Origin of the sequence: Kiloniella laminariae DSM 19542, assembly GCF_000374005.1 — a bacterium.
GTDB lineage: Bacteria > Pseudomonadota > Alphaproteobacteria > Kiloniellales > Kiloniellaceae > Kiloniella > Kiloniella laminariae.
On record NZ_KB893157.1, the window covers coordinates 229252 to 344594 of the forward strand.

Here is a 115343-nt window from a genome sequence, read left to right on the forward strand (position 1 = left end):
ACCGACGAAAGCTTTGATAGCATCCCGCGCTGATGTGCAGGGTTTTTATGGAAAGTATCGATGTTGGTGCCGATAAGCTTATTCGTATCCAGATTTGGCAGGTCTCTTTTGATGTCAGATTCGGCATTTTTCATCATCGCAACCATCGTTTCGTTCATGTAGATGATGTTCAAGTCGACATCGGCGACCATGACGTTGGCCTGGCAACTATCTAGCGCTGATTTGATACGGATATTATCAACGGCCTCGTTTCTGAAGGTGAAGACCGAATTACTGAGGACGCCGATTTCATCGCGTCGTTCCGTGTCAATATTTACCTGGGCGTCTCTGTCTGTGACCAAGGTCACGAGCTGGGCAACAGAGCGACTGATCCCGAGTGTTACAAAGACACCAAGCAGGATAGAGGCAACGATGAGAAGGATCGTTGCGACCAGAAAGATGGTTCTGGTATTGGCGGCAGCATTCTCTTGCTGGGTAACGTTTTCTGATAGCGTGGAGATTGCTGTCAAGCCGAGTTCATGTAGCAGCTCAATCCGCTCGGAGGCTACGTTGAAAAAATCGATACCGCTGATACCTTTTAAGTCAAATGTCTTAGGGTAGGCGGTCGCAACCGTTCGCATTTCCTGAATTCTGGTGACCGTAGACGAATTATTCAGGTTGCTGTAAGCATCTTTCAGGGGCTGGGTTGCGAAATTCAGAAAGACCCAGGTATAGGCTTCCTGCTCGCGGATGACGCTGGTGAAATTCCGGTAAGTATCAGTATCGAAAGATCCGGAAGTGAAGCCTTTGCTGCCCAGGTTACGTTCCTGTCCAGATTTTTCCTTGAGTTGAAGCAGGGCAATATAGGCTGTGATTTCGGCTGTAACACTTCCGCTTTTACTCAGGAGGGGCATTTCTGAGGTGACATTAATAAGATTTGCTATGAGATCGCTGTAATAGGCAGTTGATTCTTCAATAGTCATTTGCTGGCTGGATATGGCCGAGCGTTTGTTGTTCAGGTCTTGCAGCTGTGCCCGAACATTGTTCAGGGTTTGTGTCAGATTAACGCTATAATCTTTGGAGAGCAGGTTTGTAAGAGCCTGGTCCAGTTCAGGCTGGACCGTGTTGGTCAAGCGGCGTCTTTCATCCAGCCGTGCCATGAAATCTGCCGAGCCCTTGGAGTTTAGGTAACTTGCTGATGTCCCCCGTTCTGCTTGCAGATCGTGAATATAGGTACCGATTGTAGGCGCAGCGTCAACAATCCCGCGAAGCTCTGCCATGGCATTTGCGGTGTCATTTTTCTCCATGACCGTAAAGCCGGAATAGAACAGGAGACCGGCTATGGGGATCATAAGTGCTATGCCGAATTTAATTTTCATGGATAGATTGTTAAAAAAGCGACGCATTTTTCTCTCCGTTCTGCATCTCTGCATTCGTAACTTCTGGCCTGTCAGGCTTCTAGGGCACGTCCGGCTGTAACGCCGTCCTCAATGAGTTGTGTGTCGAAGAGGCGTTCTTCATTCAGCAGGGCAACCATGCGTTCATTGATGGTTACCAGGCCCGAGAGGTACTCTTCATCGATAAGGCGTTCCATTCGGGGTACCGCACGGATGTCGTTGAGGGGCACGGTCAAAATATCCGAGACAGTATCGACGAGGATGCCGACCATACGACTTTTGACGGCGATGATGACGATGACATGCATCTTGGTGGCGTCAGTTTGTCCCTGGCCAAAGCGGCATCGTAAATCAAATATCGGTACAATGACTCCGCGTAAGTTCAAGACACCCCGCATGTATTCCGGTGTGTTTGGCAAGAGTGTGGTTTCCACCCAGCCTTTGATTTCCCGAACGGACATAATATCCACGCCGTATTCTTGCTTGCCAATGGTGAAGGTGATGAACTGGATTTGTTCCTGAGCGGTAGCCGAACCCGAATAAACTTCAGGTATCCCCTCTGATGAAAGGGCGACGGGCATTTTTTCCTGAACCATGGGGCTGTTGCTTTCCATTAATTACACTCCGCTATTTCTGCTTCTCTTTGTTCTTCGATGGAATGAGTGCCAATGAGCGGAGGAGGCAGGGCTTCAGAAATGGGATGATAATCGTTCTGTTTTTCCTGGATGAGTTCGTTGATCTCTGCTTTTGCCATTGTATTCAGCCCATCAACATCGAGAATGAGGGCAACCTTGCCATTCCCAAGAATGGTCGCGGCTGAGATGCCCTCTACTGGGTCATAGTTTTCTTCGAGACTTTTGATAACGACTTGTTGCTGGCCGAGAAGTTCGTCGACCAGAATGCCAACCCGTCTGCCACCCTCAATTTCCGCAATGACGACCAGAGCTTTACTGGGGTCTTTTTCCGCGTCAGTAATCTTGAACAATTTATGTAGTTTGACCAGGCGTACGTATTCCCCTCGGATGGCTACGACGGTTGCGCCGTTGGAGAGGTGATGCAGGTCTTTGATGGCTGGACGCAGGCTTTCAATAATTGAGGTGAGGGAGATAACAAATTTCTCTCGACCAACAGAAACAATCATACCATCAAGGACAGCGAGAGTAAGAGGCAGGGACATGACAAATTTTGTGCCTTGTCCGGGGATGGACTGGACCGCAATCCTGCCTCCCAGGTTTGTGATGTTTCGGCGAACGACATCCATCCCGACCCCGCGGCCAGAAACATCGGTTACCTCATCAGCTGTCGAAAAACCGGGACTGAAAATCAGATCATCGATTTCTTCATCGCTTAAGGCCGAATCCGGGCTGATAACCCCTTTTTCGATGGCCTTGCTTCGTACTCTTTCCCGATTAATTCCCCGTCCGTCGTCAGTTACAATAATATGGATACGCCCGCTTCTGTGTTCTGCTGAAAGTGTCACTGTTGCTTTAGAGGGCTTGCCGACAGCCACACGAGCTTCTGCATTTTCCTCGATACCATGATCCAGTGAATTCCGGATCATGTGGATCAGTGGATCTGCGAGCTGTTCAATGACCGTTTTGTCGACTTCGGTATGTTCACCCAGGGTTACGAGTTCTACCTGCTTGTTCAGCTTGGTGGCCAATTCCCGGACCAGCCTTGGAATCCGGGAAAAAACTGATTTGACGGGCTGCATGCGAACGGCCATGACAGATTCCTGTATTTCACGGGTGTGCATGCCCAGGTCCTCAAAGCCTTTCGACATGTACTGAGCGAATTCAGGTGGCAGATTGTCGACCTGTTGCTTGAGCATGGCCTGGGTGATGACCAGTTCGCCAACCATGTTCACCAGACGATCAACCCGGTCCAGATCGACGCGGATTGAAGAAACCTTCGCTGCTGTGGGAGGAGCACCTGCAGGCTGCAATGGCCCAGGAATATTCTCCGGGGGCGGCGAAAGAGGAGCCGCTTTGCCTTCGGGAACTGGTGAGGTGGCGGGGACTTCAGGAGCGTCTGTGCTGCCTTGTGTGTGGGGGGGCTCATCAGAAGATGCTAAACCAGCGCTTGCTGGCTCAGGAGTAGCAACGGTGATTTCGAGTTCACAGTCATCCGTGACAAACTCGAAGACTTCCTCGACATCTGCGAGGGAGCGGTCTGTGACAAGCTCAAAAATCCATGAGAAGTACGCGATATCAGGCTCTATTTTCCTGATGTTGGGAAGATTTTCTGTGTTTACCGTTGTGCTCAGTTCTCCCAGTTGTTTCATTTCCCGGACCAGCAGGAGCGGTTCATTGGCATGCTGAAACAGCTGCGGCTTCGGTGAAAAGCGGATTGTATAGTGCGATTTGCGCGCGGGTGCAGGTTGCTCTTCTTGTTGGGGGGGCTCTTGGGACGAGGGGGGAGCCGGTTTTTCCTGTTGCTTGTGACTGCCGTCTTCGGCGAAGGATTTCAATTGATTGGTTATATCCAGAAGGTTTGAATCCGTAAGGGTTACACCATCCTGTGCCGCCTGAATGAGCCGGGTTAGAATGTCATTTGCAGCCAGTAACAGGGTTATAAGATCTTCGGTGATGGCTATTGTGCCCTGGCGCATTTTGTCCAGCAGGGTTTCATATATGTGGGCAAAACCGACCAGTTGATCAAAGCTGAAGGCGCCAGCGCCACCTTTAACAGAGTGAACGACACGAAAAATTGCATGAAGGTCCTCAACGTCAACGGCGTCGGGATGTTGCTGGAGGAGAGCCAGTCTGGTTTCTGCATCTATGAGCAGTTCTGCACATTCTTCAAAATAAGTGGCTTTAAACTGATCAAGATTGAATTCGTTGTTACTCACAACTCCCCCTTCACAAGTCTGTGCTAGCTGGTTACTCACCTGGCAGGTGTTATCGGGAAACTCCTTTGAACAAACTCACAAACTCATTGTATTAATTGGCCGCAAATGTTGATCCGAAGCTTGAGGTTATGGGCAAACTTTCTGGACTACCTGTAGTAATTTTTCCGGATTGAAGGGCTTCACAATCCAGCCTGTCGCGCCGACGGCCCGACCTTCTTCCTTCTTGGCACCGTCCGCTTCCGTCGTCAGCACCAGGATCGGGGTCAGGCGGTGGGTTGGGTTCGCCCTGATTTCTTTCACCAGCGCCAAGCCATCCATGTTTGGCATGTTTACGTCTGTGATAACCAGATCGACTCTGCCGCTACCCATGAGTTTGCTTAAGGCATCTCGCCCGTCTGAGGCCTCGATAACATCGTGTCCGGCACTCCGGAGTGTAAAGGAAACCATGTCGCGCATGGTTTTTGAATCATCTACAGCAAGAACTTTTAGAGCCATTATTTCTCGTCCGTCATACTGATGTTTGCGTAGAGCCCCAGATCTTTAAAAGCAGTGACAAGGGCGTCTGATGCATCACTGATCTGAAAAGATCTTCCTGCCTCTATACAGCTTATAGCTGCGGAATGCATGATCTGAATACAGGCTGTGGAGACCTTTTCAACGGCACTGGCATCTATCTTTAGATTCAGTGACTTATTATCGGAATCAACAAAAAGTTCAAGCAGATGTTCCGCTGAAGCCATGTCCAGTGAAGGCGTGAGGCTGATGAGGGCTGTTTGATCTGATACTTCGACTTTCATTGTCTCGAATCACTTCCCTATCGTCTATGTGAAGATTCAATACACACGATGTAAGGAATTCTGTTTATTCGTCGTATGCAGCCTATGAGTGTATGTTGGAGTCGTTAAGAAGAGATTAAGCGTGAATGTCTGAAAAGTTTCATTAGAATTTTATTTTCAGCTGAAGATTGCCATTTTCTAGTCGTGTTTCTGTTTGATTTGGTCAAGAGGCTGCTTGAGCAGGGAGCGGAATTTTATTTCATATGAAGCTTACTTGTGTTTCAATTGAAGCTAATAATGATAACAACAAGCAAGAAAACACTGTTGGGGCTGGGGTTTATCGAAGTCTGTGCCTCTGCAGATATGGTAACGATCAAAAACAAATAATCAGATTTCATACTGGTTTGATACTCTGGTTGATACTGGGAGGTATTCATGAAGCTTCGGGACGTTCTGTTGGGCTGTGCAAGTGTGCTGGCCTGTTTTTCTCTTAATCTGTCAACCGCTTCGGCGCAGGATTGCCCCCGGGGGGATCTTGATACCCGCTTTTGTGATGTGGACGGTGATCTAATTGCGGACACACCAACGGATGCGTCGCAATGGCTAGACCCGGAAACACTTATTTTTGCCTATACTCCCGTTGAAGATCCGGCGGTCTATAAGGAAGCCTGGTCTGATTTTATCGAATATCTTGAAGAAAAGACCGGCAAGGAAGTCATTTTCTTCCCGGTTCAGTCCAACGCGGCAGAGATCGAAGCCATGCGTTCCGGTCGTCTGCATATTGCAGGCTTTAACACGGGGTCAAATCCGCTTGCTGTAAATTGTGCCGGGTTTAATCCTTTCACCATTATGGCCAGTGCCGATGGCAGCTACGGCTATGAAATGGAGATCATTACTTACCCTGGAAGCGGGGTGGAAAAGGTCGAAGATCTGCGGGGCAAAAGCCTGGCTTTTACATCGCCAACTTCCAATTCCGGCTTTAAAGCGCCTTCGGCCATTCTCAAGGCTGATTTCGACATGATTCCAGAACGGGATTTTGAGCCGACTTTCTCAGGGAAACATGACAACTCTATTCTTGGGGTTGCCAACAAGGATTACGTGGCGGCATCCATTGCAAACTCGGTCAAATTCCGGATGATTTCCCGCGATGTCATCAAGGAGGATCAGGTCGTTACAATCTACAAATCCCAGACATTCCCAACCACGGGATTTGGCGTGGCCTATAATCTGAAGCCTGAACTCCAGGCGCAGATCAAAGATGCCTTCTTCAGCTTTGAATGGGCCGGGACATCTCTGGAAACTGAATTCTCCAAGTCCAATGAAGGTCAGTTTCTGCCTATGAATTACAAAGAATTCTGGGACGTGATCCGTAAAATAGATGCGGCGAATGATGTGTCCTATTCCTGCCAGTAACGAGGCAGTTATCAGACCTTTTTCCAGTTAACTCCTGATTGTTCCCTGGTGCCCCATGGCACCGGGGTTTTCAGGTATAGGCATTTTAGCCACAGATACAGGTAGAGTAGATGTTACACCTGAATAAACTGACCAAACAGTACGCCACGGGTGATAAAGCGCTGACAGATGTGGAGCTGCAAATTCCCAAGGGGCAGGTTGTTGCCCTGATCGGCCCCTCCGGTGCGGGCAAGAGCACCCTGATCCGCTGTATTAACCGTCTGGTAGAGCCGACTTCGGGTAAGGTTGTGCTGAACGGAACAGAATTGACCCGGCTGGGGGCTGGTGCCCTGCGCAAGGCACGTCGCCGGATGGGGATGATCTTTCAGGAGTACGCTCTGGTCGAGCGCCTGACAGTGATGGAAAATGTTCTGTCGGGGCGTTTGGGGTACGTTGGGTTCTGGCGGTCTTTTTTCCGCTGGTATCCGCAGAGTGATGTGGATGAGGCCTTTCGCCTGCTGGAACGTGTCGGGCTGGATCATATGGCGGACAAACGCGCAGATGAACTGTCGGGCGGTCAGCGTCAGCGTGTTGGTATTGCCCGCGCGCTTATCCAGAACCCGGAACTGCTTCTGGTTGATGAACCGACAGCATCGCTTGATCCCAAAACATCAAGGCAGATCATGCGTCTGATTTGTGAGCTTTGTTCCGAACGGGGACTGGCGGCGATCATCAACATTCACGATGTGGCTCTGGCCCAGATGTTTGTCCAGCGGGTGATTGGCCTGCAGTTGGGCAAGGTTGTTTATGACGGACCGCCTGATGGCCTGTCGCCTAATATCCTGACCCAGATTTATGGCGAGGAAGACTGGGAAGCAACCATTGCCAGGGTTGAGGACGAGGATGAGAATGATCTGGCAGAGGGGGCCGTTGCATGAGCGCAGTTCTTGCCTCAGAGCGGAGGAAGTGGCGGAAGCCGCCCTTTATTCGAAATCCCCTAGCCCGCTGGGGCCTGATTGTTTTTGCCCTGGCTTATCTGGTTCTGGCTATCGGGTCGATGGAGGTGAACTGGCAACGGGTCTATGAAGGGCTGGAACGGGGGAAACAGTTTATTCTCGCCTTTTCTCACCCTGATTTCACCAGCCGCTGGTCTGATATCTCTGCGGGGATGATTGAATCAGTCATCATGACCATTACCTCGACGGCGGCTGGGATCATTATATCGATCCCGATCGGACTTGGTGCGGCGCGCAATATTGCGCCTCTGCCTGTGTACTATCTTTGTCGGGGAATCATTGCCGTTTCCCGAGCCCTGCATGAAATTATTGTTGCGATCCTGCTGGTGGCGATTTTCGGTTTTGGCCCCCTGGCGGGATTCCTGACCCTTTCCTTTGCAACAATCGGTTTTCTGGCAAAGCTGCTGGCTGAAGACATCGAGTCAACTGATCGTTCGCAATCAGAGGCGGTCAAGGCGACAGGGGCTTCGTGGTTGCAGTGGATCAATTATGGAATCCAGCCCCAGGTCATGCCGCGCCTGATCGGCCTTTCCATGTATCGTCTGGATATCAACTTTCGCGAGTCTGCAATTCTGGGGCTTGTCGGCGCCGGGGGCATCGGGGCTACTCTTAATACCGCCTTTGATCGTTATGAGTTCGACACTGCCGCAGCAATTATCGTGATCATTATTGTGGTTGTGATGGTGCTTGAATATCTGTCCGGCATGATTAGAGCGAGGTTGCAGTAATGGCGGTTTCAATCAAAAACAAGGGCCAGAAGGTTTGGCAGCTCCGAGACAGAAACAGCCAGATCCTACGCTGGTTTTTCCTCTTTATTGCTGTCTCGATCATTATGTATTGCTGGCAAAAAATCTCGAGCCAGACCGAGTGGTTTTTTGTCTGGGATGCGCCACGGATCGCCGGAGATATCGGCTCCCGCGCGCTGCCGCCCCGCTGGTCCTATATCGACCAACTCTGGGAGCCGCTGTGGGACACGATCAATATCGCAACACTGGGAACACTGTTATCGCTGTTTTTTGCGGTGCCGATCGCTTTTCTGGCGGCCCGGAACACGACGCCGCACCCGATTTTCTGTCGCTGGCCAGCTCTGCTGATTATCGTTTCCTCCCGTTCGATCAACTCCCTGATCTGGGCTCTGTTGCTGGTGGCAATTATCGGCCCGGGAATCTTTGCCGGGACCATTGCCATTGCCCTGCGATCCATTGGTTTTTGTGCAAAGCTTCTTTATGAAGCGATTGAGGAAATTGACGAGAAACAGGTAGAGGCAATAACGGCGACCGGAGCCAGCCGCTGGCAAGTAATGGCCTATGCCATTGTGCCTCAGATCATGCCATCCTTTGCCGGGATTACAGTGTTCCGTTGGGACATCAACATCCGGGAGTCAACGGTGTTGGGGCTGGTCGGTGCTGGCGGGATTGGGTTGCAGATGCAGTCCTCGCTGAATGTACTGGCCTGGCCCCAAGTTACCTTGATTCTGCTGATCGTCTTTATTGCGGTGATTATCAGCGAGATGGTTTCTGCCAAGGTCCGCGCTGCGATTATCTGATTTATTGCAGGGATGCCTCAACACAAAAGCGCCCGGAAACCAATCCGGGGGCTTTTGTGTTCTGAGCTGGTAGTGAGCATTACTGGTAATCGTTACTGGTAATCGTTCAGGCTTCTGCCGGATACATGGCCCCAGAGCATCTTCTCATCACTCAGCATATGTTCGATCATGCCCGCGGCATCAGCCGGGCGCATGGCGACATTGAGATCGCGGTCAATTCCGGCAGTGGCATACATCTGGCTGTCAACCTTGCCCGGATAAAAGCCCATGACCCGTACACCTTTCGGGGCACATTCAACCTCGAGACAGCCGGTGAAACCACGGATCGCCCACTTGCTGCCGCTGTAAACCGCGATGGATTTCCGGCTATAGAGTGCAGCAGTCGAGACCACATTGATAACGGCACCACTTTTGCGTTCGAGCATGCCGGGCAGGACGGCATGGGTCATAAACATGGTGCCCAGTGTATTGGTTTCCATAACGCTGCGGATATCTGCGGGTGTGTGGCTTTCAAAGTCTCCCTCAAGCCAAATCCCGGCATTGTTGACCAACCCCCAAAGAGGTCCGACTTCCCGTTCAACCCGGGCAACAACGTCACTGCAGCTGGCTTCCGAAGCAACGTCGAGAACATATCCTGAAGTCCCGGTCTGTTCTGCATACCCGGCGACCTTGTCGGGGTTTCGGCCAGTGAGAACGACGTTGTAGCCGGAGGATTTCAAGGCTTCAACCGTTGCCAGTCCGACACCACTGGTCGCACCAGTCACCAGTACAATACGATTTTTGTTTCCCATAACCCTCTGCTTTCGAATAGACTCTTGTCACAAAATAGCGGGATCATCCTAGTCAGTTGAAAGTGGTAAGGGTAGAATTTTGTTAATATTTTTATCTCTCGTCCTGAAGAGGTCATGAGCAGCTATGGCGAATAAAAATCTCCTGATTGTCGCCCATGTGCCTTCGCCCAACACACAGCAACTTTGTGATGCCGTGGTTCGAGGGGCTGGGCATGAAGATATTGCGGGAATTGATCTTGTGGTCCGGACGCCTTTTGAGGCGGGGCCGGGGGATGTGCTTGCCGCCGATGCCATCATTCTGGGAACAACAGAAAACCTGGGCTATATGAGTGGGGCCCTGAAGGATTTCTTCGACCGGATCTATTACCCTTGTCTTGAGAAAAAACAGGGTCTGCCTTATGGGCTTTATATTCGTGCGGGGCATGACGGCACTGGTACCCGGCGGGCAGTCGAGACAATTATCACCGGGCTGCGCTGGAAGGCTGTGCAGGAAGAGCCACTGATCTGTCGAGGCGCTTATGACCAGGCGTTCCTCAGTCCGTGCGAGGAGCTGGGGTTGCTGATGGCTGCGGGGCTTGAAGCGGGAATTTTTTGAGGGGCGCTTTATTGTCCCCTCACTCTGTGCAGTTCGACTTTATTCCAGACTGAACCAGGCAGATTTACTCTGGGTGTAGCTTAGCAGGCTGGCAAAACACTTGTCCCGGGCGTTGCCGGACTGTTTGTAGCCGCCGAAAGGTTGGGTCATGTCCCCATCGCCAAAACAGTTGACCCAGACAACACCCGCCTCGATTGCCTTGACCATGCGATGTGCCGTCGTGACATCCCGGGTCCAGACACTGGCTGCGAGGCCGTAGATGCTGTCATTGGCAATCTGCAGGGCTTCTTCTTCGGTTTCGAAGGTAATGAGGGATGCAACTGGACCAAAGATTTCTTCCCGGGCCGGGCTCATGCCGCGGGTGACGCCGTTGAGCAGTGTCGGGGCAACATAAGCCCCGGTTTCAAATCCTGCAGGTATCGCACCGCCAAAGGATAGTCTGGCTCCCTCAGTAACCCCGCGGGTGATTTTTTCCAGTACCCCCTGTTGCTGTGAACGACTGACCATTGGTCCCATGGTGGTCGCGGGATCAAGAGGATCACCGGGTTGATAGGCTGCCAGCGCGCGCTGTTCAAAGCGGGCAGAAAATTCTTCCTGCAAGGATCGATGGACCAGCAGACGGGAACCTGCATTACAGACCTGTCCTGCGTTGTCATAGATCCCGGCGAAAGCGTAGTCCACTGCGCGATCCAGATCTTTCAGGTCGGGCATAAAGATCTGGGGGCTTTTCCCGCCGCATTCCAGCGATACCCGTTTCAGATTGGATTGCCCGGAATAGATCTGCATCAGTTTGCCGACAGCGGTAGAGCCGGTGAAGGTAATCTTGGCGACATCGTTGTGCAGGGCCAGGGCCTTTCCTGCTTCAGGACCCAAACCATTGACCACGTTAAAGACCCCTGTCGAGCCGCCCGCCTCGATAAAGAGTTCGGCCAGACGCAGGCAGCTCATCGGGGCCTGTTCGGCAGGTTTGAGGACCACACAGTTTCCAGCGGCGAGGGCGGGGGCAAACTTCCATGTCGCCATCAACATTGGGTAGTTCCAGGGAGAGATGGCCCCGACCACGCCGAGGGGTTCCTGCAGAACAAAGTGCAGCGCATCCTTCACCGTGTTGGTGACCGTTCCTTCGATCTTGTCGATGCATTCGGCAAAATAGCGCAGGGTGACAATAACCTCTGGCAGATCGATGTTCAGAACATCGCTGATGGGCTTTCCCATATCCAGCGTTTCAAGCAAAGCCAGTTCAGCCGCATTGGCCTCGACCAGATCAGCCATGCGCGAGAGAACCGCCATCCGTTCCCGCGGCGGCATATGCCTCCAGCGACCATCCCGCCAGGCGGTCTGGGCTGAGGCAACGGCCAGATCAATGTCCGCTGCACTGCCCTTTGACATTTCAGCCACAACTTCGCCGTTGGCCGGGCTGATGGTCGGAAAGCTGTGGCCGTCCTGGGAAGAGACAAAGCGTCCCTCAATGAACAAGCCTGTTTTGATCTTCAGAGACTGTGCTTTTGCTTGCCAGTCTGCCTTTGAGAAGGAGGATAATGCATCAAATGCCATTTCAGTGCCTTTTTGAAATCCATTCATCTTGTTCGTTAGGGGGTGTTTGCCAGAAGGAGGGGTGTCAGCTATCCGACATTCTCTTCGGTCAGCTCTGCGGGATAGCCTTCTGCTCTGAGGTCAATGCCACAGGCCTGTTCGATCATTCTGGCAACTTCCGGGGATTGGGCCTGTCCACCAAACAGACCTTTGGCGCGACGATAAATCTGCTGGGTGGCGCTGCCCAGTTCCAGGGGCACCCCGGTTTTTTCTGCAATGCCCTGGGCGAGGCCAAGATCCTTGAGCACAAGATCTATCGGAAAATTGACATTATAGCTGCCGCTGAGGATCAGTTTTGATTCCGTTTCATGAACAAAGCTGTTGCCCGAGCTGTGGCGAATGGCTTTCCAGATTGCATCCATATCGACACCAAATTTTCGGGCCAGCATCATGCCTTCGCTGGCGGCGACGAGGTGGATAAAGGCCAGCATATTGGTAACGACCTTGACCACTGTCGCATGACCAATCGGTCCCATATAGATGATTTCGCCGCCGACTGTCTGCAATACCGGCTTGACCCTGTCGAACACGGTTTCTTCGCCACCAACGAGGATGGTGATCTGGCCGGAATGAGCGCGGTGAACGCCCCCGGTAACCGGACATTCCAGCACGTCGATGCCTTTGGCTTTGGCTTTTTCGCTGAGGCGCTTCAGATCTTCGAAATCGGTGGTGCTCATCTCGATCCAGGTGCTGCCTGCAGCAAGATTGTCAAACAGTCCCCCTTCTCCTTCGGCAACTTTGCGGGATGCTTCAGGGGAAGGCAGAACGGTAATGACGGTTTCAGCGGAACGACAAATGCCCGCGATATCGTCAGACCAGATCGCTCCCGCAGCGAGAAGGCGTTCGGCATTTTTACGGTTAAGGTCTGTAACCGTTACTTCGTGTCCGGCCTGAACCAGATTCATTGCCAGAGGTTCGCCCAGACTGCCAAGGCCGACAAAACCGATTTTCATTTTTTTTCTCCTGAAGGTACCTGAGGGAGGTGCAATTTGATGTTGTGTAAAAGATGAGAGGGTGTCGTTGTCCGCTCACACCGGATGCTGCTGCATTTCCAGATGCAGCATGTCACCAGTGTAGGGATGAGCTTCGGCAACAGCTTCGTTCAGCTCGACCCCAAGTCCGGGTTCATCGGATGGAATGATATAGCCGTTTTCCCAGCGGATTGGCTTTTTAAGGATCTCGGTATGGAAACCCTGCCATTGCTGGATGCTTTCCTGAATTAGAAAGTTCGGACTGCAGGCACCTATCTGGATATTTGCAGCCCCTTCAATTGGCCCGCAATAAAGATGCGGGGCGATCTGGGCATAGCTGGCCTCGGCCATGGCAGCGATCTTCTTGGCTTCAAGAATGCCGCCAACCCGTCCCAGGGCAAACTGCAAAATAGAAGCGGCCCCGCTTTGCAGGACACGCTGGAATTCATATTTGGTTGCCAGACGTTCGCCGGTTGCAATCGGGATCGAGGTGCCGCGGGCTACTTTGGCCATCTCTTCCTGATTGTCAGGGGGGGTGGGCTCTTCAAACCAGAGCGGGTCATAGGGCTCGAGGCGTTTTGCCAGACGGATTGCCCCGGCCGCAGTCATCTGTCCATGAGTGCCAAAGAGCAGATCGCAACGGCTGCCGACTGCTTCACGAATTTTCCGGGCGAAGGCTTCCGAGCGGTCCAGTTCCTCAAGCGACAGCTGACGCGGATCAAAGGCTGTGTAGGGCCCTGCCGGGTCGAATTTTACGGCGGTGAAGCCCTGTGCTGCATAGTCAGCGGCACGTTCCGCGGCAAGATCCGGGTCCAGGTAGACATCGGTTTTGTCACCTTCCTGTGGGTAAAGGTAGGTATAGGAGCGGAGTTTCTCATGTACCTTTCCCCCAAGAAGTTCATAGACGGGTTTGTCGAGAGATTTGCCGACAATATCCCAAAGCGCCATTTCAATCCCGCTTAAGACTCCCATGATTGAGATATCGGTGCGCTGGGTGAAGCCGCTGGAATAGACCCGCCGCCAGAGGGTTTCGATCCGGAAAGGGTTCATGCCTTCGACATAGCGTTCAAAAACATCGCGGATCATGCTTTCAACCACATGCGGATGAAAAGGAACTGAATAGACTTCGCCGATGCCTTCAATGCCGTTGTCTGTGGTCAGCTTGGTGAAGATCCAGTAGCGCCCGCCAAAATGGGGTGGAGGATTGCCAACGACGAAGGTTTTGAGCTCGGTAATCTTCATTCTGTCCTCGTGATCATGCTGCAGGGGATCTGCATTCTAGCAGATGTGTTGCTGGACATGGTTTGGGTTAAGCCGTTTCCTGGGAAATAACTCTGCGCCTGATCACGACTTCCGACAAATGATGTTTTTTTGTCAATTGGTATAAAAAATATTCCAATTGGCTTTGGTTGATGCCAAGAATGCCAAGGGTATTACACAGGGAGCCTGAAGAATATGGCCGGACGACTGGATGCCACAAAGCTTCCACCGCTGAAAGCGCTCAAGGGTTTCGAGGCTGCGGCCAGACTTGAGAGTTTCCGGGGAGCTGCGGAGGAGCTGAACCTCACCCATACTGCAATCAGCCATCAGGTGCGTTTGCTGGAAGAAAGTCTGGCGGTTGCCCTGTTCGTTCGCGAGGGGCGCGCGGTCAAACTGACACGGGAGGGTGAAATTTTTTATCCGGTTGTCCGTGAGGCGCTGGGGCAGTTATTGAGCTGTGCCGAGATCCTGCGGCGCTCCGGTCAATCCCGCAGCTTGAGAGTGCAGGCCTATGTGACGCTGTCCATTCGGTGGCTGGCCCGGCGGCTACATCGTTTTCGCGCATTGGAGGCCGGGTTTGATCTTCATATTATCTCGAGTATTCTTGACGGATCTTTTGATGAATCCCTGGCGGATATCGGGATGATCTATACGGCAAAACCTTTGGCGACACACCTGCATTGGATTCCGCTTTTTGAAGCGCGGCTGACAACTGTGTGTAGTCCCGGTTTCCTCGCGGCGCAGGGAGGGGAAATGGTTGCTGCTGACTTGCTGCGTGTACCGTTGCTCAAGGTCTATACGGCAGATGATCACTGGAATGAGTGGTTCCAATCCGCTGGGGTTGTTGCTCCCTCTACGCGCTCATCCATCGGGGTCGATACCGTCGCGATTGCTCTGGAAATGGCGATGGATGGGGAAGGCGTCGCCATGGTCAATGGTCCCTTTGCCGAAGGCGATATCAAGGCCGGACGTCTAGTACAGCCTGTTGATCATGTGGCCCAAGCGCCGGGAGGCTGGGGGTTGGCCTGTCGAAATGATCTCAAGGATGATCCCCGGATACAGGTTTTCATTAATTGGATGAAGGACGAAGTGGCCCGCTATTCAAACAATTGAATGGTTCACAGCAGGCCTTTCTGTTGCTGATCCAGAACCGTACTAGATCCTTGCCGTTACTGCCTTGACCCGACAGTAACTCCGCAGGGCTTCCAGCCCTTTCTCCCGTCCGAAACCTGAAAGTTTGTTGCCACCGAAGGGGACCTCTACCCCGCCTGCAAAGTATTCGTTGACGTAGAGCTGTCCTGCATCAATGTCCCGGGCGAGGCGCAGAGCTTTGCTGATGTCGCGGGTGTAGATACCTGCGGCAAGACCAAAGTTGGTGCCGTTGGCCAGCTCCAGCGCTTCGTCTGCTGAATCTACCACCTGTACCGAGAGCACGGGCCCGAAAATCTCCTGTTGAATTAGCCTATCATCCGGAGTGAGCTGATCTAGAATGGTTGGTTCAAAGAACCAGCCTTTGCCTGTTTCTGGGTCATGAGTTTTGTTGCCGCCATGGGCAACCGTGATGCCGCGTTTTTTGGCATCGATAAGGAAGTCATCAACTTTTTTAAGATGCATTTCTGAGTTGATGGCCCCGATAGAAGGGTTGCGCAGGCCGTGTCCGAGAGTGAGATTTTTTGTTTTCTCTACAAGCTTTTCCAGAAGTTTTGTGTGAATAGTACGTTCGACAATCAGGCGGGAACCTGCAGAACAGATTTGTCCGGCATTGGAAAATATCGCCCAAAGCGTTCCTTCTGCGGCGGCGTCGATGTCGCAGTCTGAAAGAGCAATAACTGGTGATTTTCCGCCAAGTTCAAGAGTTACACTGGCAACATTGTTGGCCGCCGCTTTCATGACATTGATCCCGGTATCAACCGAGCCAGTAAAGGTAACATGACGAACTTTTGGGTGCGAGACCAGTGGTGCCCCTGCGTTGGCGCCGGTGCCGTTGATGATGTTGAGAACACCGTCAGGAAAACCAGCCTGCTTGAAAATTCCGGCAATCAACAGTGCGGTAAAAGGTGTGGTTTCAGCTGGTTTGACGACGGCGGTACAGCCGGCGGCAAGGGCAGGAGCTATTCCGCGGATCATGGTAGAGGTCGGATAGTTCCAGGGAATGATATGGGCCGTTACTCCGACAGGTTCGTGGAGAGAGAAAGAAAGATAATCTGGACCGAGGGGGAAGGTTTCACCCTCGAGTTTATCAGCGGCACCTGCGTAGTATTCAAGCAGACGTGCCGAGCTGTTGATATCTCCCTGGGCTTCAGCCAGGGTTTTTCCGGAATCGATTGTTTCTGTAACGGAAAGCAGATCGCTGTTTTGACGCAGAAGAGCCGCGGCCCGGTTCAGGAGACGGCTCCGTTCTGCGGGCAGGGTTTTTCGCCAGACTGTCCGATAGGCTTTTTCAGAACTTTCGACCGCCCGGTTGACGTCTTCTTCTGTGGCACAGGAAAAACTGGCAAACGCCTGCGCAAGGCCGGGGTCGAAGGATTCCATCTGTTCAGCTGTGCTGCCCGCACAGAATTTCCCGTCAATGAACAGACCTGTTGGCAGGTCAGAGAGACTGCCGAGCTTGAAATAATTCTGGATGAGTTGCTGCAGGTTGTCGGTCATGACGCAGATTCCTTGTCGCCCTATGTTGGCGTTAATATGTTTGTCGTCTGAAGGGTTTGTTGAATCTTGATTTAGCTTAAAGGCCCGCACGCAGTTTCAGATCCGGGAAATCCTGTCCGACCCGGCTGATCTGATACTGCTGTCGTGCCAGCCAGTCAGGATTGAGTTCGATCCCCCAGCCGGGTGTGTCGGGGATCGCTAAATTGCCGTCTGTGATCTGGAAGCCGGGTGTGAAAATATCATTCTGCCAGGGATAGTAATCGAGTCCCTCAATCGAGAACTCGAGATATTTTCCCGGGTTCGATATTCCTCCCATCATGTGCAGGGAGAAGAGAGTCACAAGAGACAGGTTGGCGGCGTGCAGGGTAATGGGCATTCCAGCCTGTTTTGCCAGCTCGACAACCCGGAGCGTACGGGTGATGCCGCCCATATAACAGATGTCAGGCTGGGCGATGTCGACAATTTTTCCCCGGGTGATCTTCTGCCAGATCGGCAGATAGTTGTCCTGTTCGCCACCGCTGACATCGATATCCAGACTGTCGGTAACCTGCTTGGTCCATTCCAGTTCCCAATAGGGGCAGGGCTCTTCGAAATGGTTGATGCCATGTTCCTGGAGCAGTTTGCCAACCTCAATGGCGCGGGGAGGACTGTAGCTGCTGTTGGCATCAACCAGCAGTGTAACGTCATCTCCGAGGCCTTTGCGGATGGTTGGGATGATGGCTTCTGTTCTGCCCGGCCATTGATCCTGATCGTGGCCGCATTCCTTGCCGATACGGAACTTAAAGGAGCTATAGCCGTGCAGGTCTTTCAGTTTCTGGAACCGGGCAAGTTCCTGTTCTGGGGTGATGTTGCGCTGCATGCTTGAGGCATAGGCGGGAAATGAAGCTGTTGTCCCTCCTAGCAGCTTGCAAACACTTTTGTTTTCGATCTTTCCCCGGATATCCCAAAGGGCAGTATCAACCCCGCAAAGCGCGCGGTAGAGATAAGAGCAGGGGAATTTGTGTTCGCGTTCCAGAACTTCGTCCGTTGCGGCATCAAGGTCAGCAAGCGATAATGTTCCGAGATCCCGACCAAGCAACCAGGGCGCGACCTGTCGATGGACAACCTGTGCGGTGATGTCAGCGAGATAGGGCGCAACCTGACCCCAGCCTTCATGACCTTCGTCGGTTCTGACGCGAACGATGGAGACAAATTCATTGGTGAAAGTTTCGATACTTTCAATTTTCATCTTCTATCTGCCTTCGCCTGCAACGGGATGAGCTGGCCACCGGAATGCGGGGGAGCTTCAGTTTAAATCCCTGAATCACACTGTTCAATCAGGCCATAATTTATCAACCTTGACCAAAAAACAAACGAAGTATTATTCTAGTAAGGCCTAAATTAATTTTTGGATCTAATGATGTCTTACCAACTGCCTCCTCTGATCTGGCTTCGGGCTTTTGAAGCTGCGGCCCGTCGTACCAGTTTTACGGCTGCGGCAGAGGAGCTGCAATTAACCCAGGCGGCAATCAGTTATCAGGTGCGGTCCCTGGAAAAACACCTTGGTTTTCCCCTGTTCGAACGCTTGCCGCGCAGTTTGCGCCTGACGGATATGGGCAAGGCCTATCTCCCCGCTGTGCGCAAGGCATTTGACGAGTTATCGGCAACAACCGTGGGTCTGTTCGGCCCCAAGCGCGACAAATCAGTAACAATTCGGGCAACCATATCTTTTGCGGTGTTGTGGTTGGGGCCTCGGTTGAAAAATTTTCGCCAAAAATACCCCGAGGTAAACATCCGGCTTTGCACCTCGATCTGGGCTGAAGGATCAAGTGAAGACGAAATGGATCTGGAGGTGCGGTTTGGAGACGGGCACTGGAATGATTTCAATGTGGAATTACTCTGTCATGACAAGATAATCCCGGTCTGTTCGCCTCTGTTTGAGGAGAAACTGGAGCCACAGTCAGAAAACCTTCTGCACATTATGGGAAGCGAAGATGTCTGGAAACGCTGGTTTGAATCTCATGGTCCGGGAGAGTATGACACCGTGAAAGGCGTTCGGGTTGATAACTCTCTGACCGCCCTGGAAATGGCGGCTACCGGATCTGGTTTTACGGCTGTTCAAAAATGTTTTGCCGAGCCCTACCTTGAAAACGGGCGTTTGATCCGTCCAAGCAAACATGAGCTGCCCGCTTTACAGTCCCACTATCTGCTGATGCCGGAGAGCCAGTCTCGCCCCAAACCGGAAGTTATCTGGTTTCGTGACTGGCTCTGGGCTGAAGCCAAGGCGTACTTTAGATAAGATAAAACGCGACAGCTTTACAGGCGTTGCTCAGTGGGTTCCGGGCTTGAGGAGTTTCTCAATAGCCTGGATAACTTTTGGGGCGTTTGGAGCGGTGACGGTGCTGAACCAGTCAACCAGTTTGCCATCCGGCCCGATAAGATATTTGTGGAAGTTCCATTTGGGGGCCGCAACCATACCCAGTTCCTGTCGAGCCCACTTGTAGAAGGGGTGCGCATCAGCACCTTTGACATGCTCTTTTTCGGTGATGGGGAAATCAATGCCGTACTGCATCTGGCAGAACTGTTTTATATCGTCCTTGCTGCCGGGTTCCTGCGCGCCAAAATCGTTGGAAGGGACGGCAAGGACAACCAGTCCTTTTTCGCCGTAACTGTCCCAAATCTTCTGCAGATCGGCGTATTGTTTGGTAAAGCCGCAAAAAGAGGCCGTGTTGACCAGCAAGATTGCTTTGCCCTTGTAATCAGCAAGATTGATGCTGCCGCCCTCAATCGATGCAAAAGAGAAATCGTGCGCTGATGAAAGCTGGGATGCTGCAGCACCAGTTGCAAATAACCCCATGACCAAATTTATCACAATAATCAAATTCCTGAACATCGGGGTCTCGTTTCTGCTCTTGATGCTTTCTTCAGCTTTTACGCCAGAAAGACTATAGCGGATCACTATACCCTATTTATAAGCCTTCGAGACGGTAATCAGCCCCATGCCTGCCAAGACAATCAGTCCTGCAAAAGCCATATGCAGGGTGAAGGGTTCATCAAATACCATAACGGTGGCGAATACGGCAATAACCGGCACACTCAATGTCAGGGGGGCAAGGAAAGAAATCGGATGCCGACGCAGCATCCACGCCCAGGAGCCATGACCGATGATGCTGGAGGCAATTGCGGCATAGGTAACCCCAAGCCAACCGTTGAGACTGGCGGCTTCCATCGAGACCATGATGTTGGGTTCAAGCAGAAAGGCGAGGGCCAGAGAGAAGGGAATTCCCAGAGCAGAACTCCAGCAGATGATTGCAAGGGGGGAAATCAGGGTCTTGCCCCTGATCAGAATGGTATAGAAGCCCATGCAGAAGGCAGAGGCCAAGCCAGCAAGCAAGGCGTCCATACTGTCAAAAAAAGTTGGCTCATAAAAGAGTATAACCACACCGATAAAACCGAGGGTCAGGCCGGAAATTCTTTTGATACCGGGGATGTCCCTGAAAAATATCCAGGCAAGCAGCACCGAGAAAGCAGGGCCAAGTTGTATGATCACCGAGATCGCGCCAACACTGGCCGTATGCTGGATCGACCAGAAGAGCAAACCAAAATGGCCAGGAATAAGCACCAGGCTTATGGTCAACAGCGAGCGGAATTGCCCTTTGGGATATCTCACAAAAGGGGCAAGCAGAAGAAAGATAATTGAAAAGCGAATCGCAAGTGCTGTCCAGACCGGGAATTCACTGACCCCTACCTTGATGGCGATATAGTTCAGGCCCCAGAGCAGGAATACGATTCCGAGGATGCTGTAATCCCGGAGGCTTACCGGGTGGTCCTGATTTTGAGTCATTGAATTTTCTATGTAATGGGAGGATGCCACGCTCTACTGGCTTGCCTGAGGGGGCTATACGACAGGTTTTTTATGCGACTTACCAGCCTGTTTTGTATTCTCTGGGTATTTTTCTGAAGAGGAGGAGGTTAATCCGGCCTTTTTTCCCTTTTGTAAAGTTGCTGGAGCGGAAGCCGGGTTGTGTCGACAAAACGGGTCAGGGCTGTGGAAGAACTGATCTCTTGTACGCCTTCGATCTGGGAAAGCTCCTGCCAGAAAAAACGTTCGTATTCTTCTATATTGCCAACCACAATTTTGAGCAGGAAATCGACACTGCCCATGAGGGTGTGACACTCGATCACCTGGGGGCATTTTCGAACGGCCTCGACAAAGTCGGGCAAGGCGCCTTTGACGTGGTGGTGCATCTTCACCTGAGCGAAAACCGTAACACCCAGACCGATTTTTTTCTGGTCAAGAATGGCGACGCGTTCCTTGATCACGCCATTATCGAGCAGGCGCTGGATGCGCCGCCAGCAAACCGATTTCGAGGAGCCCAGCTGTTCAGCAAGTTCTGTCACCGGGATTGTAACATCCTTTTGTAGGGCTTCGAGGATACGTATGTCGAGATCATCAAGAATATCGGTCATATTTCCCGTATTTTATGTTTCATTCGGAATTTTGATCCTCTTTGTATCATCTTTTTCTGGACTTAGGGAAGATTTACCGTCTGCGATAGGGGATACTGTCTATCAGGGGGAGGCGCCCTTGCTGTGTTTTTGAACAGCTGTGTATTGAATGCCTTTGTGGAGAATGGCTGTGAGAAATAATCCGGTTGCGACCTATCAGATCCTTGCCGAGAGCGAGCCGGGAACCTTGCCTCGTATTCTTGAATTTTTTGCCTTGAACAGCTCTGTGCCGTTTTCTGTGTCAGCTGTACGTGCCGGAGAAGAGGTCCAGAAAATTGTTATCGAAACGGATGATCTGACAGAACAGCGTGCCCGGATCATTGAAGCAAAACTGGCGGCTGTCTTTACGGTACATACAGCCAGCTGCAGCTTTGATGAGCAGAAGGATACGCATTTTGTTGAAGTCCTCCATGATATCAAAGCCGCAGCAAGCCAGAATAGTGTAGCTCTTTTCGGATGATCGCTAACTTATAAGCCCGGGCCGCTCTCCTTCGAACAGGGCAGCATCCCAGCTTTCTCCTTCAAAACAACGGGCGGCCAGATGACCGTAATAAACGGCCGAGGCGAGGGAGCCCGGTGCATAGGCATCGCCGATGACTTCCAGTGTTTTGATCCCTGCCGCAGCAAGTGCGGCGGGTTTGTTTTTCAGGCTGTGATACAAGGCATCATTGGCATCGCGGGCGGTGACCAACAGCAAAGCATCAGCAGAAATAGTGCGTGTCTGACCCGTGTAACCACAGGCCAGCTCGACAGACCCTGCCGTTACCGTTTCGACGCTATGGCTGGTGATGATTTGTACGCCTAGGTTCATCAGGCGTGACTGGATTTTTTCCTGTTCCAGCGTAAATTCGGTCCAGGCAGAAACCTTTACATCCGGTGTAACCAAGGTCACCTGCTGGCCTTCTGTGACCAGTTTTTCAGCAAGAACCCCGCCCATATAGTAATGGTCATCATCAAAGATCACGACCTTTCCTGCGGGGCTATTCCCGTCAAGCAGATCATCCGGTGTGAAGACAGGAAGTAGATCCAGGCCGGACAAGGGTTTGTGGTGGTGTCGTCCTGTGCCATCTCTACGCCAACGAGAGCCGGTGGCGAGCAGGATATGTTTAAAGCCAAACTCGAGCAGGGCTGCTTCATCCAGTTCGCTGTCGAGATAAATCTCCACGTTGCTCTTTTGCTGCAGCAGGTTGCTGCGGTAATCCCTGACACGGGCATAGCTGGAAAGACCAGGCAGTCTGCTTTCTCTGGTCGAGCGCCCGCCCAGTTCTGTTCCGGCTTCGGCAAGGGTAACCTGATATCCCCGATTTGCCAGTTGCAGGGCACACTCAAGACCTGAGGGGCCGCTGCCGACCACAAGGACAGCGTCGTCAGACTGTTTCGGGGCGATTTTTTCCGGGTGCCACTTGCGCCGCCATTCTTCGCCCATGGTTGGGTTCTGGGTACAGCGGATCGGAACACAGAGATTATCGCCGGTCACACAGATGTTGCAGCCGATACATTCGCGGATTTCATCAACACGGCCCTCGGCGATCTTGTTGGGCAGGAAGGGATCGGCAATGGAGGGCCGGGCGGCACCGATCAGATCGAGAACACCTCGTTTGATTTGGGAAACCATTGCATCGGGCGAGGTAAAGCGCCCGACACCGACCACGGGTTTACTGGTCAGGGACTTCACAAAAGCCGTATATTTTTCCTGATAGCCTTCGATGGGTTCAAAACGCGCAGTCGAGGAATCGTTGGTCCAGCCGCTGATGTTGACATCCCAGAGGTCGGGGTGCTCTGCCAGCATACCTACAACGTCCCTTGCTTCACCTTCTGAAGTCATACCATCTTTGCCCAGCAATTCATCCACAGCAAAGCGGAAGGCGATGGCGCAACGATCACCTACGGCTTCTTTTGTTTCTTCAAGAATCTCCCGTGTCAGACGAACCCGGTTTTCCAGAGATCCGCCATAGGTATCACTGCGCTGATTGTATCGGGGCAACATGAAGTGCATCAGCGTGGTCATACAGTGCCCGGCATAGACGTAGACGATGTCGTAACCAGCTTCGCGGGCATTAAGGGCAGCCTGACGGTACCATTTGCGCAGATTCTTGATGTCGGTTAGATCCATGGCCCGGGCGTGCACAGGATCATAGGCACTTACCGGCATGGCCGAGGGAGCCATCGGCGGAAGGCGAGATGTGCGGTTGGGTGCGTGAAAGCCATTGTGAACAAGCTCAACCCCGGCAAGGGAGCCGTGCTGGTGTACAGCTTCGGTCATAAGGCGATGGGCAGGGATATCGCGTTGATCCCACAGGCGGCCTTCAATATAGGGAGAAATTTCCGATGAGGGATGAATTTCTACTTCTTCGGTACAGACAGCACCCCACCCGCCTTCCGCTTTCATGCCGCGCATGGCGGCGAGGCTCTTGGGGCGGGCGTAGCCCAGGCCATTGCAGTGCGGCACCTGATAGAAGCGATTTTTTATAGTAACAGGGCCGATTTGCAGCGGTTCAAAAAGAATATCGTATCTGGGATCGCGGGGCATTTTGTACTTTCTTAAGTCTCAGGCTGACAGTTCGTTCCCGGGTTTTTTTACGGATTTCCTGGGAATTTTTATGAATGATGTCAGATCCTGACCCGGGCAACCAACCAGAATTTCTTATCAGCCTTTTGTTGTGCTTATGGCATCGTGTAAAAAATATCACTTGGGATAAGGGCGCTGGAAAAAAGCTGAAGATATCGAGGAATATTTAGATTACGTCATAAAAAATTCACACATAATCTTTATATTTCCGGAATTATGGAATTATAAGCAAGGCATTTAGGAGATGAAGCCAGTGACTCTACGTGTTGGTATTAACGGCTTTGGCCGGATGGGGCGTTTGGTGTTCAGGGCAGGTTGGGACGTCCCGGGAATTGATTTCGTTCATGTGAACGAGATCCAGGGCGGGGTTGACTGCGCAGCACATCTGCTGGAATTCGATACTGTCCATGGTCGGTGGCATAACGAAGTGATTGCTTCTGAGGGAGGCATAACGGTCGGAGAACAGAAAATCTCTTTTTCTGAAGAGAAGGACCCGGTGAAGGTTGACTGGAAAGCCCGGGGTGTGGATGTGGTTCTCGAGTGTTCGGGCAAGTTCAAGACACAAGAGGTTTTGGCTCCTCTTCTTGAAGCTGGCGTGAAGAAGATCGTGGTCGCGGCGCCGGTGAAATCGGAAGGGGTGCTGAATCTTGTTTATGGTGTGAACCACGAACTCTACAAACCAGATCAGCACCACATTATTACCGCGGCCTCCTGCACAACCAACTGTCTGGCCCCGGTGGTCAAGGTAATTCATGAAGCGATTGGTATCGAACGGGGATCAATCACCACGATCCACGACGTGACCAATACCCAGGTCATGGTCGATTCTCCGCACAAGGATCTGCGGCGTGCCCGTTCGGCCCTGAACTCTTTGATCCCGACGACCACGGGGTCGGCAACGGCGATTACGATGATCTATCCAGAGCTGAAGGGAAAATTTAACGGTCATGCGGTTCGCGTTCCGTTGCTCAATGCATCGCTGACCGACTGTGTATTTGAACTTGCGCGTTCGACGACTGCTGAAGAAGTCAATCAGCTGTTCAAAACAGCGGCAAGTGGCTCCTTGAAAGGGGTGCTCGGTTTCGAGGAACGACCGCTGGTCTCGGCAGATTTTGTCAATGATCCCCGCTCTTCGATCATCGATGGTCCCAGTACCATGGTGGTCGATGGACAGCATCTCAAAGTTTATGCCTGGTATGATAATGAGTGGGGCTATGTGAACCGGATGGTCGATCTGCTTCGCCTGATCGGGCAGGATCTCTAAATGGCTGATCTGCGGGGTTATGCGGTTGTAACGGCTGCCTACTGGGGCTTTACCCTGACCGACGGGGCTTTGCGCATGCTGGTCCTGCTGCACTTTCATCAGCTCGGGTTTTCGCCTCTGGATCTGGCCAGCCTGTTTCTGCTGTATGAGGCCATGGGGATTGTCACCAACCTTGCCGGGGGCTGGATCGCAGCACGCTTTGGCCTGCGGCTGACCTTGCTGGTGGGGCTGGCAATACAAGTTTTTGCCCTGCTGCTGCTTTCCGCACTGGATACAACCTGGTCCATCGGTTTTTCGGTTTTTTATGTCATGGTGGCACAGGCTCTGTCTGGCGTTGCCAAGGACTTGACCAAGATGAGTTCAAAATCTGCTGTCAAACTGGTGGTAAAAGAAGACAGTGGAGAAGCATCGAATAACAGGCCAGGTCTGCTCTTTCGTTGGGTTGCCTTGTTAACCGGATCCAAGAATGCCTTAAAGGGGCTGGGTTTCCTGCTTGGAGGACTGTTGCTGGAAGGACTGGGCTTCCAGCTTTCGCTCTGGGTGATGGCCTTTGGTCTGGCGCTGGTTTTGCTCGGGAGTTTTCTCCTGGCCGAACGCGCGTTGGGGCGGGTGAAAAGCCCAGTCGGGACTCGGGAGCTTTTCTCAAAAACCAGGCAGATCAATCTATTGTCTTTCTCCAGAGTTTTCCTCTTTGCAGCCAGAGATGTCTGGTTCGTGGTCGCTCTTCCGGTTTTTCTCTATTCATCTCTGGGGTGGAGTTTTGAAGAAGTAGGGGCCTTTATGGCTGTCTGGGTTATTGGCTATGGTCTGGTTCAGGCTGTGGTGCCGAAATTTACCCGCGGGGTTGTGACGCCACAGCAAGGAGTTAAGGCAGCAGAATTTTGGGGAGGAATACTGATGGTTGTTCCCCTGTGCATTGCAGGTGGAATCTGGATGGATACAGCAGCCGGACCCTATATTCTGATCATCGGATTACTGGTTTTCGGTTTTGTCTTTGCCGTGAATTCCTCCTTACATTCCTATCTTATTGTCGGTTTTTCGGATGCGGACAAGGTGGCGCTGAATGTCGGGTTCTACTATATGGCCAATGCGGTCGGACGGCTGGGGGGAACTCTTTTGTCTGGTATTGTCTTTCAGTTCGCCGGACTGACGGCCTGCCTTGTTGTTTCAGCGGCTATGATTCTGATTGCTACTTTCCCGCTGTTACTTCTCTCACGGCAGAGAGAATAATTTTTCCCGGGCGTGCAGGAGATATTGCGTCTTATGCGTGAAGAGCTAAAGTGGATTAAAACATCCATGGGGGCTGACATGACTGATCCACGCAAAAACTCAAGCGCAGCAGGAGAACAGGACACACCAAAGACAAAAGGGATGAACCGGCGGGAGTTGCTGGGGGCCTTTGCAGTTGGTGGGGCTGCCAGTCTTGCGGCCCCTGCTGTTGTGCGAGCGGATGAAAAAATCGTCTGGAAAATGGCCATGAGCTGGCCGCGTAATGTGCCTGGCGTCGGAGTGAATGCGCAGCGACTGGCCGAGATGATTACAGCAATGTCCGGAGGACGTCTGACGATTGAACTCTTCGCCGCCGGGGAGCTGGTGCCGCCCTTTGAAGTCTTTGATGCGGTTTCGAACAATGTTGCCCAGATGGGGCATGCGACGCCCTATTACTGGCAGGGCAAGGATCAGGCTTTTCACTTTTTTACCGGTGTTCCTTTCGGGCTGACAGCTGCAGAACATAGTGGATGGCTCTACTTTGGCGGTGGTCAGGAGCTCTGGCAACGGGCTTATGAGCCCTTTGGTGTGCTTCCATTCTATGCGGGGTCCTCGGGACCGCAGGCTGGCGGCTGGTTCCGCAAGGAAATCAACAGTCTTGCTGACCTGCAGGGGATCAAGATGCGCATTGCCGGACTGGGTGGCGAGGCCATGCGCAGGGTTGGTGTGAATGTGGTGCTGTTGCCACCGGGCGAGATCTTTCCGGCGATGCAGGCTGGAACGGTGGATGCTGCGGAGTGGGTTGGCCCCTGGAATGACCTGGCTTTTGGTCTCTACAAGGTTGCCAAATATTATTACATGCCTGCTTTCCACGAGATTGGTCCGGCGCTGGAGGCTATTGTCAACAAAGAGGCCTATGCGGCCTTGCCGGAGGATTTACAGGAGCTGGTGAAACGGGCCGTGATGGCTTCAGCGACGGAGAGTTACGCAGATTTCACCTATGGAAATGTGAAGTCCTTTGCCCCGCTTTTGGAGAAAGAAGGGGTTGAACTCCGGACCTTCCCCGATGAGGTGATGCGCGAGCTTTACAAGGCTTCTGAAGATACCTTACTTGAGATCAGTCAGGGCAGTTCGCTGGCCGGAGAGATTTATCAGAGCTTTATGTCTTATCGCAAGGAAGCTGACAGTTACGCGCGTGAGGCTGATCTTGCAGCGTTGAAAATGCGGGCAATGGTCATGGGGGAGGTATAGTCGCTCCGATTATATTATAGAGCCGGGATTGAATTATTATAATGTTATACTATAACTATTGATCCTGGCGCTCGACTTTTCCGATCGGGCGATTATGACGAGGCATGTTCCGTTGTTCTGGTAACCGTCTTGTCTTTTTATGTGAGTTGCTCGCTGTGGTTCTGTTTTCTCTTTTTCATATGAAGGCCTGTTTCAGAGGGGTCCTTCTGGGACTGGCTGTTGTGATTCTTTGCGGTACGACAGCCCAGGCTCATCCGCATGTCTGGGTCGATGCGGCTGTGATTGTTCACCTGAATGATGATGGTCGAATTGTTGCGCTTGAGCCCGTCTGGATATTTGATGATCTTTATACCGAAACGCTATTGCAGGATCTGGATCAGGATCTCAGCGGGCAGGTGGAAAAGGCCGAACTGAACAACTTTGCCGGGGATGCCGTACGCAATCTTCATGAATGGGACTATTTTCTCTCTGCGCGGAAAGCCGGGGCTGAAAAACTTGTTTTCACAAAAGAAGTCACCGCGGATGGGGATCTGTTGAATAACCGTCTGGTGCTGCGCTTCAAGCTGACTCTGGATCAACCGATTGTGCTTTCTCAGGCCATAGAGCTGAAGATGTACGATCCTTCCTATTTTATCTCGATTGAGTTGGTACCGGAAAATACGGTGAGTTTTGTTGCCGGAGAGGCAAAAGGCTGCGGGTACAAAACTATAGAACCTGATGATGCTGTCGGTACTGAGCAACCCCTTTCAGATCTCTTTTTCAGTGATGAAGAAGTTGCAGCCAACCCGGAGCTGGGATCTATTTTTGCTGCGACTCTCCGGGTGACTTGCTCATGACCAAGGTTTCATTCAGTCGGGGCGGGGCAAGGTTATTACTTCTTGTCGTTCTGTTGGTCGGGCTGGGTCTTCTGGTGGATGCCTTGTTTGATGTTGTCGGGCTCTTTCCTTCTGCAGAGGCAGGTATCTGGAGCAGCTTTCTTGAAATCTTACGCAATCAGCAACGTGCCTTTTCCTCTCTTTTAGGTGACGGAGTCCGGGCCCTGGGGGATGGTCTCGGATTTGACTCCCTGGTCTATCTTGTCTGGATCTGTTTTCTCTATGGTGTTTTCCACGCTCTGGGGCCCGGGCATGGCAAGGCAGTGATCGCTACCTATACCCTGAGCACGGATACAAAAATAAGGTCTGTGGTCGGGCTGTCCATGGCTGCATCATTTATGCAGGGGCTGACAGCGATTGTGATCGTCGGGGTCTGTTATCTGCTGATTGAAAGTGGCGTACGTGGCGCTTCCTTAGCTGTCGAATCAGTGATGGAACCTCTCAGCTATGGTGCTGTCGTGGTGGTTGGGGGTGTCTTGCTGTGGCGCGGGCTGCGTCTTCGGGCATCACAATGCTGCGATCATGATCATGGTGGCCAACAGAACCATGTATCTATTGCTCCAGATCAGAATTCAAAAAGTACCTGTGGACATTCCCATGATGCCCATCCTCACAAATCAACCATGCCAGAGAATACAGAACAGCATAGCTGCTGTACCCCTCCTATGCCACAGCGCCGCTTCGCCGGATTAAAGCAGTACCGGGATATTTTTGCGATTGTTCTGGCGATCGGTATTCGCCCCTGTACCGGGGCGCTGCTGGTTTTGATTCTGGCTTTTGTGCTTGGGCACTGGGCAGGGGGACTGGCAGCTGTTTTGGCGATGTCTCTCGGGACAGGGATTACGGTGTCCTTGCTGGCACTGGCTGCCAAGGGGATCCGCTTTCCGCTGCTTAAAATTCTGGATGAACTGGGTGTGCAAACCGCAGTTGTCGGGCGGGTGGTCTCCATCGGAGGAGGCTTGTTGATTATCTTTATTGGCGGGACACTGCTGCTTGAGGTTCTTATGACCCCGGATCATCCCTTTATGTGAGGCAGACAGGGGCTTTATAATAGAGGTCTTATGATTGTGGTGTTTGGTTCCGCGCGCGCTTTCCTGTAGGCTGTTAAAAACAGCGCGAAGGTCCTTGATGTCAGACCTGTTCAAACAATCCCTTACAATCGCGGCCCTAATGGGGCTTGTTGTCTTGGTTTACCTTGGATTTTTGGTGATAACTGGTCAATTTAACCAGGTTTTACTTAAGCATGAAAAATTCTGGGGTGGGGTCTGTCGTGATGAAAAACAGGGGCCTCCGGCCGTGCTGGCTGTCGTTGCCGGTGTTTTGCTTCTCACTGGTTTAGTACGCGAAAATCCCTGGTTGCTGGGGAGTGGTTTTGCCACAGTCGTCTGGTGTTATGTCAAGCACAGGCAATCTCTGGTCGAAGACCCTTTTGACCAGAATGAACCCTAACCAGCACAAACCTTAACCAAAATAAATTCTGATCAGGATCAGGCCTCTGTTGCTTATCTTCCTTTGTGACGTAAGCTGCTGCTTTGGCAAGCAATCCAGATTGGGGGCACTTATGTTTGATGCGATTGAAAAGAATGACCTTGTCTTGCTGGGCGTTCCCCTCGACCACAATGGCTCCTACATGACCGGACCTGCCCTAGCCCCGCAGCGTATCAGGGAAGCCCTGCATTGCGGCTCGGCCAATATGACCAGTGAAGCCGGGCATGATCTCGGTTCTGATTCCCGCTTTAAAGATTGTGGCGATTTGCAGTTTTCCAGCAGGGAAACCGCACTGTCAGAAATCTCGGCCCGAGCTGCAGCGATAGTCTCTCTGGGGGCAAAGCTTCTCAGTCTTGGAGGCGATCACTCCGTATCTGCACCCTTGATTACAGCGCATGCCAAAGCTTATCCGGGGCTTAATATTCTTCATTTTGATGCCCATTCCGATCTTTATGACGAGTTGGATGGCAATCGGGACAGTCACGCCTGCCCCTTTGCCCGGATTATGGAAACCGGGTTGGTGAAACGGCTGGTTCAGGTGGGCATCCGGACATTGAATCAGCATCAAAAAGAGCAGGCCGAGCGTTTTGGAGTGGAAATAATCCAGATGAAAGACTGGAATGGTGATCTGAAGCTGGATTTTGACGGGCCACTTTATCTTTCGATTGATCTGGATGTTCTCGATCCTGCCTTTGCCCCGGGGGTATCCCACCATGAGCCCGGCGGGATGTCAGTCCGGGATCTGATCAATAGCCTGCACAAGCTGAATGCAGATCTTGTCGGGGCGGATATTGTCGAACTGAACCCGCATCGGGATCTGGTGGGAATGACCGCGATGGTCGGGGCCAAGCTGGTGAAGGAAGTTGGTTCCAAGCTCCTGAAATGAGAAAAACAGCTTGTGAAAAAGCCCTGTGCCGAATGACACAGGGCTTTTTTGTTCGTGAGGCAGATACTCAGGCGCTGCGAACTTCGGCGACCAGACGATTTGCTTCTTCGTTCAGGGCCCGGACCTTCTGGTCCAGATTGGCAATGGTATCGACAACGGAACGGGCTGCAGAGTCCGTCTGTTCAGAGACCTGATCAACCCCGGCAATACTTTCGCGAATGGAGCTGACACCTGTTGCGACCATCTGGATTTTTTCAGAAATATCCTGGGTGGCTGCCCCCTGTTCTTCAACAGCTCCGGCAATGACTGTACTGATTTCGTCGATCTGACCAATTACGCGGCTGATTTCCCCGATAGATTCCACAGCATTGTTGGTTTGGGTCTGGATGGCAAAAACCTGCTGCTCGATCTCGCCTGTGGCATTGGATGTTTGTGTGGCAAGCGACTTGACTTCGGAGGCCACAACAGCAAAACCTTTCCCCGCTTCACCGGCGCGTGCCGCCTCGATAGTTGCATTGAGGGCCAGAAGGTTGGTTTGTTCGGCAATGTCCGAGATCAACTTCACCACTTCGCCAATACGCTGGGCAGCCTGCGCCAGTGACTGGACGTTTTCGTTGGATCGACCCGCTTCGCCAACAGCTTTGTTGGTGATAGTGGTTGCCTGTCCGACCTGTTGGCCGATTTCCCCGACGGAAGCGGCCAGCTGTTCAGAAGCGCTGGCAACAGCCTGGGCGTTGTCATTGGCATTTTCGGAAGACTGGGAGGCTTCAGAAGCTCTCGAGCGGGTTTCCTGTGCCATACCTGTCATGGTATCGGCAAAAGTCTTCATGTCCCTTACAGAGCCTTCGATGTCCTGGATCAGACCACTGACTCCTTCATGAAAGCGGGTGGCGATCTTGTCGAGGGTTGATTTGCGCTCAATGACGGCAGTTTCCTGCTGATGCTTCTGTTCTGCCTCAAGTTTTTGTTTCTCAAGGGCATTTTCACGGAAAACCGCAACAGTTTGTGCCATGGCACCAATTTCATCCCGGCGGTTCCGACCTGGAATTTCAAGGTCGGTTTGCCCGTCTGCGAGGTTGCGCATGGTATTCGTGACTTTGCCAAGCATAGCCATGGCCTGGGTTCCGATCAGGGCATTAATGGCAATCACCGCGACGACAACAAGCAGGGAGATAATAATCATCAGGTTTCGTGCCTGATTGGCCTGGGCCATGATTTCGCTTTCCGGAACGGATACGACGATCCCCCAGACAGTTTCTGCCTTGCCAAATGTCATTGGCTGGACCGATACAAAGCGTTCGCCACCGACTGCGGCATCATCCACCGTGCCAAAGAAGTTTTTTCCTGCCTTCAGGGCTGCCAAAACCGGTGTAAGTGCTGGACTGTTTTCCAGCTGTGCCAGTTTAGTATCATCAGGATGGGATACCCACATCCCTTCGGCAGTGATCAGGGAAACTGTTCCTGTATCAAAAAGTTTCAGTTCAGAAAGGCGGATCTGGATATCCTTGAGGGCCATATCTGTTGTGGCGACACCAACGGCCCGATCCTGAGCGTCAAAAATAGGTACCGTTGCGGTGGTCATAACCACGTCTTCTCCGTTTACCGGATAGACATAAGGTTCGGTGACAACTTCCTGTTTGGTGGTTTTTGGCAGGTCGTACCAGAGCTCGGATCCGCTGTCTCCGCCGAGAGCAAGAGGTTCCCAGGCGACACCACCTTTTCCATCCTGATAAAAATAAGGAAGCAGGCGGCCTGCTGCATCGTTGTAACCCTGACCGGAAACGTCGCTGTCCTGTCCGGCAATATTTGAATCCAGCCCGACAGCACCGCCGACAAAATTGGGGTATCGGCGAATGGTGTTTTCGACAGTCTGGGCAAAAGCAGAGCGATCGGTGGAGCCGTTTCTTAAAGGCCCTTCTATAGAATGCGCCATGCCCCGGGCGGCAACCAGAGCTTCCTCGATATCAATACGGACATCCAGTGCGTACTGTTCTGCCAGGCTGGAAAGATACCGCTGGGCATCTTCCTGCGAGTTTTTAACCTGACTGTAGGTTGAATAGGAGACCAGTACGGCAAAGCCGAGGATAACCATGATGGCCGTGAGGCCAACAAGCCTGAAGCTCAGACTGTGGAAGGCAAGACGCATTTTCTTTTCCCGATGTTGCGATGAACGAAGACAAGCTTTTGATTTCAGGTGTTTTTATTCTTGTCCTGTTGGAGGATTAATTTAGGTCGCATCAGTGTCGGTTATAAAAGCTAACAAAGCCTTTAGTTCAATGGAGAGTTGTACGAATTACCCGATTGATAGAGCAGTTAAACCGGGGAGGTGCTGAAGCGGGGTCACTGTGCCACTGCAGGAAGCGGGACAGCCTTCCTGAGCGATTCCCGCAAGGAGATATAAATCCCGCTGGCCATAATGATGGTCATACCAATCCAGGTCCAGAAATCGGGGAAGTCATCAAAAAATACATATCCGATCAGGGTTGCCGAAATAATTTCGATATACCCAAGGGGAGCAATGACCGAGGCGGGGGCATAGTCACAGGATTTGATAATGAGAAAGTGACCGGAGGCAGCGAGAAGGCCGATCATACACATCCAAAACAGGGCACTCGTGTCGGGTGCTGTCCAGGCCAAAGGAACAGCTAAAGTAAGGAGGATGCTACCGATAACGCCGGTAAAAAAGAGAGTGTGCAAAGCAGTTGAGTGTCCTGAAAGGTGCCGGGTCGTAATAATGTAGGAGCCATGGCAAACTCCTGAGGCCAGGGCATAAAAAGCCCCGGGGCCGATGGTGTCAAAACCGGGTCTCAGAACAACAAGAATACCAAAAAATCCCGCGATTACGGCAAGCCATCGCCTGATACCAATGATTTCTTTCAGAAAGATGGCGGAAAAAAGCGTGACGATAAGGGGATAGATAAATACCAGTGCCAGACCATCGGTGATCGGGATCAGGGCAATAGCAGAAAAAAACAGATAGGTTGAGCCGAGCAGAAACAGGGATCGCAGAATTTGCCACCGGATCTGGCCGGGAAAAAATGCCCCGGATCTGAATTTCCACAAGGCAAAGGGAAGCAGGAAGAGAGTCATGGAAGCATAACGGGCCCAGGAAATCTGCAAGACGCTGAAGTTCGCACTGAGGTATTTTGCGATTCCATCCATGCCGGGAACGAGTACCATAGCCAGAACCATGAGAATGATTCCCCGCATCGCTCTTGCTTCTGTGGTTGGTGCGGTGTTTCCAGCCATAATTTGTCCCGTAACGTTTATCTCGGGAATAGATTTTCCCTCCCACCTCGACGCTAGGGGATAATTCTGATCTGTTCAATCTAAACTGGAGAGACGCCATTACAGTAAAGGCGGTATCAGGGCTATTCTGAAAGAACGAGATCCTCGCGCATATCGCGGTCAAATAGCTGGCCCTGTTTTTTCTGGGCGAGCAGTTTGCGGGCCTTGTCATAGAGCGGATCGTGCCAGAAAATCATGCAGCCATTGCAGCCTCGGCCACAACAGCCACTTGTTCCGATCCGGGGTGTTTTGGCAATCCGCTCCCCGTTCTCAACCAGAAGGCTATTCTGTAAGCGATCTCTTTGTCTCTCGTAAAATGCTTCACTGCCCTGCCCAAGTTCAATCTTCCGGGCCGTCTGGTCCAGCTTGAGCCGGTCCCATTCTGCCTGTGAAAGGGATTTTTCTTTTCTGATCACAGTTAACGGACAGAGGACTTGTTTCAATCGCTCAATATTTTCCTGATCAAACAGGGACCAGCGGAGGAGGATTACCGGTTTCTGTCCGGCATTGATGACGTCATCTATGTGACCCGTTCGCGCATCTTCGAAGCTGTAAAGCCGGATGAGAACAACCTGCAGTCCACCAGGAGGAAGAAGTTCAAGAACATCCCCGGCTTCAAGGCGGTTTTTGACTGTGACGTGGATGCCGATTTGATCCAGATCTGTGACTAGGCCGGCAAATTCATAGTCGGCAAAGGTTTTGGTGTGATCGTAATTGTGTGCATGGTTGCGCAGGCGTCCCTCGTGGAAAGCCAGGGTATATCCCCGGCTGGGGACAGTGGAGAGTTCTTCCATATAGGGATCGGGGGACCAGTCTTCGGGGGACTGATACCAGTCGTCGATTGCCTGGCGATAGGCCCGCGCGGTTACCGCCGCGTAATAGGCACTCTTGTTTCTGCCTTCGATTTTGAGGGAATCAACACCAATTTTCAGATAGTCATCAAGCCGGGGCATGAGACAAAGGTCCTTGGAGTTGAGGATATAGGCGCCACGTTCGTCCTCTTCTATGGGCATCAGCTCTCCCTGACGGCATTCTTCTTCGAGCAGGAATTCAAAAAGCTGGAGATTTTCCTCGGTAAGTTCAAGTTCTTTGATCGTGCCATCCTTGAGTTTCATATGCACCTTGTAATGCCAGCGACAGGAGTTGGCGCAGCTGCCCTGGTTCGCGCCGCGTTCAGCCATGAAGTTGGACAGGAGGCAGCGACCGGAATAGGTCATGCACATGGCACCGTGCACAAAGGCTTCAAGCTTTATGTCCGGGCATTTCTTTCTGATTTCACAAAGCTCGTCGTAGGTTACTTCGCGGGCAAGAACACAGAGGCTGGCGCCCTGTTTTTGCCAGAAATCAACCGATAACCAGGAGCAGACATTGGCCTGGGTTGAAATGTGGAGCTCCAGTTCCGGCGCCTCTTCGCGGACGTAATTGAAAATACCCGGGTCGGCAATAATTACGCCGTCAGGTTCAACTGCCCGGATGGTTTCGATAAACAGGGGGAGTTTGGCAATGTCCTTGTTATGAGAGAAAAGATTGAGAGTGAGATAAGCCCGCTTGCCGTGATTATGGGCAAAGCGAACACCCTCGATGACTTCTTCCAGGCTGAAATCCGATTTGGTGCGTAAAGACATATCCGGTGTGCCGAGATATACGGCATCAGCGCCATAAAGTATGGCGATCTTCAGTTTCTCTAGAGAACCGGCAGGCATAAGAAGTTCTGCGCGGTGAGGGCGGGGCACGATCTTGATCATATTTTGAACCAGCCTTAACAGGAATATTCCGCTGTTATGCTGTATCCAAAGACGCAGGCAATTGATCTAGGACAAAGGAGGTATCGTTGGGGGCAAGATACCGGGAAATATCAGAGAAAAGATATGCCTGTTCTATGCGGGATACGGTCTTTGTCGGCAGTCCGGCCTTCTACAAGTCAGGCAACCATGCTGGTTCGGCGCTGTTCGATTATATTCAGCAGGGATTTTTTTTCTTCGCCAGTCATGATGACCCAGTCGCGAATCTCATCGATGTTGCGCTGACACCCGATACAGAGCTGGGTCAGGTCATCCATTTGGCAGACAGAAGTACAGGGAGATGGAATTGTTGAATCCAACTCCTGGAGCAACTTCTCTTTCCGCTGCTGCCTTCTGGCGGAACGTTCTTCTCTGGAAAGTCCTGATACCAAATTCGTGTTTCCTAACGCTGGCTATCCTCGCTAATCCCAACTATCCTACTCATCTATTTGTTAATCACTCGTCTATTTCGCGACCCTTAGTCTGCGTCGAAGCGACAAAAACAAGCAGTTGATAGAATTTTTTACTGAAAAATAGCGTTACACAATCCGGTTTTCTTTAGCAGATCAAAAAGCAGGTGTCATCAGGATGGTCAGAAAGATCCGGTTATACGGCGGGCTTGTACTATTTTTCTATCTCTTTACTCATCTTCTCAATCATGCCCTGGGGTTACATTCCATTGCCCTGATGGACGAAGGACGAAAGGCTTTTCTGGCGCTATGGCGCAATCCCCTTGGCACGTTGTTGCTCTATGGTGCGCTGGTCTCACATATGTCTCTGTCCCTGTGGGGGATATATCGCCGTCAGCATCTGCATATGCGGTTCTGGGAAATAGCACAGCTGTTGTCGGGGGCTATAATTCCTCTCCTGCTGGTTCTGCATGTGTTGGGAACCCGTTTTGCTCATGAGATTTATGGACTTGAAGATAACTATTATTACGAACTCTATGCGCTGGTGGTTTGGCGGCCGGATGCCGGGGTCCGGCAGGTAATCCTGTTTTTCCTTGCCTGGGGGCATGGCTGTGTCGGTTTGCATTACTGGCTGAGATACCGCCCAGGCTATCAGGCATTCAAGCCTTATGCCTTGTCATTGGTGGTGATACTCCCTGTGGTTTCCCTGGCTGGGTTCTATGTATCCAGCCTGAAAATAACGGCGTTGGCCGCCAATCCCCTCTGGATGGAAAATTTCCTGGCTTCGGCACGCTTGCCTTCTGCGGAAGAGGTCGCGGATATCTACAGGTTTGAGACCTTGCTGCAGGTTGTTTTTATTGCTTTGTTACTTCTTACATTCTCTGCACGCTGGCTGCGCTACGCCTACCAACGGTGGCAGGGAACCTTTAAGGTAAGTTATCCGGATGGACGGGCTCTAAGGGCGATAAAGGGCACAAGTTTGCTGGATGTTAGTCTGATGAACGGTGTGCCTCATGCATCGGTTTGCGGCGGTCGTGGGCGCTGTTCAACCTGCCGTGTCAGGGTCGGGCGCGGTCTGGACCATCTGCCAGGCATCGAACAGGATGAACAGAGAGTCCTGCAGAGGATCGGTGCTGCAGAAAACATGCGCCTCGCCTGCCAGACCTATCCGATATCAGATCTGGAGATTACGCCGCTTCTGCCTGCTGAAAGCGGGATGAACTCGGCCCGGCGTCAGATCAGTTCTATCGCGCAGGGGCAGGAGCGGGAAATTGCAATTCTCTTTGCCGATATCAGGGGCTTTACCAGTCTTTCTGAAAAGAAATTGCCCTATGATGTGGTCTTTATCCTCAACCGGTATTTTGAAGCGATGGGTACGGCGGTCGAAGAATCTGGTGGACGGCTGGACAAGTTTATCGGTGACGGTGTGATGGCACTTTTCGGGATTGACCGTGGTGTGGAAATCGGCTGCCGCAATGCCTTGAAGGCAGCCAGACGGATGGCTGAAAAACTGGACGAGCTCAATGCCCATCTGGCCCATGAATTGCCGCAACCTCTGCGGATCGGGATCGGGATACATACCGGCCCGGTAATCGTTGGTGAACTGGGATGGGGGCAAGCAACCTCGATTACAGCCATCGGTGATGCTGTAAATACAGCCAGTCGACTGGAGAGCATGAGCAAGGAGCTGGGGGCTCAGCTGGTGATTTCACAGCCTGTTGCCGAAATAGCGGGTGGGGATTTCAGTGCTTTTCCCAAACAGCACATTCAAGTTCGCGGCAGAACTGGGGGCATGGATGTCTGGTCCCTGACCAGTGCCAAAGATCTCCCGCATTGATCCATCCAGTAAAGTTAAAGGAGGATCAGTGCGGGGCGGTCAGTTACTGATTGCTTTTATATTTTTCGATGGCGCTTTTCAGCTCTGAATATTCATCACAGCCAAAAAAACAGCTTTCATCCAGAATTTCCAAACGCTCCTGCGCTTTGTTTGGCTGATTCATTTCCAGATAAAGTTCACCGAGATAGGCGTTGGCCCCGCGATGACGCGGGTTGATTTCCAGGGCCCTGGTGTAGTTACTCAGAGCGTCATCCTTGTTCCCCAGCTTGCGGAGGCTGTAGCCGAGCATGTTGAAGGCATCAGCATTTTTCGGGTCTTCCGCGGTAACTTTTGTCAGCAAGGGGAGGGCTTCGGTATATTTCTCGTCTTTGATAAGATTGACGGCTTCCTTGAGCTCGGGAGAGCTCTGACTATCCCAACCGCTCCCGGCTGCGGAGGCGGGAATACTGTATGCGGAGAGGCTTGCTGCAAAAAGCAGACCTAGGGCAGCGTGACGAAATTGCATTATTCTGTGTCCCTGTTGTCAAGACAGATGATCATACGTCCTTTTATAAGGATTGGGTGTCTGATCTTTGAATTCAATGTTTCTTTGCGGCAAATAAGTGAAATCGGATTCACTGATGCAGAATTTTAAAAAAGTCCGGCTTCTTCCTCAAGCAGCTCAAGATCTTCAGCCTGAATGACCTTTTCGGCGATTGCATAGGAAAAACCTTTCCTGCCGAGGGCAGCCATATCGCGTTCCCGCCGTTCTTCGCGCTCTTCGTCCGGGCGATAAGGTCCCATTCGACGGCGGCGGGCGTAGGACACCGCGGCTTCAAGATCGGGATTGATACTTTCCTCCTCAATAATGTTTATGGCCTTGTTGATCTCTTCTTCCGGCACGCCTTTGAGGGAAAGATCCTGGCGGATTGCGCGCAAGGATGTGCCCCGGCGATGAAGACTGCCACTGCGTCCTTCGGCATAGCGTTCGTCGTTGAGGAAATTGAGATCGCGAAACTTTGTGATCAAGGCTTCTATCGCCTCAATCCCTTCCTGAGGGTCGGTATCATGCTCCTTGGCCGAGAGGGTGACTTTACGCATCAGGTAACGTCTCAAGCCGGTTTCTGTGGTGGCATAGCGCTCAAGATAAAAACGGGCTACGTTGCCAAGATACTTGGGTGTCGCTTTGCGGGGCACTTTCCGTTTCGGAGGGCCGTCTTCCGGTTGTCGGGTGAACTTTTTCATGTACTAAAAATGCCATGTCCCAGAGCGTGAACCAATTTTTTTCTGCAACAGGTTTATAAATTTTTCCCTTCAGCAGTATTGTCTGATGAGATCAGGTTATACTTTCAGAATAGTCAGCAAAAACAGAAATAGGATGAGTTAGGTATGTCTGCAAAAATCCAGGGGATGCAGGCACTGTTGGCAATGCGCAACATTGGTCCCAAGTCTGTACCCCAGCTGTTGGAAGTCGGGATAACCAGCCCGGATGACCTGCGAAATTATGGTACTGAAGAAACCTTTCGCCGCCTTTATTTTCGCTTTTGTGACGAGCATAAATTCTCGCTGAATTATCTCTATGCGCTTGAAGGAGCAATTCTTGATTGTGACTGGCGTCAGGTGCCTGATGAGCGCAAAAAGTACTTAAAGCTTGTTTTGAAAGCCTCCAGAGAGAAGCGAGATAACGGGGCGGAGCCTGCAGTGTAAAGAGTGACAGATAAAAGTAAAATTCTATGATTGTGTGTTGATCGCACTCGGCGCGTTTTGATTGATTTTTGCCTAAATTTGATATCGTATAGGTATTGGTTTCATTCTGAATTATTAAAAATCAGATGAAGTTTGAAGGATTTCAGAATTGCAAGATAAGCGTTTCCAAGTCTTTATCAGCTCAACATATGAAGATCTTAAAGCGGAGCGGCGGGCTGTAGAGGATGTCATTATTAGTACTGGGGATTTTCCTGTTCAGATGGAGGGTTTTCCTGCTGCAGATGAAGACCAGTTTGAGTTTATCAAATCACTAATAGACCAATGTGATTACTATGTCCTTATTCTTGCTGGGCGTTATGGAACCGTTGCGGAGAATGGTCTTAGCTATACAGAGAAAGAGTATCGTTATGCTGTATCAAGGGGAGTTCCTGTTTTAGTAATGCTTCATGCTGAGCGAGGACGTATCCCTGCCGATAAAACAGAACAAACCGAAGTCGGGAAGCAACAGTTAGACAAATTTATTGCAGAGGCATCACAAGGGCGGATACGAAAAGATTGGAGCACAGTTGATGGCCTGAAATTAGCTGTCCGTGAAGCTTTAGATCATGCAAAAAGAACAAAACCCCGCATTGGCTGGGTGCGCGGGGATTCTGTTGCAAGTCTCGAAGTGTTGAACGAGCTTAATAAGTTAAGAAAAGAAAACGAAAATTTAAAAAACAACATTGGAAAATTAAAGATAAATATTCCAGATCTTGAGATTCCAAATTGCAATGATGAAATTACTATTGATATTAATTTAAATAATATTTCAAAAAAGGGATATTATCGTGTTTCCGGGTGTGGGGCTAAAATAAAATGTTCTTGGATTGGTTGTTTTTTTGTTTTCTATCGAAATTTTATTTGGCACATAGATGATCATCATAGTGGATATCGGTTAGATGAAGCTAAAAGTTGTATTCATATCGGCTCAGGGTTGGCTTCTGAAGTTTCTGGGGTAGATACAGGGGATTTTTTCAAAATTAGTAAGCTAACTTTTGGAATTCTCTTCAACTACTATATTGAAGCGGGACTTATGAGAGCGGAGGGTTCTTCGGAGCCTTTCACAGAGTCTGCTAAACGGTTTGCACGGCGCCAAAGTGTTCAAAGCATAAAGTCCTCAGAAATTTTTTTAATTGAGGGTGGGGTAGAAATTAAAGAAGATGATGAAATTCCGTTCTGAGAAATAGAATCAGAAGCTGAGTTCATGCCTGAGTAGTGATCGAATGGGTGGTTTCTGAATGTTTCTGGTTTATTCACTATTCCATCCCTTGAAGATTTCCCCAAGGTTGCGTAAATGTGCAACATGACTTTGATCGACCCACCCTTAAGCAAGATTGCTCCCCGTCAGATTGGTGCCATGAATTTTCTGGGCCTCTGGACGCTTTATAGTCGTGAAGTGAAGCGTTTTCTAAACGTCTTCACTCAGACCCTGATGGCACCGGTGATTACCACCCTGCTGTTTTTGGCCGTCTTTGCACTGGCACTGGGGGGGCTGGGGCGTACGGTTGGAGGCGTTGACTATATTACCTTCCTCGCGCCTGGTCTGATGATGATGACCATGACGCAGAATTCTTTTGCCAATACCTCGTCTTCGATCCTGATCGCCAAGGTTCAGGGAAACATTGTTGATATTCTCATGCCACCTCTGGCCCCCTGGGAAATGACCCTCGCCATCGCGGCGGGTGGTGTTACCCGCGGGCTTCTTGTCGGTCTGACAGTTTTTGTTGCGATGTTGTTTTTTGTACCCAGTGGTGTTGCTCATCCTTTGTCCGCGCTATGGTTTGCCGTAAATGCTTGCCTGATGCTCTCGCTTTTGGGGATGCTTGGCGGGATCTGGGCCCAGAAATACGATCATATCGCGGCAGTCACCAATTTTGTGATCACACCCTTGTCCTTTCTTTCAGGAACGTTCTATTCCATAGATCGCCTGCCTGAAGCCTGGGTGGCTGTGGCGCACTTTAATCCCTTCTTCTATATGATTGATGGTTTTCGCTACGGCTTTATCGGTCATGCTGACGGGAATGTGATTATCGGATACCTGCTGCTGCCTTGTGTAAATCTGCTGCTCTGGCTTTTGACACACCGTCTGATTTCCATCGGTTACAGGCTGAAGGCCTGATCTGATGACAGGCGCAGGTCCAGAAATTCCAACTGTATCAGGGATTGACCAGCCCATAAGGGTGGTTGCTCTTCTGCGGGTCTGGACCCTGTTTTATCGGCGCGGTGTGGTGCGCTTCATGCGTTTCTGGACCGAAAGCCTGTTGGGGCCGATGATTTCAACGATGCTGTTCATGACGGTCTTTACCCTGGCGCTTGATAGCGGCCAGCAGATCGCACCGGGGCTTACGGCATTACAGTTTGTCGCGCCGGGCTTGGCCGCTTTTGTTCTGGTACAGATTTCTTTCCAGAATGTCTGCTTTATGCTGATCATCGACAAACAGGAAGGTGTTATTGCCGATGTGCTTATGGCACCTTTAACGCCGCTTGAGCTTTTGCTGGGCTATGGACTGGCTGCTGTTATGAATGGCTTGGTCGTTTCGGTATTGATCATGCTGGCGATGACCGTTTTTACCGGTCCGATGCTTTATGCTGCGGGCTACACTCTCTTTTTTGGAATAGTGGCGGCTTTCCTTTTTGCCATGATCGGCGTTCTGGTGGGGCTTTGGTCTGAAAAGTGGGATCAGTTCTCCATGATTGATAACTTTCTGGTCTTACCTTTGGGGTTGTTGTCAGGCACCTTTTTTACACTTGATCGTATTCCCGTGAACCTGCAGTGGCTGTTTGAAGCAAATCCCATGTTCTGGATCATCAATGGCTTTCGCTATGGTGTCACGGGGTATGGCGATCCTTCTATGGTTCTCTGGCAGGGGATTGCATTGCTTATTGCTGCTCTGGTCGCTTTTCTTGCTGGCTGGACATTGATGGCACGGGGTTACAAGATAAAAGCCTGATCCTTCAAATATTCAATCCCGTGATCTGTACAGGACGAGAGTGGATGAAAATCTTTGGTTTTGCGATCCCGAGCACTGTCTCCCGTGTATCACAGGCTGTTCTGGACACAGCCCTTCACTGTATCCGCTTCGGGACTGTTCTGCGCTTCTCCCTGATGCTCTTTATGGGGTTTGGGGCTTCGCTCCCTTTGTCAGTCCAGGCAAAAGGTGGCGAGACAGAAGAAGTTCTCTATGGACAGGGACTGTTCTGGAAGATTGAGCGCGAAGGGCGTGCCCCGAGTTATCTGCTCGGCACCATGCATGTTTCCGACCCCCGGGTGCTGAAGCAGAAAGATCGGGTGAAACCCTATCTGAGCAAGGCCGAGGTGCTCTATCTCGAAATAGATCCGACCTTTCGGGAGGTCCGGGAAGCTTACAATGTAAGAATCCGTGATGATGGAAAAACCCTGGATGAAGTTCTGCCGAAAGAGATTTATGGCAAGATCCGCGATATCGCCCTCAAACAGGACATTCCGGAAGAAGATCTCAAGCAGCTGGAACTCTGGGCTGCCTATTCGATGATCCAGTCTCTGCTGGGTGAAGAGAGCCAGAAACTGGAAGAGGAAGGGGTTGCTCTCGACTTCCAGCTGGGACAAATGGCCGAGGAGCACAACGTTCCGGTTAAATCCCTCGAAACAGCAAGAGAACAGCTGGGTGTTTTTCATGAACGCGATGACAAGATTTTCTATGATGCTATCGTCCGGGCACTTGAAAGCCCTCTTGCGGTTCAAAATACTCTGGAACTGATGGAGCAATACAAGGAATGGTATCTGGCGGAAAACACCGCTGCATTTTACCACTCCATGCTGGAAGAGCTTAAACAGGAGCCGCCAGAGATTTATGATATCATGAAGACCAGACTGATTGATAAACGTAACCTGACCATGGCAAACCGGATGGCGCGAGGACTGGTGCGGGGAAATTCTTTTACCGCTGTCGGCGCCCTGCATCTGCCGGGGGAAAAGGGTATCCTGAATATTCTGGTGGAACGGGGATATCAGGTCAGCCCCATGAAGTGAGGGGAATAGGTCGCTCATTTCTCAAGGCCGGGCCAGAAAAATCAAAAAACCGGATCTTTGAGATAATAGCCTGTAAATGCTGCACAGATTTGCTACCTTCACAGGCCTGTCGCCTTTGCATCAGGGATGCTCCATGTTGAAAAACTGTTCTCTTATTCATTCCGTTTCTGTGCATCTTGCTCTGAGGCCGTTGGGGCATGTCCGGGATCGGATTGTACTCATCTGTCTGTTCCCGGCTTTGCTGGCCCTTACACAGCTGGCCCAGGCGCAGGAGATGCCGTTCGGGCAGGGTGTGATGTGGCAGGTGAGCAAGGAAGGCGTTGAACCAAGTATAATCTACGGAACCTTGCACAGCAGCGAGCGTCGCGTCGTTGATTCCAGTGCTTTGGCCCATCGAAAGCTTTTGACTGCGAAAAGCCTGGTCATTGAAGTCGAAGATGATGACGCCATTCAGCAACGCCTGTTTGAAACCATGATTTATGATGACGGGCGGCGGCTGGATCAGCTTGTCTCTCCGGAGACTTTTGAGAAGATCAAGGTTCTGGGGTATGAATACGGTTTTCTGGCACGTCAGATGAACGTCCTTCGTCCCTGGGCTGCTGGCGTTATGTTTTCCTTCCCTCCTTCAGAAGCATCCAGGATCTCGCTGGGGATCAGGACGCTTGATCAATCACTTCAGGATCTGGCGAGAAAACAGGAAATAGAGATTATTGCCCTGGAAACGATTCAGGAACAGCTTCTGGCTTTACAGGGTGAAGGAGAGCAGGAACAGATCCTGCTGCTGACAAGTCTGCCCGAGACGATACAGGAAGTTGAAAACAATTTTGAAAGCCTGGTCGGTGAATACCTGTCGCAAAATGTTGCGGGCCTTTATGCGCGCAAGCGACAGAGCCTGGCGGTTCTACCGCCCGAACAGGCTGATGCCTATATCCATCGCCTTATAACATCGCGGAATTACAGCATGGTGGAACGGATGCGGGGCCTGTTGAACAAGGGAAATGCTTTTGTGGCTGTGGATGCGCTGCACCTGCCGGGGAATGAAGGACTTCTCAGCCTTTTGCAGGCACAGGGATACAGGATTGCGCCTGTTAAGTGAATTTTCCTGCTGAAAAGGCAGAAAATCAGCTTTCTCCTTATTGACAGGTCCAGACGATCTTGGGTTAATACCTTGCTCCGGGGTGGCAGAATTGTCGCCCCGGGTTTTGTTTTTCAGCAGATATCAAGAGAGATCCCAATGAGTGACGCAGTAATGCCGACCTATGCACGTATCGACCTCGCCTTCGAGCGGGGAGAAGGACCTTATCTCTATACTGCTGAGAACCGACGATATCTCGATTTTGCAGGTGGTATTGCCGTCAACTCTCTGGGGCACAGTCATCCCCGGCTGGTGGCCGCGTTGGAAGAGCAAGGGCGCAAGCTCTGGCATACCTCGAACCTCTACCGGATTTCCGGGGGGGAGAAACTTGCAGAGCGACTTGTAGAGCATAGCTTTGCGGACAAGGTTTTCTTTACCAACTCCGGGACCGAAGCGCTTGAAGGCGCGATCAAGCTGGCAAGAAAATATCATAGCCATCATGGACAGCCGCAAAAATACCGGATTATTACCTGTGACAGTGCTTTTCATGGCCGGACCATGACGGCCCTGTCTGCAGCTGGTAACGCAAAACATCTGGAGGGATTTGGTCCACAGACACCCGGATTTGACCATGTGGCTTTCGGAAACCTGAACGAACTTAGGGCCGCCATCACGGAAGAAACCGCCGCGATACTGGTAGAACCTATTCAGGGGGAAGGCGGTATTCGTGCCGCTTCAATGGATTTCCTCAAAGGCCTTCGGACGGTTTGTGATGAATTTGGTCTGCTGCTGATTCTTGACGAAGTGCAGTGTGGTAATGGCCGTACCGGCAAATTTTTTGCCCATGAATGGGCTGGTATAACACCTGATGTTCTGGCGACGGCCAAGGGTATTGGCGGGGGCTTTCCTCTCGGGGCGTTCATGGCGACTGACAAGGCGGCGGCCGGGATGAAGCCGGGAACACATGGCAGTACCTATGGCGGTAATCCTCTGGCGATGGCTATTGGCAACGCGGTGCTTGATGTTTTGCTTGAGGAAGGATTTCTGGATGGCGTTCTGGAAATTTCGGACTATGCCCGCGAACAGTTTGATGGGCTTGTTGCCCGCTATCCTGATATTTTTGAGGAAGTACGTGGCTCCGGACTGATGCTTGGCCTGAAGTGCAAGGTCCTCAACTCTGATGTGATTGCGGCAATGCGCGCCGGAGGCCTGCTTTCTGTCGGTGCCGCAGACAACGTTATCCGTCTGTTGCCGCCACTGACCATAGAGCGGGCGCATGTTGACGAGGCAATCGCCATTCTTGAAGATGTGAGCCAGAAACTGGCGCAGGCAGCCTGAAGGTCGCCGGATACCCCGAGGTAAATAAAATGACTGATGTAAAACACTTTCTTGATCTGAACCGGTTTGATACCCGGCAGCTGCGCGAGATTCTTGATTATGGAACAAAGCTGAAATCAGGAGAAATTCCAGGTCGGCCACTGGAAGGCAAGTCCCTGGCAATGATTTTCGAGAAACCTTCGACACGGACAAGGGTGTCATTCGAGGTTGGTATTTCTCAACTGGGCGGCGATGCGGTATTGCTTGATTCCAGCAGCACCCAGATGGAACAGGGGGAAAGTATCGCAGATACAGCTCGGGTCCTTTCCCGTTTTGTCGATGCAATCATGATTCGGACCTCTTCTGAAAGTATCCTGCATGAACTGGCTGAATATGCCAGCGTTCCGGTGATCAATGGCCTTACGGATGAGTCGCATCCCTGTCAGCTGATGGCGGATATCATGACCTATGAAGAGCACCGCGGGTCTATTGCCGGGAAGACGGTGACCTGGTGCGGCGATGGCAACAATGTTGGCACCTCCTGGATCCATGCGGCAGTGCGTTTTGGTTTTCACCTGAAGCTGGCGACCCCGGCCGAGCTGCCCCCAAACCAGGCTGTGCTTGACTGGGCCAAAGCAGAAGGTGGCAAAATTACCGTTACCCGGTCGGTTGAAGAAGCGGCGGCAGATAGCGACTGCATCGTAACAGATACCTGGGTCTCTATGGGGGACACCGATGCTGCCAATCGCCACAATCTTCTGAAGCCTTATCAGGTGGATCAGCGCGTGATGGGACTGGCCAAGCCGGATGCTCTCTTTATGCACTGCCTGCCTGCCCACCGTGGCGAAGAGGTGACTGAAGAGGTCATTGATGGCCCCCAGTCGGTTGTTTTTGATGAAGCCGGTAACAGACTGCATGCCCAAAAGGGCATTATGTACTGGTGTATGAGCAAGTAAAAAGCTGGAGTAATGTTGTATGAGTAACACTGTCGGGACCAGCATGAGAGATGATCTGATCCAGCCATTTTTGTTAGAGGCAACCGGCATTCGAGGTCGCCTGGTTCGGACCGGGCCAGCAATCAGCACGATTCTGGCGCGTCATGACTATCCGCCGGTGGTTAACGAACTGCTGGCTGAAGTGCTGACCCTGACAGCGGTGCTTTCTTCGCTGATGAAATTTGACGGATGCTTTACCCTTCAAAGCAAAAGTGACGGCCCAGTGAAAATGCTGGTCAGCGACATGACTTCGGAAGGTGTGCTGCGTGGCTATGCCGGGATCAACGAGGAAACGCTTGCACAGTTGCTTGAACGGACAGAGGACCCAGCCACCCTGACCCTCAAAGATCTGACCGGAAAGGGGTATCTGGCCTTCACCGTTGATCAGGGAGAACACATGGAACGCTATCAGGGCATTGTCGAGCTCGAAGGAGCTACTCTGTCCGAATGTATCCAGGGCTATTTCAAACAGTCTGATCAAATCAAAACAGGCGTACTGGTCAAAACAGAAAATAAGGAGGGGATCTGGCGTAGTGGCGGCATGATCCTCCAGTACATGCCCGGAGAGGGGGGCGTGCAGGGGAAAAAAGACCAGGACGAGGAGACTTTGAGGGAAGACTGGCAGCGTTCCATGGTTCTGATGGCCAGCTGTACTGCAGGCGAACTCCTCGACCTTGATCTGCCCGTGACAGATCTGCTTTATCGATTGTTTCACGAGGAAGAGGTCAGGGTTTTTGATCAGAAAGCCATCCTGGAAGGGTGCCGCTGTTCCCGGGAAAAGCTGGAAACAGTCATCAAGACCATTCCTCTGGAAGAGATCGAAACCTACAAGGTTGAGGGCAAGATTGTTGCCTCCTGCGAATTCTGCAGCCGCAGTTATGATTTCGATGATGCGGATCTTGCCCGACTTAATTCTGGAGCAGAGACGGAGACCTGAGAGGTCTTCTTTGTGCCATAATTTCTGGGTATTCCCCTAGTCGTCATTAGACCCGGTCCCTGCTTGTATCTTCTTTGATTGGTTAGGAAGACAACCCGGAGAGGGCGCTCATAGAAGAGGTAGATCAGATCATGGAACTTAGCAGAAGAAATTTTGTGCTCGGGGGCGTTTCCCTTTCAGGTGCTTTATTGGCAGGGTGTCAAACGGCACCTTCTTCAGGCAAACAAGCGGAACTAACCTATTCGCATCTTCCTTCCTATCAGTTGTTGGTCAGCGAGATTGTGATCGAGCAGGCTTACGTCAGCCCTGGACAAAGCCCGAATGTTGAACATCTCTTTAACAAGACTCCTGCTGAGGTTGCCGAGCGCTGGGCCCAGGATCGGCTGCAGGCAATGGGCAATGACGGGGTGCTGAACTTTATCATCAAGAACGCTTCCGTCACGGAAACCAAGCTGGAGCGTCAGACCGGGATCACGGGTCTGGTTACCTATGATCAGTCCGAACGCTATGACGGTGTGATCGAGATTGAAATGCAGGTGCGCGATGGCCGGGGATATAAAGATGCCCAGGTGTTTGCCCGCGCTGAGCGGAGCAAAACCGTGCCTGAAAATCTTACGTTACGCGAGCGTGAAAAAGTCTGGTTCAAGATTACAGAGGATCTGATGATTGAAATCGACCGTCAGCTTCAACAGGGAATTGCCAAACATCTGAGCAGTTTTGTGATGTAGCCCGGAGATATTTTCGTGCAATGAGCTCTTCGCGATAAGCCAACAAAAAAGCAGGTCTTGAAACGGACCTGCTTTTTTGTTGCGATAAATCAGCCGCGCCAGAAGCGGGGCAGGACCATGACAAGAATGGTGAAGAGTTCCAGGCGCCCGAGCAGCATCCCGGCAGCCATGAGCCACTTTGCGCCATCGGGCAGGGTCTTGAAGTTGCCAACGGGGCCGATGACATCCCCTAACCCGGGGCCAACGTTGGCGATAGCGGTGGCCGCGCCGGAAACCGCGGTAATAAAATCAAGCCCGAAAGCGCCCAACCCTACGGCAAGAAATACAAAACTGACGGCAAAAAGGAAAAAGAAGCTCATCACAGAGTTGGAAACACTCTCTGGAATGGGGTTGTTGTTGTAGTTGGGAAAGAAAATCCCGTTCGGTTGAATAAGACGGTTAAGCTGTGCCTGGGTTGTGGCGTAGAGCACCTGGAGACGGAATATTTTGATGCCGCATGTGGTCGATCCAGCACAACCGCCGACAAACATCAAAATGAACATCAAGGCGAGGGCAAAACCACCCCATTGGCCATAATCAGCCGAGCTGTAGCCTGTCCCTGTCATAACAGAAATCACATTGAATGCTGACAGACGCAGGGATGTCCCCAGGCTCATCTCGTCGATGTACCAAAGCCAGAGAGCGACCGTCAGGATCGAGACAGCGAGAATAATGAGAAAGGTTTTGACCTGGCTATCCTGAAGCAGGCTGGTCAGGTCGCCCCGGATGACCCGGAGATAGAGGATAAAGGGAATGCTGCCAAGAACCATGAAAAGACAAATGGCCCAGTGGATCATCGGATTTTTGAAGTGGGCAATTGAAGAATCGTAATTGGAGAAACCACCTGTCGCTATTGAGGTCATTGCATGCACAACGGCATCAAATCCGGACATTCCGAGCAGGGAGAGGATAACCGCAGCGGCGATGGTGATGAAGACATAGAAAATAGAAATGGCAGCAGCAATCTGGGCGGCCTTGGGCAAAACCTTGTCGGCTTCAAAGGCTTCAACCCGGAACATCTGCATGCCCCCGACCTGCAGCATGGGAAGGATGGCAACGGCCATGACGATAATGCCGATACCGCCCAGCCACTGCAGGATGCCGCGCCAGAGAAGAATGCCCGGTGGGGAGCTGTCCAACCCGACGATAATGGTTGAGCCAGTTGTGGTGATGCCGGACATGGATTCAAAAAATGCATCAGTGATACTGAGTTCCAGCTCTGAAAAAGCGAGAGGAATGGCCCCGGCAACGGCAATGGTCAGCCAGGCAACATTGGTGATGACAAAAGCTTCCCGCAACGAAAAACGATGCCAGGAGGCATTGGTTGCGAGAACCATGGCAATGCCGATAGAGAGGCTCAGGGCGGAAGATGTTGCAAATACGCGCCAGTCCGGGTGACCGGCAGCGGCATCAACCACGGCCGGAATAATCATGGCAATGGCCATGATCGAGAGCAGAATTCCGGTTACGAAGACGACGGGACGAAACTGGATCATCCACAGGGCCTTTTCATTAATAGGACTGAGTGCACCAAACAATGGAACGGTGATGCGTCGGGGACAATAAAGGGTGACATGCCAAAGTCCAGTTCTGGCCGGAGCAACTGATCTGTCTCTTTACAGCAGCAGAGGTTAGCAGAAAAAAAACAAGTTTGGTATGCAAAAGCCCCCGGTCCCGAATGCAGGGAACGGGGGCCTTGAAAAGTGCTGTACTCAGGAGGCCGAGGAGGAAGGATTTCCGATCAGGGAAAGGAACTCTCGCCTGGTTGAAGGGTTGGTCCTGAACAAGCCGAGCATCCGGCTGGTTACCATTGTCACGCCAGATTTGTGGACCCCGCGAGTGGTCATGCACTGGTGTGCGGCCTCAATCACGACAGCAACTCCTTTGGGCTGCAGGACGTCATTGATGGCGTTGGCGATCTGGGCGGTCATCTTTTCCTGAATCTGCAAACGTTTGGCATAGGCCTCGACAACTCTTGCGAGTTTGCTGATGCCAACCACGCGGTTGTTGGGCAGATAGGCGACATGGGCCTTGCCGATAATCGGCGCCATGTGGTGCTCGCAATGGGATTCAAAGCGGATATCGCGCAGGAGCACGATCTCGTCGTAGCCTTCAACTTCTTCGAAGGTTCTTTCAAGAAGTTCGTTGGGGTCAACATCGTAACCGGCGAAAAATTCCTGATAACTGCGGACAACACGGTCAGGCGTGCCCAGGAGACCTTCGCGGCTGGGATTATCTCCCGCCCAGCGAAGCAAGGTTTCCACGGCCGACAGCGCTTCTTCTCGTGTCGGACGGATGACTGTGTTTTCGGTGTTGCTCACGGGCTCTTTCCTTTTATCTTCCTGCTGGAAGTGTTGTGCTAGTTCGGGCGCGCCACTTCGTGTGGACTGTCCAGTGAAAAGGCCGGGACGATGACGTCGAAAAGTTCACCATTCGGGCCTTCCATCTCGTAACTGCCTGACATGATACCTGAAGGCGTCGGTAAAGGGGTGCCACTGGTATACTCAAAACTTTCGCCGGGTTTGAGGCAAGGTTGTTCACCAACAACACCTGCGCCGCGGACTTCCTGTACCCTGCCCATGGAGTCTGTAATACACCAGTAACGGTTTCTCAGTGTGACGGCGTCATCACCCTTGTTTTCTATCTGGACCTGATAGGCCCATACATAATGGTCGTCAGCGGGAGACGACTGATCCTCGAGAAAAGTCGGTTTTACTGTCACCGTTATAGACCTGGTGGTCTGGCTATACATGGGCACTGGCTCCGGGGCTGTCATAAATCGTGACAGCTTTTATCCTGAATTTGCCGTTGGGGCAAAATCAAGATGGCATACTGCAGTAAAAAAAACTGCGGTTTTCACTCTAACACGACGATATTTATTGAAAATTCCCCGATCCGGGCATTTTCTTGAAATTATTTCTCATCTGAAAACACTGAGTACAAAACAATTTGGATACTGACCAGAACAAAGATCTGTGCCTGGGGGGCATATGCTGGTGATCATTTAAATGGCATATTCAGGATGAGGCCTTCGGCAGAACGCGCATCTTCAGGATCATGTGTGACCAGCAGGGTTGGGAGGTTATGAGCCCGGGCGTGTTCAAATATGAATGTTCGGAAACGTTCACGCAAGGCGCTGTCGAGTTTGGAGAAGGGTTCGTCAAGCAACAAGGCAGAAGGTCGAGATAGCAGGGTTCGCATCACGGCAACCCTCGCCCGCTGTCCACCAGACAAAGTGGCGGGGTCCTGATCCGCATAGCCGGATAATCCGGCTTCTTCCAGGGCTTCTTCTATCAACATTTTCCGCTGGTTTTTCTGGCGTACAGCGGCTGGAATACCAAAGCCGAGGTTTTCCCCCACCGAGAGATGCGGGAAGAGCAGGTCTTCCTGGAATAACATGCCGATGTGTCGCTGTTCTGGCGGGGAGCTGGTAATATCGCGTTGTCCAAGACAAACTCGTCCGACCGCGTTGAAATCTTTTGCAAGCGTCCCGCTGATGAAGGAGAGAAGGCTGGATTTCCCACAGCCACTGGGGCCCATGATCGTCGTGATTTCACCCGGCTGTATTTCGAGATCAAACTTTTTAAAAAGGGTTTTGGTGATCCCGGAACTGCAGAGGGAAAGCGTGAGATCTTGGAGTATGAGAGGCTCGGGTATCTGAACTGCACCGGGGCGCTGGTTTGTCGTCATGGTTGGGACAAAGCCCTTCTGTGGCGGAAGATAAAGTTCGAAAATCCTATGGCTGCACTGAAGACCAGGAGCGGGAACAGGCCTTGTAACAATGCATAAACCGAAATGATCCGGCGGTTACCGCTGGCTGACAGGTTCACGGCCTCTGTGGTTAAGGTCATAAAGCGCCCGCCACCTGCAAAGAGCGTCGGGAGATACTGTGCGACCGAGACGGCAAAGCCAATAGCCAGAGCAAAAAGCAAGGGGCGTAAAAGCAGGGGCAGTCGTATCTTCCAGAAAGCGCGCCAAGGGCTGGCACCAAGGCAGTGGGCAATATTGACAAAACGTTCATCCTGATAGCGATAGGGATCAGCCAGCGAAAGAAACACGTAGGGCAGTACAAAGAGCAGATGGCTCCAGATCAGGGCCAGCCAACTTCCATCTATACCAAGTTTTATGGCAATCACTTGGGTGCCGAAAAGAAAGGAAACCTGTGGAACCATCAGAGGAAGATACAACAGCCAGAGGGCACCTGATCCAGCTGTTTTGCCCCGCCGTTTTTCATTCTCGAGACAGGCAACGCTCAGAGTGATGGCAATCAGGGCACTGATAATCCCGGTGATCAATGTTGTGCAGCCGCTCAACAAGAGCGTGTCGAGATTGCTGTGCCAGCTCTGGATGCTCCATTCGGAAGGCAAGGCATCGGGATAGCGCCATCTTCGGGTAAAGGACCAGAGGACGATGACCAGCAGAGAACCGCAAAAAATACTGCCGAGAAGCTGGAAAAATGAGCGGGAGAAAAAACGGATGGTTTGCTCGGCAAATGATCTCTGCCCATTACTGAGCCAGCCACAAAGGATTTGCGCCACCAACTGTTCAAGAAGATACCAGGCAAGTATTGACAGAATGACAATGACAAGTTGAAAGGCCGCCGCGGTTGAGGCGAGTGCGCGGTAACTCAGATCAGGGTCATTGAACCATCGCAGGATAAGGACCGGCAGGGTTGGTGGTGTTGTCGGGCCGAGAATAAGCGCGACGTCGACAACAGAGAGGGAGAAGGCGAGAACGGCATAAATCGGCAGACGGATCTGACGGTAGATCAGGGGGAGAACAGCCTTGATCCATGCTGCAACAGGGCTGTACCCCAGAGTCTGTGCCAGAACAAGTCGTTGTCTTGCCTGTCCCTGATCAGACGCCGCGATAATCATCAGAAGCAGATAGGGGGTTTCCTTGATCACAAGCCCGAGGATCAGGGAGACAGCAAAAGGGTCATGAATGATGGCGATATCTGGCGGGGTATCCCATCCCGTCAACCCGGGAGAGAAAAGACGCGCGAGCCACCCGCTGGGAGCAAGAAGAAAGGCAAAACCGATGGCCAAGGCGGAGTGGGGGATTGCCAGAATGGGTGCCAGCAGTTTTCGAACCCGGTTAAAGCTGGGGCTGCCTTGCCAGGCGGCAGTAAAGGCAATGGCGAGACCGAGGGAGAGAGCCGTCGCGATAAAACCGCTCAGGAGTGTAAGGTACAGGGCTTCGGGCAAGGCCGGATGCTCTATCAGGTGTTCCCAGCTCAGGAGAGAAAAATCTTTTGAGCCCAAGGCTGGAAAGTACCCGAAGGCAGGCAGAATTGTGCCGATTAATCCTGCAGCCAGCGGGCCAAGGAAAACCAGAAGGGTGAATGCCGGGACGTATTTCAGGCTTAGGCAGTCAGTGATGATAGAGAGTCTGGCCATGTTTTGTCTTGAGGATAGCAAAAAAACTACTGGCCGTAGCGCTTCAGCCATTCCCGCTCAATTTTCTCCATCCAGGTCGGATGAGGCTCAAGCAGGGTTGGTCCGAGGTCCTGTGGAGCGAGAGTTGCGATGCCCAGTTCTATTGCTTCAAATATGCTGCGGTCCTCTGCGGAGAGTTTATCTATTGCCAGAACGGTATCGTCCCCCCAGTAGCGAGGATCCTGTTTTCGGGCCTGGGCTTCAGGGCTCATCAGAAAGTTTGCGGCAACCATGGCAGCTTCCCTGTGGGACGAGTTATAGGGGATTGCGACAAAATGAGTGTTGCCAATGGTCCCGTCCTTGAAGGTAAAGGTGCGGACAGTCGCTGGGAGCTCACCACTTTCGATCAGAGCTGATGCCGCACCCGGGTTGAAAGAGAGGTGAATATCGACCTCGCCGTCATCCAGAAGCTGCTGTTGGGCAGAGCTGCTGACCGGGAACTGTTTGCCGCTGCGCCAGAGTGTGGGATGAAGCTGATCAAGAAATTGCCAGAGAGGTTTTGTTGTCTCGTCAAACTGAGTCTGGCTGGCCAGAGGAGAGCGCAAGGCATTATTTTCGCTGGTAATATCAATCAGGGCCTGCTTCAGGAAAGTAGAGCCAAGGTAGTCCGGGGGGGCGGGATAGGTAAAACGTCCGGGGTGGTTTTCGCTCCATTCAGATAATTCCTGTAAAGAACTGGGAGCTTGGCTGATGCGGGCAGAATCGTAGATAAAATTGAATTTTGCCATACCCCAGGGGGCCTCGAACCCTTCAACTGGAATGGTGAAGTCAACGGTCGTGGTCGCTTTGCCTTCAGTATCAACATAGCGGTAGTTGGGCAGGCTTGTGGTGAAAGGACCAAAGAGTAAATGGTGTTGTTTCATCGAAGCAAAATTTTCACCATTGATCCAGACCAAATCAACACTGCCATTCTGGTCTTTCCCGGCAGTTTTTTCGGCAAGGACACGGCTGACAACATCGGCCGTATCTGTGACCTTGACGTGCGTCAAACGAATGGAATATTGCTGATCCAGCTGCTGTCCTACCCAGGCTATATAGTCATTGATCTTTTCACTTCCGCCCCAGGCATTCCAGTAGAGGGTTTGGCCTTCGGCCTTTGCCGTAATCTCTTGCCAGTCCGGTTCTTCAGCCAGGGAAATCGATATTGCTCCACCCCAGAACAAGCCTGCTGCCAGCGCGATAAAACCCAGTTTTCTTCTGATCACGTTCATTCCTCTTTTAAACCTGCTGCTGCATGGGAACAACAATCCTGCTTCTCCCGGGACTATCTGATAGTCTCAATGGAGACAGCCTACAGGGTGACCTGAGAGCTGTCAGCCTTAAGCCTCTATCATCACGAGGGTTTTACCGAAATTGTCTGTTTTTGTGAGGTCGGCAGAGAGGAATTAAAAGAAGGCTTGCGCAGTTTTGTTCCGGGAGCTAGAAGAATCAAAGGCGATTCATCATCGCGCTGCGGCGATCGCGGGTGTAGTTCAATGGTAGAACATTAGCTTCCCAAGCTAAATACGGGAGTTCGATTCTCCTCACCCGCTCCAAAGCTAAGCAGCTGATTTATTACGCTTAGATTTCTTGCGTAGAAGAAAATTTCATTTTTAAGTTAGACACTTGTTATCGCCAGCCGCTGTCTCAGTGATTTTCGATCTCTTTCCTTTTAACTTGCTCCCTTCTTCAGACGAATCTACAAAAATGTAATCTCGTCTCATCACAAAGGGGCCGCATCTATTGCGGGCATTCAAAGATAATGGTTGGTCGTATCGTTCAGGTTATTCTTCTTTGTTTTGTCGTTGGCGTGATTTTAGCCGCTTTCAATACCGATGCGCTGGGCCTGGTGAAATGGGTTACCGGTAATTTCAAGGAAGTGGTCGATTATATCATTGAGTTTCTGGATTGGGGCGGGCGCTATATTCTGCTGGGGGCAGGGGTGGTTCTGCCGATTGTCGCAATTAATATTTTGCTTCATTTTCTCAAAAAGCGCCGTTCGAGCGAAGAATAGCAATAAATATAAAATTGTTTCGATAAAAGAGATGAATCCAGCCAGGTGTTTACACTCCAGTAACCGTCATTTTGTTAGGTTAGGAGAAGGCGTGCAAGAAAACCCGCTCAAAGAATAGTGCTGCAGAACTTTAGGATTTGAAATGAGTCGACCTTATGGATGGCTATCCCCAGGATTTGCCCTAGATCTGGTCTCGGGGATAAATTGAACACGAACATACGACATATACTGGATACTCTCCCTGATTTTGCGATGCTTGTCCGGGAGGGGAACATCACCTTTTGCAATAAAGCGGGTCTTGTCTTGCTTAAGGCGGAGGCTGATTCCGAGATTGTTAACGGCCCTCTGGTTGAGCTGGTTCACGAGCAGTATCGCGATGTTTTTGCCGAAATATGGCAAGAGCTCCTGAAAAAAGGGACAACGCGATTTCCCTTAAAAATCAAAAGCAACGATGGCATGTTTCATGAAATTATGTTCCATGCCGACTGTTCGCTGGAAGTTGGCAAGGATGTGGTTATCCTTTATGGCAAGGATTTCTCATCGATAGAGCTGGACGCGACAGTTCAGATGGGAAATGCCCTTTCCCGGCGGGTACTTAATGACGTTTCCCTTTCCCTACTGTGTATTTGTGATCCGGAAGGGATCAGCTATATCAACCCGACGGGCTTGAAACTGCTTGAAGCAGAACAAGAAGATGAAATCTTGGGATTGAGGTTCGCCCAGCTTGTCCATCCTGATTATAAATCAATCTTTAAAAACGAGCTGGATGTTCTTGCTGAAGAAGTTGAGCCACTTCCTCTGAAACTCATAGGTTTGCACGGAACTGAACTGCGCGTGGAGATGAAGGTCTCACGGTTTCGCCACGGCTGTCGGGATGGTTTCCTTCTGGAAGCCCGGGACATCACCGAGCTGTTGTTACGGCAGGAAGAACTGTTGCGCATTCAGGGGGTCCTCAAACGAAAAGTCGAGGAACAGACCCAGGAGCTTAGTCAGGAAATTCATGCACGGATCAAAGCCGAGGAAACTGTTGAGCATATGATTTTGCACGACGGATTGACCGGGCTTGGAAACCGTACACAGTTCGTACGGCATATGGATGCGGAAACTAAGCGCTGCGGGGAAGAGGATAAATGGGCTGTCTTTGTTCTCGACCTGGACCACTTCAAGGATTTGAATGATATTTTCGGGCACGAAACCGGTGACCAGCTTTTGCGGAATGTAGCCAGAATCCTTAGTAAGAGAATAACCGGTGATGGTTATATGGCCCGGTTGGGCGGCGATGAATTTGCCCTGATGATCCCTTATGACGATGATCAGGAGCCTGAACTGTTCGCCCAGAAAATCCTTCGTAAAATGAGCAGGGCATTCGTTTTGAATGATCAGGAAGTCTATTCCGGCTGCAGTATCGGTATTTCACTCTTTCCGGTACACGGGGACAAGGCTGCTTCTTTACTTGGTTGTGCCGAGATGGCGCTTTATCACGCCAAAAACAAGGGTCGGGCAACCTATTCGTTTTTCAATAACTCGCTCAAGCAGAATGCAGAGGAAAGCAGCAGGATCGAACATCTGTTGCGCGCAGCATTGGTCCGGAATGAGTTTGAGCTGTATTATCAGCCACAGATTGACTTGAAGACTGGAAATCTGGTTGGAGCCGAAGCGTTGATCCGCTGGCACAGCAGCGAAGGAATGGTCAGCCCTGATCGTTTTATTCCCATTGCCGAGAAGACGGGTTTAATTGACCCTATCACGGACTGGGTGATGACGACGGCCTGTACACAGGCGAAGGAGTGGCAAAGTATCATTCCAGGAATAAGAGTTGCAGTGAATCTGTCTGCTGTTTCTTTCCGTCAGGCAGATTTTGTCAACAAGGTCAGTGAAGTTCTTGAGTTTACCCAGGTGCGCCCGGAATGTCTTGAGCTGGAAATTACCGAAACTGCCATTATGGCGGACTTTAAGGAAGCTGATCGTATCCTTAACCGTCTGGATGATCTGGGAGTGAACCTGGCGATTGACGATTTTGGCATGGGCTATTCCTCGCTGTCCTATCTTAAGCGGTTTCCGGTAGATAAGCTGAAAATTGACAAGTCTTTTGTCATGAAGCTGGATCAGAACCCGGATGATGCCGCGATTACCGCTGCGATTATATCCATGGCTCATGCGATGGGAACGCGGGTTCTTGCCGAGGGGGTCGAGGAAAAAGCTCATATGCTGTTCCTGAAAGAACGGGGCTGTGAAGAAGCTCAGGGTTTTTACTTCGCCCGTCCCATGCCAGCCGAGGAGTTTGTTAAATGGTGCTCACAGGGCGGCACTGGAAATGCTCCGCCAGTTCCGGGTCTGGGGAGTTCGAATTAACACGAACATCCCCAGGGCAAAGTAGCAGATCTCTGGCTGAAATTTCTTTGCTATAATTCTCAGTGTAAATCTGTGCTTTCTTCGATAAAAGCGCGGAAGGTCTCGTCAAACATGTCCCGTTTCAGATCGCGGACAATGAAGACCAGTTTGGAGCGACGGTCTTCATCCGGCCAGCTTTCGAGCATGACAGGGGGATGAAAGACATGCTGGACTCCGTGAATGACGATGGGGTTCTTATCGCCTTCAACGTTCAAAATTCCCTTTATTCGCAGAATATTATTGCCATAGAGCGTAATCAGCATATCAATCCAGGAATTCATCTGATCCCAGTCAATTGGCTTGTCGTGGGTCAGGCAGAAGGCATGGACCTTGTCGTCATGACGGTTAACATCGTGATGATGAGCGTGTCCATGACCGTGGTGATCATCGTCATGATCATGATGATGCCCGTGAGACGTTTCTTCGAAGGCTTCGGCTTTTAACCATTTCTGCACATCAAGAGATTTGGTTTCAGGATTATATAGTCCGGCATTAAACAGGTCGGCTGGGTTAATCTTGCCAAAGCTGACCTGCTGAATTGCTGCGGTCGGGTTCAGCGCTTTGATCCGCTGGAGCAAGTCGCTATCTTTTCTCTCTGCAGCCATATCGGTTTTGGTCACGAGAAGGCGATCTGCAACGGCAACCTGCTTTACGGATTCCGGATGATTGTCCAGTGTGCTGTTGCCATTGAGGGCATCAACCGTGGTGATAACACCATCCAGCCGGAAACGTTCACTCAGAAAAGGATCCGTCATCAATGTCTGAAGGATTGGTGCTGGATCTGCCAGACCTGTTGTTTCAATGACAAGCCGCTTGAAAGCAGGAACTTCCTTCATAAGGCGCTTTTTATAGAGCTTGCGGATGGTTTCAACCAGATCCCCACGCACAGTACAACAGAGGCAGCCACTGTTCATCAGCACGATGTCTTCCTGCGAGCTTTCGACCAGCAGATGATCCAGACCAATTTCGCCAAACTCGTTTACAATAACAGCTGTCTCATCCATCGCCGGATGCTGCAGAAGCTGTTTGAGCAGGGTGGTTTTGCCACTGCCGAGAAAGCCAGTCAGGACAGACAGGGCGAGGGGCTCTTCGGGGATGTCCATATCGTGGACCTGAAACTTAATATCGGACATGATCAGATCTTTCAGATGAGCGAGGGATTTTTGTCCCGGCGAACCAGAAACAGACTATAAAGACTGGCGGTGAGGAAAAGAAGCCCCCCGGCCTGGTGCAGGGCAGCCAGAGTGATGGGGACAACCAGAAGCAGGGTCGAGATACCAAGAGACACCTGGATTATAGCCGCGAGCAACAGAAGGTTGAGGGCTCTGTTCAGGGTGGTTGAGCGCGGCAGACGCAAGGCAGAGAGCCAAATGCCAAGCGTCACGATAAAAGTGGTCACAGCCAGCAGGCGATGATTGAACTGAACGGCAGCCACGTTCTCGAAGATATTGACGTACCAAGGAGTGATGTCGTGATAGGCGGGCGGAATAATCTGGCCTTCCATCAGAGGAAAGCTGTTGTAGATCATACCGGCATTAAGACCGGCGACCAGTCCGCCCGAAGCAATCGTTGTCACAATAAGCCAGGGAAGAAACGCGAGAGGGCGGTAAAGACGGGTGCTGGCTTCTGCGGACTTGTGACCGGGTTGGGGAAAGAGCAGGCCCAGGGCAACCCAGAAAAGATAGGCATAAATGGCAAAAGCCGCGAGCAAGTGCGCGGTGAGGCGATATTGGCTGACATCTGTTCTGTCGGCGAAACCACTTGCAACCATGTACCAGCCAAGACCGCCCTGCAGGCCACCAAGCAAGAACATAAAGACCAGATGTGGTGCAAGCGGTTTCCTGATCTGTCCACGGAACCAGAACCAGAGGAAAGGAACAAGAAACACAACACCGATGGCCCGACCCCAGAGACGATGGATGAACTCCCACCAGAAAATCCCTTTGAACTCTTCCAGACTCATTCCCGCATTTTCCTGCTGATATTCGGGAATCTGTTGATAGATGGCAAAAATCCTTTGCCATTCGTTTTCGGACAGGGGAGGAAGCGCGCCACCTACGGGGTTCCACTCCATAATCGACAGGCCGGATTCAGTCAGGCGGGTAATCGCCCCGATGACGGCCATAATCAGAACCATCGCACAGCAAACCAGAAGCCAGATCGCAATGGGGCGGTCCTGTTGGCGGGTGTCTTTAGTCATTCTCAGTCCAATTGACGAATAGAGTTACACTTGGGTTTTATAGAGAGAATCCGGGGGGGTTCAAGACAGGATAACGTTCACCCCAACAGGACGATGCAAGAGGTGGGAACTTAACGGCCTGATGCCGGGGTGATCCTGCAGGAGGGTAGCTGAAGATGATGCGTGATCTTGCCAGCCTGATCTTTGAGAGACAGCCGTATTCCCGGGGTGTCGGCTCTGTAAGTTATCACTGGTATCAAAGACAGTTGTTGCAGCTTTATCAGGTCATCAGAAAAGCCTTCATTCTGTGGCAGCTGTAGTTCTATCAGGTCAAGGTCGCTAAAATTCTGCCGCTTGGTAGTCTCCCATTGGTCCGGCCGTTTTGTACCGGGAGACTGGAAAACCATCGGATGCCTGGGGTCCTGACTTGAGAGGCTGACGGGAATTGCCATGCCGGGAGGCAGGTAGGGCGGGCAGTAATCCCACGTTGCCAGAGGAAAGAGGGAATGGGCAGTCCGTCGCAACGCCAGCCCAAAGGGAGAAGCCCCATTTGTTTTCCAGTGAGCACGTTCGGCCAGAGCTGTCCTGGCGATCAAGGGGCTGCGGGCCTCTTGCTCGTCTGTGAGCCACAGGAGTTCGAGATAACAGTTATCAAAACAATAACAGATGTTGGCTGTTCCCTGCCCGGGATGCTCCCGTTGGTAACTTTCCTGCACACCTGCCTGTTCCAGCAGGCTTGCCTCAAGCGGTTTCGTTTCTCCGTCCTCAAGTGTGACAAAAACAAAGACATGGTCAAGTTCTGGCATTGCAGGTACGGGAGGTTGGTCCGGAAGGTCAGGCATAGGGGAGGCAATCTTGGCATGAATATAAAAAATAAGAGGAAAGTGCTGTAAACTTTCCTCTTATTCGGGCTTGAATTCGAAGGTCAGACTGAAGTGTAGCGAGCCCGGGTGCCGCGCTCGATCGCGGCAGCAACAAGACGCTCAACATTCAGCGTATGACGGAGAATTTCCAGCAGCCGGAGTTCTTCCTGGCTGGCAAAGCCGTCGGCAGCGACGACTTCCAGAGCAAGAGCGTAGGCGGTTTCATGAAGTTTTTCCGGCAGGGCTTTGGCAGCCTGCGCGATAACTTCCTCAAAGCCGTCTTCTCCACCCAGAAGTTCGGCGCAGGCATTGGCGTCCTTGGGCAGGTCATCCGGATTATAGCCTTTGAAAACCGGAAGAAATTTCACGATTTCGCCAATGGTCTGCAATTCGGAATCCGTCATGTCGCTATCAGCAGCTGATGCGAGAACCATAATGTAGACAAGTGCGGTTCTATAATCGGTCATTAAGGAACGTCCTTTTACCTTTTTGTGTTTATGTACTGACTGGCCTGGAAATCCAAACTCCACATGGTGAAGCGAGCCCAAAAGCAATCCCCTTGGTGATACTATACCAGCCCCTTGTCGGAAAGGCCTAGAGAAGTCTTTGTCGAATGTGGACGCTGGTGTTGATCAGAGCTGTTGATAGACAAAATCGGCAAGCTGGGAGAGTTCCTGGCGATTCAACTCGCCAACCAGGGCATATCCCAAGGGGCCATCATACCAGTAGAAGGCTCTGGTGGTGCCCGCTTCGTGATAGCGGAAGGCTGTTTCTTTACTGTCTGATTGTCTGGACAGATACAGCGTAATCCGGTTTTTATCCGCGTTTTGATACATAAACTGTGCTGCAGGCCCGTTGCTGGAAGGCAGCAGGCGCCCGCCGACGAGTTGGAATCCTGCTGTGGACAGATCCGGAATGGAGAGGGGCACTTCCATACGATTGGAGAGCCATTTGGCAAGATGGCTTTCCTCATTAGCCAGGACCTCGACCGGGTGCCTTGCTTCGGGAGTGTAGACCCAGTGTGCTTCCAGTGCAGGTTGGGTGAAATCGTCATTCTGGGTGGTTTGAATGCCTGATGTCAGAAAAGGAACGGAATTGTACGAAAGGTATTCATGACCAAGCCATCCTCCGCTGCCTCCGATGGCAAGCCATAGAACAGCAGCGGCAATCCGGGACCCGATGCGTGAGGTTTTCCTTGTGGCGAGGGAAGGGGGGGGGATGTTTACTGCCAAAGGTTCGCCGGGAAACAGCTGTGGCGGGATCACTTCTTCCGTTTTGTGGTCAAACAGGGCCCGGAGCCCGAGAGTCTGTTTTTGCCAGGAAGCGACCCGCTCAGCATCTTCGGGGTGTGTGGATAACCAGAGCTCTACGCGTTTTTTCTCCGCTGTAGTTAGCTCGCCGTCTACATAAGCATGGAGAAGGTCGGAGCCTTCGAATTTATGTTTGTTCATTTGACCCGCCTTATGTTTGTGCTTGTTTCAGCGGTTCCTGAAGTTTTATGGCGGAGCGTTTCCCGGGCGCGGGAAAGGCGTGACATAACCGTGCCGAGGGGGAGTTCAAGTGTCGTTGCTGCCTCTTGATAGGAAAAGCCTTCGAGGCAGACTAACAACAGGATCTGTTTTTGTTCCTCTGGCAGCTGGGCGATGGCAGCTTCGAGATCCTGTAAATAAAGATGATCGATCTGGTTGGCAGGGCTTTGTGCCGCTGCAGCAGTGATATCAGCTTCGCTTGTGGTGTCTGAGGTTTTCAAAAAATCTCTCTTGTCTGCCCGTACTTGATTAAGATGGATATTGCTCAGGATTCTGTACAGCCAGGTTTTCAGATTTCCCTCTCCCCGCCATTGGGCGCGATGCGCCAATCCTTTTTCGAGGCAGTCCTGAACGAGGTCATCGGCCAGAGACGAGTCCCTGACCAGTGCAAAAGCATAGCGCCGCAATGTCGGAATTGCTTTGGTCAGCTGTTCTAGAAACTCGTCCATATCTGTCCCTGATCCGGTGCCAATCGGCAAGCGGGTTTGCCAGCCTCTGCTGTTTCCAGTCTCTGTTATTCCTGGAGCAGAGAGGCAATACCTGTATTTGCGCTATATCCGGCAGGAATCAGGGTTTTGCAACGTGCCAGACATCTTTGAAGTTGTCGCCAGTCACATCACCGGGCTTTTTATCCTGTACCCAGCCGTAAAGTGCTTTGCCTTTATATGCCCACTGTTGCGCGCCATCATCCCGTGTAATTTTTGTGAAATCGTTCGTTTCTGCTGTTTCACCTGCTGCGAGAAGGGGCGGCCATGCTTGGGCACAACCACCGTTGCAGGCAGACTTTCCATCAGAATCATTGGCAAAAGTATATAGGGTCATACCTTTGTTGTCCGTCAGGACAGGACCAAGTGATGTTTCGCCTGTGCTAACGACGCCGCTTAGTTCCTGAGCATAGACCGCACCAAAGAAACTGGTACTGGCAAACAGTAATGAAGCTGATAGGGCAAGGATGTTAAGTGTCGGTTTCATGAGAATAGTATCCTTCTGGTAGTGCCCCCAATCGGGGGCAGGTAAAGGTTAGACACCTCAGAAGCAGATTTATTCCAGCAATGTTGAAATATTTATTTGGATATCGCCAAAAGTCCACCTGCCCCGATAAGCAGGCTGCCACTGGTCCGGTTCATAATTTTCTGCCCCCGGACTGTCCGGGTGAGAAACGCCAGCTGTCTTCCCGAAACCGCATAAAGGATCAGGGCAATGATTTCGAGCACAGTGAAAGTTATGCCCATGATGCCGAACTGGGGAAGCATGGGGGTGTCCGCGACCAGAAACTGAGGGAAAAAGGCGGTGAAAATCAGGATTGCCTTCGGGTTTGTGATGGCAACAAAGAACTCCTGACGAATGATGTTTCGGGTCGAAACTTTCTGTTCTTTTGTAAACGCGCTGTCACTTATTGCCTCGGGCTGGCTACGCCAGAGACGATATCCGAGATAAACCAGATAGAGAGCTCCGGCAATTTTGAGAAGATAAAAGGCTGTTACAGATGTGGAGAGAATTGCGCCGAGGCCCGTTGCGGTCAAAAATATCAGAATACTGAATGCCAGAAGCCGTCCCACACCGCCCTTCAGGGCGTAGAGAAGGCCATATCGCAGGCCATTGGTCATGGCGAGCATGTTGTTGGGGCCTGGCAGTACATTCAGGGCAAAGGCGGCTGGGACAAAAAGTAACCAGAGTTCGAGAGACATTTTCGGGATCCTGGAGATGGTTCAGGAAATGAGCCTATCGCCAAAAACCGTGCTTGTATAGATTGCTTGCGAGCTTCCGGAATTGTCAGGAGACACGGTCTGTAGAGGGGCTGGTGGGCTCGGCCATAAATGACAAAAGGTCGCCCTGGGCGACCTTTGAATGTCAATCTTCTAGCGAAGATTGGTCGGGGAGAGAGGATTCGAACCTCCGACCCTCTGGTCCCAAACCAGATGCGCTACCAGGCTGCGCTACTCCCCGATCCGGAGTGAGGTTTATGCTTCCTCTTTTCCTTTTGCAAGAAAAAAATAAAGGAAAATTTTCTTGAGGATAATAATGCAGCCAGGACAGGCATTTTATGTCCAGGAAAGAAGCTGTGTGTCGGGTCGCGGGGGTGAGGGTATCCGGTATGGATCTGTTATTTGACAGCAGGTGGGGCAAAGAAACTCCTGATCTGTTGCACCGTTTCCGCCAGCCCGATTTTCTGGATAGAGACTCCTTCGGGAAAGGCGTTCTGGAGTCTGCTGGGCATCATCGGATCAAGCAGAACAAAGACACCCCGGTCATTGGCTCGGCGGACAAGACGACCGTAAGCCTGCTTCAGTTTGAGACGTGTCTGGCTGTCATTGTACCTGTTGCCGCCAAAATGTTCTTTGCGGGCTCGGTGCTGGATGGTTGGTCGTGGCCAGGGAACCCGGTCAAAAACGATCAGACGCAGGGAATCGCCAGGAACATCAACACCGTCGCGAACGGCATCGGTTCCAAGCAGGGAGGAATTTCTTTCGGCCCGGAAAATATCAATCAGGGTGGAGGTGTCGAGATTATCCATATGCTGGCTGTAAAGTGTCAATCCGGCCCGATCAAGTTCGGGTCCGATTTTCTGGTGCACATTACGGAGTCTGGAAATCGCGGTGAACAGGCCGAGTGCGCCTCCTTGTGAGGCCAGGAACAGCTCGCGATAGGCGGCCGCGACCTGTTCCATATCATCCTTGCGCACATCGTTGATGATGAAGACGCGGGTTTGATCCACGTAATCATAGGGTGATTTGAACTTCACCCGGATCGGATTGCCGGGCACAAAAGAAGCTCCGGTACGGCGCTCAGCCCCGATCCAGTCACCTTCTTCGCTGCCGCTGCCTTCTGTCAGGGTTGCCGAGGTGATAACCGTGCCGTGTGCTTGCGCCAACAGTGTATTTGCCAGGGGTTTGGTGGGGTCAATCCAGTGACGGTGCAAGCCAACGTCTAAATCTTTTCCGCCAGCTCTTTCAACCGAGAACCAGTCGGTGAACTCTTCAGGGGTTTCGTCTTCAAGGGCATCAAGCATGGAAACCCAGGCCTGGACCTGATTACTGCCGCGTTGTTCCAGGCTTTTACAGGCTGCTTCTATTCTGCGCCGGGTATCGCTATCGAGCTCATCGGCTTCGGTATCCAGGCGCTGTTCCAGCCTGCGGCGCAGGTTTTTGATTGGTTCAAGCAGCTCTTTCAAGGCGGTTTTCAGCTCAAGGGCGGTCTCAAGCAAACCCGGAACAGAAGGTTTTGTCTCGGTCTCCAGGCTGTAGGGGGAATTTTCTGGATCAGTCCGAGCGTAAACCTGGGTACGAACATGCGCCAGAAAGCTTTCCATAGGACCAACGGGGAGATTATCTTCCAGCCGATTAACCCAGCCATCTCCAGTAAGGTGACGTGCTGCGTGAATGGTTTCTGTAACAAGCTCTCCTGTGCGCGGATCTGTTGCAATCAGGTCCTCGAGACGTTTTTTCAGGCCACGGGCTCGGCTGGCAGAGCGGGTTGTGCTGCTTTCGACGCCAGTAAGCCAGCGGCGCAGCTCCTGGCTTTCCTGAGCTGTGAGGTGGGCAGAAAAAGCGGCATCCGCGGCATCAAACAGATGATGCCCCTCGTCAAAAACATAGTGGCTGGGCAGATTGCCTTCATCCCGTCCACCGCCCATGGCGGCCTGAACCATGACGAGGGCATGGTTGGCGACAACAATATTGGCCCGCTTGGCTTTACGGATGTTTCGTTCGATGTAACAGCGGCTGTAGTGAGGGCAGGCTGAATAGATACATTCGCCCCGGCGGTCGGTTAAGCCCGTGGTCCTGCTTCGGCCGACGAGGTCGGACAGCCAGCCGGGGAAGTCTCCGCCGACCATGTCGCCATTGCGGGACCGACCGGCCCAGCGTGCCATTAACCCGATGGCAATGGCGTCATTGGGGCGAGCTGGCAAGGCCTGGGTTGCCTCGGCAAGATTGAGCAAACAGAGATAATTTTCCCGCCCCTTGCGGATGACGACCCGTTTTGCCTTGTCGTAACGTTCGGGAAAAAGACGGTCCAGTTCACTGTCGATCTGGGTTTGCAAGTTTCTGGTATAGGTCGAGATCCAGACCGGGGCGCCGTTTTTTTCTGCCCAGATGCTGGCGGGGGCAATATAGCCGAGGGTTTTTCCGACACCTGTACCAGCCTCGGCGAGCAAAATATTGGGCTCTCCAGCAATATTTCTGGGCGCGAAGGCACTGGCAACTGCAGAAGCATAATCAGCCTGTTGTGGCCGTGATTCTGCTTCTTCCCCGAGGAGCTCTGCCAAGCGATTACGGGATTCTTCTGGGCTGACCGACAGTTGGCGCGGGGGATCTTCCGGCGCATGATCACTCCATTCCTCGAGACGTTCCCATACATTGAGCCCTCTTCCCGGTCGGGAGGCCGGGGTGTGGAGATCCTCTTCCCCCATAGCCGCGAGAACAGCCGGACCCCAGAGCCAGCCACCCATCATCATGGTACGGGCTACATCAGCGGCATAGGGATCAAAGCTCCTGCCGCGCGAAGCCAGCTCACGCAACAGCAGCTCAGCTGTTTGATAAAGGAGGAGTGTGGCCGCTTCAATGGATGTTGGCTCCGGGGCGCCGATAAAGGTGGCAAGCCCCCGGGGGGTCGGGGTACAGGCGGCTGTCGGTCGGACAAAAGCTATCAGTTCAAGAACATCATAGGCGAGGAAAGGCTCTACTCCCAGACGCTGTGCTGTAGCTCTGGCGTGGCAGACAAAAGGAGGCTCGAGCGTGATCCGGGTAGCGATGTCGCTGTTGGCCAGGCGTTCGATCTCGCCATCCGGGCTGATCCAGACCGAAAAGCGCATACCCGAAAGCAGCAGCGGTGCTTTGGGCATCATCAGGCTGGTTGTTGTGCCTGCTGCCTGTGGTGCTGGATTGTCGTGGTCTGCAGTCATTCTTGCCAGGTCAGGTTTTTAGGCCGGGTTTTTTCTTGCAGGTTTCTATATCAGGGCGGGACTGGCCTGGACAGCTATAAAAACCTGAAGATTAAACGCCATTTCATTTCTTATAGAACGGGGAGAGGATGATTGGCTACAGAAAAGAACAATTAGCGAACATGAGGTCTTTGCAGCCATTACTTTAATTGCCTATCGCGTGATTGTTGACGTGAGGGCCGTCTCAGCCTAATTTCCCGGGTCTGGACAGGTGTGCAGGGCACGCCAGCCGATTTCATTAGAACACCAGCCCTTGAGGGATTTTTTAAGATGTCTAACCACCAGGAACTTGCCATGCAGGCGAAAGCATGGCCGTTTGAAGAAGCGCGAAGAGTATTGGCTCGTGTCGGTGGAAAGACGCCGAAGAAGGGCTATGTTCTGTTTCAGACTGGTTATGGGCCTTCTGGCCTGCCTCATATCGGGACATTTGGTGAAGTTGCCCGCACAACGATGGTGCGCAAGGCCTTTGAGCAGATCAGCGATATTCCGACCAGACTGTTCTGTTTTTCTGACGATCTGGATGGTTTTCGCAAGGTTCCGGATAACCTGCCGCAAAAGGAAATGCTGGCGCAGAACCTTGGCCTGCCGCTGACAGCTGTCCCCGATCCTTTTGGCGAGTATGATAGTTTGGGGCACCATAATAACGCCCGCCTCCGCCAGTTTCTTGACAATTTCGGTTTTGAATATGAGTTCAAATCGGCCACAGAAGTGTATCGGTCGGGACAGCTGGATGAGGCTCTGCTAAAGGTTCTTTCCTGTTATGACGGCATCATGGATGTGATGTTGCCGACCCTAGGTCAGGAACGTCGCGCGACCTATAGTCCCTTTATGCCGATTTGCCCAAAAACCGGCAAAGTGTTGCAGGTTGCTATTGAAGAAGTTCGTCAGGACAGCGGGACGGTTGTTTACCGCGATGACGCTGGTGACCTGGTCGAAGTGCCTGTGACGGGGGGGCATTGCAAGCTTCAGTGGAAGCCAGACTGGGCCATGCGTCAGTATGCGCTGGATGTTGATTATGAAATGTCCGGGAAAGATTTGATCGATTCAGTGGCGTTGGGTAAAAAAATCCACCGTGTTCTTGGAATTAAGGGTCCGGAAACCTTCACTTACGAACTTTTCCTGGATGAAAAAGGTCAGAAAATCTCCAAGTCGAAAGGCAATGGCCTGTCGATGGAGGAGTGGCTGACCTATGCGCCACCGGAAAGTCTGGCGCTTTTCATGTACAATAAGCCCAAAACGGCGAAAAAGCTCTACTTTGATGTCATTCCACGTATGGTCGATGACTATGTGACTTTCCGGGATAATGCTGGTGCTCAGGAGCAGGACAAGCTGTTTGAAAACCCTGCCTGGCATATTCATTCCGGTAATATCCCTTCCGAACCCGCTTCTCTCTCCTTTGGCATTTTGCTGAACTTGGCGAGTGTTTGTAATGCAAGTGAAAGTGACCGTCTCTGGGCATTTATCAAACGTTATGCCCCTGATGCCTCACCGGAATCAACGCCGTTTCTTGATCAACTGGTTGGTTTTGCCGTTCGCTATTATCAGGATTTTGTCAAACCGACTCTCGAGTATCGTACCGCTGACGACAAGGAACGGGCTGCACTGGAGGAACTTCTCGTTGTTCTGAGAAAGCTTCCTGCTGATACATCGGCGGAAGATATTCAGACAGAAGTCTATACAGTTGGTAAAAATCACGGGTTCGAAAATCTGCGTGACTGGTTCAGGTGCCTCTATGAAGTCCTGCTTGGACAATCCCAGGGGCCAAGAATGGGCACATTCTTTGCGCTTTATGGTATGGGCGAAAGTATTTCATTGATTGAACGGGCGCTGGCTGGCGAAGATCTTTCTGCCTAACCCTGAATGTACTGTCATTTTGACATGAAAAAACCCGGGTATCCGGGTTTTTTCATGTCGGCAGATTGTGATTGATCCGGATTACCCGGTTTTGATTTTAAAGTTTGCGCTCAGTTCCGCTGTACAGCGATCACAGGCCCAGTCTTTGCCCCTTGGCGGGCGGGGATGCTCTTTGTTGTTGAGCTTTTTGGTGCCGCCAAACTCATGGAAATTTTTGCATGATTTCTGGTAACTGGCCTCTACAGACATGGCATAGCTGAACTTGAAGGCATTGATCGGGTTTTTGCCCTTCAGTTTGTCAAACAGTCCGCCTTTGCCGATGCCTTTCTTCAGGCATTTCAAAAGAGCTTCTTGAACTGTTGTGTCGGCAAAGTCGACGTAGAGAACCTCGAAGCTGCGGTTGGCCGCAAGATAGCCAAGTGCGATGCTGCCTGGCATCGGCTGGCCAGTTTCTCTCAGGATTGCCTCCTCTTCCAGCGGGAAGGGGCCATCCATATCCAGTTTGGCCATTTGATTCTGCCTTTCAAACACTGGTCGTCAATGAGAGACGACTAATTGCGATATTTCTATGTTACAGTTTGACTTATAAAGGCTTTAAGAAAGGTAAAAATGCTTAATTTGCAATCTATTGTCGTTTTTATTGCCTTAAGTTCGCACCTAAGATTGCGGGTAATTTACTGACTGACCCAGAGAATGCGGGCGATCCATACGATGTCCTGAGCAAGATAAGATTTATCTTCCTGTGATCCCAGCCCCTTCAGTTCAACCTTTAAGGGGCTGTTTCGTATGAGTTCTTTGATCAGAATTTGAAAATTTTTGGTCATGACGGCCACTCTGTCACCCCGTCTGAGATCTGCAGCCGGAGAGACGATCAGGACATTGCCATCATTATAAATCGGAGCGTAGAGGCTTCCAATAATTTCCAATCCATAAGCTGCAGGATCGTCGACGTGGGCAAAGAGTGTTTCATCCCAGCTGTTACCAGTGGGCCTTCCTTGTGGATCGAAGTTTTTACCTGAGGCGGCGTGGGTGAGGTCCAGTACAGGGATGCGTTGGGCAAGCAAGCCGCCACTCTCCCCGCCAACGAGTTCGACGAACTCTGCCAGAGTGGAGTTTGTCGCTGCGAGAATTTTGGCTATGGATTCCGTGCTGGGCCAGCGCTGTTTGTTTTGTGGGGTGATCCGCTTGCTTTTATTAAAGGTGGTCGGATCAAGCCCAGCCTTGCGGGCGAGGCCAGAAGGAGAAAGAGAGTTTCGGATGGCGAGACTGTCTACGGCTCGCCAGATGTCTGCGTGCTTCAGCATTTTACAGTCACCACAGATTGGGGAAACGAAATGTGATCCGCGTTATGTACAGTCGATTGTACCGCATTTTGAATAATAATAGGACCAAAAACTTAGTAACATTTCTTTCGCCCTCCAGATGACACATAAAGTGGTGCCAGGTTGGCGGCTTTATGCGTGGACCGTAATAAAGCTCTAGGGTAATAAGGTGGAATGAAAAGCGGGAAAACAAAACAAGTGCATAAAAAAGATAACCGTCCTGGCAGGAGCGCGGCTGGCAGGTCAAGACCCCTGGTCCGAAAGCTTGTTTCGCCGGTTCGAACACCGCCTGAGCAGAAAAATCCACTCTATATTGCCCTTTTTAAGCCTTATGGCATGTTGAGCCAGTATACCGGGGAGGGAAATCAGCGCACCTTGCGTGAGCTTGATTTGCCGGCAGGTGTCTATGCTGCGGGCCGGCTTGATCAGGATAGTGAGGGGCTGTTGCTTCTGAGTAATGACGGGCCTTTCATTGATCGTTTGATCCATCCAAGAAACGGTCATAGCCGAAGTTATCTTGTCCAGGTCGAAAAGGTGCCTGATGCTGCCGCTTTGCGGAAATTGCGCGAGGGCATCCTGATCAAGGGATATCAGACCCGGCCATGCAAAGTCGAACTGTTGCAGGATGAACCCTGTCTTCCCTTGCGGGACCCGCCGATCCGCGAGAGAAAACATATCCCGACGGCTTGGCTTAGAATGACCCTGACCGAGGGGAAAAATCGCCAAGTCAGACGCATGACAGCTGCAGCAGGTTATCCAACGCTCCGTCTGGTGCGTGAATCAATCGGCAAGCTGGAACTCGGCGATCTGTTGCCAGGGCAGTGGAAGGCTGTCGTTCCCGAGGATATTATATAGAGGCAGGCTTACTGCCAATATGATCAAGCCTGATCTTGTTAATCCGGTCTTGTTAGTCAGGGAAGGATTGAGGATAAAAAAAAGCGGGAAGCAAGCTTCCCGCTTTGGTAGACCGCCTTTCACAGGCTAAAGACAGTCTTTGGTGACACTCATGATTGATACAGTGAGGGGGTTATTGTTCTGCCTCAACCATGGAAACGAAGATTTTTCTTACTGTCTCTTCGCTTAAGCCACCGATTAGCGATCCTGCTTTGAGCATCGCCAGGGTTGGAGTTTCCGGTATTATAAGATGACCGGTTTGTCCCATGGCGGAAACGGCGTCTAGGGCAGTTGCCAATGCCCTGCTGCCGATGGTGCTCGCTGTCATGTTTTGATGTGCCATGGGTTTCTCCTTTCGTGATGGAAGTCTAGCTCGCAATAGACTTCCTGAAAGTAGTAATTGCAGGGACTGTGCCAGTTTGGGGAGAGTGATTGGTGGTTTTAAATTTATTTCTCTAATCATTTGTATTTAAAGGAAAAAATATGACGGAAAATTTTCCCCGAGTATTTCCGTCAAGTTGTATCGGGAGAAAAGATAAGGGTTTCTGCGATATTTTGGATTGTACAGTAGTGTTTCTTGTGCCGGACACCCTTTTTTAGTGTTGAAAATACCGGATTTCTGCGGGATTTTAGAGAAATACCACGATGAATATCAAATCTGGGGTGTTGAGAGTTATTGCATATTGCAAAAATAAATCTGTATTATTTGCAATATGCAATGCATTTTACTAAATAATACAAGGTGTATCTAATGAATGAGCAGTGGATTTACCACGTTTGTAAAGCAACCGAGTGGCAAGAGGTCATTGATGCAGGTGTTTATTCTGGGTCATCTCAGGATCGTGCCGACGGGTTTATTCATTTCTCGTCAGGACGGCAATTACGGCTCTCTGTTGCGAAGCATCGCGCCGGGCAGGACAATCTTGTTCTTCTTGAGGTTGATAGTGCTTTATTGGGAGAAAAGCTGGTTTGGGAAGAATCACGAGGCGGCCAGCTGTTCCCGCATCTCTATGGGGCGCTGCCGCTTTCTGCGGTTCACCGGAACGGGCCGGTCCGTCTGGGGCCCGACGGCAAGCACCTTTTACCCGACTGGTTTGATCAGCCCTGAAGGCGGTACGGTCTGGTTCGATCTGGTCATTGACGAAGAGCGGCTGTGATACTGGTTCTTGTGGTCGTGCTGTGCTACTTCCGAAGAACAGTTCTTTCTATTTAAGCCTTGGAGCCCTTTGTGAATACTTTTCGTTTTGCTGGTCCCCTGATCCGGTTGCTGGAGCCTGAAAAAGCTCACAACCTTACACTCTGGTGTTTGAAGAGGGGGCTGGTTCCGGCACAACAACCTGTAATGTCACCTCTTCTGAAAACAAACCTCTGGGGGCGGGAGTTTAGTAATCCGCTTGGACTGGCTGCAGGATTTGACAAGAATGCTGAAGTTGTCCGGCCCATGCTGGCCCAGGGCTTCGGCTTTGTTGAAGTCGGCTCGATTACACCGCGTGCCCAGCCGGGCAACCCGCGACCCCGGATTTTTCGTCTGACGGAAGATCAGGCTGTGATCAACCGTATGGGGTTTAACAACGGCGGAGCAGAAGCTGCCTGTGAAAGATTACAGAAGCTCAAGTCGAAAGGGTATGAAGGCCTGCTTGGTGTCAATCTGGGCAAGAACAAGGACACTGCAGTAGCCCTTGATGATTATAAAAAAGGGGCAGAGCTGCTTGCCCCTTATGCCGATTATATGGTGATTAATGTTTCATCCCCGAATACACCGGGCCTTCGTGCTTTACAGGGGCGGGCGGAACTACAGGCGCTGATTGCCGGAGTCCAGGAAACTCTCACACAACAATTGGGTGACAAGGCTCCTCCGCTGGTTCTGAAGATTGCACCTGATCTGACCGAGGCAGACAAGCAAGATATCGCAGCAGTGGCGCTGGAGCTCAAACTGGATGGCTTGACCGTGACCAATACGACGATCGAGCGGCCTCAGAGTCTGAAAAGTGTGTATCGTAGCGAGGCAGGTGGACTCAGTGGTGCGCCTTTGTTTGAAGCCTCGACAAAGGTTCTTGGTGACATCTACCGCCTCACCGAAGGAAAAATTCCACTGATCGGGGTGGGGGGGATCTCCTCCGGGGCGCAGGCCTATACAAAAATCCGGGCGGGGGCTTCCTTGATACAGCTTTATTCCGCACTGGTTTACGGCGGTCCTGCCCTGATACCCCTTATTCTGAGCGAACTGGTTCAGCTTTTGACGCGGGATGGTTTTGCATCGGTGGCTGAAGCTGTCGGTGCCGATCACCGCTGAGGCACTGCGGATGGGGCGGCTGTTTTTTCTGCTTTTCTTGAGACTGCTCAGAGGATCTCGAGCACCGATTCTGGGGGGCGTCCGATTCTGGCTGCTGTTTCGGTTATCACAATCGGCCGTTCAATCAGGATCGGATTTTCCAGAATGGCAGCAATCAGGACCTCGTCCGACAGATCAGGGTTGGCGAGCCCGAGTTCCTGATAGATCTTCTCTCCCTTGCGCAGAATGTTGCGCGGGGACAGATCTAGTTTGGCAAGGATGGTTTCCAGCTCTGCCCGGCCCAGTGTGTTTTTGAGATAGTCCACCACTTCCGGGGTAAAGCCTTTCTCGATAAGAAGCTGAAGTGTCTGGCGGGATTTGCTGCAACGCGGGTTGTGGAGTATTTTTACGCTCATGGGATCCGGCATTCTGTGGTAAGGAATTAAAGCTCAGTGTGTGACAGATTTTATAGATTTTGTTAAGGGTCTCTCAAGGCCGTTCTGACAAGGTTGGTTTCCGGACGTGTCGCCATCTCAATTCACTGGATGAAAATTAACTCAATATTATGCCTCTGCTTCAGCATCTTTTTTTTATAACTCTATACTGCGGGCTTGCTCTTCTTGCAGTGTTGTTTGGCCCAACCTACATTCCCGAGTTGCAAACAGGCGGCGCCATGTTGCTTGGCCTCTGGGTCTTTTTGGCCGGGGTGGTTCTGCACGAGATCATGACACGCCGATCCCGGGAAGAGGAAACGACAAGCACTCTGGAGACGCTGCATCACAATCAGGCTGTCCTCAGAGACAGGATTTCCTGGACGCGGCGTGAAATGCTCGGAATGGCCGAAGCGCTGGAAGGTGCCGCGAAGTCGAGTAAACTCAGTGCAGAACAAAGCATTATCAATGATGCCCTTTCAGAAGTTAATCTTCTCAAGACCCTGATGCCCCGTCTGACAGATCCTTTCCTCGGATTGTTTGATGACGAAACCAATGTAATCAAAAAGGATAAGAGAGTCCGGGAGGAAAGTGAGGTTCGCCGGGCGAAGCACCCGGATTTTCTGGATGATTTCCGACCGGAGAATTATGTCGAAAAAACGGTCAGGGAGCCATCCGAACCAGAAGCTGTTTCGGTTCTGACAGGTCTTGGTGAAACTGAAGTACTGTCCATTGTGAGGCAGTCCCTCCGTGACGACCGGATCGAGATGTTTCTGCAGCCCGTTGTTACTCTGCCGCAACGCAAACGCAAATTTTATGAGTGTCTGTCGAGACTGAGGACGTCTAAGGGCCAGGTTATTGAGCCGGGGCAATATGTGGCGATCGCCACCCGCGCAGGCCTGATTACAGCGATTGATAATATGTTGCTGTTCCGCTGTGTGCAGATCATCCGGAAGATCTTGCGTTCCGGAGATGACATTGCCTTTTTTGTCAATCTGTCATCCCACACACTGAAAGATCATGATTTTTTTGATGACTTCGTCGAATTTGTCCGGGGCAATGTAGAACTGGCACCACATTTGATTATCGAGGTCGCCCAGAAAGAATTTCTTGAGCTGAAAGCCAGTGAATTGCTCAGCCTTGAACGGCTGATGGGCTTGGGCTGTCGCCTGTCACTGGATCAGGTTCAGAGTCTGGACATGGATCTTGAGGCCCTGGCAAATGGTCGGGTCCGGTTCCTCAAGCTGGAGGGCTGGCTTTTTGCCAAGAGCCAGATTGAAACCAAGCGTTTTCTGGAACAGCTGCGAGGCTTGCCTATCGAACTGGTCATCGAGAAGGTGGAAAGCGAGGACGCGCTGGTACAGGTTCTTGGACAGGATGTTTCATATGGTCAGGGCTATCTTTTTGGCGAGCCCCGCCCGGCCCGGCCCTGATCCAGCTTTCCTGGTTTTATCTGGCGCGACTTTACCCGACAGGATTACAGGCGCAGCTGTCAGACAACTTCTCTTATCCAGAGGTTTGCAAGTTGGTCAGGCTATGGCACAAAGGCTGCCTGTTTTCTTAATGCCATGACCGAATGTTTCGGCTGTTGGTTTATTCGCTTTATCTGGTGTTTTTTCTGGAGCCCTTTATGTCTGTGACCACGCCCCGAACGATTCCTCTCCTGTCTGGTGTCTCCGAGATCCTTGATGATTACGACGGGTTTGTCATCGATCTCTGGGGGGTGATGCATGATGGTGAAGAGGCTTTTCCCGACGCGGTCAATGCGTTGCAAAAACTCCGCTCTGCGGGCAAGCGGATCGTCATCCTCTCGAATGCGCCCCGTCGCTCGGATTCTGTCGCTGAACGCAACGAGGAACTGGGCATCGCCCGGGATCTGGCCGATGCGGTCCTTTCTTCTGGTGAGGTAACCTGGCGCAACCTGAAAGAACGTACTCTGCCTTTTTATCAGAAGCTTGGGGAGAAGACTTTCCTGATCGGGCCTGCCCGGGATTTGGGAATGAAAGAGGGTTTGCCTTATGAGTTTGTTGAGGAGATCGGGGAAGCACACTTTATTCTTCTGACGGGGATCTGGGATCCGGCTGATACTGTCGAACGGTATGACTTTTTGCTGAAGCCTGCCCTGGCCAAAGGACTGCCAATGGTTTGTGCCAATCCTGATCTCGAGGTTATTCGGGGCGGGAACAGAGAGCTTTGTGCGGGGGCCGTTGCACAACATTATGAAAAGATGGGCGGGGAGGTCCAGTACCACGGCAAGCCCCACCAGGACATTTACCGGGAGTGTATGGCGCTGCTTGGTGTGAGTGATCCTTCCCGTGTTCTGGCTGTTGGTGATTCCCTGCGCACAGATATTGCCGGGGCCAATGCAGCGGGAATCCACGGACTCTTTATCGCCGGAGGCATCCATTGCGAGGACCTTCACGGGCTGAGATCGCTCGGTGACATGATGCGGCTGGTTACTCTGTGTGATAAATATAAAGAGTACCCTGTTGCCGCCATGCCGGTTTTTCGCTGGTAGTTTTCGTGAAGGCTGTTTTCGTTTAAGGACGGTTCTTTTTTTTGGGTGGTCTTGTGTCGGGTGGGGGAGGCTTTCCCTGCGGGCTGCTCCCGTGCCGTTTATGGAAAGAAGGATCGGGAGTTCCCCGGAGCAGACGGGGAATGAATGGATAATCTGCAGTTAGAAAATAGGCATAGGTACCCTGCGGGTAGTCAGGGGTGATGCACAAGCCGGCCATTGCACTCATCAAGATCACCTGCCTGGGGCAGATAATGATAATCCTGAACAAAAGTCCCGTCATGTCGACCTCCGGGACCACCGTTTCTTGTTCCGGGTCTCAGCTGATAACTTGAAGTCAGTGACCTGATTGTGCTTCCCGGATCTTCTGGTTTGTCCAGTCCATAGAGCACATAAATCGGAAAGCCATCTGCGGCATAACCAATGAGAGGGGAGTGCTGACGATCAGACCAGCTCCTGATCAACCCGGTGGGCAGGCCATGGTAATGGTAAGCGCCATTGGGCTGGACATGGGCGTTGTTTTGATCAAGCCCGAGATTGATTTTTCCTGAGAGAGCTTCATAACGCCAACCCGAGTTTCGATCTTTTTTCCAGAACTCGTTAGCTGCAGGATCAAAGGGGATGCCGTTCAAGGCGATGCCTATTGTCATGAGGCCAGCGTCTCGTGCTGTAGGGTTGATTTCAGGAATGAGGGGGACCCGGAAGTGGTGATTCTGGGTTTCGATCCGGTTGGGGTTATTCCGGTTTGGAAAACTGCCCGTCGTATGATCTGGGATGCCGTTGGCGCGAATATAACGATACCTGCTGTCTTCGGTAACCTCGACTTTACTTTCCAGAGCCCAGGCATTCCGATTTGCCATGGCAACAAAACCTGCGGCAGGCAGAACCCCCATCAAAATCATGAATTGTCGGCGTTGCATTGACGTCTTGTCGTTCATGGTCAATTTGCTTCTCCTTCTTTTTCTGACTTCGATTTTAACGCAAGAGATGCAACATTCTGTCGAAAAAAAATACGGCCAGGTCTGTTCTGCAAGAATGTGAGGGTGGGTCTGCCAATATCCCTTCCCTGCGGAGCATGGACTTGACCGGAAAACTGTTTAATATTGCACTGCAATAAAAAGCCAAGCAGGATAGCCTGTTTTAAAAATGAACAAATGCGACAAAGCCAGAGTAGTACTCTGAAGGCGGGAGAGGCAAAGATGTCCGATTTTCCTAAGAAAACGACCAGTGACTGGCAAAACCTTGTTGAGAAAGAACTTAAGGGAAAGCCAAGTGAAAGTCTGAACTGGGAAACGCCAGAAGGGATTGTGGTCAAACCACTTTATACTGCAGAAGATCTTGAGGGCCTGGACACTCTTGATAGTCTTCCCGGCTTTGCGCCTTTCCTGCGGGGACCCCGCGGCAGTATGTATGCGGCGCATCCCTGGACCATCCGTCAATACGCCGGTTTCTCGACTGCTGAGGAGTCCAACGCCTTTTACCGTCGCAATCTGGCTGCGGGACAAAAAGGTCTGTCCGTTGCCTTTGATCTGGCCACGCACAGAGGTTATGACTCGGACCATCCGCGTGTTGTCGGAGATGTTGGAAAAGCAGGGGTCGCCATTGATTCTGTTGAGGATATGAAAATCCTGTTTGATGGTATTCCTCTGGATCAGATGTCGGTATCCATGACCATGAACGGGGCGGTTCTGCCGGTTCTGGCCGGATATATCGTTGCGGCAGAAGAACAGGGCGTCAGCGCAGATAAACTTTCCGGAACAATCCAGAACGATATCCTCAAAGAATTCATGGTGCGAAACACCTATATCTTCCCGCCGGCACCCTCGATGCGGATTGTCTCTGACATTATCGCCTATACCGCGGAAAACATGCCGCGCTTCAATTCGATCTCGATTTCCGGCTACCACATGCAAGAAGCGGGTTCGACCCTGGTTCAGGAACTTGCCTTTACCATCGCGGATGGTATCGAGTATGTGCGCACTGCCATTGCCAGAGGCCTTGATGTTGATGCCTTTGCACCACGACTGAGCTTTTTCTTTGCTATCGGGATGAACTTTTTCATGGAGGCATCCAAGCTGCGAGCGGCGCGATTCCTCTGGGCCCACTATATGAAAGAGCTGTTTGATCCCAAAGATACCAAATCCCTGATGCTGCGCACCCACTGCCAGACCTCGGGTGTCTCCTTGACGGAACAGGATCCCTACAACAACGTAATCAGGACCACTGTTGAAGCCATGGCAGCTATTCTCGGGGGCACACAGTCCCTGCATACCAATGCTCTGGATGAAGCGGTTGCCTTGCCAACGGATTTCTCGGCAAGGATTGCCCGGAATACCCAGCTGGTTTTGCAGGAAGAAACCGGTATCACAAAGGTCGTCGATCCCTTGGCCGGAAGCTATTATGTTGAAAGCCTGACGGCGAGCATGATTGAAGAAGCGCGCAAGTTGATTGACGAGGTCGAGGCCATGGGCGGCATGACCAAGGCGGTTGAAACCGGTATGCCCAAGCTTCGGATCGAAGAAGCTGCAGCGCGAAAACAGGCGCGGGTGGATCGCGGACAAGAAACTGTTGTTGGTGTTAACAAGTATCGTCTGGCCAAGGAAGACGATATGGATATTCTGAACATCGACAATACGGTGGTCCGGGAGAAGCAGCTGGAGCGTCTGGCTTCGATCAAAGCCAAGCGGGATGACAAGGCTTGTCAGGCTGCTCTGACAGAGCTGACTGCAGCAGCAGAAGCCGGAACGGGCAACCTGCTGGATCTGGCCGTCAAGGCGACCCGTCAGCGGGCGACGGTAGGAGAGATTTCCGATGCTCTTGAAAAGGTTTTTGGGCGACATCGTGCAGTGAACAGGAGTATTTCAGGCGTGTATGGTTCAGCCTACGAAGGGGATGAAACCTTCGCCCAGATACAGAAAGAAATTGAGGACTTTGCCACAGAAGAAGGGCGTCGTCCGCGTATGCTGGTTGTAAAGCTGGGGCAGGACGGTCATGACCGCGGCGCCAAGGTCATTGCAACAGCCTTTGCCGATATTGGTTTTGATGTTGATGTCGGGCCGTTGTTCCAGACGCCGGAAGAGGCGGCGATGCAGGCAATTGAGAATGATGCCCATGTGGTTGGTGTCTCAACTCAGGCGGCAGGTCACAAGACACTTGTCCCGCAACTGATTGCCGAGCTTCGCAAGCAGGGAGCCGATGACATTGTTGTTGTCTGTGGCGGTGTTATCCCGGCACAGGATTACCCTGCGTTGAAAGACGCCGGGGTTTCAGCCGTGTATGGCCCCGGGAGCAATATTCCTCTGGCTGCACGGGAAATCATCTCCATCTTGAAATCTTCTTCCTGAAGTCCGACGCAGTAATTTTTTAAAAAGTTGCTGATCTTGCTGGTCTTTCTTGGACTGTGAGGGCCTCGTAGCCTATCATCGGTTCAAGACGATAAAAGATCGTGAGCGAAATCAGGGAGTGAGGGATGTCAGGTCATACCTGGATCACCAGAGTTTTAACGCTGGTGGGGCTGGCTGCAACAGGCGGGTGGTTATGGCTTTGCTATGACTATATCACCAGGTTGGTCGGGTGGAATGTGGTGACAACCATGTTGCCCCAAGAACAGGGACAGATACTGGCTGGAATTACGCTGCCGCTGTTCCTGCTGTGGGTGGTCCTGCTTTTTGTGGTGCGGGGCGCCGCAATGTCTGTGTCATCGCAACGTCTGTTGCAACAGATGGAGCGCCTGACCTATCCTGATGATGAAGAGCAGACCCGGGTCAAGGATATAACACGTCAGCTTCTCGAACAGACTGAAAGCCTCAACAGCGCTTCCAGTGATGTCGAACATCGGTTGAATGGTTTGATTGCTGCCTTTAAAGAGCAGACAAAGCACCTCACCGGTGCTGCGATCAGGGCTTCTTCCCAGACAGAGCAGATCCAGGAAACTCTCGGAACCCAGCAGACGTCGCTTGATGAAATTCACCGTTCGATCCACAGCAGTCTTGAAGCAGCGCGGGAGGCTGTGAAAGAGCAGGTTTCTTCACTGGAAAGCGCGGGTGTTCGCAGCGAAGTGATGGCTGAGACAATCGGGAAAACTCTGGGGGCCGCAGTTGATGTGCTTGATGAAGCTGTCGAGCGGGCAATCAACCGGACGGAAGATGCTGGCGAGATGTTGCGTCAGCAGGCAGAAGATATGGCAGCTGCAGGGACAACCGCCGAAGTCAGTAGCGAAACCATGCGCGAGAGTTTGAAGCAGGATCTTGAAACGCTGAGGTTGGTCCAGGATACAATTGAAGCCGAGGGCGATCGTTTCAAGGGGCTTATCAAAGACCGGATCGGAGATGTGGAAGATCTGTTGTCAGGAGCAGGCGACAAGGTCGCCGAACTTCGAGAGCAACTTTCCGGCGAAAATCAGGCAATGGAACAGCTGGTTGCCGAGATCGGCTATAAAGCGGTCTCGCTTTCGGATGCCATGCGCAAGGACGCCGAAGAAGTGCGTGAACTCTTTGCCGATGTTTCTCTCAAGGCGGGGGAAATGACGGATCGTTTCCGAATTCAGGCAAAAGAGCTTGGTAAAAGCGGGGAAGAGGTTGCCGGAAACCTTGTTCAGGTTACACGAGATCTTAGCGAAGCGGTTGCCGTTGCAGGACGGCAGGAGGCATCGCGTCTGACCGAAGCAACCGGGCAGGCACAGGATATGCTGGTATCTGCAGCGGAAAAAATACGCCCCGGGATTGAGAGCCTTCATGAATCTTCTGAAAAACTCAGCGATCTTGCTGATGTTGTGATGGGCGGCTTAAGTGAACACACCCGCGAGATCGGGCAGGTTAGCCAGGCAGCCCATGATAATGTAGAGAAAGCTTCAAAGTCCCTGAAAGACCAGTCCCGCTTGATGGAACTGGCGGCTGACAAGGCTGTGCGCCATACGACCGAAGTCGCCAAGGTCTTCAAGTTGCAGACTTCGGCACTGTCCGAGGGAGCCAGCGCAGCAAACCAGGCAGTTCAGGATCTGCGTCAGGGGGTCCATGAAGAACTTGATGCTTTCAGAGAGCTTTCGGCAGATTTTGAAAAGCTGCTGGAAGAAGTCCGTACCTCCCTTGATGGCAGGACAATGGCCCTGACCGAAGCGTCTGAGGAATCCCGTCTGACAGCACAATCGCTGCAGCAGGAAACTGAAAACCAGAAGGAAAAACTTGCAAAACTGGCAGAGGAAGCCCGGGTGAGGGTTGAGGAAATCAGTCAGCGAACAGAGGCAACCACCAACGGGCTGGACAAGGTTGTCAAAGCTGCTCTGGAAAAAGCCGAGAGCCTTAACAAAAGCCTGCATAAAAACAGCACGGATGTTTCCGATATTCACAGCAAGGTATCAAAACTTGCGGAGACCTTTGGCCAGCAGACCCGGGATTTGACCCATGCCTCGGAAGAAGCAACCCGTCAGGCGCTGAAGCTGCGCGAAGATCGATCTGTGAACAAGCGAGAGGCTTTCCTGCGGGGGGCGACGTTACTTATTGATGATTTGAACTCTACCGCTATCGACCTGAACAAGATCCTCGACGAAGATCTGCCGGAAGAATACTGGAGGCGATATCACAAGGGGGACCGCTCGATCTTTGCGCGGCATATCCTGAAGAAAAAGGACATCTATGGCGCGCGCGAAGTGAAACGTTACTTTGAAACCAATCAGGCCTTTCGCAATCAGGTAAACCGTTACATGGACCAGTTTGATAATCTTATGGCCCAGGCACGAGAGTGTGATAGCGAAGATATCCTGGCCGCGACCTTTATGACAGCAGACGTCGGCAAGCTTTATGTGCTTTTGGCACGGTCGCTTGGCCGGATGGAGTAACACGAGATGCGGCGGATGCGTGAGAACAGCCCGGAAGTAACGGGCGAGACCAGTCAACTGGATACTCTGAAAACCCTGCTGCCCTATTTCTGGCCTGCGGATCGGTTTGACCTGAAAGTCCGAATCATTATCTGTTTCGGTCTGCTGATCCTGGCCAAACTGACCAATGTATCGGTTCCCTATATTCTGCGCGGTGCGGTTGATGCACTCAGCATCAAAGAATCGGGGTTGCTGGTTGTGCCGCTGGGCTTGCTGATTGCCTATGGTCTTGCCCGGGTCAGTGCGATTGCCTTTGACAATATTCGCGAGGGTGTCTTTGCCAAGGTGGTCCAGAATGCTATTCGTCGTGTTGCGCTGGTGACCTTCAGGCATCTGCATGCTCTCTCGTTACGGTTCCATATCGAACGCCGCACTGGTGGTGTGACCCGGGCCATTGATCGGGGAACCAAGGGCATAGAGTTTATGCTTACTTTCCTGATGTTTAATGTCATTCCGACATTGCTTGAGATCGCGGTTGTCTGCAGTTTGCTCTGGTATCTCTTTGACTGGCGCTTTGCAGTCGTGCCACTGGTGACAATACTTGCCTATATCTATTTGACCCTGCGGATCACCGAGTGGCGAATCACCCTGCGCCGGGATATGAACGCAGCGGACAATGATGCAAATACCAAAGCCGTTGATAGCCTGCTGAATTTCGAAACAGTAAAGTACTTCGGTAATGAAGAGCATGAAGCGGCGCGGTATGACCGTGGGCTTGCGGCCTATGAAAATGCCGCTATCCGCAGCAGGACGAGTCTTTCCAGCCTGAACATCGTCCAGTCCGGTGTGATCTCGCTCGGCGCCAGTCTCATGATGGTTATGTCGGCCTATGGTGTTTCGTCAGGGGCCATGACTGTCGGCGACTTTGTCATGGTCAATGCCTATCTCCTGCAACTGGCGATGCCTTTGAACTTCCTTGGGTTTGTCTATCGTGAAATTCGTCAGGCACTGATTGATATGCATACGATGTTCGAGCTGATCCGCCAGGATCTTGAGATCAAGGATGCGGATGGTGCTACCGAACTGGCGGTCAAGGGGGCGGAAGTGCGCTTTGAAGACTGTCTCTTTGGCTACGACGAACGCCGCCCAATCCTCAAGGGGATCAGCTTCACTGTTCCAGCTGGAAAAAAGCTCGCGATTGTCGGGTCGAGCGGGGCGGGGAAGTCAACAATCAGTCGCCTGTTATTCCGTTTCTACGATCTTGATGGCGGCAAGATCACGATTGACGGGCAGGATATAGCGGGCGTGACCCAGGCATCACTGCGTCAGTCGATCGGTATTGTGCCACAGGATACGGTGCTGTTTAACGACAGTATCTATTACAATATTGCCTACGGACGTCCCTCGGCGAACCGGGAAGAGGTCGAGGCGGCGGCCAAACTGGCAAAGATCCATGATTTTATCCTCTCGCTTCCGGATGGTTATGAGTCTGTAGTGGGTGAACGGGGGCTGAAACTTTCCGGCGGGGAGAAACAGCGGGTGGCGATTGCACGGACTGTTTTGAAAGATCCGTCGATCCTGCTGTTCGACGAGGCGACCTCGGCACTGGACAGCAAGACCGAGCGGGCAATTCAGGCCAGTCTGAACGATGTGTCAAAAGACCGGACAACGCTGGTCATTGCACACCGCCTCTCGACGGTGGTTGATGCTGACGAGATTATTGTCCTTGAACAGGGGCAGGTTGTGGAACAGGGCACCCACCGGGGACTTTTGGGGCAGAAGGGACACTATGCCGAGATGTGGCAGCGCCAGCTTGAGGTTGCAGAGAAGAGCGAAGATGTCGCTGTGTCGACACTCGAGAAAGACCCAGCTGTTTAAGCTGTTGCTATAAAAAAGCAGGCAGTGATATTTCGGGAGCGATAGAAGATCTGGTGATGAAAAAGGCGAATTCGAAGAAGACAACAGGCCGGACGGCTGAAGGGGTTCTTGCCGGAGAAAGGCGTGCCCTGGCCCGGGCAATCACGCTGATCGAATCGACCCGGCAGGATCACCGGAACGAGGCGGACGCTTTGCTGGAACAGATTCTGCCTCATAGCGGACAATCCATTCGTATCGGAATTTCTGGCGTGCCGGGTGTGGGCAAGTCGACCTTCATTGAAGCTTTCGGGATGCATTTGATCCAACAGGGGCACAGAGTTGCTGTCCTGGCTATTGACCCTTCCTCCCAACGCACTGGCGGCTCCATTCTGGGTGACAAGACACGGATGGAGTTACTTTCCCGGCAACAAGCCGCCTTTATCCGACCTTCTCCAGCCGGGAAAACCCTTGGCGGGGTCGCCCGCCGGACCCGCGAAGCGATGCTGTTGTGTGAGGCGGCAGGCTTTGATGTCATTCTGGTTGAGACGGTTGGGGTTGGGCAGTCAGAAACCGCCGTATCGGAAATGGTGGATATGTTTCTGCTGTTGCTGCTGCCCGGCGGGGGCGATGAATTGCAGGGCATTAAAAAAGGCATCATGGAACTGGCTGACATGGTCGTGGTCAACAAGGCTGATGGTGATCTAATTCCGGCTGCTAATCGGGCTGCGGTGGAATATCATGCGGCTTTGGGGTTGATGCGTCCCTCCAGCCCGAACTGGAAACCTGCGGTCAAGAAGTGTTCAGCCCTTCAGGACGAGGGGATAGACGAGATCTGGGAAGCTATTTGTTCATTCAGGCACAAGTTATGGGCAAGTGGCGAGATCCCGCAAAAACGTGCCCAGCAGGCTAAGGCCTGGATGTGGAACGAAATCCGGGAAACGTTGCTTGTCGCCTTTCGAGACGATCAGCAGGTGGCGGCTGCGTTGCAAGAGATGGAATCCGATGTTATAGAGGGACGTCTGGCGCCTGCGTCGGCCGCAAATAGGCTGCTCAATCTGTTTTTAAAGTCCTCATAGCTTTGAAAAATCGAAGATTCCCAAATAATTTTGAGGAATCTTTACCAGAATCGAGCTTTTGCCTTGACCCTTATGGTCCTGTGGCCTAAAACTCGCGCCGAGCCGATTATCGGCAGTAGTTTTTTATTATTCATCGAGAATACAGGATTAAGACCATGGCACGCCGTTGCGACTTTACAGGCAAAGGGGTTCAGACTGGTAACAATGTGAGCCACGCCAAAAACAGAACACGCCGTCGGTTCCTGCCAAATCTTCAGGAAACTTCGATGTTGAGCGATGCGCTCGGTCAGGTTGTTCAGTTCCGCCTGAGCACCAGCGCTATCCGCACCATCGAAAAGCGTGGTGGTGTTGATGCATTCTTGCTGTCAACAGCAACTGAAAAATTGGGCAAAAAAGCCCGCGAAATGAAGAAGCGTGTTCAGAAAGCTTTGGTTTCCAAAGCAGCTGAATAAGCCGATCCGTTCTTGAGACAGCCCGCTGAGCGCAAGCCAGCGGGCTTTTCTTGTTCGCGCAGTTCAAACATCACTAGCAGGGTTTGCTGTGCCATGCTCAGGTTGTCGTCCGAGAGCAGATAAACCAGCGTTTCGCCTTTTTCTCCGCGTCTGCTGCTGATGCCTTCCAGGTTATCCATGGCCTGCTCGCCATCAAAATTGGCGAGAACACGACCTTTCATAATGTATCCCGGGCGAATCTCCTCGGCGGGAAAAATTCTCAGGCTGCTTGCAAAACCTCCAAGGAAGCTGAAGCTCCGTTCCAGCAGCAGGAGATCGCCATCGGGTGTCATTGCCAGGCCTGTCGGCAGCAAGCCTTTGCTGTTTGCCTGCAGCGTCAGGCTTTGCCAGCTCTCCTGATCCCAGAGATAGGCTTCGAGTAGGCCATCGGGTTGTTGGCGTTCGGCAAGCACAAGCAGACAACCGCCGGGTAACTCAGTCATGGCTTCGATTCCCCGGTTTTTTCCCGCATCTTCTAATGCTTCTGGGAAGGGAATCGCTTCTGCTTTTGTGGCAAGGGGACTTTCGTATAGCAAAATACGGTGCTTGCGTTCAAAGCTGACATAGACTGCACCATTTTCGCTCATGGCCAGAGATTCACTGTCACGATCTTTCTTGCGGGTCAGCGCGCCACCAGCGGTATCATGAAGAGAAGAGAGGATGCCCCGGGAAAGATTAAGCAGATTCCCGTCGCTGCTGTAGCCCAGGCGGCCCTTAAACCAGAACCCCTTATCCGTAATAGCCAATATACCTCGCCCATCCGGGGATATTTCAAGCCCGGACAGTCCACCAAAGCGTGGATGTGGAGAAGTCATCTTGATACCTCCCCGCCAGATAAGCTGATCATGTTGGGGGGTGTCTGGATGCGTTAGGGGAGTGGCGACAGCTTCAATCTGCAAGGGGATACTGACAGACTGGAGGACGGCGAGATTACGGTCCTGGTAAGCAATATAAACGGTAATGATTCCGGCGAGGAAGGCTGCTACATAGAGAGCTCTCTGGATCATATGGTGGCTGTTCCCCTAGTCTTGTCCTGATACTAAGTATCTTAGCAACAGTTTGTGAACAGAGAGTGAAATCCCTGTGACCATTCCTGGGCAACTTAATCCAGGCGTTTGTTCATATGCTTTCTAGGAGAAGGATCAGAGCGAGGATGTAAAACTGAGTGGACTGTCGCCCTGTTGAGCCTGCCTTGTGATCGTACAACCGAAGACTTTGGAAAGAAGCGCAGGTTCCATGACATCGGCAGTGGCACCTGAGGCAATAAGCTTGCCGTTGGAAATCAGAGCAACCTGGTCACAATAGAGTGCGGCCTGATTGAGATCATGGAGGACAGCCATTGAGGCTGTGCCGTAGTTTTTGCTCTGGTCTTTTGCTGCTTTGAGGACCGCATGCTGGTGCGCAATATCCAACCCGGCGGTCGGCTCATCCAGCAGCAGGTACTTGCTGTCGGTTTCGTCCTCTGTTCCGAATGACTGGGCCAGGGCACGGGCCAGCTGTACCCGCTGCTTTTCTCCGCCGGAAAGAACCGGGTAGGATCTTTTGCCAAGATGCCTGATATCTGCAATTGCCATGGCACGCTCGACGATCCGGTGGTTTTGGAAAGGGCTGCTCATTCTTTCATAAGGCCATCGTCCCATGGCGACGACAGCGCGTGCTGAGAAGGGAAACGCCAGTTGTGATGCCTGGGGCATGACAGCACGTCGGCGGGCGAGAGTTTCGTCCCTCCAGGCCTTTAGTGGCGTGCTGTCGAGGGTGACTGTCCCATGCGAAGGAGAGAGCTCGCCTGATAGTACCTTTAATAAGGTTGATTTTCCTGCGCCGTTGGGACCCAGGATTCCGAGAAATTGTCCGGGCACCAGACCCAGAGTTACATTCTGGAGCAAAGGCGTGGAACCAATAACAACCGAGACGTCGTTCACGCTAAGTGTCATGCGCGTCTCTTTCTGAATTCGCGAAACAGCAGGGCAAAGAAAAAGGGACCGCCGATGAAGCTGGTCACGAGGCCGATCGGCAATTCGGCAGGTAAAACGATGATCCGGGCGATGGTGTCGGCAATGATGATCAGCAGGGCACCGAGGAGGGCTGCGGCAGGCAATACAAAACGGTTGTCTGCTCCGCCGATCAGGCGCGCAAGATGCGGGGCAATCAGGCCAATAAAACCGATCATTCCCGCTGCTGCAACAGCTGCCCCGGTGGCGCAGGCCGCGGCCAGTGCCGCCTGGCGTTTGATGCCTTCGGTTGCGACCCCGAGATGCTTTGCTTCAGTCTCTCCAAGCAAGAAGAGGTTTAAGGGGCCGGAGAGGCGCAACAGGAGTAGGGAAGCCAAGACCATTATGCCGATCGAAGGCCAGGTTGCTTCTCCGGCACCGGAAAGGCTGCCCATGCTCCAGAACGTAAGGGAGCGGAGTTCGCTGTCATCTGCGATATAGGTCAGAAGACCGATAAACGAGCCGACAATTGCATTGACTGCGATGCCCATCAACAGCATGACAGCTACATCAGTTGCTCCTTCGCGGCGGGCCAGATTGTAGACCAGAGCCGTGGTCGCGAGGCTTCCAGCAAAGGCTGCAAGAGGGAGGCTATAGCTGCTGGTGGCTTCAAGAAAAGAGGCAAAAAGCGTATCCCCGAGAACAATCACGCAGACGACGGCCAGGGCCGCACCGGAAGAAACACCGATTAGCCCGGGATCAGCCAGGGGGTTTCTGAACAGACTTTGCATCACAGCGCCGGAGAGCCCGAGGGCCATACCAATTGCAAGACCCAGTGCTGTTCGAGGCAGACGTACAGCCTCAAGAATCAGAATTTCCTGTGGCTGTAGATCAGAAACGGTGAACCCGAGATAGCTGAAAAAATGTCCTGCGCTTGCCAGTGGGGGGATGGAAACACCACCAATGCCGAGGGAGAGAAGGACGGCGATAAACAGACCGGCTAGCAGGAGGGGAAGTAACCAGTAGCTGGCACCATCCCGCTTTTTCCGCCGTCGTATCTTTGCCAGAGAAAGGTAGGCCATCTGGTCCTGTTTAGTGACTGTTTGTGAAAAGCTGGTCCGAGATGGCGGCTATCGCCTCCGGCGTTCTTGGTCCCAAACCGAGCAGCAGTGTTCCATCAAGGCTCAGGATGCGGTTTTCCTGAACTGCCTTGAGTTTGCCCAGCAAAGGATCTTTTTTAAGTTCCTCTAGGCCGCCGGCCTGTTCGAGCGTTCGGCTGGCAAGCAGAAGATAATCCGGTGCATGCGCCAGGATATATTCACTGGCCATGGGTTTAAATCCCTGAAGATCAGCTGCGGCGTTACGGGCACCGCTGTACTGAATGATGGTGTCGATTGCCGTGCCCTGCCCGGCGGTCATCGGGCTGCCTTGACCTGTACTCAGCAGGAAAAGAACCAGTGGGGGGTTTTCTCGCTCCTGGGCCTGTTTCTGCAGAACCTCGAGTTTCTCTTTAACGGTTCGCCCAAGGATTTCCCCGATTGTTTCTGTTCCAAGAATAGCGGCAACGGCAAGGACACCATTGTGGATTGCTTCTGGACTGTTCAGCTCGGGAATGAAGGTGACTGCAATACCCGCATTTTTCAGAGTGTCGAGAACCGGAGCAGGACCTGACCCTTCAAGGGCAATAATCTGATCTGGTTGCAAGGCCAAAAGCCCCTCTGCCGAAAGCTGTCGCATATAACCAACTTTGGGCAGGCTTTCCTGCTGTTCTGGATACTTGCTGGTGGTATCTGTGGCAATGATCTGATCCCCGGCACCAAGCGCATAAACGATCTCGGTAACTGGGCCACCAACTGTGATAATTCTTTGGGGGGCAGAATGAGCAATCCCCGACACTAGCAGGATCGGGAAGATCATAAGAGGCAAGAAGAAGTGTTTGAGGAGGTATGTCATTTCAGGGTTCCAGAAGTATTTCGGCGGCAGATCGGCCCTGTTTTTCGAGGTAAGAAAGAACCTGAACCAGATTTTCGATGGGGGCGGCCTTGTCACCAGCAATTACAACCTGCTGTTCCGGCGCAGAGCGCAAGAGCGTTTGCAGGGAAGCACGCGCATCCCCCCAGTTGTGATAGGGCGTGCCAGCAACCTCCCAAACAGCGTTCTCTGGTCGGGAGGGAGCGTGCAGGGTAATGGTGATGGCTTGTTGTGAAGCCTGTTGCACGACACTTTCCTGCGGTTTTGGCAGCGCGATTTCCAGAGAAAAATTGACGCTGTTTGCGGTCAGGATCAAAAACACCAGTAAAATAAAAAGAACGTCAAGCATGGGAGTGAGGTCAGGGGCCAGACTGTCCATCTCCTGATCCTGCGGGGAAAGACTGTCAATCAAGATGACCTCCCTGATCCAGGTTGGCTTGATAATGTTTCCTGCTGCCGGAGGGAGAGGGACAGGGAAAGTTGACTGAGACCCAGACCAAGCTTTTCAATGTGGCGATCCGCAAGAATTCGAAAGCCGTGAGCACCCAAAAGGGACGGCAAGGCAATCACCAGACCTGCGGCGGTTGTCAGCATGGCCTGCCAGATGCCGTCTGCCAGCAGGGCAGGGTGCAAAGGACCTTCGTGAACCGCAATGACCTTGAAAGCTTCAATCATGCCTAAAACCGTACCAAGCAATCCCAAAAGCGGGCAGATCACGGCAATCAGCATAAGGAAGCGCAAGCCAAAACGAACCTGCCCGGCATGGCCCCGGAGCCAGATTTTCAAAGCCTCTTCGCGAAGTGCAACAGGTGAGCCCCTGTGTTGCCGGGCGATGTCTGTTGCTTCGTCCATAGGCCTTGATGAATGAGCCTTATTCGTCAAATCCACTTTATCGCAAGCCGGTGACAGCGTTGTGACACCAGAGCGCAAGCGCACAAAAAATAATGTCCGTTCGAGTAAAAGCAGTGCCGCCAAAAGGGAAAAGGCAGCAAGGGGCCAACCAACGGGCCCCAGCCTGGAAAAAAGATCGGGAAGAATCATTCCGCCGCCTCGGTAAGGGAGCGATAGCGCGGCAGATTTTCAAGGAGTTTCTGCCAGTCCCGGTTCTCTGGATTGTGTGCTTCTCTTTCCCCGCAAAGCAGGGCAAAGGATTCTCCCTGTTCGTCAAAAAGCTCTAGCGTGGTGATGTTGCCATCTTTGGTTGGCTTGCGGACCAGCCAGGCTTCGGCAATATGGTCTTCGCGCAGATGAAGGTTGAAACCAGGATCGAGAACATTGATCCATGGCCCCATATCCCTGATTTTTTCAATCGGTCCGGTGTGGATCTGAATGCAGCCCCTGTTGCCAACAAAGACCATAATGGAAATTTTATCTGCTGCCGCCTGCTCAAGAACATCGCGCAGGGCTGTGGTCATCAGTTTTTCTGCATAGGTGGTTCCGATTAACCGGAAAGACTGGTGGCGATCGCATTCAAACTGGCGCAGCATGGCATGAAACTGATGTACGTCTTTCATCCCTGCCCAGGCTTCTCTCAATCCCTTGGTGTCGATCGTTGCATCCGATTTCGGGGCGCTTTTTTCTTCATAGGGACTTGTCGAGAGTTCTGTCGCCTGTTCCTTTGCCCGGTACTTGGCAACAAGAGTCTCATAGGCACCGAGATCAGATTTTCCGGTTAGAAATACCTTGTGAATGGCAATGCCCGCGGCATCAAAAAACTGGAGACTGTGACGCAGCCCTTTGCTGTTTTCGGTCTTGACGGCAAAACCAGAAGTCCAGTGGCTCATAAACAGGCGCAGATCAATGTCATGATTGAGCACAATGCCCATGGGGCCCCGAACTGAAATTTTGTCGAAGATACCAACCTTTTCATGTACCACATGGTCATTGCGGGTGAGGATTTTGACTTCACCCAAACTTCCCAGTTCTTCGATCAGCTTGCCCCAGTCTCCCTCAAGTTTCTGGACATTCTTGCCGCAACCAGCCGCAATCAGCTGGGCTTCACTGCTGTTGAGGGCGCTTGCAAGATCGCGAGCATAGCGACGTTCGCTGCCTTCGCTCAGGGCATCCCAGGCTGCGCTTAAGCTGGGGTAGTGGGGGACGTTTTCTATAGGTGCGGTTTGAGACATTTTACGAAATCCTGAATGATCGCTATCGAGATGAAAAATTAGTGAATTGCAAAACGGATCGGAAACTCGACCCAGGCAGCTGTTCTGAGGCTTCCTTGCCGGGCAGGTGTGAACTGCCAGCCCCACATGGCTTTCTCAGCCGCCTTGTCGAGCAGGTTATGACCAGAGGATTGCCAGACGATGATCCGCCGGACGAGGCCCTGTTCGTCCACTCTGGCGCGCAGCACGACTTCCCCTTCAATCCGCTTTCTCTGTGCTCGTTTGGGATATTCCGGTGGTGCGGGAGGGCGAGAAAAAGATGGTTCTGTCAAAAGAGGCAGATCTTCATAGGTCGGAGAGGTGATGCTCGAGGAGGATCGTGCAAAGGTCTCTGCCGTTCCCTTGTCTGAGCCTGTGGTGGCTGCTCCAGCAGATACAGGAGCTTGCTCAAGAGAGACGAGATCTGTTTTTTTCTGATGCTGCTTTACTGTCTCTGCTTCAGCTGGGAGCGAGGTCTTCTGTGCAGGAGCTTCTGCGGATTTTATTGTTGTCTCGCTTTTGACCGTCCTTGTTGGAGGGGCAGGTTTTTTGGCCGGAGGTTGCGGTATAACAGCCGAAGTGATGGGGCGCTGATCTGCAACGGGTTCGATTAAGGGGACGTTGTTGGTTGCGGGGGGAAGTTCTGACAGAGGAGGTGCTTTTTTTGTGGCTGGCTCTTTTGTCACCGGTGCAGGTGTTACCCGGGTTTCGGCGCTTGTCTGTTCAGTTGAAAGAGATGTCTCTACCCCGGAAGCAGTACTGTCCCCTGCGGCTGCAGAGGACTGTACAAAAGTGACAGATAACTGTTGTCTGGCCGTCGCAGTAGCCATGGCGGGGGGAAGAAGCACATCAGAATAGAGCCAGCCAGCGAGGTGGAGAGCCAGGGTGAACAGAATGCTCACCAACCATCTGGTTTTTGCTTTCCCCAGCATACTTTCCTCCTAGAACCGCAGACTTGCTGTTACTTTGACGTTACGGCCCGGTTCATCCAGAACCGCGGCGCCACGGCGATAGGTCTTGTCGAGCAGGTTATCAACAGCGAAGTTGATCTTCAGGCCGGGGACATAGTCTTCGGCATCCCAGCCGGCAAAGACGTCAAAGGTGGCATAGCCGTCGATTTCGTCGCTGCCGCCCGGGACTCTTTCCTGATCCCGAACAAACAGTCCGCGCCCCCCGATATCCAGACTGATATCCGAGATGTGATAGCCAAGGGTAACGGCTGCCTTGTCGGCGGGAATTCCGGCAAGAGCAGCAGCCGTGTCCGTATTTTTGCCCCGGATGCGCGAGGCACCAAGAGATCCGAATATACCGCTTGAATCGTAGCTGATCTCGGCTTCAAATCCCTTGATTTGAGCTTTTGGGATATTGTTACTGGTGGTCGTGCCAGCAAAAACATCTGTCTTTTGCTCAATGAAATCATCAATGTTGTTGTGGAAATAGGCTGCCTTGGCACGGATCGCATCATCGGATGTAAAGAGACCATCATGTTTGACGTTGAATCCCACTTCCCAGTTCTGGGCGGTTTCCGGCTTCAGGTCCGGATTTGGGATAAAAAAGTTGTTCGGAATTGGCCCGCCACCGGGAAAGTGTAGTCCGCTGTTATAGATTTCAGAAAGCGATGGCGCTCGGAAAGCTTCTGCGTAACTTGCATAAGGCTGCAGGAAGGGCAGGACCTGATAGCTGACCATGACGCGGGGAGAGACGGCGGTTTCGCTGACACCTTCCTGCCCCTCGGCCTGAAGATCATAAGAATCAAATCTTACCCCGGTTGTTACTTCAAAGTCTTCAAACAGCGTCAGGGTGTTGTCGATATAGACACCATAGATGTCCATATCTGCATCGGGATAGAATTGTGTGGTGGGTGCCCCGTTGCGCCGTCCGGTCTGATCGTCGTTGAAGTATTCGCCCCCAAGTGTCACGGCGAGCTTGACGTTTTCATCCAGCTCGAAACGGCTGGTGTTGTAAGCTTCGATTCCGAGAGTTTCAAGGTTGCGTTCATCGTGACGGCCATCCGAGAACCTGACTTCATCGATGTCCGAGTTGTTGTAGTATCCCTTTACAGAAGCATCGAGCCAGTTGTTCTCAGGATTTTCATAATCGTAATCAAGAACCAGTCCGGTTTCCCGGCTCTCCCGGTTGACAATGGAAGCAACGCTGGTGCCATCAGCCGTTGCTGGCAGACTGTGGTCGTCAGTGTAGACCCGATAGGTCAGGCCGACACGGTGTGATTCTCCGATATCAATCCCGGTTTTTATCAGGCCTGAAACAAGATCATCATCGGTAAAGGGGCGCTTCTCGCCATCACCAGCTTCGTAATCATCGGTTTTCCGACGGCTGAGGCTGGCAAGAAAATCAATGTTCTCGAGCGGGCGGGCAAAGGCGGTGAGATTTCCGTGAACGGCATTGTCAACTGTGCCAAAGCCTGATGTTATCTGGCCACCAAAGGTTTCGCCTTCTTCAAGGAAATCATCGGCACTTTTGGTTTCAAAGGCGACTACTCCGCCAAGGGCGCCTGTGCCGTGTATTGTTGAAGCGGGGCCACGAAGGACTTCAACCTGTTTAAGAATGGCAGGGTCAATGAAAAGCCCCCCTTTGTGCCCCACATTGAAGTTATGTCTGGCGCCATCAATACGGGTGACGACCCTGTCATCGCCCAAGCCGCGAATTGAAGGGGTCATGACGGTGTTCCGGCTTCCGCCGGTCAGTTCCACACCAGGGATGTCTTTCAGCATGTCGTTGACGGTTTCGGGCTGTCGGCGTTCGATCTCTTCTTCTGTGACAATCGAGATGGAAGCGGGCGCCTCAATGGCGAGTTTTTCCTCACGCGAGGCTGTCACAGAAATTGTATCAAACTTGAAAACAGGCGTTGTTTTTCCCGAAACTTCGATCTGTTCATTTTCAGTGTCACTGAGAGCAGGTTGATCTGCAGGGACTTCCTGAGCCTGAAGAGTAACAGGTGTGATGAAGAGAGCTACGCCCGCGAGCAGTAATTTTTTGAAGCCAATATTTTGCATGTGCCTGTGCACCTTGTTCTTGTACCGAGCCAGTAAATGTAAAAATCACATTGCTGGCTGGCTGGCTTTGTACAAGAAAGTACAGTGGCGAGCTGGCTTGCAGTTCTGCGCAGAGGAGGGTTGTTGCCCAGACGCAGGAGATCGTTATTTGGTCAGAATCAGTTTATCGTTCGATGTTATACGCAAGCGGTAATCAAAGCCGTGGTATTCGATCACAATTTCACGGGCATTCTGCATCAGTGTTTCTGCAGCTATGCGAGGAGGCTGACCAGGGGTCATGCGGTCTCCCGGAAGTGAGGTTGTGTCGGATGTCATATTTATTTACCGATATTGCAAATCATTCGCAGTACGAGTAATTGATGACTTGATCTCTGTCAAGTCACTATAAGAATGATTCGCAATTAACTTGGGCGCAGAGGCACACAGAGCACGTTTTGTGATCTGAAGTAAAAATGATGATTGAAAGCTGCTGCTTTATTGGCGCGTCGTCTTCCGACGGATGGCCCTATCAGGGGGTGGGGTCTTGTCACGAGGATTTTCGGCAAAAAGTTCTGCCAGCTTTTCCATCATGATACCGCCGAGTTGTTCAGCATCACTGATTGTTACCGCACGTTTGTAATAGCGGGTAACATCGTGACCAATACCAATGGCAAGCAACTCAATAGGGGAGCGTTTCTCAATCAGGTCAATTGCTTCGCGCAGGTGATCTTCCAGATAGCTTCCCGAGTTGACCGAGAGAGTAGAATCGTCCACCGGAGCACCGTCGGAGATGACCATAAGAATGCGGCGATGTTCTGTCCGGGCTTGAAGACGGCTGTGAGCCCAGAGCAGGGCTTCTCCGTCAATGTTTTCCTTGAGGATGCCTTCGCGCAGCATCAAGCCAAGATTCTTCCTGGCCCGGCGCATGGGCGCATCAGCTTTTTTGTAGATAATATGGCGCAGATCGTTCAGGCGTCCGGGGGCAGTTGGTTTCCCCTGTTCAATCCACTGCTCGCGGGATTGGCCGCCTTTCCACATTTTTGTGGTAAAGCCCAAAATCTCGACCTTTACACCACAGCGTTCCAGCGTGCGTGCCAGTATGTCAGCACTCATGGCGGCAATAGTAATCGGGCGTCCCCGCATAGAGCCGGAGTTGTCGATCAGGAGGGTAACCGCCGTGTCCTTGAACTCGGTGTCACTTTCCTGTTTGAAACTCAGGGAATGTAGGGGGTTGGTAACAACCCGGGTCAAGCGTGCTGTATCGAGCAGGCCTTCTTCGAGATTAAACTCCCAATTCCGGGTTTGCTGGGCCATCAGACGACGCTGCAGGCGGTTGGCCAGTTTGGAAATAACCCCCTGCAAATGCGACAGCTGTTTGTCGAGCAGTTCACGCAGGCGCGTCAATTCTTCATCGTCACAGAGATCCTGCGCTTCGATGGTTTCGTCAAAACGGGTAGTAAAGGTTTTGTAGCCCGAAATAGAGGAATAGTTATGGTCTGGGTTGAATTCAGCAGAACGGTCCGGTGAGCCAGCAGTTTCCTGTCCCTGGCCTTCCATCTGTTGACCTTCATTTTCCCCGCTGTCGTCGGGAGAGCCTTCGGAGTCTCCCTGTTCACCGCTTTCAGCCTCCATGGGAGCTGATTTTTCCGAAGTCTGCTGTTTGCTGTCCTGATCATCAGAATTTTCATCCTGTTGATCCTGATCATTTTCCTGATCACTTTCTGATTCTTCATCTTCCTCAAGGGAAAAGTCCAGCTGACCGAGCAGATCTTGCAAGGTGCGGGCAAAGCCAGCCTGATCGGAAAGATGCTGTCCGAGTTTCTCCAGAGTCTGGAAAATTTCGGGCGGCAGATTCGGGCGCCAGATCTCGGCTATCTTTTCAGAAATTCCGGTTGCTGCCCGGTTGGTCAGAGCCTGGCGGGCAAAGACCGACATGGCATCGTGCAGAGGTATGTCTTGGGAGGTGACAGCGTTCCCATATCCCTGTTGTGTGAAGGTGTCTTCCTGAAGAAAAGCAAGATTCTGTGCGACACCTTCCATCCTGTTGATGCCCAGGGCTTCACAACGGGCCTGTTCAACAGCATCGAATATTGCGGCAGCCTCTGTATCGGAAGGTTTGTTCTTCTGGTGTGTTTTGGCATCGTGATAGCGCAGGTTCAGGGCGGTTGCATCCGCCCGTCCCCTGATACGTTGAACATCTTCGCGAGGTAGATTTTTGGCAGGTGTCGGCAGCCGCAGTTCATCACCGCTGATTCCCCGGCCATTGCTGGAGAAAACAACAGAAAGTTCGCTGTTTTTTGCCATAGCCCTGACCGTCGAGGAGGTCGCGCGCTTAAACTGTTCCAGAGGTGTTTCAGCCTTGCTCATGCCAATTACTTACCAGTTATTCTTCAAAGTGGCTCAAGCTGCCGGTTTTGCCGCGCCATCGTTTAGCTCCCGGCCAAAACAGCGTTGGAAATATTCGGCAACCAGTGGCCGTTCCATCTCGTCACATTTGTTCAGGAAGGTCAGACGGAAAGCAAAGTCGATATTGTTGAATATCTTTGCATTCTCTGCCCAGGAAAGGACTGTTCTTGGACTCATCAACGTCGAAATGTCGCCGTTGATAAAGCCGCTGCGGGTCAGATCAGCCAGAGAAACCATGTTGGAGATCAGATCCTGATCTTCAGGTTTGTTATATTCCGGGTGTTTGGCGAGAACGATGTTCATCTCGTCCTGATGTGGCAGGTAATTGAGTGTGGAGACGATATTCCAGCGGTCCATCTGACCCTGGTTGAGCTGCTGGGTTCCATGATAGAGGCCAGTGGTATCGCCCAGGCCAACGGTATTGGCGGTCGAGAACAGGCGGAAAGCAGAATGCGGGGTGATCACCCGGTTCTGATCAAGCAGGGTCAGGCGTCCTTCCAGCTCCAGAATACGCTGAATGACAAACATGACATCAGGGCGACCAGCATCATATTCATCAAAAACAAGAGCGACAGGACGTTGCAGCGCCCAGGGCATAAGACCTTCGCGGAACTCAGTGACCTGTTTGCCTTCCTTGAGGACGATGGCGTCTTTCCCGACCAGATCAATACGACTGATGTGACTGTCAAGGTTGATACGGATACAGGGCCAGTTGAGGCGGGAAGCAACCTGTTCGATGTGGGTTGATTTTCCGGTTCCGTGATAGCCCTGAATCATAACCCGACGGTTAAAGGCGAAGCCTGCAAGCAAAGCCAGTGTCGTGTCATGATCGAACTGATAAGTGGGGTCCTGGGTTGGTACGTACTCATTGGCTACGCTGAAGGCTGGGACCTGCATATCTGTGTCGATACCAAAAACTTCCCGTGCTGAGACCGTTGTATCCGGGCCGTTCATATTCATTTCGCCATGGCCAATTACTTTAGAAGACATCGTCTCATCCATACTGCTGTGATCATCTTGAGGGTTTCTTGGACGCTACACTATGACGTCAGGTCCGTTTCTTGAAGTGTTTCTTTCACAAATTGACTGTTTTTCAGAAAACCATACGCCTGGTTCACTTTTTTCAGTCGTTCTTCTGCGCCCTTTTTTCCCCCATTTGTGTCAGGGTGGAGCTGTTTTGCCAGTTCAAGATAGCGTTTTTTTATCATGGCCCAGGGCAGGAGGCTGGTGAGTCCGAGATCAAGAAGTGCTTTACGTTCAGCTTCGGGGACGGCGCGGGTTGTACAGCTGTTTTCTGCAGCTGGCCCGCCATAAAATTTCTGCCAGGCTTTGCCCAAATCATCCAGCTTCTCGCTATACCCCCGGATGTTTTTTCCACTCATTGGCCAACTGGGTTTGCCCCAGACCGCATCAGCTTTGCGGATATTATCAACAGCGGTGATATCCATGTCTTTGCAATAGTCCCATCCCGCGTTGTAGGCGCGGACATGATCAAGACAGAACCAGTAATAACTGTTGAGGTCCAGACGGGATCTCGGCGCACGGTAATCCCCGGATTCATGACAATCAGGCGCATCGCAACAGCGCTGTCTTTTCGCCGAATCCCAAGAGGTCGCGAAACGGTAGTCATGAAAGGGTTTGTTCATTGGTAAATTATGGGGTTGATAGGGCAACCTTACAAGATATTGCGCAGTTGCAGAGGCTGAAATTATCGACTTGTCGCGGAGATGCAATAATGCTGTGCCATTCTTGAGGAGATTAGCAAAGTGGATCACTCGGGAGAGAGAGCTTTTTTATTCCCCCGATATGAAAAGCAGAGACAACTTTTACGTCAATTTCCAGCCGTGGATTCTGGTCTTCTGGGAGTTGTCGAAAATGTAAGCATTTTCTTAAGATTGAGCTGATACGCTCGCCAGAATTTTTCATTGCTTTCTGATGATTTTCTTTAAAGATTATCCTCTTACAAGCAGTTAGCTGGTAAAATTGAAGTCTTTATGTACAATGGGGTCAAATGATCAGGCAGAAGAAAATTCAGCGAGAAAGCTGAAGCTGACCTGAATTAACATTACCAGGGATAGTATAGGTAAATACCATGGGGATGGCGGACACAATAGAAATGAAGCTGCGGGCCGGCTTGAAACCTGCAAAATTAACGGTCATTGATGAATCGCATCATCATGTCGGCCATGCAGGATATCGGGAAGGGGGCGAGAGCCATTTCTCGGTCGAGGTCGTATCCGAGAAATTTGAAGGATTGAACCGGGTGAACCGTCAACGGCTGGTGTTTGATCTTCTCAAACAGGAGATGGAAACCACGATCCACGCCTTACAGATCAAGGCACAGTCTCCGAGTGAGGCGAGTGCTGCATGACAGGTAAGAAAGACAATATTTCTTTTTTGTCGCAGAGCAGACAGGGCCTGCGGGAGGAAATGGGACAGCTGGCCGGGAAAAGTGGATTGACGCTCAAAAACGTTGTTGTCTCGGGCCGGAGAACCTCCTTACGCCTTGAGCCAATGATGTGGGATGCCTTGCTTGAGATTGGTGTACGGGAAGGTTTGACACTCAACGAGATCTGTTCGCTTGTTGAGGGCAGGCGTGTTCAATCCAGTCTGACGGCAGCAATCCGGGTCTTTACCCTTTCTTATTTCAGAACTGCCGCACAGGAAAAACAGGGCTGGCCGCCATTTTCCCTGTCCGAGTTTCCTTTGAATGTGAAGCCCAAGACATCTCCTTGATAGACTAATCTGAATTTGTGCCGATATAAAAATCAGGCCATTCTTCGCGAACGATGTCTCCCTCAGCACTGTAGGCGTGACAGCTATCGATAATTCCAGGCTTTTTTATCCCGTCTGAAGCAGAGGTTTCTTTCCGGGAGGCTGTTTTCTCTCGGTCTTCTTTTTGTTTTATCAAAGCAGGATAAAGAGTCTGGAATGTGACTGTTGCCATGGCACCCAGCATCTCGACCAGGTGGGTACAGCCCTCTGTACCCCCAACCGCCCGGCGGACTGCAGCTCGCCAGCCGGGACCGACTGTCAGGCCAATGATCTTGCGAAAGTTTGGCGTAATCGCCGGGCAGATGGCATAGGGGCTCTCGTCAATAATGGCCTCTATATCTTTAACGACAAAATCCAGTCCAACGGTCAATCTGATCGACATATCGTGGAGAGCTTCGCCCGCCTTAATCTCTACGCGAAACTTGTTGGGAAAGGCATAGGGTTTGACGTCTGTAATCCGGCCCTCGATATCCCAGAGGCCATCTTCGCGTTCAAAGCCCTGAAAATCGTAAAGGCGTTGATGCTGCTGCTTGCGGGCAACGGGGGATGAGAGAGGCACGGCAGAACTCCTGGATTACTCTTGTAGATTACTCTGGTGGACTACTCAGGCAAGGGCGAGACACGGATGGAAATAATCTGATGCCGTTTGCGTTCGAGAATTTCGAAGCGCATGTTGTGAAAAACAAACGCTTGTCCCACTTGAGGAATCTGCCGGGCTTCATACAGAATAAGACCTGCGATTGTTGAGGCTTCATCATCGGGTAGCCGCCATTCAAACTGACGGTTAAGGTCCCGGATGGTGACGGTACCGTTGACGATGTACTGGTCATCGCCGACAGATTGCACACCTTCAATCTCGACGTCATGTTCATCGGAAATATCGCCGACGATTTCCTCAAGAATATCTTCCAGTGTCACAATCCCCTGCATTTCTCCGTATTCATCAACGACGATAGCAAAATGGGCATGGCGGTCACGAAAAGCATGGAGCTGGGAGAGCAGACTGGTGGATGCGGGGATGAACCAGGGCTCATTTGTGATCGAGAGGATTGTCTCCTGATCCAGCTCTCCCTCATGCGAGCGAACAGCCCGCAAAAGAGCTTTGGCATGGAGCACACCAACAATATTATCCTGTCGATCTTTCCACAGGGGGATACGGGTGTAGGGACTTGAAAGAACATCTTCGATGATCTTGGAAGGGTTGTCATTGGCGTCGCAGGCATTGACATGCTGGCGGTGGGTCATGATTTCTTCGACCGTAACATCGTCAAGATCCAGGATAGAACGCAGCATGGCCCGTTCATGACGGATCTCTTCCCCTTGCCCTTCGTGCAGATCAATGGCACCGCGTAACTCTTCTTCGGCGACCTCACTGACATCTACATTGATATCTTTTCCGGTGAAAAGGGACAGCGTCGCATGAACAATAGCTTCGACCGACAGAGCAATGGGGCCAAAGAGATAGACAATTGGACGCAGGATCGGAGCAGAAGCAAGGGCTGCCTTGTCGGCGTAGCGCAGAGCATAGGTTTTGGGAAGGACTTCGGCAAAGATCAAAACCAATGCGGTCATGACCAGTGTGGCATAGACCACGCCGGTTTCTCCAAACAGTCCGATCAGGGTGGAGGTGGCGATTGATGATGCGAGAATGTTTACAAGATTGTTCCCGAGCAAAATCGAACCGATTAGACGCTCTTTTGCGCTCCAGAGACTGTTGACAATGCGGGCGTTTTTATCACCGCCTTGTTCCAGTGTATGCATGCGCGGCTTCGATGAAGCCGTCATGGAGGTTTCTGCACCAGAAAAGAAGGCAGACAGGATCAATAGTACAATAATGATGCCGATTGAGAGGATTAACTCTGTTTCCATGGCCCTTTCAGGGGTTGCGAACAGGCGGGGATATTATTGGGTAACACGTTCCTCGAGGAAGCGGGCGACCGCAATCATATCTACCGTGCTGTCCAGATAGGCCTGACCAATGCCTTTTGTCATGACAAAAGTCAGGTGTCCGTCACTAGCTTTTTTATCCCGACTCATATGCTCGAGCAGGCGGGAGCTTTCAAGGGGTTTACCCTTTAATGCATTGGAAGAAACATAGGAAGCTTCCACAGGCAAGCCAATCTTGTTGAAATGGGATCTTACTGTCCGGGCATCTTCGGATGAGCAGAGGCCAAGCCGGGCAGAAAGATCATGCGCCATCACCATGCCAATCGAGATGGCTTCCCCGTGGAGCAGAGAACCATTGTAACCTGCTTCGGCTTCCAGTGCGTGTCCAAAAGTATGTCCAAGATTGAGCAGTCCTCGGGCCCCGGATTCTCTTTCATCCATGGCAACAATCGATGCCTTGGCCTGGCAGCTCGTTATAACGGCCCGGGTTTGTGCCTGAATGTCTCCTGCGACCACCTTCTCGCCGTTTTTCTCCAGCCAGTGGAAAAAGCCGGGATCATTGATCAGTCCGTATTTGACGACTTCTGCATAGCCGGCGAGCAACTCGCGATGGGGCAGGGTCTGCAGTGTGCCTGAGTCTGCTATAACCAGCCGGGGCTGATGAAAGCTGCCGACCAGATTTTTGCCCCGGGCTGTATTGATCCCTGTTTTCCCACCGACGGAGCTATCGACCTGGGACAGCAATGTGGTCGGGATCTGGATGAAATCAATGCCCCGCATGACAACCGCGGCTGCAAAGCCGGCAAGATCACCAATAACGCCTCCCCCAAAAGCAATCAGGGTCGATTTGCGATCAACCTTGTTCTCCAGAAGGAAATCGATGACACGTTCAAGCTGGACAAAACTTTTTGTCTGTTCACCAGATTCGAGAATCAGTGACTTGAAGCTGATGGCTTCAGCCGCGAGGGCGGCTTCCAGTTCCGGGAGGTGGTGCCGGGCAACATTCTCATCGGTAATGATAAAAGTACGGTTTTGTTTCAGGAAAGGGCGGATAAGCTGTCCGGCAGTGCCGATCAGTTTTTCGCCAACCAGAATGTCATAGCTTCGTTCCCCGAGATCAACAGTTTGCCGGGCGATGGTGTTTTTATCGGTCATAGAAAAAGATCACTCAGATTGGGGGACATTCAGTCGGCCTGCGCCAGGGGAGAACAGTGTTCCTGCCCCGCTAGGCGGCTACAGTAATCCTTGAGAGCTGCGAGGACTCGCTGCAGGGTAATCTCGGCAGATCCTTCGGCTGAATCCGTCGTAATCTCTGCTTCGGCATAAACCGGATAACGTTCGTCAATCAGCCGGGCCAAGATTTCCCTGTGGTTGCCATTCTGCAGGAGAGGGCGATGGTTCCGTCGGGCAGTACGCTCGACCAGGACGTCCAGATCAGCCCGAAGCCAAAGGGAGATACCCTGTTCTTTTATTGTCTCCCGGGTGATGACATCCATAAAGGCGCCTCCGCCAGTCGAGAGGATCTGAACCGGACCAGCCAAAAGGCGCTGAATAACGCGCCGTTCTCCGTCCCGGAAATAGGTTTCCCCGTGTTCTTCAAAAATTTCTGCAATGCTGCAGCCTGCTGCTTTTTCGATTTCGACATCTGCGTCGACGAAAGGAAGATCGAGTTCCTGTGCCAGTTTTTTACCGATGCAGGTTTTTCCTGCCCCCATCAAGCCAACGAGAACAACAGTTTTAGGGATAGAAAAGCTCCCGCTTGTGGACATAGTACTTAATTACCGAATGACATAATAAACCTTGGCCTAGACTATCGAATTCACAGCTATGAAACAAAAGGAAAAACACAGAATTGTACAGGAACAGGACTTTTCTCCAGTCTTTTGTCACCACGAGCGGTGCGACAGGGAACCGCGACAAGTTCGGCGATAGGTTTTTGTCGGGAATTTTGTTTCGAAAATCGGAAAAATTGCACCGTGGTTTGGTAGAAAATCAATAAGCATACTACGCATAAAGAACTTAAGTTTGAACCGGGAGAGAGCCGTAATGGGCAAAGGGCAACACGAGGGGCGTCGGGTGCTGGTAACAGCAGGGGCTGCCGGAATAGGTAAGGCAACAGCAGAGGTTTTTTTGCGGGAAGGTGCCCGGGTGCATATCTGTGATATCGATCAGGCCGCACTGGATACATTCGATGGTGGAGAGGGGTTGAGCAAGAGTTTGCTGGATGTAACAGATGAAGCAGCAGTATCTGCTTTGTTTAAAAAGGAAATCGCAGTGCTTGGGGGGCTTGATGTCCTTGTGAATAATGCAGGGATTGCCGGGCCGGCTGGCGCTCTCGAGACCTTGGACTATCGGGAATGGCAGCGCTGTGTGTCCGTGAATATAGATTCTCAGTTCCTCTTTTCCCGTGCTGCTATTCCGCTGATGAAGCAACAGGGGAGTGGTGCCATTATCAATCTTTCCTCGACCGCAGGTCTATTCGGTTTTCCCATGCGCTCCCCCTATGCTGCAGCCAAGTGGGCTGTGGTCGGTTTGACCAAGACTATGGCAATGGAACTCGGGCCTTTTGGCATTCGAGTCAATGCGATTGCACCGGGATCTGTGGCTGGCCCGCGCATGGACCGGGTGATCGACGCAACGGCAAAAGCCCAGGGTGTCCTGCCAGAAGAGGTAAGGCGAAATTTTGAAAGCCAGGTTTCGCTCCGAACTTTTGTATCAGCAGAGGATATAGCAAATATGATCAGTTTTGCCTGTTCCGAAGCCGGAGCCAGAATCAGCGGTCAGGTTCTGGCTGTGGACGGTCATACGGAAAATTTGTCGAGCTAGCAGGATATCCTGTTGTGAAAACAGCAGAATCTCCTTTGTGACCCTTTTTTGCCTTCAGAGAAGCAATAGAGATATCTGACTGTTTACAGATCGGGGGGGATGGTTCTAGACTGTCCCAATCTCGCCATACTCTCGTGTTAGGTCTGGAGAGTATAAAACGTTATCGTATCCACACAGTATAGAGTGATTTTAACGCTCCATGAATAAAATTGGCCTGTTTTTGTTAATCCTTCTGCTCGGAGCTTTGCTCGCAGGAGGAATTTTTCTTTTGACCTGGGATATCCCGGCACCATCAGCACCGGTGGAAAAGGTCATACCCAATGAACAGCTTGTAAAATAATATGTGTAAAGCCCCCACAAAGTCGTTGCTTTTAGGTTCGGTTCTGCTTTCCGGGCTGGGCTTGGGAAGCGTTGCTTTTGCGCAAACCCAGCTCCTTGGTGAGCAGCCAACATCGCTGGTTCCCTTGACGCAACCAACGGCGCCACAGCCAACTCTGGAAGAGTTAATCCCCAGTCAGGCGATTACTTCAGGCGGGGTGCAGATTGACAGCCTGGGCGGGCTTGATTTTGATACAGTCGGGACGCTTGATCTCGGGCAGGGCGGGTTTGGCTATGACATGTGGCGGCAAAGCTCGCTTCAGGATGTTTATGCCCTGATTTCCAATATGCCAGCGCAGTATTCTTCACGAACCGGACACTCTCTGGCAAGAAGACTGTTGCTTTCAAGTGCCGGGCGTCCTCTGGATGACAGGCCATTGAAAAGCGAAGAAGGGCTGCTTGCACTCAGACTGGAGAAGCTGGCTGCCATGGGGGCCTATGCAGATCTGGATAATCTCCTGCAAAGAGTTCCTGCGCGTTCTGACAATGAAACCCAGGCTAAAATCCGGACAGACAGTCTGCTTATGGTCGGAAAGCATGACGAAGCCTGCCAGGTGATTCAGGGAATGGCCGGGAATGGCCAGGACAGTTACTGGACCCGGGCGATGGTGTTCTGTCATCTGTTTCGGGGGGCAACAGATCAGGCCTTGCTCGGGATCGACTTGCTGAGGGAAACAGGCACTGCGGAAGATCCGTTGTTTCGGGAGCTTGCTTTGGCTGGAGCGGGCGTAGAAACCAAGTTCAGTGGTAAAAGCTCTGGAACAGTTCAGCCGCTTCACTGGGCGATGTCCGAGCTGTCGAAATCTCTTTTGCCAGCTGAACTTGATGCTTTTCTAGATCCGGGAGTCCGCCTGGCCCTTGCAGGCTCTCAACGCTATCCTGCTGATCGTCGTGTTGCTGCAGCAGAAGCTGCAACCATGAACGGCGAGATGACAGCTGAACAACTTGTCAATCTATACAGTGCCTACGAATTTCCAGTTTCGGAGCTGGACAGTGTTGTTTCGTCTGAACTGATCCGCGAAGGCACCCAAGCGCGTGCGCTTTTCCTTCAGGCCGCACAGTTGCAAACTGTTCCGGCAGCGCGGGCCGAGATTATCAAGGCAGCCCTTGATCATGCTGAAAAAGATGGTTTGGGCCTGCTCATGTCGCGCGTTATTGCTCCCTTGGTCGGGGAAATTCCTCCTTCTGCTGATCTGGCCTGGTTTGCTCTTCCTGCAGGCAAGACGCTTTACGTTGCTGGAAACCGCCCCCGGGGTGATGAATGGTTACTTCTGGCGCGTCAGTATATGTTGAGTGAACCAACGGCTGCTGCAAGCCTGACCGGTCTTTGGCCTTATGCCCGGCTTTCAGGCCTGGAAGGCGGGGATCGTTATGGAACTTTAAAAGGCTGGGCGTCGGCTCAGGGCGGGACAGGACCAGAAGTCCTCAACCAGCAACTGGTACTGCTGCGCAGCTGTATGCAGGGACTGGGGGAGGATACGCGACTGAGTTGGGGCGAGCTGGCCTCGCTGGAACTCTCTACGCCAGGACTCGCACCTTCTGCTGCTCTGCTCTATGCCCTGAAAGACGCGCAAAACGGAAATCGTTTGGCAGAAGTCGTCTTGCTGAGCCTGATTATTCTTGGCGAGGAAGGCCCGGGGGACACCCACAGTCTGGCACTGGGGAATGTTGTCGAGGCCCTTTATTCTGTGGGGTTGCCTGATGATGCCCGGGCTCTGGCAATTGAAGCTGCAGCGCTGAGCGGTATCTAGCTCGTGGCAGCGGGGACTGTTGTGTGATGGGAGCTTCTGCAAGAACAGATAGCTTTCTGGAAATGATGGCTGCTGAGCGCGGCGCCAGCCTCAACACACTGCAAGCCTATGGCCGGGATCTGGAGCGTTTCAGTGATTTCCTGCGCAGCAAGGGAGACGCGCCTGACAGTTGTCAGCCCGATCTGATCCGGGACTATCTTGAAGACCTGCTTCTGGAAGGATTGTCAGCCAGAACCCAGGCCCGGCATCTGTCCTGTCTTAAACAATATTTTCTGTTTTTGATGGGGGAAGGCCTTCGCGCTGATAATCCTGTTGCGGGTATTGATGCGCCGAGAACGACCAAGGCTCTGCCCAAAATTCTTTCTGTTGCAGATGTGGATGCTCTTCTTGTCAAGGCCCGGGCTGGACAGGGGAAAGAGGCCCTACGCTTGCTGGCGTTGGTCGAGTTGCTCTATGCAACGGGCATGCGGGTCAGCGAACTGGTGTCGCTTAAAATTTCCCAGACCCAGCGCGATCCCCGTATCCTGACTGTTCGGGGGAAGGGCAACAAGGAGCGGCTGGTGCCTCTCAGTGCTGCGGCCCGTGAGGCGCTGGAGGAATATCTGTTACTCAGACCTGCTTTTCTTTCTCCAAAAGAGGCACAACCAGGTAATGATCCGGGCTGGCTTTTCCCTTCCCGCGGCGCCAGCGGGTACCTGACCCGTCACCGTGTGGGGCAACTGTTGAAAGATCTGGCGGTGGCCAGCAGCGTTGACCCTGCAAAAATATCTCCCCACGTTTTGCGTCATGCTTTTGCAACGCACCTACTGGACAATGGTGCTGATCTGCGATCAGTCCAGAAGATGCTGGGGCATTCCGATATCTCGACAACCCAGATCTACACTCACGTATTGCAAGAGCGGTTGCAACGTCTTGTGCAGGACCATCACCCCTTGTCGTCCAAGCTGAATAAGCCTTCCTGATTTTTTGTATCCTGGTCGTTTCTGGGATGTCCCGGGTCTTGTCGGGAATATGTGAAACCGCGTCACGATACCTTGAACGCAGCTTGCGGGAGAGGAGAGTTGACAGATCGACGGACTCGGGACAGAGTTTATGCTGCATAGCACAATAAAGGGAATTTCCTCCTGTTGCCCTTGTCATTGCGGTCAGAGCATCGGGAGATTCCTGTAAATAAAATGGCGTTCGACCATATTTCAGGCCTGGATCTGACGCCAAAAAAACAAAGAACAAGGAGCGTCCCATGAGTTTTACCATTCCTGAAGAAGCAACACCTCGCCTTAACCGTAGTGAACTGGCTGTTCCCGGCAGCAACCCGGCTCTTTTTGAGAAAGCTGCGGCTTCCAATGCCGATGTGGTTTTTCTGGACCTTGAAGATGCGGTAGCGCCCGATGACAAGGAACAGGCCCGCAAGAATGTGATTGAGGCGATCAACGATATTGACTGGGGCAGGAAAACCCTTTCCGTTCGGATCAACGGTCTGGACACGCATTATATGTACCGCGATGTGGTGGACGTCCTTGAGCAGGCGGGCGAGCGTCTTGATCTAATCATGATTCCAAAAGTAGGCACAGCTTCTGATATCTATGCCATCGATATGCTGTGCACCCAGATTGAAGCGGCAAAGGGGCGTAAAAAGCGGATCGGTTTTGAGATGATTATCGAGACCGCACTGGGGATGCAGAATATTCACGAAATTGCTGCTGCTTCCAAACGGAACGAAAGCTTGCATTTCGGAGTGGCTGACTACGCCGCCTATACCAAGGCCCGAACCACGGGTATTGGCGGACCAAACCCGATGTATGGTGTGTTGACTGATGTGGATGGTGACAATCCGCGAGATTTCCACTGGGGTGACATGTGGCACTATGCTGTGGCCCGGATGGTAGTTGCTGCCCGTGCAAATGGATTGCGTCCGATTGATGGCCCTTTTGGTGATTTCTCTGACCCTGAAGGCTTCAAGGCACAGGCCTATCGTTCGGCTATTCTTGGCTGCGAAGGAAAGTGGGCGATCCACCCAAGCCAGATTGATATGGCAAACGAGGTGAATGGTCCCTCGGAAGCAGAAATTACCCGGGCCAAGCGTATTCTGGCCGCGATGGAGCAGGCCCAGCGTGAAGGCAAGGGAGCTGTTTCACTCGACGGACGCCTGATTGACATTGCCTCGATCCGCCAGGCGACTGTTATGGTTGATAAGGCAGCCGCTATCGCTGCAGCTGAAGGCTAAGTGTTGTTAAGGTAACCACGGGAAAAAGGCGGTGGTTTTCACAAAAACCACCGCCTTTTTCCATTTTGGATCAAACTGCTGTCTGACGTGAATCTGGCCTTTCACAGCTAGAGCTGTCACACTATATATATTGACTGAATTTCACTTTGTGATAGACAACGCTTCATGCAGAACTTTCTTGACTTTGAAAAACCTATCGCTGAACTCGCTGGTAAAATCGAAGGCCTCAGGCATCTTGATGACCAGAGTAGCGATGTTAATATTGCGGATGAAGTTTCCAAGCTGGAAGCAAAGGCTGACAAGCTGTTGCGCCAGACCTATGCGAAACTGAGTTCCTGGCAAAAAACCCAGGTTGCGCGGCATCCGGACCGTCCCCATTGCAAAGATTATATCAGTCAGCTTATAGAAGATTTTACGCCTCTGGCGGGTGATCGGAACTTTGCTGAAGACTATGCGATTATTGGGGGACTGGGACGCTTTCGTGGCCATTCCGTTGTTGTGATCGGCCAGGAAAAAGGTGCTGACATGCACAGCCGGGTCAAACACAACTTTGGCATGGCCCGCCCGGAAGGCTATCGTAAAGCCCAGCGTTTGATGGACATGGCAGATCGTTTCAATCTGCCGGTTATCACGCTTGTGGACACGGCGGGGGCCTATCCCGGTGTGGGTGCTGAAGAACGTGGTCAGTCAGAAGCGATTGCCCGCAGCATCGAGAAATGCCTTGGCATCAAGGTACCGCTGATTTCTGCTGTGATTGGCGAAGGTGGCTCTGGTGGGGCTATTGCACTAGCGACTGCTAACGCCGTGCTGATGCTGGAGCATTCCATTTATTCGGTAATTTCTCCGGAAGGCTGTGCATCCATTCTCTGGCGTTCCGGCGACCAGGCCAAGGAAGCAGCAGAGGCTTTGAAGCTTACTGCTCAGGATCTTGAAAAGCTGGAAGTGATCGACGAAATTATTCCAGAACCTCTGGGTGGCGCCCATCGCGCCAAGCAAACCTGTATCAAGGCGCTGGGCGATAGCATTGAGCGTCATCTCAAAGAACTGCTGAAACTCAATGGTGCCGAGTTGCGTCAAAAGCGACGGGACAAATTTCTTGAGATGGGGCAGAAGGGGCTTTAGGCCAGCTTCGTTCCGGATGATATCAAAAAGGGCAGCGTTAACGCTGCCCTTTTTGCGGTTTGGGTTTTACCCTATAGCCGGGTGATATCGACAAAGGTGTCGTTGTAGCAGGCCCCCTCCATAATATCGGCTTTCAGTTCCGAGGTAATCAGGGCATTGACGGTCTGCCCTGTAGAGCTTGTTGCCAGCCAGGTTCCCTTTGGAGAGTAGAAAACGCCGGGTTTGACTTTGTCACTTACAGAAGCCACGAGGGTGACTTTGCCGAGTTCGTTAGAAATCCGGACAGTATCGCCGCTATTGATCTGATATTTTATTGCATCATCGGGATGAATTTCGAGTTCTTCAGGGCCACTTGATTCGGAATGCCCGCCAAAGGTGCTGTTGGTCCTTTTGTTGGAGGAGGGCGTGATCAGGTTATAGGGATAGCGCGATGGAACCGCTTCATAGCGGGGCAGGCCGTAGCCGAATTTACATTCAAGTTCCTCAGAGAAAAATTCAATTTTCCCCGAAGTTGTCGCCGGAAAAACATTCTTGCACATCACCAGTTCCCGGTCATTTGCAGAGGTCATCGCCAGAGAGCGTTCAAGAGGGATCTGGCTAGGGCGAATCCCCTGCATGCGGGGGTCTTCGGGGTCATAGGCGTCATCCATCAGGCCGAGATCATCGGTTTTGAAAAGCGGGTCATCAAAACCAAATTTTGCAGCTAGCCTGCGGAAAATTTCCGTGTTGGGCAAAGCTTCGCCGACTGGGGGGATAACGGCTTCTGCTCTTTGCAGATGGGTCTGTCCGTAAGCGGCATAGATATCCGGACATTCAAAGTGACTGGCTGCGGGCAGGATAACATCGGCATAGGCCATGCTGTCATTCATTTCCAGATCACAGCCGACAATAAAGAGATCTTCGCGTTCCAGGGCACGGCGCATCCGGTTTTGATCCGGGTGGGTGCAAAGAGGATTGTGGTTATAGATGAACAGGGCCTTGATCGGGGGGCTGAGGCTGTCGTCGAGAATGTGTTTTGCTACATCCACAATATTCAGCATCCGGGTCCCTTCAGGGGCAAGATCCGGCCGACGAAGTTTGTTTCCTGTGCCGGGAAAAGAAAGGCCTTGCTTGGCGATTACCCCGGCGCCGGGGCGGCCGATATTGCCACTGAGTACCTGGAGCGCCATAGCAGCACGGATTGAAGAGCCACCACTATGGCCGCGCTCTGCCCCGTTGCCAAAGGACAGTGCCACATTTTTTGCTTTGGCATAGTAGCCGAGGAATAGCTCGATCTCTTCCAGAGGTATCGCACAGATTCTTGCCGCATCTGCCAGCGAGTATTGCCGGGCAGACTTCAGGTACTGCTCTGCACCCGTGGTCCATTGTTGAAGAAAATCAAGCGCGAGGGCATTTCTGCGTTCCAGTTCGGCAGCCAACGCCAGGAAAAGGACGACATCGGTACCGGGTTTTATCTGAATATAGAGATCTGCCTGTTCCGCAATCTTGACCTTTTTGGGGTCAATCACGATAAGTTTGGCGCCATTACGGCGGGCAGACTTGATCACCCGGGCAAGATGCAGGTTGGAGACGGTTACGTTATTGCTGGCTACAATTACCAGATCTGATTTGGTGGCCTGTTCTGGCTCCATGCCCGGTGCGTTGCCAAAAAGGCTGGTATAGGCCATGCCTCTTACGGCACCGCAGAGAGGCCCGCGATCGAGTTGGGTGGCTCCGAGTTTATGAAAAAAACGGAAATCCATCGAGCCGCCTGCCAGTTGTCCATGTGGACCAGCATAGTTAAAAGGTAAAACCGATTCCGGGCCATGCTTTTCAATCGCCTGCTTCAGACCTGTATGAACTCGGTCAAGTGCTTCCGCCCAGCTGATCTGTTGGTACTGGAAAGAACCGCGGGGACCCGTGCGTAATAGCGGTGTACGCAGTCGGCGGGAACCGTGGATAAAGTCCGGGTAATAGCTCGAAACTTTTTTGCAAATTGCGCCCGCAGTGTAGGGGTTGGCATGGGAACCTCGTACTTCCTTGATTTCCAGGCCATCAGTGAGCACGGACAGGCTGCAGGTATCAGGGCAATCAAGGGGGCAGACACTGGCTTTGGTCTGAAGGGTTTGGTGGGCGGGCATTGGGGGCTCCTGCGCGGGCAATTTTCTATCTGGCAAATATTCTGGTTTTGAGCGACTGGATTGTGAGCTATTCATAACAAATCCAGCATAGGGCCAATTGGCCCTGATCCTAGGTCCGGTTACGGATATCGGATGGAGCCATTTATCGGGAGTTCCGGGCTGCCGAGAAGGGTCAACAGAGTCTGTGTCAATGCCTGGGTCAGATCAGGCCGTTGGCCACGATGCTTTTCAACCAGAGAAACTGTCCGGGTTGCGACAGGTTTGCCAAAGGGAACAGCCAGCAGGTCACTGCCAGAATCCAGCCCGCTTTCTGGAATGATGGCAGCACCCAGCCCCTTTGCCACCATCCGCTGGATGGCATCGAGGGAATCAAGTTCCATCACTTCTCTCAGATTGGCTCCCCGACTGCGCAGGTTTTGCTCGATTACCCTGCCGACCCCGGTCAGATGATTGAAGCGGACAAAGGGCAGGTGGTTGAGCAGATCAATATCGCCATCTTCTCCCTCAGAGACCTTTTGGTTCTCTTCTGTGTTGCGGGCAACAACAACCAGCCTTTCCCGGCGCAGGACAGTGGCCTTCAGGGCTTCATCCAATCGTTGGGCCTGGGTGATGATAATGCAGTCCAGCTTGCCGTTGAGCAATTCTCTGGTCAGCTCGGTACTCAGACCGCTTTCCAGACGGATCTGCAGCCGGGGGTGACGCTGCCCCAACTGTGCCAGTGCTTCGGGCAGGAAAGAAGCCGTTGCACTGGGAATGGCTCCTAGTCTGAGCAGGCCGGAGAGATCCTCTTCCCGGGAACCGGCTTCTGACAGGCTTTCGTACAGTGCAAGAATCTCCCGCGCTTTTGGCAGAAGACGTTTGCCTGCCTGACTGAGGTCGGGCGGGCGACGGCTGCGATCAAAAAGCTGGGATTGCAGTTCTTCTTCAAAGGCTTTCATCTGCATGCTGACTGCAGAATGCGTTAGTCCCAGACGCTCGGCTGCGGCTTGAAAACTGCCGGTTTCTGCAATAGCCAGCAAGGTCCTGAGATGACGGATACCCATGATGATTCCAAATAACATCAAAATTATTGAAGAAACATGTAATATTAATTCGTTTGATTTGAAGAAAGCAAGTGAAGGATACTGGACAGTAGAAAAAGGAAGGTAAGCGGGTCTTTCCCGAGGGATAAGGAGATCGCTCACCTGACATGTACCAGACATGCAGGAGTTCTCGTATGCTTGCTGATTCGGACACTAAAACTTTACCCGGTGTTAAGGTGGGGAAATCTGTCGTTACTCCGGATATCAAGCCGGAGGTTAGGACAAACCAGAAAACCGTTGCTTCAAGCCCGACAGAGTTGGAAGAGCTGCGTCAACGAGCACGATCCCTGGCAGAAGAAGTGCTGGCTCCGCGTGCTGCCTCCATCGATACAACCGAGATTTATCCTTGGGAAAACTGTTTTGCCCTCCGGGATGCAGGTTTTATGGGGATGACCATTCCCAAGATGTATGGTGGTGGGGGCTACGGTTATAGGGAAGCTGTTGTGGTGGTCGAAGAGATTACCAAGGCTTGTGGCGTGAGCGGGCGTATCACTGTCGAGGCCAACATGGGAGCTGTTGGTGCTGTCATGGCCTATGGCAGTGAAAGGCAGAAGAGGCTGGCAGCAGAACTGGTGTTATCTGGCGACAAGCCTGCTATCTGCATTACAGAACCCGAGAGTGGATCCGCTGCTACGGAAATGACGACCCGTGCGGACAGGGTCGGAGACGGCTATGTTATCAATGGCAAGAAACACTGGATAACCGGGGGCGGGATGTCCCGCCTGCACCTGATCTTTGCCAGGGTTTATGAAAATGATGAACCCCAGGGGATCGCAGGCTTTCTGGTGGTGCGTNGTGAACCGGGTGCGGAAGGTCTCTCGGTTGGGCGGCGTGAACCAACGATGGGCTTGCGCGGAATTCCCGAGACAGAAATCTATTTTAAGGAT

General features: G+C 52.0%; 108 protein-coding genes and 2 tRNA genes (2 of these 110 only partly in view). 48 read left to right on the top strand and 62 right to left on the bottom strand.

Going from position 1 to position 115343, the window contains the following annotated elements:
• The 5 genes from B152_RS26555 to B152_RS23835 form a co-directional block, all read right to left on the bottom strand.
• Nucleotides 1–1385 carry the start of a methyl-accepting chemotaxis protein gene (locus B152_RS26555; RefSeq protein ID WP_020593096.1) on the bottom strand. 1696 nt of this gene lie to the left of the window's left edge, so the window shows 1385 of its 3081 coding nt (coding positions 1–1385); its start codon is at nt 1383–1385; the stop codon falls past the left edge of the window.
• Nucleotides 1386–1429: 44 nt separating this feature from the next.
• Nucleotides 1430–1990 carry a chemotaxis protein CheW gene (locus B152_RS0114195; RefSeq protein ID WP_020593097.1) on the bottom strand — a complete coding sequence of 187 codons (561 nt, stop codon included), beginning with the start codon at nt 1988–1990 and terminating at the stop codon, nt 1430–1432.
• A complete protein-coding gene (locus B152_RS0114200) occupies nt 1990–4227 on the bottom strand; it encodes a chemotaxis protein CheA (RefSeq protein ID WP_020593098.1) in 2238 nt (745 codons plus the stop codon). Before B152_RS0114200 ends, B152_RS0114195 begins: the two co-directional genes overlap by 1 nt.
• Nucleotides 4228–4353: 126 nt before the next feature.
• Nucleotides 4354–4722 carry a response regulator gene (locus B152_RS0114205; RefSeq protein ID WP_020593099.1) on the bottom strand — a complete coding sequence of 123 codons (369 nt, stop codon included), beginning with the start codon at nt 4720–4722 and terminating at the stop codon, nt 4354–4356.
• Entirely contained in the window at nt 4722–5024 is a 303-nt protein-coding gene (locus tag B152_RS23835; RefSeq protein ID WP_020593100.1) for an STAS domain-containing protein, read from the bottom strand. Before B152_RS23835 ends, B152_RS0114205 begins: the two co-directional genes overlap by 1 nt.
• 414 nt (nt 5025–5438) lie before the next feature.
• Between B152_RS23835 and phnD the strand changes: the two genes are divergently transcribed.
• The 4 genes from phnD to phnE (B152_RS0114235) all read left to right on the top strand — a co-directional run bounded on the left by phnD (nt 5439) and on the right by phnE (B152_RS0114235) (nt 8957).
• Nucleotides 5439–6416 (top strand): phosphate/phosphite/phosphonate ABC transporter substrate-binding protein, encoded by a 978-nt coding sequence (gene phnD / locus B152_RS0114220; RefSeq protein ID WP_020593102.1) that lies wholly within the window; start codon nt 5439–5441, stop codon nt 6414–6416.
• Between the two features lie 110 nt (nt 6417–6526).
• Nucleotides 6527–7333 carry a phosphonate ABC transporter ATP-binding protein gene (gene phnC / locus B152_RS0114225; RefSeq protein WP_020593103.1) on the top strand — a complete coding sequence of 269 codons (807 nt, stop codon included), beginning with the start codon at nt 6527–6529 and terminating at the stop codon, nt 7331–7333.
• Nucleotides 7330–8139 (top strand): phosphonate ABC transporter, permease protein PhnE, encoded by an 810-nt coding sequence (gene phnE, locus B152_RS0114230; RefSeq protein WP_020593104.1) that lies wholly within the window; start codon nt 7330–7332, stop codon nt 8137–8139. Before phnC ends, phnE (B152_RS0114230) begins: the two co-directional genes overlap by 4 nt.
• Nucleotides 8139–8957 carry a phosphonate ABC transporter, permease protein PhnE gene (gene phnE / locus B152_RS0114235; protein WP_020593105.1) on the top strand — a complete coding sequence of 273 codons (819 nt, stop codon included), beginning with the start codon at nt 8139–8141 and terminating at the stop codon, nt 8955–8957. The genes phnE (B152_RS0114230) and phnE (B152_RS0114235) overlap by 1 nt, the downstream gene beginning before the upstream one ends.
• Before the next feature lie 92 nt (nt 8958–9049).
• Here the strand turns inward: phnE (B152_RS0114235) and B152_RS23840 are convergent, their stop codons facing one another.
• Nucleotides 9050–9748 (bottom strand): SDR family oxidoreductase, encoded by a 699-nt coding sequence (locus B152_RS23840; RefSeq protein ID WP_020593106.1) that lies wholly within the window; start codon nt 9746–9748, stop codon nt 9050–9052.
• Nucleotides 9749–9872: 124 nt separating this feature from the next.
• Between B152_RS23840 and B152_RS0114245 the strand changes: the two genes are divergently transcribed.
• On the top strand, nt 9873–10343 hold the full coding sequence (locus tag B152_RS0114245; protein ID WP_020593107.1) for a flavodoxin family protein: 471 nt from the start codon (nt 9873–9875) through the stop codon (nt 10341–10343).
• Nucleotides 10344–10382: 39 nt separating this feature from the next.
• On the opposite strand, the gene B152_RS0114250 is transcribed toward B152_RS0114245, so the two are convergent.
• From B152_RS0114250 to B152_RS0114260, 3 genes are all read right to left on the bottom strand, one after another.
• Complete coding sequence (locus tag B152_RS0114250; RefSeq protein WP_026261570.1) at nt 10383–11897, bottom strand: aldehyde dehydrogenase; 1515 nt, start codon at nt 11895–11897, stop codon at nt 10383–10385.
• 68 nt (nt 11898–11965) lie between these two features.
• Nucleotides 11966–12889 (bottom strand): NAD(P)-dependent oxidoreductase, encoded by a 924-nt coding sequence (locus B152_RS0114255; protein ID WP_020593109.1) that lies wholly within the window; start codon nt 12887–12889, stop codon nt 11966–11968.
• A 75-nt stretch (nt 12890–12964) separates the two neighbouring features.
• The gene (locus B152_RS0114260) at nt 12965–14149 is read right to left on the bottom strand and encodes a mandelate racemase/muconate lactonizing enzyme family protein (protein ID WP_020593110.1); all 1185 of its coding nucleotides are present in this window, start codon (nt 14147–14149) and stop codon (nt 12965–12967) included.
• 213 nt (nt 14150–14362) lie between these two features.
• Between B152_RS0114260 and B152_RS0114265 the strand changes: the two genes are divergently transcribed.
• On the top strand, nt 14363–15280 hold the full coding sequence (locus B152_RS0114265) for a LysR substrate-binding domain-containing protein (RefSeq protein ID WP_020593111.1): 918 nt from the start codon (nt 14363–14365) through the stop codon (nt 15278–15280).
• A gap of 42 nt (nt 15281–15322) precedes the next feature.
• On the opposite strand, the gene B152_RS0114270 is transcribed toward B152_RS0114265, so the two are convergent.
• On the bottom strand, nt 15323–16816 hold the full coding sequence (locus B152_RS0114270; protein WP_020593112.1) for an aldehyde dehydrogenase family protein: 1494 nt from the start codon (nt 16814–16816) through the stop codon (nt 15323–15325).
• Nucleotides 16817–16892: 76 nt separating this feature from the next.
• The gene (locus B152_RS0114275; protein WP_020593113.1) at nt 16893–18044 is read right to left on the bottom strand and encodes a mandelate racemase/muconate lactonizing enzyme family protein; all 1152 of its coding nucleotides are present in this window, start codon (nt 18042–18044) and stop codon (nt 16893–16895) included.
• A 171-nt stretch (nt 18045–18215) separates the two neighbouring features.
• Here B152_RS0114275 and B152_RS0114280 point away from each other — a divergent pair, with 171 nt between their 5' ends.
• Nucleotides 18216–19094: a LysR substrate-binding domain-containing protein gene (locus B152_RS0114280; protein ID WP_033406537.1), complete on the top strand. Its 879-nt coding sequence runs from the start codon at nt 18216–18218 to the stop codon at nt 19092–19094.
• Nucleotides 19095–19124: 30 nt separating this feature from the next.
• On the opposite strand, the gene B152_RS0114285 is transcribed toward B152_RS0114280, so the two are convergent.
• From B152_RS0114285 to B152_RS0114295, 3 genes are all read right to left on the bottom strand, one after another.
• The gene (locus tag B152_RS0114285; protein ID WP_281168724.1) at nt 19125–19667 is read right to left on the bottom strand and encodes a glutathione peroxidase; all 543 of its coding nucleotides are present in this window, start codon (nt 19665–19667) and stop codon (nt 19125–19127) included.
• A gap of 93 nt (nt 19668–19760) precedes the next feature.
• A complete protein-coding gene (locus B152_RS23845; RefSeq protein WP_020593116.1) occupies nt 19761–20639 on the bottom strand; it encodes a DMT family transporter in 879 nt (292 codons plus the stop codon).
• Nucleotides 20640–20767: 128 nt separating this feature from the next.
• Nucleotides 20768–21265 (bottom strand): Lrp/AsnC family transcriptional regulator, encoded by a 498-nt coding sequence (locus B152_RS0114295; RefSeq protein ID WP_020593117.1) that lies wholly within the window; start codon nt 21263–21265, stop codon nt 20768–20770.
• Between the two features lie 169 nt (nt 21266–21434).
• On the opposite strand from B152_RS0114295, the gene B152_RS23850 reads away from it, so the two are divergent.
• A complete protein-coding gene (locus tag B152_RS23850; protein WP_157231093.1) occupies nt 21435–21764 on the top strand; it encodes a hypothetical protein in 330 nt (109 codons plus the stop codon).
• 3 nt (nt 21765–21767) lie between these two features.
• Here B152_RS23850 and B152_RS0114305 read toward each other — a convergent pair whose 3' ends face one another.
• Nucleotides 21768–23834, bottom strand: coding sequence for an FAD-dependent oxidoreductase (locus tag B152_RS0114305; protein ID WP_020593119.1), 2067 nt, complete (start codon nt 23832–23834; stop codon nt 21768–21770).
• Between the two features lie 283 nt (nt 23835–24117).
• Here B152_RS0114305 and B152_RS0114310 point away from each other — a divergent pair, with 283 nt between their 5' ends.
• The 7 genes from B152_RS0114310 to speB all read left to right on the top strand — a co-directional run bounded on the left by B152_RS0114310 (nt 24118) and on the right by speB (nt 30846).
• The gene (locus B152_RS0114310; protein ID WP_020593120.1) at nt 24118–25137 is read left to right on the top strand and encodes an ArsJ-associated glyceraldehyde-3-phosphate dehydrogenase; all 1020 of its coding nucleotides are present in this window, start codon (nt 24118–24120) and stop codon (nt 25135–25137) included.
• Nucleotides 25138–26367, top strand: coding sequence for an organoarsenical effux MFS transporter ArsJ (arsJ, locus tag B152_RS0114315; RefSeq protein ID WP_020593121.1), 1230 nt, complete (start codon nt 25138–25140; stop codon nt 26365–26367).
• A gap of 33 nt (nt 26368–26400) precedes the next feature.
• Nucleotides 26401–27597 (top strand): TRAP transporter substrate-binding protein, encoded by a 1197-nt coding sequence (locus tag B152_RS0114320; RefSeq protein WP_020593122.1) that lies wholly within the window; start codon nt 26401–26403, stop codon nt 27595–27597.
• A gap of 104 nt (nt 27598–27701) precedes the next feature.
• Nucleotides 27702–28433, top strand: a complete 732-nt coding sequence (locus tag B152_RS0114325) for a DUF1007 family protein (RefSeq protein WP_020593123.1) — start codon at nt 27702–27704, stop codon at nt 28431–28433.
• Nucleotides 28430–29503, top strand: a complete 1074-nt coding sequence (locus B152_RS0114330) for a nickel/cobalt transporter (protein WP_020593124.1) — start codon at nt 28430–28432, stop codon at nt 29501–29503. The genes B152_RS0114325 and B152_RS0114330 overlap by 4 nt, the downstream gene beginning before the upstream one ends.
• Nucleotides 29504–29600: 97 nt before the next feature.
• Complete coding sequence (locus B152_RS0114335) at nt 29601–29921, top strand: hypothetical protein (RefSeq protein WP_020593125.1); 321 nt, start codon at nt 29601–29603, stop codon at nt 29919–29921.
• Between the two features lie 112 nt (nt 29922–30033).
• Entirely contained in the window at nt 30034–30846 is an 813-nt protein-coding gene (speB, locus tag B152_RS0114340; protein WP_020593126.1) for an agmatinase, read from the top strand.
• A gap of 67 nt (nt 30847–30913) precedes the next feature.
• Here the strand turns inward: speB and B152_RS0114345 are convergent, their stop codons facing one another.
• The 4 genes from B152_RS0114345 to B152_RS25900 all read right to left on the bottom strand — a co-directional run bounded on the left by B152_RS0114345 (nt 30914) and on the right by B152_RS25900 (nt 36247).
• Entirely contained in the window at nt 30914–32992 is a 2079-nt protein-coding gene (locus B152_RS0114345) for a methyl-accepting chemotaxis protein (protein ID WP_020593127.1), read from the bottom strand.
• Nucleotides 32993–33186: 194 nt separating this feature from the next.
• Nucleotides 33187–34095 carry a DMT family transporter gene (locus B152_RS0114350; RefSeq protein ID WP_083921904.1) on the bottom strand — a complete coding sequence of 303 codons (909 nt, stop codon included), beginning with the start codon at nt 34093–34095 and terminating at the stop codon, nt 33187–33189.
• 122 nt (nt 34096–34217) lie between these two features.
• Nucleotides 34218–35879: a U32 family peptidase gene (locus B152_RS0114355; protein ID WP_020593129.1), complete on the bottom strand. Its 1662-nt coding sequence runs from the start codon at nt 35877–35879 to the stop codon at nt 34218–34220.
• 176 nt (nt 35880–36055) lie between these two features.
• On the bottom strand, nt 36056–36247 hold the full coding sequence (locus B152_RS25900; protein WP_026261573.1) for a DUF1289 domain-containing protein: 192 nt from the start codon (nt 36245–36247) through the stop codon (nt 36056–36058).
• A gap of 256 nt (nt 36248–36503) precedes the next feature.
• On the opposite strand from B152_RS25900, the gene B152_RS0114365 reads away from it, so the two are divergent.
• Nucleotides 36504–38162, top strand: coding sequence for an adenylate/guanylate cyclase domain-containing protein (locus B152_RS0114365; RefSeq protein WP_020593131.1), 1659 nt, complete (start codon nt 36504–36506; stop codon nt 38160–38162).
• Between the two features lie 43 nt (nt 38163–38205).
• On the opposite strand, the gene B152_RS23855 is transcribed toward B152_RS0114365, so the two are convergent.
• Nucleotides 38206–38667, bottom strand: a complete 462-nt coding sequence (locus B152_RS23855; RefSeq protein WP_020593132.1) for a tetratricopeptide repeat protein — start codon at nt 38665–38667, stop codon at nt 38206–38208.
• Nucleotides 38668–38792: 125 nt separating this feature from the next.
• Nucleotides 38793–39386, bottom strand: a complete 594-nt coding sequence (locus B152_RS0114375; protein WP_020593133.1) for a regulatory protein RecX — start codon at nt 39384–39386, stop codon at nt 38793–38795.
• Nucleotides 39387–39530: 144 nt separating this feature from the next.
• On the opposite strand from B152_RS0114375, the gene B152_RS23860 reads away from it, so the two are divergent.
• The 10 genes from B152_RS23860 (at nt 39531) to B152_RS0114425 (ending at nt 48948) form a co-directional block, all read left to right on the top strand.
• The gene (locus B152_RS23860; protein WP_020593134.1) at nt 39531–39848 is read left to right on the top strand and encodes a TfoX/Sxy family DNA transformation protein; all 318 of its coding nucleotides are present in this window, start codon (nt 39531–39533) and stop codon (nt 39846–39848) included.
• A gap of 148 nt (nt 39849–39996) precedes the next feature.
• Nucleotides 39997–41067, top strand: a complete 1071-nt coding sequence (locus tag B152_RS0114385; protein WP_020593135.1) for a DUF4062 domain-containing protein — start codon at nt 39997–39999, stop codon at nt 41065–41067.
• Between the two features lie 114 nt (nt 41068–41181).
• Nucleotides 41182–42006 (top strand): ABC transporter permease, encoded by an 825-nt coding sequence (locus tag B152_RS0114390; protein ID WP_020593136.1) that lies wholly within the window; start codon nt 41182–41184, stop codon nt 42004–42006.
• 4 nt (nt 42007–42010) lie between these two features.
• Complete coding sequence (locus B152_RS0114395; RefSeq protein WP_020593137.1) at nt 42011–42838, top strand: ABC transporter permease; 828 nt, start codon at nt 42011–42013, stop codon at nt 42836–42838.
• 44 nt (nt 42839–42882) lie between these two features.
• Nucleotides 42883–43896, top strand: coding sequence for a TraB/GumN family protein (locus B152_RS0114400; RefSeq protein ID WP_020593138.1), 1014 nt, complete (start codon nt 42883–42885; stop codon nt 43894–43896).
• 133 nt (nt 43897–44029) lie between these two features.
• Nucleotides 44030–44992 (top strand): TraB/GumN family protein, encoded by a 963-nt coding sequence (locus tag B152_RS0114405; RefSeq protein ID WP_020593139.1) that lies wholly within the window; start codon nt 44030–44032, stop codon nt 44990–44992.
• Between the two features lie 138 nt (nt 44993–45130).
• A complete protein-coding gene (locus B152_RS0114410) occupies nt 45131–46309 on the top strand; it encodes an aspartate aminotransferase family protein (protein WP_020593140.1) in 1179 nt (392 codons plus the stop codon).
• Nucleotides 46310–46338: 29 nt separating this feature from the next.
• Nucleotides 46339–47244, top strand: a complete 906-nt coding sequence (gene argF / locus B152_RS0114415; protein ID WP_020593141.1) for an ornithine carbamoyltransferase — start codon at nt 46339–46341, stop codon at nt 47242–47244.
• Nucleotides 47245–47263: 19 nt separating this feature from the next.
• Nucleotides 47264–48220 (top strand): Hsp33 family molecular chaperone HslO, encoded by a 957-nt coding sequence (hslO, locus tag B152_RS0114420; RefSeq protein WP_020593142.1) that lies wholly within the window; start codon nt 47264–47266, stop codon nt 48218–48220.
• Between the two features lie 131 nt (nt 48221–48351).
• Complete coding sequence (locus B152_RS0114425; RefSeq protein ID WP_033406407.1) at nt 48352–48948, top strand: hypothetical protein; 597 nt, start codon at nt 48352–48354, stop codon at nt 48946–48948.
• 89 nt (nt 48949–49037) lie between these two features.
• Here B152_RS0114425 and B152_RS0114430 read toward each other — a convergent pair whose 3' ends face one another.
• The 6 genes from B152_RS0114430 to B152_RS0114455 all read right to left on the bottom strand — a co-directional run bounded on the left by B152_RS0114430 (nt 49038) and on the right by B152_RS0114455 (nt 55636).
• Entirely contained in the window at nt 49038–50483 is a 1446-nt protein-coding gene (locus tag B152_RS0114430) for a TrkH family potassium uptake protein (protein ID WP_020593144.1), read from the bottom strand.
• A gap of 216 nt (nt 50484–50699) precedes the next feature.
• A complete protein-coding gene (gene folE, locus B152_RS0114435; protein WP_020593145.1) occupies nt 50700–51308 on the bottom strand; it encodes a GTP cyclohydrolase I FolE in 609 nt (202 codons plus the stop codon).
• 38 nt (nt 51309–51346) lie between these two features.
• Nucleotides 51347–51739 carry a Co2+/Mg2+ efflux protein ApaG gene (gene apaG, locus B152_RS0114440; RefSeq protein ID WP_020593146.1) on the bottom strand — a complete coding sequence of 131 codons (393 nt, stop codon included), beginning with the start codon at nt 51737–51739 and terminating at the stop codon, nt 51347–51349.
• A 248-nt stretch (nt 51740–51987) separates the two neighbouring features.
• Nucleotides 51988–52677, bottom strand: a complete 690-nt coding sequence (locus B152_RS0114445; protein WP_020593147.1) for an ATP-binding cassette domain-containing protein — start codon at nt 52675–52677, stop codon at nt 51988–51990.
• Entirely contained in the window at nt 52674–54386 is a 1713-nt protein-coding gene (locus tag B152_RS0114450; RefSeq protein ID WP_020593148.1) for an ABC transporter permease, read from the bottom strand. Before B152_RS0114450 ends, B152_RS0114445 begins: the two co-directional genes overlap by 4 nt.
• Before the next feature lie 26 nt (nt 54387–54412).
• The gene (locus tag B152_RS0114455; RefSeq protein WP_020593149.1) at nt 54413–55636 is read right to left on the bottom strand and encodes an ABC transporter substrate-binding protein; all 1224 of its coding nucleotides are present in this window, start codon (nt 55634–55636) and stop codon (nt 54413–54415) included.
• 250 nt (nt 55637–55886) lie between these two features.
• Between B152_RS0114455 and B152_RS0114460 the strand changes: the two genes are divergently transcribed.
• From B152_RS0114460 to B152_RS25465, 3 genes are all read left to right on the top strand, one after another.
• Nucleotides 55887–55960: transfer RNA gene (locus B152_RS0114460), tRNA-Gly, on the top strand.
• A gap of 206 nt (nt 55961–56166) precedes the next feature.
• Nucleotides 56167–56418: a hypothetical protein gene (locus B152_RS0114465; protein ID WP_020593150.1), complete on the top strand. Its 252-nt coding sequence runs from the start codon at nt 56167–56169 to the stop codon at nt 56416–56418.
• 204 nt (nt 56419–56622) lie between these two features.
• Nucleotides 56623–58770: a sensor domain-containing protein gene (locus B152_RS25465; RefSeq protein WP_169337428.1), complete on the top strand. Its 2148-nt coding sequence runs from the start codon at nt 56623–56625 to the stop codon at nt 58768–58770.
• Between the two features lie 59 nt (nt 58771–58829).
• Here B152_RS25465 and B152_RS0114475 read toward each other — a convergent pair whose 3' ends face one another.
• The 10 genes from B152_RS0114475 to B152_RS0114520 form a co-directional block, all read right to left on the bottom strand.
• On the bottom strand, nt 58830–59942 hold the full coding sequence (locus B152_RS0114475) for a CobW family GTP-binding protein (RefSeq protein ID WP_020593152.1): 1113 nt from the start codon (nt 59940–59942) through the stop codon (nt 58830–58832).
• A gap of 11 nt (nt 59943–59953) precedes the next feature.
• Nucleotides 59954–61009: a COX15/CtaA family protein gene (locus tag B152_RS0114480; protein ID WP_020593153.1), complete on the bottom strand. Its 1056-nt coding sequence runs from the start codon at nt 61007–61009 to the stop codon at nt 59954–59956.
• A gap of 110 nt (nt 61010–61119) precedes the next feature.
• Entirely contained in the window at nt 61120–61830 is a 711-nt protein-coding gene (locus B152_RS25470) for a VOC family protein (protein ID WP_020593154.1), read from the bottom strand.
• A gap of 83 nt (nt 61831–61913) precedes the next feature.
• Nucleotides 61914–62318, bottom strand: a complete 405-nt coding sequence (locus B152_RS0114490; protein WP_020593155.1) for a tellurite resistance TerB family protein — start codon at nt 62316–62318, stop codon at nt 61914–61916.
• 165 nt (nt 62319–62483) lie between these two features.
• The gene (locus B152_RS0114495; RefSeq protein WP_020593156.1) at nt 62484–63302 is read right to left on the bottom strand and encodes an anti-sigma factor family protein; all 819 of its coding nucleotides are present in this window, start codon (nt 63300–63302) and stop codon (nt 62484–62486) included.
• Nucleotides 63299–63829, bottom strand: coding sequence for an RNA polymerase sigma factor (locus tag B152_RS0114500; RefSeq protein ID WP_020593157.1), 531 nt, complete (start codon nt 63827–63829; stop codon nt 63299–63301). Before B152_RS0114500 ends, B152_RS0114495 begins: the two co-directional genes overlap by 4 nt.
• Nucleotides 63830–63947: 118 nt before the next feature.
• On the bottom strand, nt 63948–64352 hold the full coding sequence (locus tag B152_RS0114505; RefSeq protein ID WP_020593158.1) for a COG4315 family predicted lipoprotein: 405 nt from the start codon (nt 64350–64352) through the stop codon (nt 63948–63950).
• 92 nt (nt 64353–64444) lie between these two features.
• The gene (locus B152_RS0114510) at nt 64445–65068 is read right to left on the bottom strand and encodes a LysE family translocator (protein ID WP_020593159.1); all 624 of its coding nucleotides are present in this window, start codon (nt 65066–65068) and stop codon (nt 64445–64447) included.
• 182 nt (nt 65069–65250) lie between these two features.
• Nucleotides 65251–65327, bottom strand: a tRNA-Pro gene (locus B152_RS0114515).
• A 157-nt stretch (nt 65328–65484) separates the two neighbouring features.
• Nucleotides 65485–68283 (bottom strand): ATP-dependent DNA helicase, encoded by a 2799-nt coding sequence (locus tag B152_RS0114520; protein WP_020593160.1) that lies wholly within the window; start codon nt 68281–68283, stop codon nt 65485–65487.
• A gap of 309 nt (nt 68284–68592) precedes the next feature.
• Here B152_RS0114520 and B152_RS0114525 point away from each other — a divergent pair, with 309 nt between their 5' ends.
• Nucleotides 68593–70176, top strand: a complete 1584-nt coding sequence (locus B152_RS0114525) for a lysine--tRNA ligase (protein WP_026261579.1) — start codon at nt 68593–68595, stop codon at nt 70174–70176.
• Between the two features lie 81 nt (nt 70177–70257).
• On the opposite strand, the gene B152_RS23875 is transcribed toward B152_RS0114525, so the two are convergent.
• Together B152_RS23875 and B152_RS0114535 are read right to left on the bottom strand one after the other, a co-directional pair.
• On the bottom strand, nt 70258–70686 hold the full coding sequence (locus B152_RS23875) for a hypothetical protein (protein ID WP_020593162.1): 429 nt from the start codon (nt 70684–70686) through the stop codon (nt 70258–70260).
• A gap of 164 nt (nt 70687–70850) precedes the next feature.
• Complete coding sequence (locus tag B152_RS0114535) at nt 70851–71480, bottom strand: S24 family peptidase (protein WP_020593163.1); 630 nt, start codon at nt 71478–71480, stop codon at nt 70851–70853.
• A 216-nt stretch (nt 71481–71696) separates the two neighbouring features.
• Between B152_RS0114535 and B152_RS0114540 the strand changes: the two genes are divergently transcribed.
• On the top strand, nt 71697–72353 hold the full coding sequence (locus tag B152_RS0114540) for a pseudouridine synthase (RefSeq protein WP_211212210.1): 657 nt from the start codon (nt 71697–71699) through the stop codon (nt 72351–72353).
• Between the two features lie 172 nt (nt 72354–72525).
• Here B152_RS0114540 and B152_RS0114545 read toward each other — a convergent pair whose 3' ends face one another.
• Nucleotides 72526–72735, bottom strand: a complete 210-nt coding sequence (locus B152_RS0114545) for a hypothetical protein (protein ID WP_020593165.1) — start codon at nt 72733–72735, stop codon at nt 72526–72528.
• Nucleotides 72736–73143: 408 nt separating this feature from the next.
• Here B152_RS0114545 and B152_RS0114550 point away from each other — a divergent pair, with 408 nt between their 5' ends.
• Entirely contained in the window at nt 73144–73500 is a 357-nt protein-coding gene (locus B152_RS0114550) for a DUF952 domain-containing protein (RefSeq protein ID WP_020593166.1), read from the top strand.
• A gap of 120 nt (nt 73501–73620) precedes the next feature.
• Entirely contained in the window at nt 73621–74685 is a 1065-nt protein-coding gene (locus tag B152_RS0114555) for a quinone-dependent dihydroorotate dehydrogenase (protein ID WP_033406569.1), read from the top strand.
• 47 nt (nt 74686–74732) lie between these two features.
• Here B152_RS0114555 and arsC read toward each other — a convergent pair whose 3' ends face one another.
• Nucleotides 74733–75080, bottom strand: coding sequence for an arsenate reductase (glutaredoxin) (gene arsC / locus B152_RS0114560; RefSeq protein WP_020593168.1), 348 nt, complete (start codon nt 75078–75080; stop codon nt 74733–74735).
• A gap of 209 nt (nt 75081–75289) precedes the next feature.
• Between arsC and B152_RS25475 the strand changes: the two genes are divergently transcribed.
• The gene (locus tag B152_RS25475; RefSeq protein ID WP_157231094.1) at nt 75290–76528 is read left to right on the top strand and encodes an EAL domain-containing protein; all 1239 of its coding nucleotides are present in this window, start codon (nt 75290–75292) and stop codon (nt 76526–76528) included.
• Nucleotides 76529–76725: 197 nt separating this feature from the next.
• Nucleotides 76726–77613, top strand: coding sequence for a TIGR01459 family HAD-type hydrolase (locus B152_RS23885; RefSeq protein WP_033406575.1), 888 nt, complete (start codon nt 76726–76728; stop codon nt 77611–77613).
• Between the two features lie 22 nt (nt 77614–77635).
• Here B152_RS23885 and B152_RS26645 read toward each other — a convergent pair whose 3' ends face one another.
• Nucleotides 77636–77893 carry a YHYH protein gene (locus tag B152_RS26645; protein WP_083921907.1) on the bottom strand — a complete coding sequence of 86 codons (258 nt, stop codon included), beginning with the start codon at nt 77891–77893 and terminating at the stop codon, nt 77636–77638.
• Entirely contained in the window at nt 77805–78548 is a 744-nt protein-coding gene (locus tag B152_RS24790; RefSeq protein ID WP_020593171.1) for a YHYH protein, read from the bottom strand. Before B152_RS24790 ends, B152_RS26645 begins: the two co-directional genes overlap by 89 nt.
• A gap of 261 nt (nt 78549–78809) precedes the next feature.
• Between B152_RS24790 and scpA the strand changes: the two genes are divergently transcribed.
• The 5 genes from scpA to rpmB all read left to right on the top strand — a co-directional run bounded on the left by scpA (nt 78810) and on the right by rpmB (nt 86807).
• Entirely contained in the window at nt 78810–80954 is a 2145-nt protein-coding gene (gene scpA, locus B152_RS0114580) for a methylmalonyl-CoA mutase (RefSeq protein WP_020593172.1), read from the top strand.
• Between the two features lie 125 nt (nt 80955–81079).
• On the top strand, nt 81080–83443 hold the full coding sequence (locus tag B152_RS0114585) for a coiled-coil domain-containing protein (RefSeq protein WP_020593173.1): 2364 nt from the start codon (nt 81080–81082) through the stop codon (nt 83441–83443).
• 6 nt (nt 83444–83449) lie between these two features.
• A complete protein-coding gene (locus B152_RS0114590; protein ID WP_020593174.1) occupies nt 83450–85300 on the top strand; it encodes an ABCB family ABC transporter ATP-binding protein/permease in 1851 nt (616 codons plus the stop codon).
• Between the two features lie 56 nt (nt 85301–85356).
• Nucleotides 85357–86355 carry a methylmalonyl Co-A mutase-associated GTPase MeaB gene (gene meaB, locus B152_RS0114595; protein ID WP_020593175.1) on the top strand — a complete coding sequence of 333 codons (999 nt, stop codon included), beginning with the start codon at nt 85357–85359 and terminating at the stop codon, nt 86353–86355.
• Between the two features lie 155 nt (nt 86356–86510).
• A complete protein-coding gene (gene rpmB / locus B152_RS0114600) occupies nt 86511–86807 on the top strand; it encodes a 50S ribosomal protein L28 (RefSeq protein WP_020593176.1) in 297 nt (98 codons plus the stop codon).
• Here the strand turns inward: rpmB and B152_RS0114605 are convergent.
• From B152_RS0114605 to B152_RS23910, 13 genes are all read right to left on the bottom strand, one after another.
• Nucleotides 86774–87853, bottom strand: coding sequence for an esterase-like activity of phytase family protein (locus B152_RS0114605; RefSeq protein ID WP_020593177.1), 1080 nt, complete (start codon nt 87851–87853; stop codon nt 86774–86776). The two genes, rpmB and B152_RS0114605, sit on opposite strands and share 34 nt — an antisense overlap.
• A 135-nt stretch (nt 87854–87988) precedes the next feature.
• Nucleotides 87989–88780: a heme ABC transporter ATP-binding protein gene (locus B152_RS23895; protein WP_020593178.1), complete on the bottom strand. Its 792-nt coding sequence runs from the start codon at nt 88778–88780 to the stop codon at nt 87989–87991.
• Entirely contained in the window at nt 88777–89859 is a 1083-nt protein-coding gene (locus B152_RS0114615) for a FecCD family ABC transporter permease (RefSeq protein WP_020593179.1), read from the bottom strand. The genes B152_RS23895 and B152_RS0114615 overlap by 4 nt, the downstream gene beginning before the upstream one ends.
• A 10-nt stretch (nt 89860–89869) precedes the next feature.
• Nucleotides 89870–90730: a heme/hemin ABC transporter substrate-binding protein gene (locus B152_RS23900; RefSeq protein WP_020593180.1), complete on the bottom strand. Its 861-nt coding sequence runs from the start codon at nt 90728–90730 to the stop codon at nt 89870–89872.
• Nucleotide 90731: 1 nt separating this feature from the next.
• A complete protein-coding gene (locus B152_RS0114625) occupies nt 90732–91160 on the bottom strand; it encodes a biopolymer transporter ExbD (RefSeq protein WP_020593181.1) in 429 nt (142 codons plus the stop codon).
• On the bottom strand, nt 91157–91789 hold the full coding sequence (locus tag B152_RS0114630; RefSeq protein WP_020593182.1) for a MotA/TolQ/ExbB proton channel family protein: 633 nt from the start codon (nt 91787–91789) through the stop codon (nt 91157–91159). The genes B152_RS0114625 and B152_RS0114630 overlap by 4 nt, the downstream gene beginning before the upstream one ends.
• On the bottom strand, nt 91786–92874 hold the full coding sequence (locus B152_RS0114635) for a hemin-degrading factor (RefSeq protein WP_020593183.1): 1089 nt from the start codon (nt 92872–92874) through the stop codon (nt 91786–91788). Before B152_RS0114635 ends, B152_RS0114630 begins: the two co-directional genes overlap by 4 nt.
• A gap of 38 nt (nt 92875–92912) precedes the next feature.
• Nucleotides 92913–93824, bottom strand: a complete 912-nt coding sequence (locus B152_RS25480; protein WP_020593184.1) for an energy transducer TonB — start codon at nt 93822–93824, stop codon at nt 92913–92915.
• Nucleotides 93825–93833: 9 nt separating this feature from the next.
• Entirely contained in the window at nt 93834–95906 is a 2073-nt protein-coding gene (locus tag B152_RS0114645) for a TonB-dependent hemoglobin/transferrin/lactoferrin family receptor (RefSeq protein ID WP_020593185.1), read from the bottom strand.
• A gap of 144 nt (nt 95907–96050) precedes the next feature.
• Complete coding sequence (gene hemP, locus B152_RS0114650; RefSeq protein ID WP_020593186.1) at nt 96051–96185, bottom strand: hemin uptake protein HemP; 135 nt, start codon at nt 96183–96185, stop codon at nt 96051–96053.
• A gap of 195 nt (nt 96186–96380) precedes the next feature.
• Nucleotides 96381–98252, bottom strand: a complete 1872-nt coding sequence (cobT, locus tag B152_RS0114655; protein ID WP_020593187.1) for a cobaltochelatase subunit CobT — start codon at nt 98250–98252, stop codon at nt 96381–96383.
• A gap of 33 nt (nt 98253–98285) precedes the next feature.
• Nucleotides 98286–99281, bottom strand: coding sequence for a cobaltochelatase subunit CobS (gene cobS, locus B152_RS0114660; RefSeq protein WP_026261582.1), 996 nt, complete (start codon nt 99279–99281; stop codon nt 98286–98288).
• A gap of 50 nt (nt 99282–99331) precedes the next feature.
• Complete coding sequence (locus B152_RS23910; RefSeq protein WP_020593189.1) at nt 99332–99937, bottom strand: J domain-containing protein; 606 nt, start codon at nt 99935–99937, stop codon at nt 99332–99334.
• Between the two features lie 452 nt (nt 99938–100389).
• On the opposite strand from B152_RS23910, the gene B152_RS0114670 reads away from it, so the two are divergent.
• Both B152_RS0114670 and B152_RS25485 read left to right on the top strand, forming a co-directional pair.
• The gene (locus B152_RS0114670) at nt 100390–100662 is read left to right on the top strand and encodes a BolA family protein (protein ID WP_211212211.1); all 273 of its coding nucleotides are present in this window, start codon (nt 100390–100392) and stop codon (nt 100660–100662) included.
• On the top strand, nt 100659–101027 hold the full coding sequence (locus tag B152_RS25485; RefSeq protein WP_020593191.1) for a ribbon-helix-helix domain-containing protein: 369 nt from the start codon (nt 100659–100661) through the stop codon (nt 101025–101027). The genes B152_RS0114670 and B152_RS25485 overlap by 4 nt, the downstream gene beginning before the upstream one ends.
• 4 nt (nt 101028–101031) lie before the next feature.
• Here the strand turns inward: B152_RS25485 and B152_RS0114680 are convergent, their stop codons facing one another.
• Genes B152_RS0114680 through B152_RS0114695 form a run of 4 tightly spaced genes read right to left on the bottom strand, consistent with a single transcriptional unit; the run spans nt 101032 to nt 104722 of the window.
• Nucleotides 101032–101625 carry a DUF2889 domain-containing protein gene (locus tag B152_RS0114680; protein ID WP_020593192.1) on the bottom strand — a complete coding sequence of 198 codons (594 nt, stop codon included), beginning with the start codon at nt 101623–101625 and terminating at the stop codon, nt 101032–101034.
• A 41-nt stretch (nt 101626–101666) separates the two neighbouring features.
• Complete coding sequence (locus tag B152_RS0114685; RefSeq protein ID WP_020593193.1) at nt 101667–102935, bottom strand: HlyC/CorC family transporter; 1269 nt, start codon at nt 102933–102935, stop codon at nt 101667–101669.
• Between the two features lie 33 nt (nt 102936–102968).
• Nucleotides 102969–104108, bottom strand: coding sequence for a 3-dehydroquinate synthase (aroB, locus tag B152_RS0114690; RefSeq protein ID WP_020593194.1), 1140 nt, complete (start codon nt 104106–104108; stop codon nt 102969–102971).
• Nucleotides 104109–104137: 29 nt separating this feature from the next.
• Nucleotides 104138–104722 (bottom strand): shikimate kinase, encoded by a 585-nt coding sequence (locus tag B152_RS0114695; protein ID WP_020593195.1) that lies wholly within the window; start codon nt 104720–104722, stop codon nt 104138–104140.
• 277 nt (nt 104723–104999) lie between these two features.
• Between B152_RS0114695 and B152_RS0114700 the strand changes: the two genes are divergently transcribed.
• The 5 genes from B152_RS0114700 to B152_RS0114725 all read left to right on the top strand — a co-directional run bounded on the left by B152_RS0114700 (nt 105000) and on the right by B152_RS0114725 (nt 111254).
• Nucleotides 105000–105779: an SDR family oxidoreductase gene (locus B152_RS0114700; protein WP_020593196.1), complete on the top strand. Its 780-nt coding sequence runs from the start codon at nt 105000–105002 to the stop codon at nt 105777–105779.
• A 341-nt stretch (nt 105780–106120) separates the two neighbouring features.
• On the top strand, nt 106121–107908 hold the full coding sequence (locus tag B152_RS0114710) for a hypothetical protein (protein ID WP_020593198.1): 1788 nt from the start codon (nt 106121–106123) through the stop codon (nt 107906–107908).
• Nucleotides 107909–107934: 26 nt separating this feature from the next.
• Nucleotides 107935–108870, top strand: coding sequence for a site-specific tyrosine recombinase XerD (locus B152_RS0114715; RefSeq protein WP_020593199.1), 936 nt, complete (start codon nt 107935–107937; stop codon nt 108868–108870).
• A gap of 278 nt (nt 108871–109148) precedes the next feature.
• Complete coding sequence (locus tag B152_RS0114720) at nt 109149–110132, top strand: HpcH/HpaI aldolase/citrate lyase family protein (RefSeq protein ID WP_020593200.1); 984 nt, start codon at nt 109149–109151, stop codon at nt 110130–110132.
• A gap of 165 nt (nt 110133–110297) precedes the next feature.
• Entirely contained in the window at nt 110298–111254 is a 957-nt protein-coding gene (locus B152_RS0114725) for an acetyl-CoA carboxylase carboxyltransferase subunit alpha (RefSeq protein WP_020593201.1), read from the top strand.
• Nucleotides 111255–111325: 71 nt separating this feature from the next.
• On the opposite strand, the gene B152_RS0114730 is transcribed toward B152_RS0114725, so the two are convergent.
• Both B152_RS0114730 and B152_RS23920 read right to left on the bottom strand, forming a co-directional pair.
• Nucleotides 111326–113374, bottom strand: coding sequence for a molybdopterin-containing oxidoreductase family protein (locus B152_RS0114730; RefSeq protein WP_020593202.1), 2049 nt, complete (start codon nt 113372–113374; stop codon nt 111326–111328).
• 119 nt (nt 113375–113493) lie between these two features.
• Nucleotides 113494–114417, bottom strand: coding sequence for a LysR family transcriptional regulator (locus B152_RS23920; protein ID WP_020593203.1), 924 nt, complete (start codon nt 114415–114417; stop codon nt 113494–113496).
• Nucleotides 114418–114590: 173 nt separating this feature from the next.
• Between B152_RS23920 and acdA the strand changes: the two genes are divergently transcribed.
• Nucleotides 114591–115343: the 5' portion of a 3-sulfinopropanoyl-CoA desulfinase gene (gene acdA / locus B152_RS0114740; RefSeq protein ID WP_020593204.1), read on the top strand. It continues 543 nt past the right edge of the window; the window shows 753 of its 1296 coding nt (coding positions 1–753); the start codon lies at nt 114591–114593; its stop codon lies beyond the right edge, outside the window.

Excerpts from the sequence above, each read along its gene's own strand:
- B152_RS0114195 (WP_020593097.1), bottom strand. The coding sequence starts at position 1,990 with ATGGAAAGCAACAGCCCCATGGTTCAGGAAAAAATGCCCGTCGCCCTT.
- B152_RS0114205 (WP_020593099.1), bottom strand. The coding sequence starts at position 4,722 with ATGGCTCTAAAAGTTCTTGCTGTAGATGATTCAAAAACCATGCGCGAC.
- B152_RS23835 (WP_020593100.1), bottom strand. The coding sequence starts at position 5,024 with ATGAAAGTCGAAGTATCAGATCAAACAGCCCTCATCAGCCTCACGCCT.
- phnD (WP_020593102.1), top strand. The coding sequence starts at position 5,439 with ATGAAGCTTCGGGACGTTCTGTTGGGCTGTGCAAGTGTGCTGGCCTGT.
- phnC (WP_020593103.1), top strand. The coding sequence starts at position 6,527 with ATGTTACACCTGAATAAACTGACCAAACAGTACGCCACGGGTGATAAA.
- phnE (WP_020593104.1), top strand. The coding sequence starts at position 7,330 with ATGAGCGCAGTTCTTGCCTCAGAGCGGAGGAAGTGGCGGAAGCCGCCC.
- phnE (WP_020593105.1), top strand. The coding sequence starts at position 8,139 with ATGGCGGTTTCAATCAAAAACAAGGGCCAGAAGGTTTGGCAGCTCCGA.
- B152_RS23840 (WP_020593106.1), bottom strand. The coding sequence starts at position 9,748 with ATGGGAAACAAAAATCGTATTGTACTGGTGACTGGTGCGACCAGTGGT.
- B152_RS0114245 (WP_020593107.1), top strand. The coding sequence starts at position 9,873 with ATGGCGAATAAAAATCTCCTGATTGTCGCCCATGTGCCTTCGCCCAAC.
- B152_RS0114250 (WP_026261570.1), bottom strand. The coding sequence starts at position 11,897 with ATGGCATTTGATGCATTATCCTCCTTCTCAAAGGCAGACTGGCAAGCA.
- B152_RS0114255 (WP_020593109.1), bottom strand. The coding sequence starts at position 12,889 with ATGAAAATCGGTTTTGTCGGCCTTGGCAGTCTGGGCGAACCTCTGGCA.
- B152_RS0114260 (WP_020593110.1), bottom strand. The coding sequence starts at position 14,149 with ATGAAGATTACCGAGCTCAAAACCTTCGTCGTTGGCAATCCTCCACCC.
- B152_RS0114265 (WP_020593111.1), top strand. The coding sequence starts at position 14,363 with ATGGCCGGACGACTGGATGCCACAAAGCTTCCACCGCTGAAAGCGCTC.
- B152_RS0114270 (WP_020593112.1), bottom strand. The coding sequence starts at position 16,816 with ATGACCGACAACCTGCAGCAACTCATCCAGAATTATTTCAAGCTCGGC.
- B152_RS0114275 (WP_020593113.1), bottom strand. The coding sequence starts at position 18,044 with ATGAAAATTGAAAGTATCGAAACTTTCACCAATGAATTTGTCTCCATC.
- B152_RS0114280 (WP_033406537.1), top strand. The coding sequence starts at position 18,216 with ATGTCTTACCAACTGCCTCCTCTGATCTGGCTTCGGGCTTTTGAAGCT.
- B152_RS23845 (WP_020593116.1), bottom strand. The coding sequence starts at position 20,639 with ATGACTCAAAATCAGGACCACCCGGTAAGCCTCCGGGATTACAGCATC.
- B152_RS0114295 (WP_020593117.1), bottom strand. The coding sequence starts at position 21,265 with ATGACCGATATTCTTGATGATCTCGACATACGTATCCTCGAAGCCCTA.
- B152_RS0114305 (WP_020593119.1), bottom strand. The coding sequence starts at position 23,834 with ATGCCCCGCGATCCCAGATACGATATTCTTTTTGAACCGCTGCAAATC.
- B152_RS0114310 (WP_020593120.1), top strand. The coding sequence starts at position 24,118 with ATGAAGCCAGTGACTCTACGTGTTGGTATTAACGGCTTTGGCCGGATG.
- arsJ (WP_020593121.1), top strand. The coding sequence starts at position 25,138 with ATGGCTGATCTGCGGGGTTATGCGGTTGTAACGGCTGCCTACTGGGGC.
- B152_RS0114320 (WP_020593122.1), top strand. The coding sequence starts at position 26,401 with ATGCGTGAAGAGCTAAAGTGGATTAAAACATCCATGGGGGCTGACATG.
- B152_RS0114325 (WP_020593123.1), top strand. The coding sequence starts at position 27,702 with ATGTTCCGTTGTTCTGGTAACCGTCTTGTCTTTTTATGTGAGTTGCTC.
- B152_RS0114330 (WP_020593124.1), top strand. The coding sequence starts at position 28,430 with ATGACCAAGGTTTCATTCAGTCGGGGCGGGGCAAGGTTATTACTTCTT.
- B152_RS0114335 (WP_020593125.1), top strand. The coding sequence starts at position 29,601 with ATGTCAGACCTGTTCAAACAATCCCTTACAATCGCGGCCCTAATGGGG.
- speB (WP_020593126.1), top strand. The coding sequence starts at position 30,034 with ATGTTTGATGCGATTGAAAAGAATGACCTTGTCTTGCTGGGCGTTCCC.
- B152_RS0114345 (WP_020593127.1), bottom strand. The coding sequence starts at position 32,992 with ATGCGTCTTGCCTTCCACAGTCTGAGCTTCAGGCTTGTTGGCCTCACG.
- B152_RS0114350 (WP_083921904.1), bottom strand. The coding sequence starts at position 34,095 with ATGGCTGGAAACACCGCACCAACCACAGAAGCAAGAGCGATGCGGGGA.
- B152_RS0114355 (WP_020593129.1), bottom strand. The coding sequence starts at position 35,879 with ATGATCAAGATCGTGCCCCGCCCTCACCGCGCAGAACTTCTTATGCCT.
- B152_RS0114365 (WP_020593131.1), top strand. The coding sequence starts at position 36,504 with ATGGTCAGAAAGATCCGGTTATACGGCGGGCTTGTACTATTTTTCTAT.
- B152_RS23855 (WP_020593132.1), bottom strand. The coding sequence starts at position 38,667 with ATGCAATTTCGTCACGCTGCCCTAGGTCTGCTTTTTGCAGCAAGCCTC.
- B152_RS0114375 (WP_020593133.1), bottom strand. The coding sequence starts at position 39,386 with ATGAAAAAGTTCACCCGACAACCGGAAGACGGCCCTCCGAAACGGAAA.
- B152_RS23860 (WP_020593134.1), top strand. The coding sequence starts at position 39,531 with ATGTCTGCAAAAATCCAGGGGATGCAGGCACTGTTGGCAATGCGCAAC.
- B152_RS0114390 (WP_020593136.1), top strand. The coding sequence starts at position 41,182 with ATGTGCAACATGACTTTGATCGACCCACCCTTAAGCAAGATTGCTCCC.
- B152_RS0114395 (WP_020593137.1), top strand. The coding sequence starts at position 42,011 with ATGACAGGCGCAGGTCCAGAAATTCCAACTGTATCAGGGATTGACCAG.
- B152_RS0114400 (WP_020593138.1), top strand. The coding sequence starts at position 42,883 with ATGAAAATCTTTGGTTTTGCGATCCCGAGCACTGTCTCCCGTGTATCA.
- B152_RS0114405 (WP_020593139.1), top strand. The coding sequence starts at position 44,030 with ATGTTGAAAAACTGTTCTCTTATTCATTCCGTTTCTGTGCATCTTGCT.
- B152_RS0114410 (WP_020593140.1), top strand. The coding sequence starts at position 45,131 with ATGAGTGACGCAGTAATGCCGACCTATGCACGTATCGACCTCGCCTTC.
- argF (WP_020593141.1), top strand. The coding sequence starts at position 46,339 with ATGACTGATGTAAAACACTTTCTTGATCTGAACCGGTTTGATACCCGG.
- hslO (WP_020593142.1), top strand. The coding sequence starts at position 47,264 with ATGAGTAACACTGTCGGGACCAGCATGAGAGATGATCTGATCCAGCCA.
- B152_RS0114425 (WP_033406407.1), top strand. The coding sequence starts at position 48,352 with ATGGAACTTAGCAGAAGAAATTTTGTGCTCGGGGGCGTTTCCCTTTCA.
- B152_RS0114430 (WP_020593144.1), bottom strand. The coding sequence starts at position 50,483 with ATGATCCAGTTTCGTCCCGTCGTCTTCGTAACCGGAATTCTGCTCTCG.
- apaG (WP_020593146.1), bottom strand. The coding sequence starts at position 51,739 with ATGTATAGCCAGACCACCAGGTCTATAACGGTGACAGTAAAACCGACT.
- B152_RS0114445 (WP_020593147.1), bottom strand. The coding sequence starts at position 52,677 with ATGACGACAAACCAGCGCCCCGGTGCAGTTCAGATACCCGAGCCTCTC.
- B152_RS0114450 (WP_020593148.1), bottom strand. The coding sequence starts at position 54,386 with ATGGCCAGACTCTCTATCATCACTGACTGCCTAAGCCTGAAATACGTC.
- B152_RS0114455 (WP_020593149.1), bottom strand. The coding sequence starts at position 55,636 with ATGAACGTGATCAGAAGAAAACTGGGTTTTATCGCGCTGGCAGCAGGC.
- B152_RS0114465 (WP_020593150.1), top strand. The coding sequence starts at position 56,167 with ATGGTTGGTCGTATCGTTCAGGTTATTCTTCTTTGTTTTGTCGTTGGC.
- B152_RS0114475 (WP_020593152.1), bottom strand. The coding sequence starts at position 59,942 with ATGTCCGATATTAAGTTTCAGGTCCACGATATGGACATCCCCGAAGAG.
- B152_RS0114480 (WP_020593153.1), bottom strand. The coding sequence starts at position 61,009 with ATGACTAAAGACACCCGCCAACAGGACCGCCCCATTGCGATCTGGCTT.
- B152_RS25470 (WP_020593154.1), bottom strand. The coding sequence starts at position 61,830 with ATGCCTGACCTTCCGGACCAACCTCCCGTACCTGCAATGCCAGAACTT.
- B152_RS0114490 (WP_020593155.1), bottom strand. The coding sequence starts at position 62,318 with ATGACCGATTATAGAACCGCACTTGTCTACATTATGGTTCTCGCATCA.
- B152_RS0114495 (WP_020593156.1), bottom strand. The coding sequence starts at position 63,302 with ATGAACAAACATAAATTCGAAGGCTCCGACCTTCTCCATGCTTATGTA.
- B152_RS0114500 (WP_020593157.1), bottom strand. The coding sequence starts at position 63,829 with ATGGACGAGTTTCTAGAACAGCTGACCAAAGCAATTCCGACATTGCGG.
- B152_RS0114505 (WP_020593158.1), bottom strand. The coding sequence starts at position 64,352 with ATGAAACCGACACTTAACATCCTTGCCCTATCAGCTTCATTACTGTTT.
- B152_RS0114510 (WP_020593159.1), bottom strand. The coding sequence starts at position 65,068 with ATGTCTCTCGAACTCTGGTTACTTTTTGTCCCAGCCGCCTTTGCCCTG.
- B152_RS0114520 (WP_020593160.1), bottom strand. The coding sequence starts at position 68,283 with ATGACTGCAGACCACGACAATCCAGCACCACAGGCAGCAGGCACAACA.
- B152_RS0114525 (WP_026261579.1), top strand. The coding sequence starts at position 68,593 with ATGTCTAACCACCAGGAACTTGCCATGCAGGCGAAAGCATGGCCGTTT.
- B152_RS23875 (WP_020593162.1), bottom strand. The coding sequence starts at position 70,686 with ATGGCCAAACTGGATATGGATGGCCCCTTCCCGCTGGAAGAGGAGGCA.
- B152_RS0114535 (WP_020593163.1), bottom strand. The coding sequence starts at position 71,480 with ATGCTGAAGCACGCAGACATCTGGCGAGCCGTAGACAGTCTCGCCATC.
- B152_RS0114545 (WP_020593165.1), bottom strand. The coding sequence starts at position 72,735 with ATGGCACATCAAAACATGACAGCGAGCACCATCGGCAGCAGGGCATTG.
- B152_RS0114550 (WP_020593166.1), top strand. The coding sequence starts at position 73,144 with ATGAATGAGCAGTGGATTTACCACGTTTGTAAAGCAACCGAGTGGCAA.
- arsC (WP_020593168.1), bottom strand. The coding sequence starts at position 75,080 with ATGAGCGTAAAAATACTCCACAACCCGCGTTGCAGCAAATCCCGCCAG.
- B152_RS23885 (WP_033406575.1), top strand. The coding sequence starts at position 76,726 with ATGTCTGTGACCACGCCCCGAACGATTCCTCTCCTGTCTGGTGTCTCC.
- B152_RS26645 (WP_083921907.1), bottom strand. The coding sequence starts at position 77,893 with ATGACGGGACTTTTGTTCAGGATTATCATTATCTGCCCCAGGCAGGTG.
- B152_RS24790 (WP_020593171.1), bottom strand. The coding sequence starts at position 78,548 with ATGAACGACAAGACGTCAATGCAACGCCGACAATTCATGATTTTGATG.
- scpA (WP_020593172.1), top strand. The coding sequence starts at position 78,810 with ATGTCCGATTTTCCTAAGAAAACGACCAGTGACTGGCAAAACCTTGTT.
- B152_RS0114585 (WP_020593173.1), top strand. The coding sequence starts at position 81,080 with ATGTCAGGTCATACCTGGATCACCAGAGTTTTAACGCTGGTGGGGCTG.
- B152_RS0114590 (WP_020593174.1), top strand. The coding sequence starts at position 83,450 with ATGCGGCGGATGCGTGAGAACAGCCCGGAAGTAACGGGCGAGACCAGT.
- meaB (WP_020593175.1), top strand. The coding sequence starts at position 85,357 with ATGAAAAAGGCGAATTCGAAGAAGACAACAGGCCGGACGGCTGAAGGG.
- rpmB (WP_020593176.1), top strand. The coding sequence starts at position 86,511 with ATGGCACGCCGTTGCGACTTTACAGGCAAAGGGGTTCAGACTGGTAAC.
- B152_RS0114605 (WP_020593177.1), bottom strand. The coding sequence starts at position 87,853 with ATGATCCAGAGAGCTCTCTATGTAGCAGCCTTCCTCGCCGGAATCATT.
- B152_RS23895 (WP_020593178.1), bottom strand. The coding sequence starts at position 88,780 with ATGACACTTAGCGTGAACGACGTCTCGGTTGTTATTGGTTCCACGCCT.
- B152_RS0114615 (WP_020593179.1), bottom strand. The coding sequence starts at position 89,859 with ATGGCCTACCTTTCTCTGGCAAAGATACGACGGCGGAAAAAGCGGGAT.
- B152_RS23900 (WP_020593180.1), bottom strand. The coding sequence starts at position 90,730 with ATGACATACCTCCTCAAACACTTCTTCTTGCCTCTTATGATCTTCCCG.
- B152_RS0114630 (WP_020593182.1), bottom strand. The coding sequence starts at position 91,789 with ATGATTCTTCCCGATCTTTTTTCCAGGCTGGGGCCCGTTGGTTGGCCC.
- B152_RS0114635 (WP_020593183.1), bottom strand. The coding sequence starts at position 92,874 with ATGTCTCAAACCGCACCTATAGAAAACGTCCCCCACTACCCCAGCTTA.
- B152_RS25480 (WP_020593184.1), bottom strand. The coding sequence starts at position 93,824 with ATGCTGGGGAAAGCAAAAACCAGATGGTTGGTGAGCATTCTGTTCACC.
- B152_RS0114645 (WP_020593185.1), bottom strand. The coding sequence starts at position 95,906 with ATGCAAAATATTGGCTTCAAAAAATTACTGCTCGCGGGCGTAGCTCTC.
- hemP (WP_020593186.1), bottom strand. The coding sequence starts at position 96,185 with ATGACCCCTGGTCAGCCTCCTCGCATAGCTGCAGAAACACTGATGCAG.
- cobT (WP_020593187.1), bottom strand. The coding sequence starts at position 98,252 with ATGAGCAAGGCTGAAACACCTCTGGAACAGTTTAAGCGCGCGACCTCC.
- cobS (WP_026261582.1), bottom strand. The coding sequence starts at position 99,281 with ATGTCTTCTAAAGTAATTGGCCATGGCGAAATGAATATGAACGGCCCG.
- B152_RS23910 (WP_020593189.1), bottom strand. The coding sequence starts at position 99,937 with ATGAACAAACCCTTTCATGACTACCGTTTCGCGACCTCTTGGGATTCG.
- B152_RS0114670 (WP_211212211.1), top strand. The coding sequence starts at position 100,390 with ATGGCGGACACAATAGAAATGAAGCTGCGGGCCGGCTTGAAACCTGCA.
- B152_RS25485 (WP_020593191.1), top strand. The coding sequence starts at position 100,659 with ATGACAGGTAAGAAAGACAATATTTCTTTTTTGTCGCAGAGCAGACAG.
- B152_RS0114685 (WP_020593193.1), bottom strand. The coding sequence starts at position 102,935 with ATGGAAACAGAGTTAATCCTCTCAATCGGCATCATTATTGTACTATTG.
- aroB (WP_020593194.1), bottom strand. The coding sequence starts at position 104,108 with ATGACCGATAAAAACACCATCGCCCGGCAAACTGTTGATCTCGGGGAA.
- B152_RS0114695 (WP_020593195.1), bottom strand. The coding sequence starts at position 104,722 with ATGTCCACAAGCGGGAGCTTTTCTATCCCTAAAACTGTTGTTCTCGTT.
- B152_RS0114700 (WP_020593196.1), top strand. The coding sequence starts at position 105,000 with ATGGGCAAAGGGCAACACGAGGGGCGTCGGGTGCTGGTAACAGCAGGG.
- B152_RS0114710 (WP_020593198.1), top strand. The coding sequence starts at position 106,121 with ATGTGTAAAGCCCCCACAAAGTCGTTGCTTTTAGGTTCGGTTCTGCTT.
- B152_RS0114715 (WP_020593199.1), top strand. The coding sequence starts at position 107,935 with ATGGGAGCTTCTGCAAGAACAGATAGCTTTCTGGAAATGATGGCTGCT.
- B152_RS0114720 (WP_020593200.1), top strand. The coding sequence starts at position 109,149 with ATGAGTTTTACCATTCCTGAAGAAGCAACACCTCGCCTTAACCGTAGT.
- B152_RS0114725 (WP_020593201.1), top strand. The coding sequence starts at position 110,298 with ATGCAGAACTTTCTTGACTTTGAAAAACCTATCGCTGAACTCGCTGGT.
- B152_RS0114730 (WP_020593202.1), bottom strand. The coding sequence starts at position 113,374 with ATGCCCGCCCACCAAACCCTTCAGACCAAAGCCAGTGTCTGCCCCCTT.
- B152_RS23920 (WP_020593203.1), bottom strand. The coding sequence starts at position 114,417 with ATGGGTATCCGTCATCTCAGGACCTTGCTGGCTATTGCAGAAACCGGC.